The sequence below is a fragment of the Micromonospora sp. SL1-18 genome (assembly GCF_047921505.1).
In the GTDB taxonomy this organism is placed as follows: Bacteria; Actinomycetota; Actinomycetes; order Mycobacteriales; family Micromonosporaceae; genus Micromonospora.
On sequence record NZ_JBLROA010000006.1, the window covers coordinates 57,672 to 156,394 of the forward strand.

The 98,723-nt window shown below is 69.0% G+C and carries 70 protein-coding genes and 2 pseudogenes (1 of these 72 only partly in view); 47 read left to right on the top strand and 25 right to left on the bottom strand.

Annotated features, from left to right (window positions below):
- From ACNAW0_RS04270 to ACNAW0_RS04280, 3 genes are all read left to right on the top strand, one after another.
- On the top strand, positions 1–1,177 hold the 3' portion of the coding sequence (locus ACNAW0_RS04270) for a VWA domain-containing protein (RefSeq protein ID WP_416286383.1). Its footprint begins 107 nt before the window's first position; 1,177 of the gene's 1,284 nt are visible here — the last part of the coding sequence; its start codon lies beyond the left edge, outside the window; its stop codon occupies positions 1,175–1,177.
- A 248-nt stretch (positions 1,178–1,425) separates the two neighbouring features.
- Positions 1,426–1,944 carry an FHA domain-containing protein gene (locus ACNAW0_RS04275; RefSeq protein WP_416286384.1) on the top strand — a complete coding sequence of 173 codons (519 nt, stop codon included), beginning with the start codon at positions 1,426–1,428 and terminating at the stop codon, positions 1,942–1,944.
- A gap of 8 nt (positions 1,945–1,952) precedes the next feature.
- The gene (locus ACNAW0_RS04280) at positions 1,953–2,483 is read left to right on the top strand and encodes an adenylate kinase (RefSeq protein WP_416286449.1); all 531 of its coding nucleotides are present in this window, start codon (positions 1,953–1,955) and stop codon (positions 2,481–2,483) included.
- 63 nt (positions 2,484–2,546) lie between these two features.
- Here the strand turns inward: ACNAW0_RS04280 and ACNAW0_RS04285 are convergent, their stop codons facing one another.
- Entirely contained in the window at positions 2,547–3,419 is an 873-nt protein-coding gene (locus ACNAW0_RS04285; protein ID WP_416286385.1) for an LLM class F420-dependent oxidoreductase, read from the bottom strand.
- Positions 3,420–3,944: 525 nt separating this feature from the next.
- On the opposite strand from ACNAW0_RS04285, the gene ACNAW0_RS04290 reads away from it, so the two are divergent.
- The 11 genes from ACNAW0_RS04290 to ACNAW0_RS04340 all read left to right on the top strand — a co-directional run bounded on the left by ACNAW0_RS04290 (position 3,945) and on the right by ACNAW0_RS04340 (position 24,850).
- Complete coding sequence (locus ACNAW0_RS04290) at positions 3,945–5,585, top strand: amidase (protein WP_416286386.1); 1,641 nt, start codon at positions 3,945–3,947, stop codon at positions 5,583–5,585.
- Between the two features lie 310 nt (positions 5,586–5,895).
- Entirely contained in the window at positions 5,896–6,936 is a 1,041-nt protein-coding gene (locus ACNAW0_RS04295; protein ID WP_416286387.1) for a LacI family DNA-binding transcriptional regulator, read from the top strand.
- A gap of 142 nt (positions 6,937–7,078) precedes the next feature.
- Complete coding sequence (gene araB / locus ACNAW0_RS04300; RefSeq protein ID WP_416286388.1) at positions 7,079–8,761, top strand: ribulokinase; 1,683 nt, start codon at positions 7,079–7,081, stop codon at positions 8,759–8,761.
- A complete protein-coding gene (locus ACNAW0_RS04305) occupies positions 8,758–9,459 on the top strand; it encodes an L-ribulose-5-phosphate 4-epimerase (protein ID WP_416286389.1) in 702 nt (233 codons plus the stop codon). The genes araB (ACNAW0_RS04300) and ACNAW0_RS04305 overlap by 4 nt, the downstream gene beginning before the upstream one ends.
- Before the next feature lie 5 nt (positions 9,460–9,464).
- Positions 9,465–10,973: an L-arabinose isomerase gene (gene araA, locus ACNAW0_RS04310; protein WP_416286390.1), complete on the top strand. Its 1,509-nt coding sequence runs from the start codon at positions 9,465–9,467 to the stop codon at positions 10,971–10,973.
- 72 nt (positions 10,974–11,045) lie between these two features.
- Positions 11,046–12,344 carry an ABC transporter substrate-binding protein gene (locus tag ACNAW0_RS04315; RefSeq protein WP_416286391.1) on the top strand — a complete coding sequence of 433 codons (1,299 nt, stop codon included), beginning with the start codon at positions 11,046–11,048 and terminating at the stop codon, positions 12,342–12,344.
- Between the two features lie 109 nt (positions 12,345–12,453).
- Positions 12,454–13,368, top strand: coding sequence for a carbohydrate ABC transporter permease (locus tag ACNAW0_RS04320; protein ID WP_416286392.1), 915 nt, complete (start codon positions 12,454–12,456; stop codon positions 13,366–13,368).
- A gap of 4 nt (positions 13,369–13,372) precedes the next feature.
- The gene (locus ACNAW0_RS04325; protein ID WP_416286393.1) at positions 13,373–14,290 is read left to right on the top strand and encodes a carbohydrate ABC transporter permease; all 918 of its coding nucleotides are present in this window, start codon (positions 13,373–13,375) and stop codon (positions 14,288–14,290) included.
- On the top strand, positions 14,287–16,215 hold the full coding sequence (locus ACNAW0_RS04330) for a glycoside hydrolase family 127 protein (RefSeq protein WP_416286394.1): 1,929 nt from the start codon (positions 14,287–14,289) through the stop codon (positions 16,213–16,215). Before ACNAW0_RS04325 ends, ACNAW0_RS04330 begins: the two co-directional genes overlap by 4 nt.
- Positions 16,216–16,348: 133 nt before the next feature.
- Entirely contained in the window at positions 16,349–21,613 is a 5,265-nt protein-coding gene (locus tag ACNAW0_RS04335; protein ID WP_416286395.1) for a PxKF domain-containing protein, read from the top strand.
- Positions 21,614–21,931: 318 nt separating this feature from the next.
- Positions 21,932–24,850 (top strand): beta-L-arabinofuranosidase domain-containing protein, encoded by a 2,919-nt coding sequence (locus tag ACNAW0_RS04340; protein ID WP_416286396.1) that lies wholly within the window; start codon positions 21,932–21,934, stop codon positions 24,848–24,850.
- A 98-nt stretch (positions 24,851–24,948) separates the two neighbouring features.
- Here ACNAW0_RS04340 and ACNAW0_RS04345 read toward each other — a convergent pair whose 3' ends face one another.
- From ACNAW0_RS04345 to ACNAW0_RS04385, 9 genes are all read right to left on the bottom strand, one after another.
- Positions 24,949–25,968 carry a LacI family DNA-binding transcriptional regulator gene (locus ACNAW0_RS04345; RefSeq protein ID WP_416286397.1) on the bottom strand — a complete coding sequence of 340 codons (1,020 nt, stop codon included), beginning with the start codon at positions 25,966–25,968 and terminating at the stop codon, positions 24,949–24,951.
- A gap of 183 nt (positions 25,969–26,151) precedes the next feature.
- Entirely contained in the window at positions 26,152–27,657 is a 1,506-nt protein-coding gene (araA, locus tag ACNAW0_RS04350) for an L-arabinose isomerase (RefSeq protein ID WP_416286398.1), read from the bottom strand.
- Between the two features lie 30 nt (positions 27,658–27,687).
- A complete protein-coding gene (yjfF, locus tag ACNAW0_RS04355) occupies positions 27,688–28,683 on the bottom strand; it encodes a galactofuranose ABC transporter, permease protein YjfF (RefSeq protein ID WP_416286399.1) in 996 nt (331 codons plus the stop codon).
- The gene (locus ACNAW0_RS04360) at positions 28,683–29,753 is read right to left on the bottom strand and encodes an ABC transporter permease (protein ID WP_416286400.1); all 1,071 of its coding nucleotides are present in this window, start codon (positions 29,751–29,753) and stop codon (positions 28,683–28,685) included. Before ACNAW0_RS04360 ends, yjfF begins: the two co-directional genes overlap by 1 nt.
- A complete protein-coding gene (locus ACNAW0_RS04365) occupies positions 29,750–31,294 on the bottom strand; it encodes a sugar ABC transporter ATP-binding protein (protein ID WP_416286401.1) in 1,545 nt (514 codons plus the stop codon). The genes ACNAW0_RS04360 and ACNAW0_RS04365 overlap by 4 nt, the downstream gene beginning before the upstream one ends.
- A 152-nt stretch (positions 31,295–31,446) precedes the next feature.
- On the bottom strand, positions 31,447–32,454 hold the full coding sequence (locus tag ACNAW0_RS04370) for an ABC transporter substrate-binding protein (protein WP_416286402.1): 1,008 nt from the start codon (positions 32,452–32,454) through the stop codon (positions 31,447–31,449).
- 201 nt (positions 32,455–32,655) lie between these two features.
- On the bottom strand, positions 32,656–34,353 hold the full coding sequence (gene araB, locus ACNAW0_RS04375; protein WP_416286403.1) for a ribulokinase: 1,698 nt from the start codon (positions 34,351–34,353) through the stop codon (positions 32,656–32,658).
- Entirely contained in the window at positions 34,350–35,756 is a 1,407-nt protein-coding gene (gene iscB, locus ACNAW0_RS04380) for an RNA-guided endonuclease IscB (protein WP_416286404.1), read from the bottom strand. The genes araB (ACNAW0_RS04375) and iscB overlap by 4 nt, the downstream gene beginning before the upstream one ends.
- Positions 35,757–36,307: 551 nt before the next feature.
- On the bottom strand, positions 36,308–39,406 hold the full coding sequence (locus ACNAW0_RS04385; RefSeq protein ID WP_416286406.1) for a beta-L-arabinofuranosidase domain-containing protein: 3,099 nt from the start codon (positions 39,404–39,406) through the stop codon (positions 36,308–36,310).
- 473 nt (positions 39,407–39,879) lie between these two features.
- Between ACNAW0_RS04385 and ACNAW0_RS04390 the strand changes: the two genes are divergently transcribed.
- The 6 genes from ACNAW0_RS04390 (at position 39,880) to ACNAW0_RS04415 (ending at position 51,734) form a co-directional block, all read left to right on the top strand.
- The gene (locus tag ACNAW0_RS04390; RefSeq protein WP_416286407.1) at positions 39,880–41,070 is read left to right on the top strand and encodes a cytochrome P450; all 1,191 of its coding nucleotides are present in this window, start codon (positions 39,880–39,882) and stop codon (positions 41,068–41,070) included.
- Positions 41,071–41,443: 373 nt separating this feature from the next.
- Positions 41,444–43,567: a Xaa-Pro dipeptidyl-peptidase gene (locus ACNAW0_RS04395; protein WP_416286450.1), complete on the top strand. Its 2,124-nt coding sequence runs from the start codon at positions 41,444–41,446 to the stop codon at positions 43,565–43,567.
- 161 nt (positions 43,568–43,728) lie between these two features.
- Positions 43,729–46,326, top strand: a complete 2,598-nt coding sequence (locus tag ACNAW0_RS04400; protein WP_416286408.1) for a M64 family metallopeptidase — start codon at positions 43,729–43,731, stop codon at positions 46,324–46,326.
- A 280-nt stretch (positions 46,327–46,606) separates the two neighbouring features.
- On the top strand, positions 46,607–48,697 hold the full coding sequence (locus ACNAW0_RS04405) for an OmpL47-type beta-barrel domain-containing protein (RefSeq protein ID WP_416286409.1): 2,091 nt from the start codon (positions 46,607–46,609) through the stop codon (positions 48,695–48,697).
- 215 nt (positions 48,698–48,912) lie between these two features.
- Positions 48,913–51,030 (top strand): peptidase M6, encoded by a 2,118-nt coding sequence (locus ACNAW0_RS04410; RefSeq protein ID WP_416286410.1) that lies wholly within the window; start codon positions 48,913–48,915, stop codon positions 51,028–51,030.
- A gap of 95 nt (positions 51,031–51,125) precedes the next feature.
- Entirely contained in the window at positions 51,126–51,734 is a 609-nt protein-coding gene (locus ACNAW0_RS04415; protein WP_416286411.1) for an RNA-guided endonuclease InsQ/TnpB family protein, read from the top strand.
- Between the two features lie 41 nt (positions 51,735–51,775).
- Here ACNAW0_RS04415 and ACNAW0_RS04420 read toward each other — a convergent pair whose 3' ends face one another.
- The 3 genes from ACNAW0_RS04420 to ACNAW0_RS04430 form a co-directional block, all read right to left on the bottom strand.
- Positions 51,776–52,336 carry a TlpA family protein disulfide reductase gene (locus tag ACNAW0_RS04420; RefSeq protein WP_416286412.1) on the bottom strand — a complete coding sequence of 187 codons (561 nt, stop codon included), beginning with the start codon at positions 52,334–52,336 and terminating at the stop codon, positions 51,776–51,778.
- Positions 52,333–52,743, bottom strand: coding sequence for a hypothetical protein (locus tag ACNAW0_RS04425; protein WP_416286413.1), 411 nt, complete (start codon positions 52,741–52,743; stop codon positions 52,333–52,335). The genes ACNAW0_RS04420 and ACNAW0_RS04425 overlap by 4 nt, the downstream gene beginning before the upstream one ends.
- Positions 52,744–52,827: 84 nt before the next feature.
- Positions 52,828–53,271 carry a hypothetical protein gene (locus ACNAW0_RS04430; RefSeq protein WP_416286454.1) on the bottom strand — a complete coding sequence of 148 codons (444 nt, stop codon included), beginning with the start codon at positions 53,269–53,271 and terminating at the stop codon, positions 52,828–52,830.
- Between ACNAW0_RS04430 and ACNAW0_RS04435 the strand changes: the two genes are divergently transcribed.
- The 12 genes from ACNAW0_RS04435 to ACNAW0_RS04490 all read left to right on the top strand — a co-directional run bounded on the left by ACNAW0_RS04435 (position 53,179) and on the right by ACNAW0_RS04490 (position 66,568).
- Positions 53,179–54,141 (top strand): proline racemase family protein, encoded by a 963-nt coding sequence (locus ACNAW0_RS04435; RefSeq protein ID WP_416286451.1) that lies wholly within the window; start codon positions 53,179–53,181, stop codon positions 54,139–54,141. The genes ACNAW0_RS04430 and ACNAW0_RS04435 overlap by 93 nt on opposite strands.
- 140 nt (positions 54,142–54,281) lie before the next feature.
- A complete protein-coding gene (gene tnpA, locus ACNAW0_RS04440) occupies positions 54,282–54,701 on the top strand; it encodes an IS200/IS605 family transposase (protein WP_416286414.1) in 420 nt (139 codons plus the stop codon).
- Positions 54,698–55,939, top strand: a complete 1,242-nt coding sequence (locus tag ACNAW0_RS04445; protein WP_416286415.1) for an RNA-guided endonuclease InsQ/TnpB family protein — start codon at positions 54,698–54,700, stop codon at positions 55,937–55,939. Before tnpA ends, ACNAW0_RS04445 begins: the two co-directional genes overlap by 4 nt.
- 206 nt (positions 55,940–56,145) lie before the next feature.
- Positions 56,146–56,823: a GntR family transcriptional regulator gene (locus ACNAW0_RS04450; RefSeq protein ID WP_416286416.1), complete on the top strand. Its 678-nt coding sequence runs from the start codon at positions 56,146–56,148 to the stop codon at positions 56,821–56,823.
- A gap of 161 nt (positions 56,824–56,984) precedes the next feature.
- Entirely contained in the window at positions 56,985–58,178 is a 1,194-nt protein-coding gene (locus tag ACNAW0_RS04455; protein ID WP_416286417.1) for an amidohydrolase family protein, read from the top strand.
- Between the two features lie 519 nt (positions 58,179–58,697).
- Positions 58,698–60,068, top strand: a complete 1,371-nt coding sequence (locus ACNAW0_RS04460) for a cytochrome P450 (protein ID WP_416286418.1) — start codon at positions 58,698–58,700, stop codon at positions 60,066–60,068.
- Entirely contained in the window at positions 60,065–60,985 is a 921-nt protein-coding gene (locus tag ACNAW0_RS04465) for a terpene synthase family protein (protein WP_416286419.1), read from the top strand. The genes ACNAW0_RS04460 and ACNAW0_RS04465 overlap by 4 nt, the downstream gene beginning before the upstream one ends.
- A 14-nt stretch (positions 60,986–60,999) precedes the next feature.
- Positions 61,000–62,619: a prenyltransferase/squalene oxidase repeat-containing protein gene (locus tag ACNAW0_RS04470; protein ID WP_416286420.1), complete on the top strand. Its 1,620-nt coding sequence runs from the start codon at positions 61,000–61,002 to the stop codon at positions 62,617–62,619.
- 138 nt (positions 62,620–62,757) lie between these two features.
- Positions 62,758–65,130, top strand: coding sequence for a nitrate- and nitrite sensing domain-containing protein (locus tag ACNAW0_RS04475; protein WP_416286421.1), 2,373 nt, complete (start codon positions 62,758–62,760; stop codon positions 65,128–65,130).
- 39 nt (positions 65,131–65,169) lie between these two features.
- A complete protein-coding gene (locus ACNAW0_RS04480; protein WP_416286422.1) occupies positions 65,170–65,589 on the top strand; it encodes a roadblock/LC7 domain-containing protein in 420 nt (139 codons plus the stop codon).
- A gap of 9 nt (positions 65,590–65,598) precedes the next feature.
- Positions 65,599–65,976, top strand: a complete 378-nt coding sequence (locus ACNAW0_RS04485) for a DUF742 domain-containing protein (protein WP_416286423.1) — start codon at positions 65,599–65,601, stop codon at positions 65,974–65,976.
- Positions 65,957–66,568, top strand: a complete 612-nt coding sequence (locus ACNAW0_RS04490; protein WP_416286425.1) for a GTP-binding protein — start codon at positions 65,957–65,959, stop codon at positions 66,566–66,568. The genes ACNAW0_RS04485 and ACNAW0_RS04490 overlap by 20 nt, the downstream gene beginning before the upstream one ends.
- Positions 66,569–66,589: 21 nt before the next feature.
- Here the strand turns inward: ACNAW0_RS04490 and ACNAW0_RS04495 are convergent, their stop codons facing one another.
- Entirely contained in the window at positions 66,590–67,885 is a 1,296-nt protein-coding gene (locus tag ACNAW0_RS04495) for an MGDG synthase family glycosyltransferase (protein ID WP_416286426.1), read from the bottom strand.
- 15 nt (positions 67,886–67,900) lie between these two features.
- Between ACNAW0_RS04495 and ACNAW0_RS04500 the strand changes: the two genes are divergently transcribed.
- The 3 genes from ACNAW0_RS04500 (at position 67,901) to ACNAW0_RS04510 (ending at position 71,403) form a co-directional block, all read left to right on the top strand.
- Positions 67,901–68,209 (top strand): hypothetical protein, encoded by a 309-nt coding sequence (locus ACNAW0_RS04500; protein ID WP_416286427.1) that lies wholly within the window; start codon positions 67,901–67,903, stop codon positions 68,207–68,209.
- 87 nt (positions 68,210–68,296) lie between these two features.
- Positions 68,297–69,934, top strand: a complete 1,638-nt coding sequence (locus tag ACNAW0_RS04505; protein WP_416286428.1) for a hypothetical protein — start codon at positions 68,297–68,299, stop codon at positions 69,932–69,934.
- A 281-nt stretch (positions 69,935–70,215) separates the two neighbouring features.
- A complete protein-coding gene (locus ACNAW0_RS04510; protein ID WP_416286429.1) occupies positions 70,216–71,403 on the top strand; it encodes a hypothetical protein in 1,188 nt (395 codons plus the stop codon).
- A gap of 40 nt (positions 71,404–71,443) precedes the next feature.
- On the opposite strand, the gene ACNAW0_RS04515 is transcribed toward ACNAW0_RS04510, so the two are convergent.
- On the bottom strand, positions 71,444–72,736 hold the full coding sequence (locus ACNAW0_RS04515) for a D-alanyl-D-alanine carboxypeptidase family protein (RefSeq protein ID WP_416286430.1): 1,293 nt from the start codon (positions 72,734–72,736) through the stop codon (positions 71,444–71,446).
- Positions 72,737–72,975: 239 nt separating this feature from the next.
- Between ACNAW0_RS04515 and ACNAW0_RS04520 the strand changes: the two genes are divergently transcribed.
- The 6 genes and pseudogenes from ACNAW0_RS04520 (at position 72,976) to katG (ending at position 80,427) form a co-directional block, all read left to right on the top strand.
- A complete protein-coding gene (locus ACNAW0_RS04520) occupies positions 72,976–75,192 on the top strand; it encodes a BTAD domain-containing putative transcriptional regulator (RefSeq protein ID WP_416286431.1) in 2,217 nt (738 codons plus the stop codon).
- A 381-nt stretch (positions 75,193–75,573) separates the two neighbouring features.
- Complete coding sequence (locus ACNAW0_RS04525; protein ID WP_416286432.1) at positions 75,574–75,885, top strand: hypothetical protein; 312 nt, start codon at positions 75,574–75,576, stop codon at positions 75,883–75,885.
- A gap of 44 nt (positions 75,886–75,929) precedes the next feature.
- On the top strand, positions 75,930–76,436 hold the full coding sequence (locus tag ACNAW0_RS04530) for a DUF3558 family protein (protein ID WP_416286452.1): 507 nt from the start codon (positions 75,930–75,932) through the stop codon (positions 76,434–76,436).
- 17 nt (positions 76,437–76,453) lie between these two features.
- Entirely contained in the window at positions 76,454–77,917 is a 1,464-nt protein-coding gene (locus tag ACNAW0_RS04535; RefSeq protein WP_416286433.1) for a hypothetical protein, read from the top strand.
- Between the two features lie 159 nt (positions 77,918–78,076).
- Positions 78,077–78,157, top strand: a pseudogene (locus ACNAW0_RS04540) (transcriptional repressor); the annotation flags it as partial.
- Between the two features lie 38 nt (positions 78,158–78,195).
- Positions 78,196–80,427: a catalase/peroxidase HPI gene (gene katG / locus ACNAW0_RS04545; RefSeq protein ID WP_416286434.1), complete on the top strand. Its 2,232-nt coding sequence runs from the start codon at positions 78,196–78,198 to the stop codon at positions 80,425–80,427.
- Positions 80,428–80,481: 54 nt separating this feature from the next.
- Here the strand turns inward: katG and corA are convergent, their stop codons facing one another.
- On the bottom strand, positions 80,482–81,606 hold the full coding sequence (corA, locus tag ACNAW0_RS04550; protein WP_416286435.1) for a magnesium/cobalt transporter CorA: 1,125 nt from the start codon (positions 81,604–81,606) through the stop codon (positions 80,482–80,484).
- Between the two features lie 301 nt (positions 81,607–81,907).
- Here corA and ACNAW0_RS04555 point away from each other — a divergent pair, with 301 nt between their 5' ends.
- On the top strand, positions 81,908–83,953 hold the full coding sequence (locus ACNAW0_RS04555) for a S8 family serine peptidase (RefSeq protein WP_416286436.1): 2,046 nt from the start codon (positions 81,908–81,910) through the stop codon (positions 83,951–83,953).
- 398 nt (positions 83,954–84,351) lie between these two features.
- Here the strand turns inward: ACNAW0_RS04555 and ACNAW0_RS04560 are convergent, their stop codons facing one another.
- Entirely contained in the window at positions 84,352–84,711 is a 360-nt protein-coding gene (locus tag ACNAW0_RS04560) for a hypothetical protein (RefSeq protein ID WP_416286437.1), read from the bottom strand.
- Between the two features lie 132 nt (positions 84,712–84,843).
- On the opposite strand from ACNAW0_RS04560, the gene ACNAW0_RS04565 reads away from it, so the two are divergent.
- Both ACNAW0_RS04565 and ACNAW0_RS04570 read left to right on the top strand, forming a co-directional pair.
- Entirely contained in the window at positions 84,844–85,809 is a 966-nt protein-coding gene (locus ACNAW0_RS04565; RefSeq protein ID WP_416286438.1) for a DUF4034 domain-containing protein, read from the top strand.
- Between the two features lie 271 nt (positions 85,810–86,080).
- Entirely contained in the window at positions 86,081–86,911 is an 831-nt protein-coding gene (locus tag ACNAW0_RS04570; RefSeq protein WP_416286439.1) for an ion transporter, read from the top strand.
- 52 nt (positions 86,912–86,963) lie between these two features.
- Here the strand turns inward: ACNAW0_RS04570 and ACNAW0_RS04575 are convergent, their stop codons facing one another.
- From ACNAW0_RS04575 to ACNAW0_RS04595, 5 genes are all read right to left on the bottom strand, one after another.
- The gene (locus tag ACNAW0_RS04575; protein ID WP_416286440.1) at positions 86,964–87,590 is read right to left on the bottom strand and encodes a response regulator transcription factor; all 627 of its coding nucleotides are present in this window, start codon (positions 87,588–87,590) and stop codon (positions 86,964–86,966) included.
- The gene (locus tag ACNAW0_RS04580) at positions 87,587–88,849 is read right to left on the bottom strand and encodes a sensor histidine kinase (protein WP_416286441.1); all 1,263 of its coding nucleotides are present in this window, start codon (positions 88,847–88,849) and stop codon (positions 87,587–87,589) included. The genes ACNAW0_RS04575 and ACNAW0_RS04580 overlap by 4 nt, the downstream gene beginning before the upstream one ends.
- A 4-nt stretch (positions 88,850–88,853) precedes the next feature.
- Positions 88,854–89,309 (bottom strand): ABA4-like family protein, encoded by a 456-nt coding sequence (locus ACNAW0_RS04585; RefSeq protein ID WP_416286442.1) that lies wholly within the window; start codon positions 89,307–89,309, stop codon positions 88,854–88,856.
- On the bottom strand, positions 89,306–90,235 hold the full coding sequence (locus ACNAW0_RS04590; RefSeq protein ID WP_416286443.1) for a hypothetical protein: 930 nt from the start codon (positions 90,233–90,235) through the stop codon (positions 89,306–89,308). The genes ACNAW0_RS04585 and ACNAW0_RS04590 overlap by 4 nt, the downstream gene beginning before the upstream one ends.
- Before the next feature lie 117 nt (positions 90,236–90,352).
- Complete coding sequence (locus ACNAW0_RS04595) at positions 90,353–90,835, bottom strand: MarR family transcriptional regulator (protein ID WP_416286444.1); 483 nt, start codon at positions 90,833–90,835, stop codon at positions 90,353–90,355.
- Positions 90,836–90,927: 92 nt separating this feature from the next.
- On the opposite strand from ACNAW0_RS04595, the gene icmF reads away from it, so the two are divergent.
- From icmF to ACNAW0_RS04610, 3 genes are all read left to right on the top strand, one after another.
- Positions 90,928–94,176 carry a fused isobutyryl-CoA mutase/GTPase IcmF gene (gene icmF / locus ACNAW0_RS04600; protein WP_416286445.1) on the top strand — a complete coding sequence of 1,083 codons (3,249 nt, stop codon included), beginning with the start codon at positions 90,928–90,930 and terminating at the stop codon, positions 94,174–94,176.
- Between the two features lie 130 nt (positions 94,177–94,306).
- Positions 94,307–95,065: an SDR family NAD(P)-dependent oxidoreductase gene (locus ACNAW0_RS04605; protein ID WP_416286446.1), complete on the top strand. Its 759-nt coding sequence runs from the start codon at positions 94,307–94,309 to the stop codon at positions 95,063–95,065.
- A 400-nt stretch (positions 95,066–95,465) separates the two neighbouring features.
- Entirely contained in the window at positions 95,466–96,251 is a 786-nt protein-coding gene (locus tag ACNAW0_RS04610) for an SGNH/GDSL hydrolase family protein (RefSeq protein ID WP_416286447.1), read from the top strand.
- Between the two features lie 82 nt (positions 96,252–96,333).
- On the opposite strand, the gene ACNAW0_RS04615 is transcribed toward ACNAW0_RS04610, so the two are convergent.
- The 3 genes and pseudogenes from ACNAW0_RS04615 to ACNAW0_RS04625 form a co-directional block, all read right to left on the bottom strand.
- Complete coding sequence (locus tag ACNAW0_RS04615; protein WP_416286453.1) at positions 96,334–97,749, bottom strand: endo-1,4-beta-xylanase; 1,416 nt, start codon at positions 97,747–97,749, stop codon at positions 96,334–96,336.
- Between the two features lie 324 nt (positions 97,750–98,073).
- Positions 98,074–98,301, bottom strand: a pseudogene (locus tag ACNAW0_RS04620) (endo-1,4-beta-xylanase); the annotation flags it as partial.
- Between the two features lie 43 nt (positions 98,302–98,344).
- The gene (locus tag ACNAW0_RS04625) at positions 98,345–98,602 is read right to left on the bottom strand and encodes an endo-1,4-beta-xylanase (RefSeq protein WP_416286448.1); all 258 of its coding nucleotides are present in this window, start codon (positions 98,600–98,602) and stop codon (positions 98,345–98,347) included.
- Between the last annotated feature and the right edge of the window lie 121 nt (positions 98,603–98,723).

Consider the following 98,723-nt stretch of genomic DNA (forward strand, 5'->3'; position numbering starts at 1 on the left):
CGCGGCGGCCGCACCCAGCGCGGCGGAGGTCATCATGGTCGACGTCTCCGGATCGATGGGGATGCCGGCCAAGAAGATCGCCGAGGCGAAGAAGGCCACCAGCATCGCCATCGACACCCTCCGGGACGGGGTCGCGTTCGCCGTCGTCGCCGGCACCACGGCAGCGCACATGGTCTATCCGCCCGACGCCCGGATGTTCCCGGCGTCCGCGCAGACCAAGGCCGAGGCGAAGGCCGCCGTCGCACGACTGCGAGCCGACGGCGGTACGGCCATGGGCCGCTGGCTGGACCTCGCGAACTACCTGTTCGCCGGGGTGCAGGCCGAGGTGAAGCACGCGATCCTGCTCACCGACGGGCAGAACCAGCACGAAAGCCCGCAGGACTTCCAGCGTGTGTTGAACGCCTGCGAGGGCAGGTTCGTCTGCGACAGCCGCGGCGTCGGCGACGACTGGGTGGCGCGCGAGCTGCGCCTGATCGCCTCCACCCTGCTGGGCACCGCCGACGGCCTGGAGGACCCGGCCGAACTCCCGGCCGCCTTCCAGACCATGACGGAAGGCGCGATGGGCAAGTCGGTCGCCGACGTGTCGCTGCGGGTGTGGACCCCGGCCGGCGCCACCATCCGGTTCGTCAAACAGGTGTATCCGCAGGTGGAGGACCTTACCGGCCGGCGAGCAGAGGTGAGCGGCCGGATCGGCGACTACCCGACCGGGGCGTGGGGCGCGGAGAGCCGCGACTACCACGTCTCCGTCGAGGTCGAGCCGGACGTGGTTGGCGAGGAAATGCTGGCGGCGCGGGTCAGCCTGGTCAGCGGGGGCCAGTTGCTCACCGAGAAGCTGGTCCTGGCCCGGTGGACCGACGACACCGCGCTCTCCACGAAGATCAACCCGCAGGTGGCGCACTACACCGGCCAGGCGGAACTGGCCGCGGTCATCCAGGAAGGCCTCAAGGCGCGCGACACGGGCGATGTGGAAACCGCCACCGCGAAGCTCGGTCGGGCCGTTCAACTGGCCGCGGCGTCCGGTCACGAAGGCACCGCCAAGCTGCTCGCCCGCGTCGTGGACGTGGTCGACGCACCCACCGGCACCATACGACTCAAGAAGCAGGTCGCCGGCGTCGACGCGGAGATAACCAACGTGCGGTCCGTCAAGACCGTGCGGGTGAAGAAGCAGGAGGGCTGATGGCGGCCTGCCCCAAGGGACACGAGTCCGACACCCTGGACTACTGCGATGTCTGCGGAACCCGGATGGGTGAGGGCACCGCACCATCGGTAGCGGCGCCCGCCGCGCCCCCGCCGACTCCGGCGCCCCCGGCCGCAGCGCCGCCCCCGGCCGTCCCGCCCGCCGCCAGGCCATGCCCCGTGTGCGGTGCGCCCCAGACCGGGCGCTTCTGTGAGGAAGACGGGTACGACTTCCTCCTCTCTCCCCCCGTGAACACCCCGGCCGCGGTGTCCCCCGCCGCCCCGGCACCACCCGCCGCCGCCCCGGCACCACCCGCCGCCGGGCCGGCGCCATCCGAGCTGGTGCCCTCCGAGCCGGCGTCTCGACGGTGGACGGTCGCCGTGCACCCGGACTCGGCATACTTCGAGGTCGTCAGGGCGATGGGCGGCGAAGACGCCGGTGCGATGGCGTTCCCGCAGTTCGCGCCCGAGCGGCAGTTCGTGTTGACCGGCCAGCAGATGGTGATCGGGCGGCGCAGCCGGTCGCGCGGCATCAATCCGGACATCGACCTGGCCGGCCCGCCCGAAGATCCTGGCGTGTCCCATCTGCACGCGCTCCTGGTCGCCCAACAGGACGGCTGGGCGGTGGTCGACCTGGAGTCGGCCAACGGCACCTACCTCAACGACCCGTCATCGAACCCGATCGACCCCAACGTCCCGGTACCCCTCAAGGACGGCGACACGATCTACCTGGGTGCCTGGACCGCCCTGACCATCCACGTCCCGTGAGACAACCGGTGACCACGCCGTCTCGCATCCTCGTCTACGGCGTGTACGGCGCCGGCAAGTCCACCCTCGCCGCGCACCTGGCCGAGCGCCTCAAGCTGCCCTGGTATCCGGTCGACGACCTGCTCTGGCAGCCCGGCTGGGTCGAGGTGCCGGTCGCGCTGCAGCGGCGCCGGATCGAGGAGATCTGCCGGCGGGACCGGTGGATCCTCGACGGGGCGTACCACGGGTGGCGGGACGTGCCGCTGGCTCGCGCCGACCTGGTGGTCGGCCTGGACTACCCGCGCTGGTGCTCGTTCGGGCGGCTGCTGCGTCGCACCGCACAGCGGCTGGTGACGGGGGAGGAGATCTGCAACGGCAACCGCGAATCGCTGGGCAGCGTGCTGTCGCGCGACTCGATTCTGGTGTGGCACGTCACCGCGTTCGGCCGGGCCCGACGGCGGATGCGGGTCTGGCAGGCGGATCCGTCCGCTCCGCCGGTGCTGTTGTTCCGCTCCCCGGCGGCCCTGGACCGGTGGCTGGCCCGCCTGTCAGGCGGGTGAGTAGGTCGGGATGTCGGCGGGCCGATCAGATCGGGCAGCCCCGCCGGCGTGCTCCGCCGGTTGTCAGGCGATCTCGGCAAGCCGCGTTGGGACCTGTTGCTCGGCCAGTTGCTGCGCGAATTCCACCGGATGGCGGTCGGGCATCGTCTGCACCTCGGTCACGCCGAGCGCCGCGTACTCGGCCACCTCGGCGACGAACGCGTCGACGTCGGCCAGGGGCGGCCGCATGACCAGCACGGTCTTCTCGATGTCGTCGTAGTCCCGTCCTTCGGCGGCACAGTGCTCCCGCAGTACGTCGAGCTTGTGCGCGACCTCGGCGGGGCTACTGCCGAACAGGTTGCAAGCTTCGGCGTAGCGGGCCACCAGCCGCAAAGTCTTCTTCTCGCCGCCGCCGCCGATCATGACCGGCGGATGCGGCCGGCTGATCGGCGCCGGCACGCTCAGCGTCTCGGCCAGTTGGTAGTGCTTGCCATCGAACCGGCCATTGTCGTCGCTCCACATCTGCAGGCAGATCCGCAACGTCTCCTCAAGTCGTTCGAAGCGCTCGCCGACCGGTACGACCGGTACGCCGAGGCCCCGCTGCTCGCGCTCGTACCAGGATGCGCCGATGCCAAGCCGGGCCCGCCCACGGGAGAGCACGTCGAGAGTGGTGACGATCTTGGCGAGCAACCCGGGGTAGCGGTACATGACCCCGGTGACGAGGACACCGAGCGTCATCCGTTCGGTCTTCGCGGCCACGTACCCGAGCGTCGTGTAGGCCTCGAGCATCGGCTCCTCCGCCGACGTCCGGAACTCCATCTGGAAGTAGTGGTCCATGACCGTGAACGCGGACACGCCGGCCTGCTCCGCGATCCGGGCGGTCTCCGCCAGGGTCGGGGCCATCTTCGACGGGTCGGTGGGCGTAGTGAAGTTCCAGTAGTGCAGGCCAAGCTTCATGGCCCAGTCCCTCCAGCTCCGTGGGCGGTTTTCATCCATCATGCCGGTTGGGCGGCTTTTGCTCTGCTCATCCCGCGATGGGAAGCGGTGGGACGCCACTCGGCTCCGCAGGGCAGGCTCAAATATCTCTCAATTCCCATACGTAAGGTTCTATGCGGCACTGCCATCGCCCTACGTTCAGCTCACTTGACGGAACACGGCGACATGCCTCCGCGAGAGGAGCCTCATGGCACCCACTCCGCCTACCGACGCTGACCTGAATGTCTTGATCCGGGCTCGGCTGGCCGCTCTCGGTATCGACCTCGACCAACTTCCACCGGGCAACACCCCCGACCCGGAGACCGGATCGCCCGGGCGGGATTCCGTTCTCGCCTCGCTGCGCTCATTCCTCCGGGGCACCGTGGCGACACTGGCCGCATACGAGTTGCCCGCCACCGGCGCCACGGATCCCGATGAGAGGAAGGCGTTGTCGCAGCAACGGGTTCCGGTCCTGTATCCCTCGAACAGCACGGAATGGCGGAAGGCATGAGCGTCGAACCACTCGACCGTTCGGTCGACCGCCGGGCATTCCTGGCCCGCGCCGCCGCGCTGGCCGTCGCCTCCGGCGCGGGCGCAGCCGTCGCCGCACCGCCCATGGCGGTGGCGAGTAGTTCACTGTTCGTGAGCCCGGGAGCGGGGAACAAGAACCGGGCGCTGGACCGGCCCAACGCCTACACCAGGCCCCGGCCGGAGGCGGTCGCTGATCCGACCGAGTTGACCATCGCCGAGGCGGCCTGGCTCATCCGGGCCGACAAACTCACTCCGGAGCAGTTGGTCGAGGCGTACCTGGCGCGGATCTCCGCGTACGACGGCATCTATCAGGCCTTCAATCTGGTGCTCGCCGATGCGGCAGTCGCGGCGGCACGCGAGGCCGCCCGCGGGCCCCGGCACGGCGCGCTGTACGGCATTCCGGTGGTGGTGAAGGACAACTACTACACTGAAGGCATCCTCACCACCGCGAACTCGTTCCTGTTCGAGGACTTCGTGCCGCCGTATGACGCGACCGCGGTGGCCCGGCTCAAGGCAGGCGGCGCGATCGTCCTCGGCAAGACGCAGATGGGTCCGCTGGCAACCACCCGTGCCACCACCCCGGCCGGTGTGATCACCACGGTGAACGCGTGGACGCCGACCAACCGCAACACCGACCCCGGCGGATCGTCCACCGGCACCGCCACCGCGGTGGCCGGCCGCATGGCAACCTCCGGCATCGGCACCCAGACCGGTGGCTCGATCACCGCCCCGTCGAACGCCCAGAACCTGACCGGGCTCAAGCCGACCATGGGCCGCGTCTCGGCGGCCGGCATCATCCCGCTCACCTACACCCGCGACCACCCGGGCCCACTGGCTCGCGATGCCAAGGATGCCGCCATCATGTTGACGGCGATGGCCGGCGAGGACCCGGCGGACCCGCGCAGTCAGGGGCTGCCCGACGTACCCGAGCTCATCGACGCGGCCACCCCGGTGTACCGGAAGAGCCGGGTCGAGCTGCGCTGGAACACCAGGATCGGCGTGTTGCCGGGCTTCGCCAGCGGCACCTCGGCCACTGCAGTGGCCCGCCAGGCGTACCTGGCCCAGCTTGCCGCGATTCCCGGCGTCACGCTGGTGGACGTGTCCCTGCCAGACGAGTGGAGCCTGCTGACCGGCGGCACGTTCAACAATGTTCGCCTGCCCGAGCGTAGCGAGCCGTTCATGCCGTACCTGCGCACAGATCTGCGTGGCTTCGGAGTGTCGGTGACCAGTTGGCTGCAGGGAGCACTGCTGGGCGGCAACGAGTTCCTCACCGGCCAGCGGGCCAAGCTGCTGCTGATGGAACGGGTGCTGAACGAACTGTTCGACGCGTGCGACGTCGTGGTGCAGACCGATCCGGTGCCGTTCGACATCCTGGGCCTGCCGGAGATCGCCTTCCCGATCGGGTCTACCGCCGCCGGCGTGCCGATCGGCACCATCCTCGGTGGCCTGCCGTACGCCGAGGACCGGCTGTTGTCGGTGGTGGCCGCGTACCAGGCGATGACGGACTGGCATCTGCGGCGGCCCGCCGATCCGCCCGCCGCGGCCAGGGCGCGCTCGGAGTCTCCTGCCGAGGTGCCCAGGTTGACGGCCGAGCAGGTGGCCGAGCTGACGCAGTGACGGGCGCGGGGGGTGGGAGGATTCCCGCCCTCCGCGCTCTCCTGGTGAGCCACCTGTTGCGCTTGGTCGCGACTGCCCGGCCCGCGGCGACATCTCGGTCCGCCATCGTAATGTTATCGTTAACGTCGCGGGTAGCGACCGGGCGACCACTGTCTCCCCCGGCGCCGCTCGTGTTGTCGACGTTTCCGCTGGCCAGCTGGCTGAGGCGAGGGTGCCGGCAGCAGTGCGGGGTCGGGCTCAAAGGTCGTTGTTCGCGCCGATTGAGGGGCGTATGACGACCTTGCGGAGAAACGAGGATGATGAGCCTCAAATGGTGAAGGAGCCGTCGGAAGTGAGCGTGGCAAGGGGCCGGCGACTGCCGGTCATGGGGGACGTCGCGCGCTTGGCGGGCGTGTCGCACATGACCGTGTCTCGCGTCCTGAACGAGCCCGAGTCGGTGCGCCCGAAGACCCGCGAGCGGGTCCTGCTGGCCATCGAGCAGCTCGGCTACCGGCGTAACAGCGCCGCGCGGAGCCTGGTCACTCGGCGTTCCCAGACGCTGGGCGTCGTGTGCTTCGACACCACGCTCTATGGTCCGGCTTCCATGCTCAACGGCATCGAGCACGCCACCGAGGCCGCGGGATACGCGGTGAGCGTGGCGAGCCTGCGTCGGCCCACCGCTGAGGCGGCGACCCAGGCCGTCCAGCGCCTGGTCGACCAGTCGGTGGACGGGCTCGTCCTGATCGCACCGCAGGCCGCCGAGGCGATGGCGTTCGTCCGCGCGTTGCCGACCGACGTTCCGGTCGTCGCCGTGGAGAACGCGTTGCCGAAAGTGACCAGCGTGTCGGTAGACCAGGTCCTGGGCGCCCGCATGCTTACGGAGCACCTGCTCTCCCTGGGCCATGAAACCGTTCACCACGTGCGGGGGCCTTCGGACTGGAGCGAGGCGAACGGGCGCGTCGACGGCTGGTTGGCCGCACTCGAGGAGCACGGGCGGACGGTGCCTCGGGAGCTCGTCGGTGACTGGAGCGCCAAGTCCGGGTACGTCGCCGGCCAGAAGCTGGCCGGGGATCGGCGGGTCACCGCGGTGTTCGCGGCCAACGACTCGATGGCCTTGGGCGTGCTGCGGGCGCTGCACGAAGCGGGGGTGCGGGTGCCGGAGGACGTCAGTGTGGTGGGCTTTGACGACATCCCCGAAGCGGCGTTCATGACGCCGCCGCTGACCACCGCGAGCCAGCCGTTCCGGGATGTCGGGCGCCGCAGCATCGAGATCCTGTTGAGCGAGATCGAGGGGGGCGAGGAGCGCGGCGGCTCGTCGGTCATTCCCCCGGAGCTGGTCATTCGCAACAGCACGTCCAACCCTCGCGGGTAGGGCCCCCGGTCCACCGCCGGCAACCTGATCGAAACATTCTCTTCTTCGAGTCTTGACGTCTTTGAAGTTAACGCTAACATCTGGGTGACTCCGCTAACCCCCACACGTCGCGATCCCGCACGTACCAAGTTGGAGGCACCCGATGTTGCCGCGTTCCGTTATCGCTCACTCCTCCGGCTACGTGGTGGGTGTCGACTTCGGCACGTTGTCCGGCAGGGCTGTCGTGGTCCGCGTCCGCGACGGTGCGGTGGTCGGCTCCGCGGTCCACGAGTACGCGCACGGCGTCATGGACGAGACCCTGGCCGCCACCGGTGAGCGGCTGCCACCCGACTGGGCACTCCAGGTTCCGGCGGATTACCTCGACGTGCTGCGCCACGCGGTGCCCGAGGCGGTCGAAGCGGCCGGCATCGCCCCCGACGAGGTCATCGGCATCGGCACGGACTTCACGTCCTGCACCGTGCTGCCCACATTGGCGGACGGCACGCCGCTGTGCGAGTTGCCCGAGCTGACGGGCCGGCCGCACGCGTACGTCAAGCTCTGGAAGCACCACGCCGCGCAGCGCCACGCCGACCGGATCAACCAGCTGGCCCACGAGCGCGGTGAGCCCTGGATCAGCCGTTACGGCGGCCGGATCTCCTCCGAGTGGGAGTTCGCCAAGGGCCTCCAGCTGCTGGAGGAGGACCCCGAGGTCTACGCACGCACCGACCGTTGGGTCGAGGCCGCCGACTGGATCGTCTGGCAGTTGACCGGCACGTACGTCCGCAACGCCTGCGCGACCGGCTACAAGGCGATCTACCAGGACGGCCGCTACCCCTCCGAAGACTTCCTCGCGGCGCTGCACCCGGGCTTCACCGACTTCGTGCCCCGCAAGCTCGCCGGCCCGATCGCGGCGCTCGGCACCCGCGCCGGCGCCCTGACGCCCGCGGCCGCGGCGCTGACCGGTCTCCCGGCGGGCATCGCGGTCTGCGCCGGAAACGTCGACGCCCACGTCACCGCTCCCGCGACCGGCGCCGTCGAGCCCGGCCAGCTCGTCGCCATCATGGGCACCTCCACCTGTCATGTGGTCAGCTCCGAGGTGCTCACCGAGGTGCCCGGCATCTGCGGGGTGGTCGACGGCGGAATCGTCGACGGGCTCTGGGGTTACGAGGCCGGCCAGAGCGGCGTCGGTGACATCTTCGCCTGGTTCGCCGAGCGGAACACTCCGCCGGCCTACGTCGACGAGGCAGGAGCCCGAGGCATCTCGGTCCACGACCTTCTGACCGAGAAGGCGGCCCTGCAACCGGTCGGCGCGCACGGCCTGGTCGCGCTCGACTGGCACAGCGGGAACCGGTCCGTCCTGGTCGACCACGAGCTCTCCGGTCTCGTCGTCGGGCTGACTCTGGCGACCCGCCCCGAGGACATCTACCGGGCGCTGCTGGAGGCGACCGCATTCGGCACCCGCGCCATCGTCGACGCCCTGCGCGCGGGACGCGTGCCGGTGACCGAGCTCGTCGTCGCGGGGGGCCTGGTCAAGAACCGGTTCCTGATGCAGCTCTACAGCGACGTGACCAGGCTGCCGCTCAGCATCGTGGGCTCCGCGCACGCGCCCGCGGTCGGCTCGGCGATCCACGCCGCGGTCGCCGCCGGCGCGTACCCGAACGTGCGCGCTGCCGCAGCGGCGATGGGCCGGCGCGACGTCGCGGTCTATGAACCTGACGAGAAGCGTGCCGCGGCCTACGACGCGTTGTACGCGCAGTACCTGAGGCTGCACGACTACTTCGGCCGCGGCGGCAACGACGTGATGCACGAGCTGCGCCGAATCCGACGGGAGGCGGAGACACGATGACGACGTACGAGACGACGCTCACCGAAACGGTGCGAGCGATCCGGGAAACGGTTGCCGCGCTTCACGCGCAGCTGACCGCCTACCGCCTCGTGGCATGGACAGCCGGCAACGTGTCCGGCCGGGTGCCGGGCTACGACCTGATGGTCATCAAGCCGAGCGGCGTGGACTACGCCGACCTGACGGCGGATTCGATGGTGGTCTGCGATCTGGACGGCAACCTCGTCGAGGGCGACTTCAATCCGTCGAGCGACACCGCGGCCCACGCGTACGTCTACCGGCACCGGCCGGACGTCGGCGGCGTCGTCCACACGCACTCGACGTACGCCTCGGCGTGGGCAGCTCGCGCAGAACCCATCCCGTGTGTGCTCACCGCCATGGCCGACGAGTTCGGCGGCGACATCCCGGTCGGACCGTTCGCCATGATCGGTGACGACTCCATCGGCCGGGGCATCGTGGAGACGCTCTCCGGGCACCGCTCGCCCGCCGTGCTCATGCGCAACCACGGCGTGTTCACGATCGGAGCGACGCCCCGCGACGCGGTGAAGGCAGCGGTCATGTGCGAGGACGTCGCGCGGACCGTCCATATCGCTCGGCAGCTCGGTACGCCACGGGCGATCGACCCCGTCGACGTGGACCGGCTCTACGCGCGCTACCAGAAGGTGTACGGCCAGCCTGGCCGGTCCGATGGAACGGAGTGACATTCGTGCCGACAGTAGATGATCCAGGGGAGATCTGGTTCCTGACGGGGAGCCAGGCGCTGTACGGCGAGAGCGTGCTCGAACAGGTCGCGGCGCAGTCCCGCGAGGTGTGCCAGACGCTTGCCGGCGGCCTGCGGGCCGCCCCTCGACTGGTGTGGAAGCCGGTGCTGACCACCGCCGACGCGATCCGTCGAACCTGCCTGGACGCCACCGCGGACGACGCCGTGGTCGGCGTCATCGCCTGGATGCACACGTTCTCACCGGCCAAGGCATGGATCGCCGGCCTGTCCGCTCTCGGCAAGCCGCTGCTGCACCTGCACACCCAGGCCAACCGGTCGCTGCCCTGGGCCGAGCTGGACATGGACTTCATGAACCTCAACCAGGCCGCGCACGGCGACCGCGAGTTCGGGTACGTGCAGTCGCGACTCGGGGTGGCCCGCAAGACCATCGCGGGTTTCGCCGGCGATCCGGCGGTGGCGGACCGGGTCAGCGCCTGGGCTCGCGCGGCGACCGGTTGGCGGGCGGCCCGGTCACTCCGGATGGCCCGTTTCGGCGACAACATGCGTGACGTCGCGGTCACCGAGGGTGACAAGGTTGGCGCCCAGGCGACCCTGGGCATCTCGGTCAACGCCTACGGGGTGAACGCGCTGGTCGCGGCCGTCGACGAGGCGGGCGACGGTGACGTGGACAAGCTCGTCGCCGAGTACGAGGAGCGCTACGACGTGGCGTCCGAGCTGCGCCGCGGTGGCGAGCGGCACGAGTCCCTGCGCTACGGCGCCCGGATCGAACTCGGCCTCCGCCAGTTCCTCGAGACCGGCGGCTTTGACGCCTTCACGACGAACTTCGAGGACCTGGGCGGCCTGCGGCAGCTCCCCGGCCTCGCCGTGCAGCGTCTGATGGCCGACGGCTACGGGTTCGGCGGCGAGGGTGACTGGAAGACAGCAGCGCTGCTGCGAATCCTGAAGGTGGTGGCCGGAGACGAGCCCGGCGGCACCTCGTTCATGGAGGACTACACCTACCACTGGGGGCCCGGCGAGCCGAAGATCCTTGGCGCGCACATGCTCGAGGTGTGCCCAAGCATCGCCGGCGGCCGGCCGAGCCTGCAGATCCACCCGTTGTCGATCGGAGACCGTGAGGACCCCGTTCGCCTGGTCTTCACCGCCGCGCCCGGCCCTGGTCTCGTGGTCGGCCTCGCCGATCTGGGCGGCCGGCTCCGGCTCACCGCCAATGAGATCGACCTCGTGGAGCCGGATGAACCGCTGCCGCGGCTGCCCGTCGCCCGCGCGGTATGGAAGCCCCGTCCCAGCCTCGCCACGTCGGCCGAGTGCTGGCTGCTCGCTGGCGGGCCGCACCACACCGTGCTCAGCACCGCGGTCGGCCGGGAGGCACTCGCCGACTTCGCCGACATGGCCGGTGTCGAACTGCTCATGATCGACTCCGCGACCGACCCACGGTCGTTCGCCGATCGTATCCGCTGGAACAGCACCTACTACCGCATCACACAGCGACCGTAAGCCACGCCTCGTGGAGAACGCGAACAACCACCGGCGCGGACCTCACCGAACGATGAGCCTAAGGAGAAGGATATGAGACGAACCTCGCGCAGTCGCGTTGGCCTGCGCTCGCTGGCCGGAGTCCTCGTGGCGGCGCTGGCCCTCGGCGCGGCAGCGTGCGGCAAGGACGACTCGAAGGGACCGGCAGCGGTGCAAGCCGGCCCCGACGGCACCGATGACGGCAGTGAGCTGACGCTCTGGACCCGCGCACCGCTCGAGAAGCAGGCGAAGCTCCTCGTCGAGGCCTACAACTCCAGCCACAAGAACCAGGTCAAGCTGACCGTTGTGCCCAACGACGACTACGTGGCGAAGGTCGGCGCGGCAGCGGGCTCGGGCGGGCTTCCCGACCTCTTCGCCGCGGACATCGTCTACGTGCCGAACTGGGTGCAGCAGGGACTGTTCCAGGACCTCAGCTCGAACATCAACGGCCTCGGCTTCAAGGACTCCATCAACAAGGGGCACCTCGCGGCCGGCACGCGCGACGGCAAGGAGTACGTACTGCCGTTCGTGCTGGACCTGTCGATGCTGTTCTGGAACAAGCAGCTGTTCAAGGACGCCGGCCTGGACCCGGAGAAGGCGCCGGCGTCGCTGGAGGAGTACGCCGACGCGGCCAAGAAGATCCAGGCGTTGAAGAAGGACGGCGTCTACGGCACGGCGACCGGTCTGAACTGCGGCGGGTGCCTGGTCTTCACCTGGTTCCCCACCATCTGGGCCAGCGACGGTGAGGTGCTGAGCGAGGACGGCGCCAAGTCCAAGCTCGGCGACGACACCGCCCAGAAGGTCTACAGCACCTGGCGCGACCTGTGGAAGTCCGGTGCCGTGCTGCCGTCCTCGAAGGACGAGGCGGGCCCCACCTGGACGGCCGGGTTCACCCAGGGCAAGGTCGGCCTGATGTTCTACCCGGCGACGCTGCTCTCCTCGACGCCGTTCGATGTCGGGGTTTCCGGCATCCCCGGCCCGAACGGGGGCGCTTCCACCTTCGTCGGCGGGGACGGCATCGGTGTCTCGAAGGACTCGAAGAAGGCCGCGCAGGCCTGGAACTTCCTGAACTGGATGATGTCCGAGGACGCCCAGGTGGAGGTGCTCGCGAAGGACAAGGACGTGGTTTCGCGCTCCGACCTCGCGAACAACAAGTACGCCGCCCAGGACCCGCGGCTGGTCACCATCAACGAGGTGGCCGGCAAGGGAGACACCCCGGTCGCGTTGAACTTCCAGCAGGCGTTCAACGCGCCGAACAGCCCGTGGCTGACCCTCGTGCGCAACCAGGTGCTGGGTGACGGCGGCAATCTCCAGAAGGACAACGACGAGATCTCTGCCGTGCTCGGGCAGTAGCCGTCCGCCGGAGGGTGTGCCGTGCGACGGCCCGGCACACCCTCGCGGCACGACACCGACCCGGGACGCGGCAACGATCCGCCCGCCGGCCAACGAACGAGAGGTTCCCATGAGAGTCAACGCACCCCCATCCGGTGCGGCGATTCGACGCGTCGCCCGCGGCCGCAGCAGCCGTCGAGCCTTGCTCGGCTGGTTCTACGCAACTCCGACCGCGGTCTTCGTGGCGGCGCTGTTCGCTGTTCCGCTGCTGCTCGTGATCCGGATGTCGGCGTCGAGATGGCCGCTGCTGTCTGGCGACCAGGGAATCAACTTTCCCGACAACTTCGTGAAGGCGGTGAATCACCGGTTCTTCACCTCGTCGGTGGTGTTCACCGTCAAGTACACGGTGCTCGCGACCGTGTTGTTGCTGCTGCTCGGGTTGGGTCTGGCCCTGCTCGTGCAGGAGTCGAGCCGATGGAACAACCTGGTTCGCGCGTCGTTCCTGGTGCCCAGCGCGCTCGGGTTGGCCTCCGCGTCGCTGCTGTTCTACGTGCTCTACTCGCCGTACGCCAGCCCGGTGGCACCCGTGATGGAGCGCTGGGATTTCACCTTCCTCGGTTCACCGAACGCGGCGCTCTTCTCGACGCTCTTCCTCATCGTCTGGCGCTACGCCGGCTTCTACATGGTGCTCATGCTGGTCGGCCTGCAGGGAATCTCGGCGGACGTGTACGAGGCCGCCCGGATGGACGGCGCCAGTCGTTGGCAGACTTTCTGGAAGGTCACCCTGCCGCTCCTGCGCCCGACGCTGGCGCTGACCACCGTGCTCTGCGTGACCGGCTCCCTGCTCGCCTTCGAGCAGTTCTACATCCTCACCAAGGGTGGCCCGGACAACAGCACGATCTCCGTGGTTCAGCTCATCTACTCGGTGGCGTTCCAGGGCCAGAACGACCTCGGTGTGGCAGCGGCCATCTCCATCATCGTGCTGGTGGCCCTGGTCATCATCAACGCGCTGCAGATGCGCGCCTTCCGGTCCGAGGAGAGTTGACGCGATGCCCACCGGTTCCCCGTCCACCTCCACCACAGTCAGCGAACGGCCGCTGACGCCCCCCGCGGCCCCTGCCGCACCTGTCAGTTCGGGTGGTGCCACCATCGCCGGCATCGCTCTGCGGACCCCCTACTGGGTACTGACCGGCGCGTTGGCCTTGATCTTCCTGTTCCCGCTCGTCTGGACTGCCGTCGCCTCGGTCGCGCCGCAGGCCGGTACGAACCAGACGCACGGGTGGGGGTTCGGCAACTACGAGACGTTGACCCACTACCAGGCCGGCGTCTGGCGCTACCTCGCCAACTCGGCGCTCGTGTCGGGGCTCACGGTCGCCCTGACGCTGCTGATCTCCCTGCTCGGGGGCTACGCGTTCGCGCGGTTCCGCTTCCCTGGCAAGAACGTGCTGTTCCTGGTCACGCTGGCCATCCTGATGGTCCCGTACGCGACGTTGCTGATCCCGCTGTACGTGCTGCTCAACGAGGTAGGCCTGCAGAACTCCCTCGTCGGCGTGGCCCTCGTGCTGACGGTGTTCCAGCTGCCGTTCTCCACCTTCCTGATGCGTATCTCCTTCGAGGCGGTGCCGCGGGAACTCGACGAGGCCGCGCTGGTCGACGGATGCTCGTCCTTCGGCGCGCTCTGGCGGGTACTCGTGCCGGCGGTGAAGCCGGGCATGATCACCGTCGGGCTCTTCGCGTTCCTTGCCGCGTGGAACGACTTCATGGCGCCGCTGATCCTCATCAACGACTCCGAGCGGATGACCCTGCCCCTCGCCGTGTCCAACCTCCGCGGCCAGGTCCAGGGAGTCGTCGACTACGGCGCGACCGAGGCGGGCGTCGTCGTCCTCGCGCTTCCGTGCATGGTCCTGTTCCTGCTGCTTCAACGACACTACGTGCGCGGCTTCATGTCCGGCGCCCTGAAAGGATGACCATGATCGGCACCGTACCCCCGGCTGCACCCGTCATGGCGAGCCGCGGCCGGCTTCGGCCGCTGGGATTGGGTGAAGTCCGGATCACGGGCGGATTCTGGGCCGAGCGCCAGTCGGTCAACGCCGCGGCGACCCTCGAGCACATCCAGCACTGGCTCGAGCGAGAAGGCTGGATTCGCAACTTCGACCTTGCTGCCGAGAAGGGCGACCTGCCCCGCGAGCGCCGCGGACGCGAGTTCTCCGACTCGGAGGTCTACAAGTTCCTCGAGGCGATGGCGTGGGAGATCGGCCGGACGGGCGACGCGGGCCTGGAGTCGCGGTTCCGAGCCGTCGTCCGACGGGTGGCCGACGCGCAGGAGCCCGACGGTTACCTCAACACCAAGTTCGGCCGCTCGGGCCAGGCATCCCGCTGGTCCGACCTCGAATGGGGCCATGAGCTCTACTGCCTCGGTCACCTCCTGCAAGCGGCGGTCGCCCGCGCCCGGACCCGTCCGGACGCCGCTGACGGGCTGCTCGCCGTCGCCCGCCGCGCCGCCGACAACGCCTGCGAAACGTTCGGACCGGACGGCATCGACAGCGTCTGCGGGCACCCGGAGATCGAGACCGCGCTCGTGGAGTTCGCCCGGGTCACCGGTGATGACCGTTACCTCACCCAGGCCGCTCTCTTCGTCGAGCGGCGGGGTCATGGCCGGCTCAGCGACGTGGAATGGGGCCGGGAGTACTTCCAGGACGAGATCCCCGTGCGCGAGGCGACGGTGCTGCGCGGGCACGCGGTCAGGGCGAACTACCTCTCGGCCGGCGCCGTCGACGTCGCCGTCGAGACGGACGACGCCGGCCTGCTGGCGGCCGTGCGCCGACAGTGGAAGAACACCGTGGCGCGGCGCACGTACATCACCGGCGGGCAGGGCTCGCGCCACCAGGACGAGGCGTTCGGCGACGACTGGGTGTTGCCCCCCGACCGCGCGTACTCCGAGACCTGCGCCGGCGTCGGCTCGGTGATGCTCGCGTGGCGGCTACTGCTCGCCTCCGGCGACCCCGGGTATGCCGACCTCATCGAGCGGACGCTCTTCAACGTGGTGTCGACCTCGCCCTCGGCCGACGGCCGAAGCTTCTTCTACACCAACACCCTGCACCGCCGTGAGCTCGGCACCATCCCCGACGCCGACCAGCCCAGCATTCGCGCCGCGGCCTCGCTGCGGGCGCCGTGGTTCGAGGTGTCCTGCTGCCCGACCAACGTGGCACGGACGATGGCCAGCCTGGCGGCGTACGTCGCCACGGCGGACGACGAGGGCCTCCAGCTCCACCAGTACCTGCCCGGCACCGTCGCGCACCGCCTCGCCGACGGACGTGACCTGCTCGTCACCGTCGCGACGGACTACCCCCACGACGGCCAGGTCCGGGTGCGGGTCGACAGCGACGACGACCGCCCCTGGTCGCTGTCGTTGCGGGTGCCCGGCTGGGCGGTCGAGGGTGCGACGCTGGCCGTCGACGGAAGCACCCGACCGGTCGGCCCGGGCGTCGTCACCGAGCGACGGACGTGGCGACGCGGCGACGAGGTCGTCCTGCACCTGCCGATGGCGCCCCGGTTCACCTACCCAGATGCTCGCATCGACGCGGTCCGTGGCTGCGTCGCGGTGGAGCGCGGCCCGCTCGTGCTGGCCCTGGAGTCTGTGGACGTCGCCGGCGTCGAGACCGTCGACGGGCTCCGCGTCGACACCAGCGCGCCGCCTCGCCTGGTCGACGGCAGGGCCGTCGTGCGCTGCCGTCGGGTGCGGGTTCAGGACCACGACTGGCCCTACCGGGCCGGCGGGGCCGAGTCGGCGCCCGGGACGGGGGAGGAGTTCGACGAGGTGGCGCTGGTGGAGTACCACGCGTGGGCCAACCGCGGACCCTCGACGATGCGTGTCTGGCTGCCCACGGTCTGACCGGCAGAAGTGAGCGCTAACGGCCCTGGCGTCGTTGGCGCGACCGGGCGGAGAAGAAAGGGCCAGGCCGAGGATTGACGGCACATATGTTAGCGCTCACACTCACCGAAACCAGCCAAGGAGGTAATTCGTCATGAGTAGACGCGTGAGGAGGACGCCCGTCTGGGCGGCCTTGGCCGCGCTGGTCGCGGGAGGGGTCGTCGGCCTGCCGTCCCCGGCCCACGCCGCCGGCCCGATCCTGCCCGGCAACGAGGGCGACGTGGGGGTCTACACCAACGGGCAGAGCCACGTCATGGAGATCGGCGACCCGGCCTACACCAACGTCAGCGAGGTCGCCGCGCAGCTCAAGCCCGGGGTGCCGTTCACCGCGGCGAACATGCACCAGTCGATCTTCGAGAAGGACCTCGCCGCCGGCGGCACGGACTACTACCTCGACCGGATTCTGGGCGTCCGTGGCACGCTCGGGTCGGCGGTGCTGATGACCCGGGGCCGCTCCCTCTACATGCGTGGCGCGAGCACCAACAACTTCACCACCATGGGCTTTGCCGGCAGCACGTACGTCGGCGGCCCCAACAACCTCGGCAACCTGTACACGGTCACCGTGCCGAATCAGACCGTCACCGAGGTCAGCGCGAACCGGTTCAACGCGCCGAGCCACGCCAAGGGCCGCTACACGATCGGCACCACCGGGGTCATCGCCGACCTGACCAAGTTCATCACCTACGACAACGTCGCCGTCACCGCCATCGACTTCAGCAACCCCGGCGACTCGCCGACGACGTTCACCGTCCGCGCCGCCTCGCCGCTGGCCACCCAGGCCGGCAAGGGCGCGGGCGAGCTCACCGGCACCCGCACCATCACCAGCGGTGCCAACAACGGCCTCATCGACACCCCGTGGAACAGCGTCACCACCGACCTCACCGGTGCCGGCTTCACCCGCAACGGCACCAACCTCGACCGTGAGATCACCGTGCCGGCCGGCGGCTCGGTGTCGCTGTCGGTCGTCGGCGCCGTCTCCTCGGCCACGCTGCCCAAGACGGTCGAGAGCTACCAGGAGTACGCCGCGATGCCGGCGGCCCAGGCCGTGCGCACCGGTATCACCGAGTTCAACCGCCGCTGGGCTCAGGACGTCCCCTACATCAACGTCCCCGACCCGGCGCTCGAGAAGGCCATCGTCTACCGCTGGTGGGGCGAGCGCTACAACAACCTCGACGCCAACGCGTCCGGCTACGTCTACCAGTACCCCACCACAGTCGAGGGGTCGAACCTCTACCAGAACGCCATCGCGCTGACCCAGCCGATGCACCTGCAGGACACCAAGTGGCTGCGTACGCCCTACCTGCCGTACGGCCAGATCCTCAACATCGGTGAGCTCTCCGGCTCCTCCGCCTTCCTGGACAGCCCCGGGCACACCAGCTGGAACAACCACTACTCGCAGTACATCGGCACCGCCGGCCTCGAGGCCTACAACGTGCACGGCGGCGGCAAGGAGATCGCGCGCAAGTTCGGCCAGTACTTCGAGGGCGACGGCGTCGGCCAGCTCGAACACTACGACGGCAACAAGAACAAGCTCATCGCCTACGACACCAACTACATGCCGGGCAACGACGCCGACGCCATCTCCTTCGGCTTCCCGAAGTCGAACGCCAGTGCGCCCGGCGCGCGCACGATCGAACGCCCCGAGTCGGCGTACGTGTGGGGCGCGCTCGACGCCGCCCGGCAGCTCTACCAGATCTCCGGCGCCGACCAGGCCAAGGTCGACGAGATGGCGACCGCCGCCGACGGCACCCGCGACGCGATCCTCAGCCAGCTGTGGAGCCCCGACATGCGGATGTTCCTGGCCGGAACGTCGTACGGAGCCACCAGCGCGGCCAGCTCCAACGGCCGGGCCAACCCGCTGCCCGCGTCGGCCCGCAACCTGATCCCGGCCAAGGAGTCAAACCTCTACGACGTCTACGCCGAGAACCTCATCCCGTTCGACCAGTGGCAGAAGTACGTCGACGGGTACCGCTTCCTGACCTACGGCGACAACTTCCCGATCTTCCCGTTCTACACCGCCAACCAGTACGACCGGGCGGCCTACGGGATCGGCGGCTCCAACAACTTCTCCAACATCAACTTCACGGTGCAGTACCGCGGCGTGCGCTCGGCACTGCGCCACTACGACCCGCAGCAGAAGTACATCACCCCGGCGTACGCCAAGCGGCTGCTGGACTGGATGGCCTGGAGCATCTACCCGAATGGCGACGCGCGCGTCGCGAACCAGGCGGAGTACTACTCCAACTGGAACCCGACCACGAAGACCTACAACCGCAACAACCCGAACCACGTGATGCTCGGGAACATGAACTACATCTTCGTCGAGGACATGGCCGGCCTCCAGGCGCGCTCCGACGACAAGATCGAGCTGTCGCCGATCAAGTTCGGCTACGACCACTTCATGGCCAACAACCTGCGCTACCACGGGCACGACGTCACGGTCGTCTGGGACCCCAACGGCAGCGAGTACGGCCTGGGCGCCGGCTACAGCCTGTTCCTGGACGGCGAGAAGAAGGTCAGCACCGACAAGCTCGGCAAGCTCACCTACGACCCGAACACCAACCAGATCAACGCCGAGGACGGGCTGACCGTCACCTTCAAGGCGGGCAGCGGGACCAACTTCCCGAGCGCGGTGAACACCACCATCAAGGACGACCGCGTCGTCGCGTACCTCAAGACGGCGGGCATCGACCTCACCCAGAACGCGCCGAACCTGGCGGCGGGCGCCACGCTCAGCTCGTCGTACACCCAGCAGGGCACCCGGCCGACCCCGTGGCGGCAGTTCCACACGCCCGGCTGGAGCACCACCTCGATGAACTACACCCCCGGCGCGATCAAGGAGACCGAGCGGCCGGTGTCGCTGGCCGCCGTGACCGACGGCAGCACCGCCAACGAACCGTACTGGGGCAACTACGGCACCACCGAGAAGAACGGTTACGTCGAGCTCGACCTGGGGTCAGCCAAATCCTTCGACAACGTGAAGGCGTTCTTCGTCAGCGACCGTCAGGCCAGCGGCTACCGCGAACCCGCGCGCTGGTGGGTCCAGGTGCCCGACGGCAAGGGCGGCTGGAAGGAGGTGCCGGACCAGTTCAAGAACCCGACCGTCCCGTCGGCCAAGTTCAACGAGGCGCTCTTCAAGACCGTGACGTCGAACAAGCTGCGCATCGCGTTCACGAACAGCCCGAGCCTCTACACGGCCATCTCCGAGATCCAGGTGTTCAACTCGGGCCGTGAGATTCCGCCGGTGTCCAACCAGGCGCCCGTCGTCACCGCCACCCGCGACAGCTCGGCGGACGGCAACCTCTCCACCAGGCTGGTCGGTACGGCGTCCGACGACGGCATCCCCTACGACAACGAGCTCACCTTCGGCTGGGAGACGGTTTCGGCGCCGCAGGGCGCGGGTGTCATCTTCTCCGACCCCAAGGCGCTGGCGACTCGGGTGACCGGCACCGTCCCCGGTGACTACGTGTTCCGGTTCTTCGCCGACGACGGCGCGAAGCGGTCGGAGGCGACCGTGGCGGCGACGCTCACCAAGCGGGCGGTTTCCGCGGAGTTCGGCTCCTCTGCGACGATCACCACCAGCGGTACCGCGTCGTGGGAGAACCACCAGCGGGTCAACGACCCGGGCACCCCGAGCAGCTCGAACCCGGGCGCCGGCAACGGCTGGGGCAGCTGGGGCCAGCAGCAGAACGGCACCAGCGTCGCGCAGGCGGCGTGGATCCAGTACGCCTGGACCTCGCCGATGCGGTTGTCGTCGACCGACATCTACTGGTACGACGACAACGGCGGCACCCGCCGGCCCAACGCCACGACCTACGCCATCGAGACCTCCTCGGACGGCACCACCTGGACGCCGGTCACCCTCACCAAGGGGTCGACGTACGCGGGCGGTCTGGCCACCAACGCCTACAACCACTTCGATTTCGAACCGATCACGACCAGCCGACTGCGTATCCGCATCTGGGGCGTCCAGGGCACCGGCGCGGGCACGGGCGTGCTGCGCTGGCGCGCCAACGGCGAGACCGTCGACTCGGTGCGCTCGCCGGTGCTGATCCGGACCGGCGTGGGCGAGGTGCCGACCCTGCCGAGCACGCTCGACGCGGTCTACGCCAGCGGCGCCCGCGGCACGGTCGGGTTCAAGTGGCAGCAGATCACGCCGGAGATGGTCGCGGAGCCCAACGTCGACCCGTTCGTGGTCTACGGCACGAACGACGGCTACGGCCTGATCGCCGAGGCCCGCGTCTACGTACGGCCCGAGATGTCCCAGGGTGGCATCTCGATCCAGGGTGCCGAGACGTTCGAGCAGGCCGTGGAGGTGGGCGAACTGCCTTACCTGCCGAACAAGGTGGAGGTTTCCTACAACGACGGCTCCCGGGACAACCAGGCCATCGGCGTCGACTGGAAGTTCGACGAGAACATCGTCAAGACCCCCGGTCGCTACACCGTCGTCGGTGACCTGATCCTGCCCGACTACGTCAGCGAGGCTGGCACCACGCAGACCACGCTGACTCTCACCGTGGGCAAGGACACGGTGGCGCCGACGACGACCCTGACCTGGTCTCCGGCGAAGCCGAACGGCGACAACGGGTGGTACACGACGGCCCCGTCGTTCACGCTCGACGCGAAGGACGCGTTCGGCGTGGCCGGCACGCAGTACCGGCTCGACGGCGGTGACTGGACGACCTACGGGGACGCGCCGGTCGTCGTCGACCAGCAGGGCACCCACCGGGTGGAGTTCCGTTCGACCGACACGAGCGGCAACGCCGAGGAACCGAAGGCGGCCACGGTCAAGGTCGACACGGTCGCGCCGCGGGCGGAGTTCTCCGCCACGGTGGGCATCGTGTACTTCGGTTCGGTTCCGTCTGCCCCCACGTGCACCGCGACCGACGCCACCTCTGGCCCGGCGGGATGCGTTGTCAGCGGCTACCGTACCGATGTCGGCACGCACACCATCACCGCGACGGCGACCGACGCCGCGGGCAACGTGGGCACCGCCACCCAGACGTACACCGTGCTGCCGTGGACGCTGAAGGGCTTCTACAGCCCGCTCGACATGGGCGGGGTGCTCAACACCGTCAAGGGCGGCAGCACCGTGCCGATGAAGTTCCAGGTCTTCTCGGGTGACACCGAGTTGACCGACCCGGCGCTGGTCACGATGGACGTCAAGCAGGTCACGTGCGCCGCCGACGCACCGACGGCCGAAATCGAGACGCTCGCCAGCGGTGCCACCTCACTGAAGTACGTGGACGGCCAGCTCCAGTACAACTGGAAGACGCCTGCCACCCCCGGTACCTGCTACGCGGTCACCGCCACCACACGTGACGGGTCCGCCCTCACCGCGCTGTTCAAGCTCCGGTGACCGGGAACTGACGCACGCGGAGGGGCTGTTTCGGCAGCCCCTCCGCTGCCTGTTTGCCTCCTCGACCCATCAGTGCCGAAGCATTGACAATCGTGATGTGAGCGGTAACACTCAGAGGTCAGGCCTGCCTGGCTCATCAGTAGGTGTACTCAAGGCGCAACGTTGAGCGCGCTCACATTGCCGGGCGGCCCGGAGTGCTGGAAGACCAGCCACCAAGGCCGCGGCGTCCGGACACCACTGCGTCTGTCCCGCCTGGCGGTTCTCGGTGATTCCCTCGTCAGCGGGCCCGGCTACGGGCCGAATCCAGGGGAGTGAGAAGTGGGCAAGCAGTTCTCCCGACGAAATCTGCTCCGGCTGGGCGTGTTGACCTCCACCGCCCCCGCCGCGATGACCATCACCTCGACCATGGGCATGTCGGCCGCCGCCGCCGCCGACGGCGACCGCGCCGCGACCGGGCAAGGTCCCGGGCAGCCCGGCCGCCCCATCGCCAAGCCGTTCGACCTCGACCAGGTGGCCCTGCACGAGGGGATCTTCCAGCAGAAGCGCGATCGGATGCTCAACTACGCCAGGAACTACCCGGGCACCGGCAACGTCCTCGATGGACCGGACCGGATGCTGCATCTGTTCCGGGCCAATGCCGGCCTGCCTGCGCCCGGCACCTGGCCGGGTGGCTGGGACACCCCCAACCACCTGCTGCGCGGGCACTTCACCGGGCACTACATGACGCTGCTGTCCCAGTCCTACGCCGCCACCGGCGAGGAGGTCTTCCTCGACAAGCTTGACTACCTGGTCGAGGAGCTGGGCAAGTGCCAGCGGGCGCTCGACGGGCGGGAGGTCGGCCGGGTCACGGGCCGCTCCGGCAAGGCCGTACGGCTCAGCGACCCGCATCCGAACCAGTACGTGCTGCTGCCCGCAGGGCTCCTCAACGGCGTCACCGACGTGACGATCGCGGTCTGGCTCAAGCTCGCCACCACCCAGACCAACGCCAAGATCTTCAACTTCGGCACCGGTTCGAGCGCGTACCTGTCGCTGTCCCCATGGGTATCGGCCAGCATGGGCCCGCGCTTCGCGATCACCACCGGCGGCAGCGGCAACGAGCAGCGCATCGACGGCGCGAGCAACTCGGTCCCGGTCGGCGAGTGGGCACACGTGGCGGTCACGATCTCCACCGCGGACGGCACCGGCCGGCTCTACGTCAACGGGACTCAGGTCGGCGCGAACACCATCCAGTTGACCCCGGCCAACCTGGGCTCGACCACCAACAACTGGATCGGGCGGCCGCAGAGCACCAGCGACCCGTACCTCAACGCCACGGTGGACGACTTCCGGATCTACCACCGCGCCCTGACCGCGGCCGAGGTGCACGCACTCGCCACCGCGGACCCGGCACCGGAGCCGACCGACCTCGTGTCCTGGTACCGCTTCGAGGAGGAGGGCGAGAAGGCCCTCGACCACTCGGGCAACGGCCGCGACGCCACCATCATCGGCACGAGCTACCGCGGCTTCCTCGCCGCCTTCCCGGAGGGCCAGTTCAGCCGCCTCGAACCACCGACCCTGCGGGAGAACAGCGGCGCCAACGCGGTCTGGGCACCGTGGTACACCTGCCACAAGATCATGAGGGGGCTGCTCAACGCCTACCACCTGACCGGCAACGAGGAGGCGCTGGACATCGTCTTCCGGATGGGTGACTGGGTCCACCAGCGGCTCAGCCGGTACAGCCAGGCCGAGCTGGATCGGATGTGGAACATCTACAGCGCCGGCGAAGCCGGCTCGATGAACGAGGTCATGGCCGAACTCTCGGCGCTCGCCCCGGATGACGAAGGAAAGGCCCGGTACCTTCAGGCCGCGAAGGCGTTCACCTTCACCACGATGTTCAACGCCTCGCTCGCTGAACGCGACGAGTTGAACGGGCGGCACGCCAACCAGTACATGGCGCCGAACATCGGCTACCTGCGGCTCTTCGAGCAGACCGGCATCGAGGACTACCACACCGCCGCCAAGAACTTCTGGGCGATGGTCGTCCCGCACCGCACCTGCAGCAACGGCGGCGCCGGCCGCAGCGAACACTTCGGCGTACGAGGTGTGATCACCTCCGGGTTCACCTCGTCCTCGGACCCGCGGCACGCCGAAACCTGCTGCGCCTACAATATGCTCCGGCTGACCCGGAACCTGTTCTTCCACGAGCCGGATCCGGCGTACCTGGACTTCTACGAGAAGGCGCTGCACAACCAGATCCTCAGCTCGCGCCGGGACATCGACAGCGTCACCGCCACGGAGGTGACCTACCACCAGAACATGTGGCCCGGCCGATCGCGGCGGATCGGCAACACCATCGAATACAGCCGGTACGGCGGAAATGGTAGCTGCTGCAACGGCACCGGCCTGGAGAGCCACACCAAGTACCAGGAGTCGATCTACTTCCAGTCGGCGGACGAGTCCACGCTCTACGTCAACCTCTTCATCGCCTCGACGCTGACCTGGCCCGGCCGCGGCTTCGTCATCACCCAGGAGACCCAGTACCCGACCGAGGGCGCCAGCAGACTACGGTTCGACGAGGGCAGCGGCCCGCTCAAGATAATGCTCCGGGTGCCGTCGTGGGCGGTGAAGGGCTACACGGTCCGAATCAACGGCCAGCGCCAGCAACTCACCGCCGTGCCCGGCAGCTACGTCGTCCTCGACCGGCGTTGGTCCCGCGGCGACATCATCGACATCTCGATGCCGTTCAGCTTCCGAGTCGAGAAGGCGCTCGACAACAAGTCGATCCAGTCCATTCTTTATGGCCCGACCCTCATGGTCGTCCGGGACGACACGCCCAGCTACCGGGAGTTCAGCTTCTTCAAGGACCTGAAGCTGGATGGCGACCTGGCCGATGCCATCCAGCCGACGAATGTCCCGATGCACTTCACGACGCATGGCTACACCCTGGCGCCGTACTACATCTCCGACCCGGTGCCCGGCCAGTTCAACTCCTACCACCCATACGTGAAGCGGGTCGAGCCGGAGGTCGTCTTCGGGTCGGCCACCACCGGCGTACCGAACGACGGCATCCGGGACGAGAGCGGCGAGACGTTCCTCGACCGGGTCTGGGAGGCGGCACCGTTCCGCAACCACGGACAGTTCCTTGAGCGGGTGAAGGAGGTCCTGGACGAATGGCTCGCCGCCGGGCGGCACACCGAATCGCAGCGGCAGGCCATCTTCCTCGCCGCCGCCAAGTCCGAGCGGGATCTGGCGCAGTGACCGCTCGCACCCGCTGAGATCGATCGCGACCCTGCGCATTTCGCTGAGAACAGACGGCCCGGCGGAAGGCACTCCCGCCGGGCCGGCCGGGTCGTCGCTCAGGAACTTCGGCTGCCGCTGCTGGCCCGGACCACGAGCGTCGGCTCCACCGGGGGCGGGCTCGCCCGCCCGAGGGACGGGTCGGCGGCCAGCAACTCCAGCAGCGCGGCGACGCACCGACGGCCGACCTCGTCGAAGTCCTGGCGGATGGTGGTCAGCGGCGGGGAGAAGTACGCGGCCTCCGGAATGTCGTCGAACCCGACCACGCTGACGTCGTCCGGCACCCGCACGCCCCGCTGGTGGAGGGCACGGAGCAGGCCGAGCGCCTGGTGGTCGTTGGCGCAGAAGACCGCGGTGATGTCCGGGCGGTCGACGAGGGTCTGCCCGATCTCGTACCCCGCCCGCGGGCTCCAGTCTCCGGAGATGACCGGCGGGACGCGACGGCCGGCCGCCTCCAGGGCGAGCCGCCACCCGTCGGTGCGGTCGCGGGCCTCCAGCCAGTCGCGCGGCCCGGCGATGTGCCACACGGTCTCGTGCCCGAGCGCGAGGAGGTGCTCGACGGCCCGGCGGGCGCCGGCGATCTGGTCGACCGAGACATTCGGCAACTCACCGCCGCCGCCGGGCTCGACCACCACCGCGGGTACGCCGGTGGGCAGGCCGTGTACCGCGGCGCTGACCATCGGGGCGATCAGCACGACTCCGGCCACCGACTGCGCGGCCAGGGCGTTGATGGCGGAGGTCACCCCGGCCCGGTCGAGCCGCTCCAGGGTGACGATGCTGATCCCGTAGCCCGCGGCGCGGGCCGCCCGCTCGATGCCGAGCAGGGTGGCGGCCGGGCCGTAGAGAATCGTGTCGAAGCTGACCACGCCGATGACCTTGGAGCGCCGGGTGGCCAGCCCGCGCGCCAGGGCGTTGGGCCGGTAGTTCAGCTGATCCACGGCCCGCAGCACCCGTTCCCGGGTTTCCTGCCGCACGCTCGGATGATTGTTCAGCACCCGGGAGACGGTTTGATGAGAGACGCCGGCAAGCCGTGCGACATCGTTCATCACTGCGGCACGCACGGCCGGCTGCGGAATCATGGCACCCCCTCGAAGGTCATCCTAACCCCGCCGCTATCGGCCGAGAGAGCCGCTGGGCCCTCCCCGACGCCGGCGCCGAGGAGGGCCCAGCGGCTCTCGATGTCGAGCGGGATTACCTCGGTTCTTCCAGTTCAGGGATAGGGGGCAGATAAGAAATTGACCCTGAACAATTGTGATATCGGCTCAGAATCCTCTGGCCAGTCGGAAATAGGCCTGATTCGAGCGGATCTCGTGGGCGAGTCGTCGGGGAGTCGTGTCCGCGTCGATGACGACAAGCTCGGTGCCCGTCATCTCGGTGAGGTCGTGCAGTTCCTCGATCCCGACGGCCTGCGACAGGACCGTGTGGTGCGGTGCACCCGCGGTGAGCCAGGCTTCCGCGGAAGCGGTGAGGCTCGGGCGGGGCCGCCACACCGCCCGGGCGACGGGCAGCTTGGGCAGCGGCTGGGGCGGAGCAACCACGTCGATCTCGTTGGCCACGAGCCGGAATCGCTCGCCGATGTCGGCCAGCCCCAGGACCACCGCCGGGCCGGGGCGGGCGTCGAAGACCAACCGCACCGGATCCTCGCGCCCGCCGATGCTCAGCGGGTGGATCTCCACGGTCGGCGTCCCGGCGGCGATGCTGGGGCAGACCTCCAGCATGTGTGCGCCGAGGACGAGTTCCTGACCGGGCGTGAGGTCGTAGGTGTAGTCCTCCATGAACGACGTGCCGCCGGGGGTCCCGACCGACATGGCCTTGAGCGTGCGCACCAGCACGGAGGTCTTCCAGTCGCCTTCCCCGCCGAAGCCGTAGCCGTCGGCCATCAGCCGCTGCACGGCGATGCCGGGAAGCTGCCGCAGCCCGCCGAGGTCCTCGAAGTTGGTGGTGAAGGCGCCGAAACCGCCGGCCTCGAGGAAGTCCCGCAACCCGGCCTCGATGCGGGCCGCGTAGCGCAGGGCGTCGTGGCGCTCACCGTCGGGTCGCAGCGTCGGGTCGAGCCGGTAGGTGTCGTCGTACTCCTTGACCAGCTCGTCGATCCGCGCGTCGGGCACGGCGTCGACGGCGTGCACCAGGTCGTTCACCCCGTACGTGTTGACGGAGACGCCGAACCTCAGCTCTGCCTCGACCTTGTCGCCCTCGGTCACCGCCACGTCGCGCATGTTGTCGCCGAAGCGGACCAGCCGTAGCGACCGCATCTCCGCGTACCCGACAGCGGCTCGGGTCCACGCCGCGATCCGGGCGGTGACCTGCGGGTTGCTGACGTGGCCGGCGACCGTCTTGCGGGCGACCCCGAGGCGGGTCTGGGCGAACCCGAACTCCCGGTCGCCGTGGGCGGCCTGGTTGAGGTTCATGAAGTCCATGTCGATCTCGGACCACGGCAGCGCCACGTTCGCCTGCGTGTGCAGGTGCAGCAATGGGGTGCGCAACGCGTCCAAGCCGGCGATCCACATCTTCGCCGGCGAGAAGGTGTGCATCCATGCGATGATCCCCACGGCCCCCTGGACGGCGGCGTCGCGGCAGACGGCCAGGATGTCGGCGCTTGAGGTGAGTACGGGCTTCCAGACCACCCGGGCGGGGATGGCGGGATCGGCGTCGAGTCGCGCGGCGATCTGCTGGGACTGATCGGCCACCTGACGCAGGGTCTCGGGGCCGTAGAGGCCCTGGCTGCCGGTGAGGAACCAGACCTCGGCGGCCGGGGATGGGCTAGTCATGGGGTTGCCTTCCGATGGACGGTTCGTGGGCTACTTCTTGCGGATGGCGATGAGGCGTTGGAGCAGGATGAACGCGAACAGCAGGCCCCCGATCACGATCTTGGTCCACCAGGAGTTGAGGGTTCCGTCGAAGGTGATCAGCGTCTGGATGACGCCGAGCACCAGCACGCCCAGCACGGTGCCCAGCACGTAGCCGGCACCACCGGTGAGCAGGGTGCCGCCGATGACCACCGCGGCGATCGCGTCCAGCTCCATGCCCACGGCGATCAGCGGAGCCCCCGACAGGGTGTAGAAGGACAGCAGGATGCCCCCGATCGCCGAGCAGAGCCCGCTGATGGTGTACACGGCGATTCGGGTGCGGCCGACCGGTAGGCCCATCAACAGTGCCGACTGCGGGTTGCCGCCGATCGCGTACACGTTGCGGCCCAGCCGGGTGTACGCCAGCGTGACCGCGGCCACGGCGACCACCGCGACCGTGACGAGGACGCTGACGGTCACGAAGTTCTCGCCGATCCTGATCCGTTCCTGCGCGGCGCTGGTCCAGAATCCGTCGGAGATGGGCACGGAGACCGAACTGATCCAGGTGCACATGCCGCGGGCGAAGAACATGCCGGCCAGGGTGACGATGAAGGGCTGGATGTCGAAGAAATGGATGATGCAGCCCATCACGAACCCGAGCGCCGGGCCGATCAGCAGCGCGATCAGCAGCACGAGCGCGGGTGGCAGGCCTTCCCGCAGCAGTGCCGCCGACACCATCGCGGTCATCGCCACCACCGAGCCGACCGACAGGTCGATGCCGCCGGTCAGGATCACGAAGGTCATGCCGACCGCGACGACGAGCAGGAACCCGTTGTCGATGAAGACATTGAAGATGACCTGGATGTTGGAGAAGGCGCGGTACTGCGAGACGCCGATGCCGTACATGATCAGCAGCAGACCGAGGCTGACCAGCACCGGGAGCTGTCGCCGGGGCAGCCGCAACCATGTCGGTCGGCCGAGCCGCGCGGACAGTTGTGTCGTGCTCATCAGGCTGCCACCTGCTCCTTCTTCTGGTCGACCGGGACCGACGGTGGCGCCCCGGAGACTCGCCGGCGGCGGAACCTGGCGCGGAACGCGGGCGCCTGGATGAGGCAGACCGCGATCACCACCATCGCCTTGAACAGCAGGGAGGTCTGCGGGTCGATGTTCATGGCGTACACGGAGGTGGTCAGGGTTTGGATGATCAACGCGCCGACGACGGTGCCGCTGAGGTAGAAGCGACCGCCGGCCAGCGACGTGCCGCCGATGACCACGGCGAGGATCGCGTCGAGTTCGACCCACAGCCCGGCCGAGTTCCCGTCGGCGCTGGAGACGTTCGCGGTCATCATGAACCCGGCCACGGCGGCGCAGGCGGCGCTCACGACGTACACGAGGAGCTTGATGCGCCGCGCGCGGATGCCCGCCAGCCGGCTGGCCTCGGCGTTCCCGCCGACCGCCTCGATGATCATCCCGAGCGCGGTACGGCGGGTGAGCACCGCCACCAGCAACGTCACCGCCAGAGCGATGATGATCGCGAACGGCAGGGTCAGCAGGTGCCCGACTCCGATCATCCGGTAGGGACCGCTGTTGATGGTGATGATCTGCCCTGAGGTGATCAACTGGGCCAGGCCGCGTCCGGCGACCATCAGGATCAGGGTGGCGATGATCGGTTGGATGCCGATCACGGAGACCAGCACCCCGTTCCAGGTGCCGAGGAGCAGCGCCACCCCGCAGGCGATGACCAGCGCGGTCAGTACGGCGCCGAGGTTGCTCTGGTCCGGCTGGCGACTGATGTAGAGGCAGGCCACCGCACCGCTGACGGCGACCACGGAGCCCACGGACAGGTCGATCCCGCCGGTGGCGATCACGAGGGTCATGCCCAGGGCGACCAGGATCAGCGGGGCGCTGAGCCGGACGACGTCGATCAGACTGCCGTACAGGTGCCCGTTCTTGACCTCGACGGCCAGGAAGCTCGGCCGGTAGGCCGTGTTCGCCGCCAGCAACGCCACGAGCACCACGACCGGCCAGAACAGCCGGTGACCGGTGACGCCCGACAGGCGTGTCCTCCAGGTGGTCATGCCTGGTCCCGCCCTTTCTGCTCCGCTCCGCTGGCGATGACGTGCATGACGCGTTCGGCGTCGAGGCTGTCGTCGTTGGCCAGCTGGGTGACCAACTGCCGGTCGCGCATCACGGCGACCTTGTGGCTGAGCCGTAGCACCTCCTCCAGCTCGGCGGAGATGAACAGCACCGCCATCCCGCCATCGGAGAGCTGCACCACCAGGCGCTGGATCTCGGTCTTCGCGCCGATGTCGATTCCGCGGGTCGGCTCGTCGAGGATCAGCAGCCGCGGCTCAGTGATCAGCCACCGGGCGAGCAGGACTTTCTGCTGGTTGCCCCCGGAGAGGTTGCGCACCGGCATGTCCGGGTTGTTCGGGCGGATGCTCAGCGCCTCGACGTAGCGCCGGACCAACTCGTCCTGGCGGCGACGGGGCACCGGCCGCAGCCAGCCGCGGGCCGCCTGCATCGCCAGGATGATGTTTTCCCGCACCGACAGGTCGCCCACCAGGCCCTCGGTGCGCCGGTTCTCGGAGCAGAACGCGATGTTCCGGTCGATGGCGGCGACCGGCCCCCGGATGGTCACGGGCCGGCCGTCCACGGCGAGCCGACCCCGGTCGGCCCGGTCGGCGCCGAAGAGCAACCGGGCGATCTCGGTCCGTCCCGATCCCAGCAGCCCGGCCATGCCGACCACCTCACCCTCGTGGATGGTGAGGCTGAATGGCGCCACGGAGCCGGTCCGGGCCAGGCCGGTCGCCTCGACGACCGGGACACCCGTCTCGACGGCCGCCAGGTCCCGCCCGGCCTGCTCGTCCAGCCGCTCCAGGGTGTCGAGTTCCTTGCCGATCATCTTTTCCACCAGGGCGAACTGCGGCAGCTCCGCGGTCGGGTACTCGCCGACGAGGCGGCCGTTCCGCAGGACGGTGATGCGGTCGGCGATCTCGTACACCTGGTCGAGGAAGTGCGTGACGAAGAGGATCGCGATGCCCTCGTCGCGCAGCTGACGCATGATGCGCATCAGTTGCGCCACCTCGTCGGCGTCCAGGCTGGACGTGGGCTCGTCGAGGATCAGTACCCGGGCGCGTACGTCGACGGCCCGAGCGATCGCCACCATCTGCTGTACGGCCAGGGAGTGGTTGCCCAGCAGCTCGCTGACGTCGATGTCCAGGTCGAGGCGGGCCAGCAGGACCGTCGCACGGCGGCGCATCTCGCGCCAGTTCACCGCCCCGAAGCGCCGCGGCTGACGCCCGATGAAGATGTTCTCCGCCACGGACAGGTTCGGGCAGAGGTTGACCTCCTGGTAGACAGTGCTCACTCCCGCGGCGGTGGCCTGCATGGGACCGGTGAAGGAGACCGAGGCGCCGTCGAGCGTGATGGTCCCGGCGTCGCTGCCGTACACCCCGGTCAACACCTTGATCAAGGTGGACTTGCCGGCGCCGTTCTCGCCCATCAGGGCGTGCACCTCGCCAGGGAACAACCGGAAGTCGACACCGTCGAGGGCCCGAACCCCGGGGAAGAACTTGCTGATCGCGGTCATCGTCAGGACCGGATGCCTATCCGACATCCCACCAGGCCTTTCGTGATTGTCGTCAGGTGCGCGGCCGCCGCGACCGTGCGGGGCGGTCCCGGCCCGTCGGTGCACAGTGCGGGAGAGTGGTCCGGGCCGGCGGTGTGGTCGACACCGCCGGCCCGTTGGTCGTGCCGGTGGCCGGCTCGTCAGTACTTGCGGTTCGGCAGGGCCTCCTTGGCCTGCTCCTGCGTGAAGGTGGTCTCCTCGGTCTCGATGCGCGGGGCCACCTCCTCACCGGCGTGCACCTTCTTGACCAGGTCCATCAGCTGGGGCCCGAGCAGCGGGCTGCACTCGGCGATGAAGTTGAACTTTCCGTCGGCCAGGGCCTGCATGCCGTCCTTGACCGCGTCGACGGTGATGATGGTGATGTCCTTGCCCGGCACCTTGCCGGCCGCCGTGATCGCCTCCAGCGCGCCCAGGCCCATGTCGTCGTTGTGCGCGAACAGCACGTCGATCTTCGGGTTGGCCTTGAGGAACTGCTCCATGACCTGCTTGCCGCCGGCCCGGGTGAAGTCACCGCTCTGAGACGCGATGATCTTCAGGTTGGGGTTGGTGCCGATCGCCTCCGCGAAGCCCTTCTTGCGGTCGTTGGCGGGCGCCGATCCAGTGGTGCCCTGCAGCTCCACGATGTTCACCGGGCCGGTCGCGGACTTCTTCTGCTCGACCAGCCACTCACCGGCGAGCCGGCCCTCCTTCACGAAGTCGGAGCCGATGAAGGTCTTGTAGAGCGACTTGTCGGCCGAGTCGACGGACCGGTCGGTCAGGATCACCGGGATGCCGGCGTCCTTGGCCTCCTTGAGCACGGTGTCCCAGCCCGACTCCACCACGGGCGAGAACGCGATGACGTCGACCTTCTGCTGGATGTAGTTGCGGATCGCCTTGATCTGGTTTTCCTGCTTCTGCTGGGCGTCGTCGAACTTCAGCTCGAAGCCAGCTTCGGCGGCAGACTCCTTGATGGAGGTGGTGTTCGCGGTACGCCAGCCGCTCTCGGCGCCGACCTGCGAGAACCCGAGCACGATCTTGCCGTCGCCGCTCTTGCCGCCGTCGCCGCCGGTGTCGCTGTTGGAGCAGGCGGCCAGACCGGTGGCGAGCAGCCCGGCCGCCAGAATGGAGCCGAACCCGCGGCGGCTGATCGAACTACCGGTGTTCAACATGTGATGACTCCTTACGGGAGTGTGGTGGGGGACCTTGCTGCGCTACCGGCTGGCCGACGGGACGGTCCGCCCATAGACGTTCTGGTAGCGCTCGTAGAGCGAGTCGATGGACTCGCCGGCGATGGGCACCGAGTTCGGCGTGCACCCCGACCACCGTCTCGCGCAGCCGCGCGACCTCGGGGCCTGTGCGGAAAGGCTCGCTCATGCCGTCACCTCCAAGGGGAGTACGGCCTCGTCGGCCGGGGCGGGGTGGGCCGCCGACCGGGCGGCGTTACGGATGGCGCGCAGGCGCAGCAGCATGTCCTCGGCGCCGCGGCCGAAGTGATCGTGCAGCCGCCGGTACTCGGCGTAGAGCGCGTCGTAGGCAAGGGCTCGCCCGGGATCGGGCAGATAGGCGTCGCGGTCGACCCGGCCCATCGCCGCGGAGGCCGCGGAGACGTCGGGGTAGGCGCCCGCCGCGACCGCCGCGTGGATGGCGGAGCCCAGCGCCGGCCCCTGCGACGAGCCGATGATGCCCAGCGGCCGGTTGGTGACGTCGGCGTAGATCTGCATCAGCAGCCGGTTGCTGGTCAGCCCGCCCGCGACGATCAGCTCGTTCACCGGCACCCGCGCCGCGGCGAACGCCTCGATGATCATGCGGGTTCCGTACGCGGTGGACTCCAAAAGTGCGCGGTAGATGTCGGCCGGCCGGGTGGCCAGGGTCAGCCCGACGATCACCCCGCTCAAATCGTGGTTGACCAGCAGCGACCGGTTGCCGTTCCACCAGTCCAGCGCCACCAATCCGTGCGCGCCCACGGGTTGCGTGGCGGCCTGTTCGGTCAGCAGCTCGTGGGAGGCGAACCCGTCGGGCGCGGCGTGCTCGACGTACCAGCCGAAGATGTCGCCGACCCCGCTCTGGCCGGCTTCGTATCCCCATAGGCCGGCGCTGATGCCGCCGTCGACCACGCCGCACATGCCGGCCACCTCGGCCAACTCGGTGCCGTTGACGACGTGGCAGGTGGAGGTGCCCATGATGGCGACCAGCCGGCCCGGTTCGAGGGCCTGCGCGGCGGCGGCGGTGACATGGGCGTCCACGTTGCCGACCGCCACGGCGATGCCTTCGGGCAGGCCGGTCCACGCCGCGGCCGGAGCGGTCAGCCCGCCGGCACGCGCACCCAGGGCGGCCAGCGGACCGTCGATCTTCTGGATGAAGTCGGCGAAATCCGGGTTCAGCGCGGCAAGGTAGTCCCGGGACGGGTAGCGACCGTCCTGGCGGATGCCCTTGTACCCGGCGGTGCACACGTTGCGGGTCTCGGTGCCGCACAACTGCCAGACGATCCAGTCGGCGGCCTCGATCCAGCGCTCGGTCCGGGCGTAGATCTCAGGGTCTTCCTCCAGCAGTTGCAGCGCCTTGGCGTACTGCCACTCGGCGGAGATCTTGCCGCCGTAGCGGCCGATCCAGGGCTCCCCGCGCTGGTGGGCGAGGGCGTTGACGCGGTCGGCCTGGTGTTGGGCGGCGTGGTGCTTCCACAGCTTGACGTAGGCGTGCGGGCGGGTGCGCAGGTCGGGTAGCTCGCACAACGGGGTGCCGTCGGCCAGAGTGGGCAGCATCGTGCAGGCCGTGAAGTCGATCCCGATGCCGATGACCTGCTGCGGGCCGACGCCGCTCGCGGTAAGTGCCGCGGGCACGGCGTGTCGCAGTACGTCCCGGTAGTCGTCGGGGTCCTGCAGGGCCCAGTCGGCCGGCAGCGTCTGCCCGTCGGCGGCCAGTACGGAGTCCATGACACCGTGCCGGTAGGCGTGGACCGCCGTGCCCAGCTCGGCGCCGTCACGAACGCGTACGACCAGTGCCCGCCCGGACAACGTGCCGAAGTCGACGCCGACGACGACCTGATCGGCGGTTTCCCCCGGACCACTCATCGGCGTTGCGGCGTGGAAACCCGGCCGTTCAGGGTCGGGAGGAAACGCCGCTCCTCCTCTCGTGTGTAGGCCCATCCGTCGGCGCGTTGCAGCAGTCGGACGTGCCGGTGATGGATGCCCTGCATGAGGGTGTGGCTGGTGCGGATGTTGAAGCGTCCGGTGGTTCGCACAGCGACCCGGCCAGTGTGCCGGCCCTTGTTCTTGCCGGCCGGTACGACAGCGTGCACCAGGTCGCCGGTTTGGAAACCGCGTACCGTTTTGCTTTTCGGCATCCGCAGCCGTCCGTATCGGTCGCAGCGTGTGCGGGCGTACGAGCCGCGGCCGGTCGCGGTGGCGACCAGCACCTGCCTCGGGCAGGACCGCACGCCAGCGAGGAGCCCGACGTGTAGGGCGTCGAGGGTGTGGGTTTTCGGCGCGCCGGTCTGGTGCCGGTTCCATTTGGTGCGCCCGCCGGTGCCAACCTCGACCGGCAGGCCGGTGGCGGCCAGCGCCTGCCACAGCGCCCGCCGGGTTGCCGACACGGCCGCGGCGTCTCGCAGCGGCAGTTTCGCTTGGCGTTGGATGCGGGCCAACACAGCGGGCCGGTCCGCGAGGAAGACGTCGACCGGGGCGGCGTCCTTTGCCTGGTTGCACGCGACGCAGGCCAGGGTCAGGTTCGACACCCGGTCCGAGCCGCCCCGCGAACGCGGCACGATGTGGTCGATGTTCAGCGGCACCCCCGTGGCGCCGCAGTAGGCGCACTCGCGTCCCCACTTGGCCAGCAGATACTCGAAGACCTCGTACCCGTGCAGGGTGCCGTGCTGGTACTCGACCCCGGCGATGTTCGGGTTCTGCAACAGTTGCGTGTCGAACGCGACCCGCTCCACATGCAGGCCGGTCACGGGGGCCCACCGACACAGCCGCTGGACCCAGGACATGGTGTTGTCGACCCGGTGCCGCAACGACGGCGCCAACCACCCGTCCGGCTTACGGCGGTTCAGGAAGCGGGGTGCCCGGTAGCGCAGGTTCCGCGACCGGCGACCACGCCGGAATGCGGCGCGGGCGGTCAGCTTGTCGCGGATCTGCCCGCCCCTGTGGCGGACCTCGATCGCGAACAGGCCGGCCCGAACCGTGTTGTCGGTGCGGAAGACCGCGATGCCGGTGAACTTCGAACCCGGGTCAACGCCGAGCTCCACCCCGTCCACCTGCGAGTCGGCGACCTCACGGTCCTTGAGCCGGATCACGAACGGGGTGCGCCGGTGCACCACCGCACGGCCGGAGGCGAGCAGCTTCCGGGCGCGGGCCGGGGTGCACGGCTGCAACGGACGGTGGTGTCGGTCGACCACGAACACCACCGGATGGGTGTGGGCCTCACGGCCCGCTCCGGTTCCCGCCGAGGCGGGTTCCGGGTGACGCCGGCTCACGCCGGTCTCCCCTCGCCCATGTCGCACACCGGCTGCCTCGCGGCGTCCGTGTCCCGTTTCGTGGCATCTCGGGGCCGTGTCTGCTGACACGGATTCCAGAGTCCGGGGCTGAGGAAGCACCCCGGAGTGGGTCTTCACACCTGTGTACAACGTAGTCACCTCCCTTTCAGAGGTCCCTAGAGCTGGTCAACCACCCTGACGAACCGAGCAAGCCCGGTCCTTCAGGGCCGAGAAGTTGACGACATCCTCCGCTCACCGTTCGCCCTAGTGTTAGCGCTCACATGGGTTCCGTCAAGGACTGTTTGGAAACGTCCACGTAACGCTGCCTCCGCCCTCAAGGCCACCAGGCAGGCGATCGTTCTCGTTGCCGCGCCCATTGACATTGGCCTACGGCGCGGCCGCCGTGGTGGGCCAGGTCTGTGCACGCTCACATTTCGGCGGTCCGCCCCGAAGGGCTGTCGGCGCAGCCGTCGGAACAGCCGCGGCCCGGTCGATTCAACTCGGCCGGGCCGCGGCCTTCATCCGGTGTGCCGGAACGCTGCCGGCGTCAACTACGGGGCGAGTTCATTCTTCGCGCGGGCGGCGCTTGAGATGACGAGATCCTTCTCCGCCGCGGTGAAGATGCCGGCCTTGAGGAATGCGTCGGCGGTGCGGGCGACCGCCGACTGGAGGTCGCCGTGGTTGGCGAATGGCGCCTGGTCCCACACCAGGTCGAGGAAGGTCGGGCCGTCGGCGCCCGGTGAGGTTATGCCCGCCACCGGAACGTCGTAGTTCGGCAGGCCGTCGTTGCGCTTGTAGTTCGGCACTCCGGTGTCGATGGACCCGAACACGATCGTCGGCTCGACCCGGCGGAAGTACGACGAGGCGGCCTGCGAGTCGCTGATGTAATACGGCCGTAGCGTGAGGCCGTTCGCGGTGAAGAGCGGGTCACCCGCCGCGGTGGTGCTCGTGTGGGTGATGGCCGAGCGGGCGTAGTCCCCGTCCCGCTTCAGGTCGCGGTAGAGGGACAGCTCGCGATAGTTGCCACCGCCCGGGTTGCCGAGGATCTGCAGGAGGATGGGACCCCAGAAGATCGCCTGGGTGTCGGGGCGGTCGATGGCCCGCTCGATCCGGATGCTGAACGGCATGCGGATCTCGATCGTGTCGCCGGATGTCCAGGTCCGGCTCAGCGTGACGTAGGTTCCCGGCTTGGCGTCGACCTTGGCGTCGGCTCCGTTGATCGTGACGAAGAAGCCCCGCTCCACCCAGCCCGGTACCCGCAGCTTGATGTCGAGCTGGCCGCTGCCGTTGACGACCAGCTTCGTGCGATCGGCCCGGGGGTAGCTCGTCTCCTGGGTGACGGTGAAGCCCTTCTCGGCCCAGGTCAGCGTGGACGGTACGAACAGGTTGACCCACAGCGTGTTGCCGTCGGCCGACTTGAAATAGATCGTCTCCTGGTACTTCGTGTGGTTCTCCACGCCCGTTCCGCCGCAGCAGGTACCGGTGTTGCCGTAGCTGCGAGCGGTGCCCGGCGTCAACGGCTGGAAGTAGGTGACCTGCGGGTTGCTGACGCTCGTGCTGTCGGCACGCGAGCCGAGGATCATGTTGAGCAGGCCGCGCTCGTAGTAGTCCAGGTACGCCGGGTCGTGCTCGTGGAGGAACAGGTTACGGGCCAGCTTGATCATGTTGTACGTGGTGCAGGTCTCCGCACCGCCCTGGGCGATCGCGTTCGCGATGTTGTCCCGGTTCTGGAACATCTCGATGTTGTTGTTGGAACCGGGGTAGTTGCCGCCCGTCCCGCCGTGGGCGAACATGCGGTGCGGGACGACCATGCCGAAGAAGTTCTTCGCGGCCTGGAAGTACTCCGGATCACCGGTGTGCTCGTAGACCCGCAGGTAACCGACGAACTGCGGCACGTGCGAGTTGGCGTGCAGGCGGTCCGGGCGGCGACGACCGGGCCGGGTCTTCGGCGTCGTCACGAGAATGTCGCGGTTCTCGACGCAGGCACCGAACAACGACTCGCGATTGTCGAAGCGCTTTGCGGTTTCCAGGTGCTTCGCGTCGCCGGTGAGCGCGTAGATCTCGGGGAACACCTCGCCCGCCCCACCGGTCTCGCCGGCGATGTAGAGGTCCCACATGTAGTTCAGGTTGTCGCGGGTGATGGGGCCCGGGTAGGCGGGGTGGTTCTTGTCCCCGATGGTCAGCGCGAGGTGAGCCCAGTTCGCCATCTTGACGACGACATCGCGCGCCGTCTGGTTGTCCGTGTGGTAGTAGGCGTCGAGCAGGCCGCGCATGATCTTGTGTTGGGTGTACCAGGGCGCCCAGGTGTTGGTGCTCGCGTTGCCGCCGTAGACGGCCCAGCGCGGCGGCCCGAGCCGGAGCACCGCGTCCTCCGGGATCGCACCGAGGTAGCCGGGGTGGGTCGGGATCCACAGGGAGGTCCCGCTGTCCTGGGACGCCACGATGCCGGCGTCGCGGCCGTTGGGCGAGGAGTCCTTGAGGGTGGTGCCACCGTCCTCGTCGAACCGGTACCAGGCGATGGTCCCGCCGCCGGTGGTCCCGGCCGGCGAGTCCAGCAGCGACTGCACCTCCGCCTGGCTCAGGGCGCGGTCGATGACGTGGAACTCGTCGATGGTCGCGTCCAGGAACGGGTCGCCGTACTGCGATCGCCCGATCCACCGGTTCCCGGGGTTCCCCAGGTTGGACGGGTTGAGGGTCATGTTCGTGTTCTGGCCGGCCTGCTGACCGTTCACGTACAGCGTTCCGGTGTTCTGCGACAGCGTGACGGCCAGGTGCACCCACTGGTTCGTCGGCAGCGCGGCGTTACCGTTGATCTGCTGTTCCTGGCCGGAACCGCCAACTGTGATGGCGAACCTCGGCACGTTGCCGGTGACGCCGGCGCGCGGGGTCAGGAACATGTTCACCGTGGTGTTCTGACCGAAGTCGAACAGCCGGCTCCAGGTTTGGGTGGACGCGAGATTCACCCAGGTGGCGATGGTGAAGTTGGTGATCTGGCTGATCGCCTCCTGGGGAAGCGTCACGTGCTGCGCCCTGCTCGGTCCGTTCAGGCGGAGCCCGTTCCCGAAGCGACCCGCAACCCGGCCGATCGGCGGCTGCTGCGGATCCTCGCCGCCGGGGTCGCCGCCGCCCATGCGGGCGGTGATCGCGGCCTGGCACGCCGCGAGCTCGTTGACCATCCAGTCGAGCTTGCTCTTGAAGATCGGCTCGCCCTGGTCGGCGTAGCCCTGGGCGAGAGCGGTCATGAAGTGACCGGCCCAGTGGCCGCTGAGCAGCCCGCCGTCCTCCCAGCCCCCGGGGACGGAGACGCCCGGCGGGTTCGGCCGACCGGCCTGGTTGTTGAACAGAACGAGGAAGCGTCGCTCGTCGAACTGCCGGATGTAGTTCTTCGTCCGGTCGCGCTTCTCCTGCAGCAGGCCGTCGCCCAGCTTCACGTCCCGCAGTTGGAACGGCCTGACCGGCGCGGTGCCGCCGGGACCGAGATCGGGTGGGGCCGCGCCGAGGGCGGTCGGGCCGGTTGCCGGCTCGGTGGTCGTCGCTGCCGCGGCAGCGGTCGTCGGGAGCACGCTCGCGCCGGCCACCGCGGCTGCCCCGATGGCTGATGCCTGAAGGACCTGACGCCGGTTGATGGGACGCTTGTCGGATTGAGCCACTGAACCGTCCTTCCGTATGGGAATGCGCTGACCGCTCGGCCAGGCTCCTGCTCGCTGTGCCTAGGTCGAGATCCGCTGGATGGATCGGCACCGGCCCAGGTGGACGGATGCTGTCCGCACCCGATCGCCCCAGGGGGGCCGGGCACGCCGGCGCCGACTCCATCCGGCGGATGGTGATGACTAGCGGTCGCCTGTCCATGGCGGCCACGAGGGGCTGAATCGCCGGTAACGGAGCCCCCGATGACAGGCAGTGTGAGCGCTAACGCGGCGACCCGTCAATCCCTACGTACGAGTAAAGACGGCTCATTGACACGTACCGGAAACACATCTATGTTAGCGCTCAACATCATGGATCGACCTGCGTGAGGCCGCCCGCACCGCAGCCGGACTCACGACGCCGCGGACAGCTGGCGTCGGAGGGGCGGGCAAGGCGACGGCAGGCCAGCACAGTGGACTCCGCTGGAGGAGGCAGCGTGGCCGTCGAGTTCGGCATCTCAGAGTTGTGGGATCCGGCGGTCCGCCGTGACCCGCACAGGTTCTACGACCGGGTACGGGACAGTGGCGGGCCGGTACTCCAGGTCGATCCCGCGGGCAACCGCTTGTGGGTGGTCGCCGGGCATGCCGACGTGCTCGCGGGACTGCGCCACCCGGCGATCGGCCACGAGGTCCACCGGCGCAGCCCCGGCATGCGGCAGCCGGCCCCGCAGCCACTGTCGGAAGTAGCGAGAATCGAGGCTCGTCAGCTCATCAACCTCGATCCGCCCGACCATACCCGGCTACGGGGGCTGGTCAGCAGCAGCTTCACCGCGCGAGCGGTGGCCCGGCTGGAGCCCTGGATCACCGATCTTGCCGATCGGCTGGTCGCACAGGCACGCGCGCAGGGGCACCTGGACGGGGTGCGCGATCTTGCCGATCCGGTGCCGGTCAACGTCATCGCGGAGCTGGTTGGCATCCCGGAGCCGGACCGACCCCGGTTCCGGGCGTGGTCGGCCGCGATCGTGTCGGCGAGCATCGAAGGCTCGACGGCCACCGTCGAGTTCGCGGCCTACCTCGACGAGCTGGCGGCCCAGCGCCGGGCGTGCCCGGCCGATGACCTGATATCGCAGCTGGTGGCCTTGGCGGAGCGGGGTGACCCGCTCGACCGCGACGAACTGGTAGCGCTGGTGCAGCTGCTGCTCGTCGCCGGCCAGGAGACAACGGTCGACCTCATCGTCAACGGCATTCGTCTCCTGCTCACCCACCCCGAACAATGGCAGGCTCTGCGGGACGACCCGTCGCTGGCGGCGGCGGTCGTCGAGGAGACGCTCAGATATCGGGGGCCGGTGGAGATCGTCCCGCCGCGATTCGCCTTCCAGGACATCGAGATGGTCGGCGGGCGGATCCCCGCGTTCGATCGGGTCGGCTTGTCGTTGTGGGGTGCCAACCGTGACCCAGGCGTGTTCGAACGGCCGCACGAGTTCGACATCCACCGGACCGACGTCCGCAAGCACATCGCCTTCGGGCACGGCATCCACTTCTGCCTCGGCGCTCACCTGGCCCGGCTGGAGAGCCGCATCATGTTCGAACGGATCGCGCGACAGCTTCCCGGCCTGCGTCTCGCGGTCGATTCCGCCGACCTCGACGGTTTTCGGCTACATCAGCACGGGCTGCCGCTGCTGGTGTGACGCGGGGCGTCGGCTCGGCCGGGGCACTGTTGCGACGTTGGATGGCCGGAACCCCACAGAAGTTTCATCAGGTGTCTGGTGCTCCCGCTCCATGCCGGCAGCTACGGTCGGGTGTCCGGCAGAGAGGTCGATGAATGAAGGCGATCAAGGCGGCCTGCCGGCAGATGACGGCACCGCTTCAGGCGATGCCGGGGGAGCGGTGGGCGCAGCAAAGGGACGGTGGCTGGCTACCCCAGCCCCGGCGCGAACCGGATCAGACTGTGCGAGCCTCACCTGCTCAGGTCGACAGGAGCCGGGTTTCGCACTGCCGACTGTGGCGACAGCCCGCCGCCGAGCGAGGGCGTCAACTGACGACACGAAGGGACTCGCAATGATGCGACGAAAGGTGCGTCCGCGGGCTGGCAGCCTGGTGGCTGTCGCCGCTGCCGCGGCGCTGGGAATATCTATGGGATTCGCGCAACCGGCCCTCGCCAGCCCGGACGGGGTCGGGCCGGTCTTTGTGGACGGGCAGGCTCAAGTCGTCCCTGAGTTCGCGAACTCGAGCGGCTGGATTCGGCAGCAGTTGTGGGTGGAGACCGAGTTCGACTCCGACGGCGACGGCAAGCTCGATCGCATGCACGTGGATGTCACCCGGCCGGGGCAGACCGCACAGGGGTTGAAGGTGCCGGTCGTCTACGAGACGAGCCCCTACTACGCCGGTACGGCGTCCACCCAGTCCCAGTACTTCTGGAACGTGCGGCAGGAGCTCGGCGAGCAGCCGCCGGATCGGATCTCACCGCCGGCGATCGTCCACCGGCCGGACCGGACCTCGGTGTCCACGAGCGAGGTCAGCACCTGGGTGCCGCGCGGCTTCGCCGTGGTCCACTCGGATTCTCCAGGTTCCGGGCTGTCGCAGGGCTGCCCGACGGTCGGGGGTTCCAACGAGTCGCTGGCGCCGAAGGCGGTAATCGACTGGCTGAACGGCCGATCAAAGGGCTACACCAGCGTCGACGGGGATCAGGAGGTCTCGGCGACGAGCTGGGCGACCGGCAAGGTCGGCATGACCGGTACGTCGTACAACGGCACCCTGCCGCTCGCCGCCGCGACCACCGGTGTCGACGGGCTCGAGGCGATCATCCCGATCGCACCGAACACCTCGTACTACCACTACTACCGCTCCAACGGCCTGGTCCGGAATCCAGGCGGCTGGCTGGGCGAGGACATCGACTACCTGTTCGACTACATCAGCAGCGGCTATCCGGACCGCCGGGCGTACTGCATCGAGAAGGTCCGGGTCGGCGAGATGAACCGGTACCAGGACCGGGCGACCGGCGACTACAACGATTTCTGGGCCAGCCGGGACTACCTCCACGCCGTCGGGGGCGTCAAGGCCGCCACCCTGATGGCGCACGCGTTCAACGACTGGAACGTGGTGCCGGAGCACAGCGTACGGATCCTCGAGGCGCTTAAGGCGCAGGGTACGCCGGTGCAGGCGTACTACCACCAGGGCGGGCACGGGGGCGCCCCGCCGCTGGACATGCGCAACCGGTGGTTCACCCGCTACCTGTACGGCGTACAGAACGGCGTCGAGAACGACCCGCGGGCCTGGATCGTGCGTAACGAGACCGGCCCCAGCCAGCTCACCCCGTACGCGGACTACCCCAACCCGGCCGCGTCGCCGGTCACCATGATGCTGAAGCCCGGCGGCAACACCACCGGCGAACTGACCTCGTTGGCGCGACCGGGCACGGGCGTCGAGTCCCTGGTCGACGCCGGCAACACCGCCTGCAACGCCGGCACCCTGGCCACCACCGTGTCCGACCAGCGGCTGCTCTACGCGACGCCGGAACTCACCGCGCCGGTGCACATCTCCGGTACGGCCACCGTGACGCTGCGGATGAGCGCGAGCAAGCCGGCGGCGAACCTGTCGGTGGCCCTGGTGCGGCTGCCCTCGACCGGCGCGTCGGGCTGCACGTCGAGCACCCAGAGCAGCACGACGAGCATCATCACCCGTGGCTGGGCGGACCCGCAGAACCGCCACTCGCTCACCCGGAGCGAGCCGCTGGTGCCCGGGGAGTTCGTCGACGTGACCGTGCCGCTGCAGCCGGACGACCAGGTCATCCCGGCGGGTTACCGGATCGGCCTGATGGTCTTCTCCACCGACCACGAGTTCACCCTGCAGCCTGCCCCAGGCACGGTGCTCAACGTGGACCTGGCCGCGACGTCCCTGCGGCTGCCCGTGGTCGGCGGCCCGCTGGCGATGCCGGTCTGCGCGACCACCGACACCCGGGCGACGGTGGTGATCGGCGGCATCGACAGCGGTGTACCCAACCAGCCGCTGGCCGGCAACTGCACGGTCAACGACCACCTCCTCGACGGGGAGCGCTGGTCGGACCACGGCGAGTTCGTGACGCACGTCAACAAGGTGGTGGACCAGATGGTCACGGCTGGAGTGCTCACGGCGGAACAGCGTGGGCCCATTGTGTCGGCGGCTGCCAGGTCGCGCGTCGGCAAGTGACGAATTAGCACGGGAGGCTCCGTGGGCGCCGTTCGTCGCGACGGTGGACGGCCGGCACCCACAGAGTTCGGTCAGGTATCAGGTGATTCCCGCTCGGTGCCGGAACTGGCTTCCGGTGACCGGAGGGAACTGCCGACGGATGAAGGTGAGGTGGACAGCCAGTGAGACTCAAGGTCGCGATCCTCGCGACGCTTGCCTTGGCGGCCGGTTTGCTCAGCGGCACCGGCCCGGCGAGCGGCGCCCCGGCGGACGGCCCGCCGATGCCGTTGCCCAGCCCGAAGGTGCATCCGATTCAGGTCACCGGCCCGGCGGCCGAGCGGCTGAATCTGATCATTCTCGGTGACGGCTACCAGTCGGACCAGCAGGGGATCTTCCTCAAGGACGTGGACCGCAACCTGGCCGTCATGTGGGCCACGGAACCGTTCCGGACCTACCGCGACTACATCAACGTGTACGCGGTGGAGATCGCCTCGATCGACTACGGCGTCCGGTGCGACCCGGACGGCCGGGTACGCAACCCGGACGGCACGATCCGGGACACCGGTCAGCGTGAGGGCCCGATCAACACGAAGAACACCGCCCTGCGCATGATCTACCAGAACGGCTGTAGCGACCCGCTGTCGCGCGGCACCGTCTACGGCGGCGCCCCGGAGAACTGCGCGAGCTACGCCGCCTACTACCCGGCCGGGGTCAACCCCTGCGAGACCGGCAGCCAGGCGCACAACAGGATCATCGACACCTACGTGGCGCCGGTGCTGGGCATCCCCCGTACCGCACAGAACGTGCAGAGCCTCGCAATCTTCAACACGTTCACCTACGGCGGGATCGGCGGTAGCAACGCGACGACCTCGGGCGGCTCCCCACAGGGCCCGCTGATCTCGCTGCACGAGATCGGACACTCGCTCGGCACGTTGGCCGACGAATACCCCTACTCCTCCCGTGACGTGGTCCGGCCCTGCTACACCGGCGGTGAGCCCAGCAGCTTCCACCACACCACCTACACCGATCCGCAGAAGATGGTCGAGGACCAGAAGAAGTGGTGGCGCTGGGTCGGCGAGGAGAGCCGGTCCGGCGGCACGATCGGGGTGCACGAGGGCGGCGGCACGTACCCGTGCGGCCAGCGCCGGCCGAGCGAGCACTCGATGATGCGCTGGATCGGGTTCGACTTCGACCAGGTCGGCCTCGAGCACATGGTCGCCCGGGTGACCGGCATGCGTAACTCCGGGCAGATGAACGTCCGGCACACCCCGCTGGGCACGGTGCCGTCCGACAGCGTGCTGTGGGTCGAGCCCGGCCAGCCGCGCTACCACGAGCTGCAGGTCACCTGGCGCATCGGTGGCCCGAACGGCACCGTGCTCGACACGCACAACAGCCGCAACCTCGACCTCGGCGAGCTGGACCTGCCCGCCGGGACCGTGGTGCACGTCGAGGTGCGCGACCCGGTGGGGCCGGACGGCACCGACTGGGTCCGCAACCCGTCAACCGGAAACGCGGCCACCGACTCGGGCTACAACGGGCCACGGTTCGTGCAGACCCGGCAGTGGACTGTGGGTGACACGAAGGCCGCACCGTCGTCGCCGGCCGCGACCATCACCGGCTCCACGCCGAACACCCAGCCGGTCGCCGGCGACGAGGTGGTCTACGTGCGGACCAACCACCCGAACGACCGGATCCTCGACGTGGCCTGGTCGCTCGACGGCAAGACGCTGCCGAACCCGCACAACAGCCGCAACCTCGACCTCGGCGCGCTGAAACTGGCGTCGGGCACCCACAAGCTGGCGGCGGTGGTGACCGACCCGACCGATCCGGGTGGCGTCTCCGACCGGATCGAATGGACCGCCGACAACGCGATGCCGACCGCGCCGCGTACGCTGTCGAAGCCGCTGACCCGGCTCGCGGACAGCGTGGAGCATCCGGTGTACTTCGACGGCTGGGACATGTGGCTGGACCCGCAGGACGACCACACCGGATACGACGAGGACCGTTACGTCGTTGGCCAGCTCCGGTTGGACAAGGACGGCTGGTTCAACTACTTCGGATTCCCGGAGCAGCCGATGCCGGAGTCGCCGTTCCAGTTCCGCCACTCGGGTACGAACATCAAGGCCCTGACGTACGGCAACCTCGGTACCGGTGGCCTGTCGAAGGCGGCGTTCGAGCAGACCCTGCCCGACGACCACCCGGGCGGTGGGTTCGTGCCGGGCTTCGGCACGCACCTGGTCGAGCACCGGGCCATCGACGCGGCCGGCAACATCGGTGGGCCGAGCGCCTACCGGGCCACCGTGCTGCCGGGCTCGTCGCCCAACTGCACGCGGACGCTGAGCGGCCAACAGCCGCGGGTCGTGGCCAGCGAGGGTGTGACCTGCCTCAAGGGCGCCCAGGTGACCGGCGGGGTGTCGGTGCGTTCGGGCGCTTCGCTGGTGGTCAGCGACAGCACGATCGACGGCGGGTTGGCGGCGACCGGGGCCCGGGCAGTGCAGCTGTTCGGCAGCACGGTGAACGGCAGCTCCCGGATCACCGGCACCACCCGGGACGTGACGATCGCCGGCAGCACCTTCGACGGCTCGCTCACCCTGTCGGACAACGTCCAGGTGACCGCCAACGAGCGGTTCAGCCGGCTGGCCGGCGCCTACGGACCCGTCCTGGTCGGTAGCCAGATCAACGGATCGCTGAGCTGCACCGGCAACAGCGCGGCGGCCAAGGACTTCGGCGCGCCGAACAAGGTGAACGGTGCCAAGGACGGTGACTGCGCCGCTCTGTAGCACCCCGTCGCCAAAATAGGAACATGTGGTGGGCCGGCAATCGCCGGCCCACCACTCTTTTGTCATTGTCGCCCCCGGACACGAATAGCTCGCGGAGGACCGGAGCGTCGGCTCGTTGCGACAGTGGTTCGATCCGCCGACGAGAAACCACGACAATTGTAGATAGTTATCCCGGTGAATAACGAAATAGGATTCTCGACAAGATCCCTTTCGCGGAAGAGTCCACCGGTCGGCGGACCCTGCCGCGGATCTACCGCGTCCAGTAACGGAGGAAGCCGCTATGGCCAGGCGTTTCTCGGCTGCCATCGCGCTCGGTGCACTCGTCGTGCCCGGCGCCCTGGTCGTCGAGTCATCCGCGTACGCGAACGAGTCGGTGGAGAGGCGGGTCGATCTCTCGGTCGGGCTGTCCGACCATATCAATCTGGCCGGCACCGGGTTGGTGTCGGCGGTCCTGCGGAGCACCGCGGCCTTCGATGCCACCGCTGTGGACCCCGGAAGTGTCATGCTCGGTGCGCCCGGGGCTGGGGGTGCGTCACCCGCGAAAAGCGCCGACGGTGCGGTGATCGCCACGAAAAGAGATATCGACGGCGACGGCCGTGCCGACCTCGTGCTGCACTTCGACAAGGCGGATCTCACCGGTGACGGCGGACTCGGCCCGGACAGTGCTGAATTGACGTTGTCCGGTCGGTTGTCCGACGGCCACGAGATCACCGGCGTCGACCACGTCGACACCGAGATCGCATTCGAGATAAAGTTCGCCGAGTCGCTCGAGATCCGCGGGGCGAACGCCGGCCTGCGCAGCGAGCGCGGCCAGAGCCTGCGGCCGGTCGAGAGCGTCCTCGACCGGCATGGCCGGGTTCGGGACCTGGTGCCGATGGTGCAGAGTGTCTCGTCGGCCGAGCTGGCCGAGCTCGCCGATGAGGCGGCTGAGCGTACCGGCGAGGCCGCGCCCGACATGTCCTCCTGGTACCGCCTGACCATGCCCTCCGGGGTGGACGCCGAGGCCGTTCTGGCCGAGCTCGCGGCGCTGCCGGAGATCGCGCACGTCTATCCGGTGCCGGAGCCGGTGCCGCCGCCGTCGACCACGCCGGACTTCACCGGTCGGCAGGGATACCTCCGCCCGGCGCCGACCGGGATCGACGCCGACTTCAGCCGGCGCGACTCCCGACTGCGCGGCACCGGGATCAAGGTCGCGGACCTCGAGTACGACTGGAATCCGTTCCACGAGGATCTGCAGTTGGACTGGTCGAGCGATCTGGGCAGCGACGCCTTCCCGCGCTACACCGGCTTCGCCGACGAGCACGGCACGGCGGTGTTCGGCATCATGGCTGGCGGTGACAACGAGTACGGCGTCACCGGCGGCGTCCCCGACGCCGAGTTCTACGGCATCTCGCCGAACGAGCGGCTGGCCAACGGTCGCACCTCGTGGAACCCGGGGCCGGCACTGGTCTACCTGGCGGCCAACGGCGGCCTGCGACCGGGGGATGTCGTGCTGTTGGAGCAGCAGACCTCGAGCCCGCTCGGCGGCAGCCGGTACGCGCCGCTGGAGTGGATCCCGGCGGTGTTCGACGCGATCAAGCTGCTAACCGGGCTGGGCGTAACCGTGGTGTCGACCGGAGGTAACGGCAACACCAACTCCGACGACCCGATGTACACCCGCAACGGCATCCGCTGGTTCGACCCGACCGTGCAGCACTCCGGCTCGATCATGGTCGGGGCCGGGAGCAGCACCGGTCACGATCGGCTTAGCTTCTCCAACTACGGCACCCGGTTCGACCTGCAGGGCTGGGGGCAGAACATCACCACCACGGGGAGCAACGGAAACCTGCAGGGTGGAACGAACCCCGCGAACCTCAACATCCGTTACACGCAGTCGTTCGGTGGCACGTCGGGCGCCGGGCCGATCGTGACGAACGCCGTCGTGGCCATCCAGTCGTATCTCAAGGCCACCGGCCAGGAACCCTGGAGCAGCCAGAAGATCGTCGAGGTGCTTCAGGCCACCGGTACGCCGCAGGGCGCGGCGACGGCGGGCGAGCACATCGGACCGCTGCCGAACCTCGAGGCCGCCTTCAAGGCGATCGAGGTCGACGCGCCGGTGACGACCATCGCCCTGAGCCACCATGACGACCCCAACGTGCAGTGGGTGGCCAACCCGCTGGTCACGCTGAGCGCCGACGACGGTTGGGGCGCCGGTGTTTCCGGTATCGAGTATCGCCTCGATGGTGGACCGTGGCAGGACTACCAGGCGCCGTTCCGGGTGAAGGGACCGGGCCAGCGCACGATCGAGTACCGGGCAACCGACCACAACGGCAACGTCGAGATCGCCAAGACGTTGACCTTCGACAACCCATCGGTGCCGGTGCGCCGCTAGACGGCTCCCGCCGGGCCCACCTCGGTCAGGTCGCCGAGGTGGGCCCGGTTGCCTGCCCTCGGCCGCCACTGTGGACGCTGGCCGTCCGCTGGCACCCAGGCAGGCGCAGCCAAGTTCTTGACCGCCCCGGCCCCCTCCGGTGTGATAGTGCAATAGCACACCTGGGTCCTCCGTCACGCACAAGCGTTACACGGAAAGGGGACATTGTGACAGACATGCTCATCCCACGACGAACGCCCTGGCGACGGAAGTGGCGGCACCTTGTTGCCGCGGCGGGTGCCGTCGTCCTGCTCGCCACCACGCCGATCCAACCAGGCTACGCCGCACCCCCGGTCGACGGCTCGGGCAAGCTCCAGCCGGTCGATCCGCAGAACTGGAAGAACCAGTACGACATGACCTGGGCGGACTGGAAGGACATTCCACACACCCAGTGGAACGACCCGAACGTCAAGCCGTCCGTGCGGGGTCTGCGTATCGCCCTGGTCGCGGTCGACTTCGCCGACCAGCCGTTCGTGATCACTCAGCCCAAGAAGAGCGACCAGTTCGGTAACCCGCAGATCGACCCGATCAGTCGCGATGCCGTCCCGGAGTTCTATCGGAACTACTACATGACTCCCAACGAGCTCAACCATGGGCGCACCATCCACGAGTACTGGATGGAACAGAGCCGTGGCCAGTTCGGGGTCGCCACGCTCGACGCGTTCGGGCCGTACCGGATGCCGCGGCACCTGTTCGAGTACGGCCTGAACGAGTGGAACCAGCAGTCGGCCTGCCCCAAGGGGTTCACCTGTAACGGAAACCTCGACAACGACGCGGCCAACGCCTGGCGCGCCGATCAGCACTGCACCGGCAACTGCGGGTACGACGTGATCCTGCGGGTCTATGCCGGATACGACGAGACGAGCATCTGGCAGGAATTCGGCGAGATGATGTTCCTCAACAAGGAGGACATCCCCGACGAGTGGGGCCCGCCGGCCGAGTTCAACAAGGACGGCAGCCTGCTGAACTGGGCGCCGACCCGCTACGTCGAATGGACGTCGTGGAAGGCGGCCGCCCAGCACTGGGGCCTGTCCTCGATTCGGCAGGGGGAGAGCTCCGGCACGATCACCCATGAGATGGGCCATTTCTTCTTCCGGATCGGCGACAACAACAACAATCCGTTCGCCCACCGGCAGAATCCGCCGCAGCCGCTCCACCGGGTCGGCTCAGCACCGTGGGACATGATGGACCGGGGATCGTTCAACGGGCCCGGCGGCCACCACATGCGCTGGGTGGTGCCGCCGAACCAGGGTGGCTGGAGCCCGGCCGGCCTGATGCTTCGCAACAAGATCAACATGGGCATCGTTCCGGACAGCAACGTCCTCCAGATCAGCCGTGAGGCCCTGGCCAACTCGGGTGTCGTCGTTGCCGAGGTCACCGCGCGGGCCGTCGATCCCGGATCGAAGGGCGTCTCCGGCGTCAAAGTCGCCCTGGACGGCGCGGGTCGCCCCGACCGCACGCCCGACTGCAACATCAACACGGATCCGTTCTGCCACGGCAACACCGGCTGGGACGACTACACCGTCGAGGTCGTGGACCGGATGGGCTTCGACTCGTTCACCCCGGACAACGGCGTCCTGATCGCGAAGAACAAGAGCCGGGAGAGCAACACCTGCGGCTACAACTGCTTCGACTGGGTGATCGACGCCAACCCGCAGGACATCGAGATGGTGGACTACTACGCGCCGGACGGCACCCCGGTGATGGCCACCATTGCCGACCACCGCCAGCTCAACGACGCCCTCTTCCACGCCGGGACCGACTCCGGTTCGAAGTACGAGTACGTCGACGAGGCAAACCGACTGCACGTCTACGTGTTGGACCTCCGCCGGGACGCCGACGGCATCCTCACGTACACGGTGGCTATCCGGTCACTGGACGGATCCGGGCCGAACGCGCGCGGCGTGGCGCTGGGGCAGCCGGTGAAGCAGGGCATCCAGCCGTCGCGGACCGCGCAGTGCACGTTCCCGCTGAGCAACACCGGAGCGGCGGGCGTCACCGCCGGACATCCACGCGACCTGTCGGCGTACGTCGACTCCGACGTCTACCGTCTCTCGGCGAACTCCGCGGGCAACGGCTGGACGACGTGGATGCCGTACGAGGTCGTGGCGGCGAAGGCCGGCGGCACGGTCGAGGTGCCGGTCTACGCCACCCGGACCCCCGGTTCGGCCGACCGGGCCACGGTCACCCTGACCGCGACCTCGGAGAGCGACCCGAGCAAGTCGACGAGCGTGACCTGCCAGGTGCACGTCAAGGACACCACTCCCGGCGCCGGTGAGGGCCAGGGGCAGTGACCCGGAGGTAACTCGCCAGACGCGTCCGGCGGCAGCCCGATCGGGCTGCCGCCGGTTGTGTTACCGCGCCCGCGGATGGACGACTACGATCTGAGGTGAGAGGGCTGGAAGCCGAACGGCTACTGCGGCTGGAACGCAAGGCGGCCCGCCAGAAGCGGGCCCGTGAACCGTTCGAGCGCACCTCGAACCGCCTGCACCGCACATACGACCAGATCGCCGGGTTGCGCGCGAGAGCCAAGCGCCGCCGCCACGACTGGCAGCACAAAACCACCACGGCCATCGCGCAGCAGTACGGCATCGTGGTGGTGGAACGCCTACGGATCAAGAATATGACCCGATCGGCGAAGGGCACCGTTGAGCGGCCGGGAAATAGGGTGCGGCAGAAAGCCGGACTGAACCGGGTGATGCGCAACGAGGCGCACGCCCGCACAGTCGCCCTGCTGGAGTACAAGCTGGCTGAGCGCGGCGGACAACTGCTGCCAGTCCCGGCCGAGTACACGTCGCAAACGTGCTCAACCTGCGGGCACCGAGACCCGACGTCTCGTGCCGGCATCCGCTTCGCGTGTACCTCATGCGGTTGGGTCGGCCACGCCGACACGAACGCGGCAGTGAACATTCTCAACGCGGCCGGGCTTGGCCGTGTACGGACGTGGAGCCCCGCACCTGAGGGCTGTGAAGCGTCAACCACCCGGCGGGCCGCATGAGCGCCGCCATGAATTTGCCCTCCTTCAGGGGGCAGAGGAAGTCAATTGGCGACGAGGTCGTCGAGCTGCGTGCGCAGCGTGTCGGTGCCGCCGGGCCAGCCACGGAGCAGTTTGCCCCCCTTGCTCACCAGCGCGACCAGCGGCGGCTCCTCCACCCGATACTTCCGCCAGATCTGTCCGGTCGGATCGATCCCCACCGGGTGTTCGACCCGGTTGTCGCGGACGTACTGGCTCATGCGCTCGACGGTCGAGTCGGTGCCCACGCCCACGAAGAGGACCACGTCCCGGTAGTCCTTGGCGAGCTGGTTGATCTCCCGCTGCTGGTCGGCGCAGAGCGTGCACCAGGCTTCGAGGAAGACCAGGACGACCGGGCGACGGTCCCACTGCTCGGCCATGTTCAGGGCCGTCCCGTCGAGCAGTTCCAGGGTGAATCCGGGCGCCCGCGGAGCGTTCGCTGGCGGGGCGACGAAGGTGACGCCCTTGGGTACCGGACCCGGGAGGGCCGCCGGCGGGGGCTGGTCGACCTTGCCCGTCGAGCCGGTGCAGCCGGCGAGCGCCAGGGCGACGACGAGCAATGCCGGAAGACTGCTGCGGAATCTCATGAAACCACCACCTCGCCCGCGATGTCCGCGGCGTCGCTCTTCTTGATCGGCACGGCCGGGCGATCTTCCAGGACCAGCACGTGTCCCTCGACCTGCTCCGTCGCCTCGACCTTGAGCAGCATCACGCACAGCGTCGGCTCGCGCTTGACCTTGCTGAAGTCGACGTCCATCGCCTTCTCCGAGGTTCCGGTGGGGAGGGTGCCCCGCGCGATCTCGCGGCCGTCGCCGTCCTTGATGACGAACGGCGCCTCGGCGTGGGCGAAGCGGTAAGGCCCGGCTCCGGAGCAACTGGTGCCGGGCGGGCGCAGGTTCCAGTCGGGCACGGTCAGTCGGATGACCTGGGTCTTCACTGGGGCGGAGGGTGGGTCGGAGCAGCCGCTCGCGAGTGTTGCGCCGAGCATGGCCATGCCGAGCAGAAGCCCTCGTCTTTGGTTCATCGAGTTCCTCTCGACTCGAGGGCCCGTCCGCGCGAGCGTTGGCGGCCGGGTCGCTCATGGACGCTGGCGGTCGTGCTTGCGTTGGCTTGCCGTTTGTGGCGAGTCGACGCGGTGCGCGTGACCTCGGACTCCCGGGATCACGATCGAGAAGGGAGGCTGCAATTGTACATTGCACCAGCCGGTTTCGCGCCTTCCATTCGGCAGGCGATCAAGCTGTCGATGGACATCGTCGGCCGGTACGGTGGGCCCTGCCGCCCGCCCTGGGTGCCGCTCATCGCCGAGCAGCAGCGCGTCGTCCGGGAGGCTACCGAAAAGGCGATCGCGGCCGGATGCCGATAGCGAGAGGGCGGTAGACATTTGCGCACCAACCGGGTGTTCCATGCGGTCGACTCGCACACCGAGGGCATGCCGACCCGGGTGATCACCGGTGGCGTCGGTGTCATCCCCGGCAGTTCGATGGCCGAACGCCGCCAGCACTTCCTCGACCATCTCGACCACATCCGCACGCTGCTGATGTTTGAGCCTCGTGGACACTCGGCAATGAGTGGGGCCATTCTGCAACCGCCTACTCGACCGGACGCCGACTGGGGTGTGCTGTATATCGAGGTGAGCGGGTGCCTGCCGATGTGCGGGCACGGCACCATCGGGGTGGCCACGGTGCTGGTGGAGACCGGCATGGTGCCGGTCACCGAGCCGGTGACCGAGATCCGCCTCGACACGCCCGCCGGCCTGGTGGTCGCCGAGGTGGCGGTACGCGACGGGCGTGCCGAGTCGGTCACCTTGCGGAACGTCCCGGCGTACGCGCACGAGTTGGACGCGACAGTCGAGGTGCCCGGGCTCGGTACGCTCACCCTCGATGTCGCGTTCGGCGGCAACTTCTACGCCATCCTCGGGCTCGGCCAGCTCGGCATCGCGTTCGCCCCGGCGGACGGCCGGCTCCGGCAGCGGATGCTGGACGCCGGGCTGGCCATCATGGATGCGGTTACCGAGCAGCTCAAGCCGGTGCATCTGGAGAATCCCGACATCGCCGGCTGCCATCACGTCTATCTCGCGGCGCCCGGTTCGGACGCCCGGCACTCCCGGCACGCGATGGCCATCCACCCGGGCTGGTTCGACCGGTCACCGTGCGGTACCGGCACCTCAGCCCGGATGGCCCAACTGCACGCTCGAGGCGAGCTGCCGTTGAACACCGACTTCGTCAACGAGTCGATCATCGGAAGCCGGTTCGTCGGGCGGCTGCTCGAAGCCACCACCGTCGCCGGCCGGCCGGCGGTGGTGCCGATGTTCACCGGTCGCGCCTGGATCACCGGCACCGCGCAGTACTTCCTCGACCCTACTGACCCGTTTTCCGCCGGATTCCTGCTCTGACCAACTCGGTAGCGGGAGCAGGGCAAGGCGGCGCAGGAGTTCTACCGATCTGAGGCGAGAGGGCTGTCGTCTTCAGGCGGCAGATGAATCGCTGCCCTGGCGCCGCGCTGTTAGTTGTACGTCGTCTGTATACTAGGGACGTGGCTGGGTATCAGACGAATCGCGGGGCGACGTACAGCCTCGGATACCACGTCGTGTGGTGCCCGAAGTACCGTCGGCCTGTGCTCGTCGGCCCGGTCGCCGAACGTCTGCGGGACCTGATCGGACGCAAGTGCGCCGAGCATGGTTGGTCGATCGTGGCGCTGGAAGTCATGCCTGATCACGTTCACCTGTTCGTTCGAGCGGACCCGGCGGCGTCGCCGTCGTATGTCGCGAATCAGCTCAAGGGCTTCACCTCGCGGGTGTTGCGCGACGAATTCCCGCAGCTGCGCAGCCGGCTACCCACCCTGTGGTCCCGGTCGTTCTTCGTGTCGTCGGTCGGCAACGTGTCCGTGGCGACCATCGAGAAGTACGTCGAGACCCAGTGGGAGCGACCGTGGAGGAAGGGAGGGACGTCGTGAAGATCAATCGCGGATATGTGCGTCGTCTCATCCTCACCCCGGGGCAGGTCGCCGCCCTCGATGTGCAGGGGCATGCCGCCCGCGCCTTGTGGAATTTGCTGCACGAGTGGTGGATGTGGGGTGGCACGGGCCGACGGCCGAGCCTTAAGGATGCTGACGAGGCGATCCGCCAGGCCCGCCGGGATATTCCTTGGCTTGCTGACCTTCCAGCCCAGGCCGCCCAGCAGGTGTTGAAGACGTACGTGCGGGCATGGAAGAACTTCTTCGAGGGCCGCGCACGGCCGCCGGAATTCAAGAGCCGGGTACGGTCGCGCATGGGCGTGGATGTGCCGCAGGCCCGCGATCTCGCGGTCACCCGTCTGTCCCGCCGCGTCGGGCAGGTACGCGTTGCGAAGGTCGGCGTGATCCGGTTCCGCTGGTCCGGGCCGATCCCCGGCATCGGCCGGGAACCCGGACGCACGACCGGCGCCCGCCTCGTCAAGGATGTGCTGGGCTGGCACATCGTGTTCCGCACCGAAGTGCAGACCGCAACACCGGCACAGCACAACGGACCCGCTGTCGGGATCGACCGGGGCGTCAACGTCGCCCTGGCCCTGTCTGACGGCAACGACCAGACGCACGGAGCCTGGCTGCGGCCCAAGGAAGCCGAACGGATGCTGCGGCTGGAACGCAAGGCGGCCCGCCAGAAGCGGGCCCGTGAACCGTTCGAGCGCACCTCGAACCGCCTGCACCGCACATACCACCAGATCGCCGGGTTGCGCGCGAGAGCCAAGCGCCGCCGCCACGACTGGCAGCACAAAACCACCACGGCCATCGCGCAGCAGTACGGCATCGTGGTGGTGGAACGCCTACGGATCAAGAACATGACCCGCTCGGCGAAAGGCACCACCGAACAGCCGGGCCGTAACGTGCGGCAGAAAGCCGGCCTGAACCGGGTCATGCGCAACGAGGCGCACGCCCGCACGGTTGAACTGCTGGAGTACAAGCTGACCGAGCGCGGCGGGCAACTGTTGCCGGTGCCGGCCGCGTACACGTCGCAGACGTGCTCGACCTGCGGGCACCGCGACCCAGCGTCCCGCGCCGGTATCCGCTTCGTGTGCACGTCATGCGGTTGGACCGGCCACGCCGACACGAACGCGGCAGTGAACATTCTCCACGCGGCCGGGCTTGGCCGTGTACGGACGTGGAGCCCCGCACCTGAGGGCTGCGAAACGTCAACCACCCGGCGGGCCGCATGAGCGCCGCCAAGAATCTGCCCTCCTTCAGGGGGCAGAGGAAGTCAAACTTCGCTGCACACGGTCACGGTGGCGGCCGCATAGACATGAGCATGAGACGATCCGGGTGTCGCGGGATGGTTGGATCCGGTCCAACTATCCTACGAGCGAAGGGGGTGCGGTAATTGGCGCAGTCGTTGCATCTGCCGATGCTCGAGGTGCGGCGTAGCGTGCGTAGCCAGGTCGCTCACGCCCTGCGCGCGGCGCTCGTCGCCGGTGAGATGCGGCCCGGGGAGATCTACTCCGCGCCCACCCTTGCCGCGCAGTTCGGCGTATCGCCCACGCCGGTGCGGGAGGCGATGCTGGACCTGGTCAAGGAGGGCCTGGTCGAGACGGTGCCCAACAAGGGTTTCCGGGCCACCGAGCTCACCGACGAGGAACTGGACAACATCACCGAGATCCGGCAGCTTCTCGAGGTTCCGATGACCGTCCGGGCGGCGGGCGTGGCAGGCGCCGACGACCTGGCCCGCCTGCGGCCGATGGCGCAGCGGATCGTCGAGGCGGCGCAGGAGAAGGATCTGATCGCGTACATCGAGCATGACCGCGTATTCCATCTGGAACTGCTCGCACTGGCGGGCAACGCGAACCTGGTCTCGCTCGTCGGCGAGTTGCGGTCCCGGACGAGGTTGTACGGCCTCACGCGGCTCGCCGCCGACGGCGAGTTGGCCTCCTCGGCAGCGGAGCACCTCCAGATGCTCGACCTCATCGCCGCCAACGACGGGCGTGGCCTCGAACGGCTGATCAAGGCGCACATCGGACATGTGCGCGGTAGCTGGGCCGGCCGAGAGGAACGCCCGAGCAAGCAGCGGTCGCGAGTCGTGGCAGCGACCCAGGAGCACGTCCGCTGATTCCGGCGGTCGACCGGTGCCGGCGTACGGCCCCGGTCGGCCGAACCGCGGCCACCGGCACGTCACGGGACGGTGCCGTGTCGCCGTACCTGTGACAGGTCCACACGAAAGGAGGGAGCGACGGGCTCCCGGGCCACCCGGACTGCCCAGTCGCGAACCCGATGAGCGCGGTTCACACGCTGAGCGTCGTCAACGCTGCCATCTTCGACGGCGTCTCGGCCGAGCTGGCCGACGGCGTGGTCCACATCCACGACGGGGCCATCGTGTCGCTCGACGGCCCCGCCCACGGCGAGGTGATCGACGCGCGTGGTGGCACGGTCATACCCGGCCTCATCGACGCCCACTTCCACGCCTACGGCACCGGGCTGGATCTGCTCGCGGTCGAGTCCAGCCCCCTGAGCTACCTCTCGCTGGCCGGGGCCCGTCGACTCGCATCCGCCCTCAGCCGAGGGTTCACCACCGTGCGTGATGTGGCGGGCGGCGACCCCGGCCTGGCGAGGGCCGTCACCGAGAAGCTCATCACCGCGCCGCGGTACCTGTACACCGGGCCGGCGCTGTCGCAAACCGGCGGGCACGGCGATCCGCGCCCGGGGGACCTCGACGTGTGTGCCGGCGGAGCACATCTGGCCGAGATTGTGGACGGGGTCGACGCGCTGCGTCGTGCCGTCCGGGACCGCTTCCGCAAAGGCGCGCACGCAATCAAGATCATGGCGTCTGGTGGGGTGGTCTCGCTGACCGACCCGATCCGCATCCCGCAGTACTCGTCGGCAGAGATCCAGGCGGTGACCGATGAGGCCACCAGGCGTGGCAGCTACGTCGCTGCCCACGCGTACTCGCCGGAGGCGATAGCCCACGCCGTGACCAACGGGGTGCGCACCATCGAACACGGCAATCTCCTGGACGCGCCGACCGCCGACCTCATGGCTGAGCGTGGCGCGTTCCTCGTGCCCACACTGGCCGCCTACGACGCCATGGACCGGCGCGGCGAACAGGTCGGGCTCGCGCCGATCGGGCGGTCGAAGAACCGCGAGGTGTTGACGGCCGGCCGGCGGGCGATCGAGCTGGCCCGGGCGGCAGGCGTTCCGATCGGATTCGGCACCGACCTGATGGGCGTGCTGGAAGACGAGCAACTCACCGGGCTGCGGCTGCAGGTCGAGGTCGAGGGGGCGCTCGAGACGTTGCGCTCCGCGACCTCCGTCAACGCCGAGATCATCGGCCGGCCTGATCTGGGACGTATCGCCGTTGGTGCCCGGGCCGACCTCGTGATCCTGCCCGGTAACCCGCTTGAGGACCCAGCGGTCCTGTGGGCGCACCCAGGACGCTGGAGGGTCGTCAAGGACGGCCGGCTGGTCTAGCCATCCTTCCAGTCCGGCGGGAGCGCCGCCGCGTACTACCGGGCGGCGATCGGGCAGGTTCGGCACGCCTTCGACCGGATGCTGGCCGCGCGCTGCCGATCGGTCGTTCGCTCCGGTGCCGCCGGCGGGCGCACGCGCTCAGGTCGAGTTGGCGCTCGCCGCCGCCATCGAAAGTGACGCCGATCACACATTGCATTCCCCTGGTTGCAGAGGGGGCACTGCCGACGCTTAACCCTGAGCTGGGAGTCAACAAAGGACCCGGGTGCCGAATGGGAGAGGTGTCGTGGCGGCTGCGGATGTCTAGCGCGGGGTCAGGAGTCCGCGCCAGAAACGTGCCATCTGGCGGGTGTGCCCGTCGGTGGTCCGCGACGCCCACCGAGCCCTCGTCGATGTCGGCAACTGGTCCAACGGCAACGTCGTGCGGGCATCTCTCGACGTCTCACGCCCTTGCTTCAGGGCACCAGCTGGCCGTGCGGCTGCCCTAAGCTCGGCGTGAACAACAGATCGTGAAGGAGCTCGATGTCTGAGGCGAAGGTCATCCCCGGCCGGGCTAGGTCGGTTTCCCTACGCAACGCACTACCGCGTCTGGTCCGGGACCCGTTGGGGGCTCTCGTTCATTTCGGGGACGAGTCCGGTGGCGAGATCGTGCGGCTGAACCTCGGCACCTTCCGTCCGTACCTGGTTACCCACCCCGAGCACCTGCAGCAGATCCTGCGTGACAGGACCAACTACATCCGCGACGGCGAGAGCATGCTGTGGCGTCCCGTTCGCCGAGCGGTCGGTGACGCGATCCTCGTCACCGAGGGAGAGTTGTGGGAGTCCAGTCGGGACACCCTCCAGCCGCTGTTCACCGCCAAGCGTGCCGAGATGCTGATCGACCGGATGGCGGTAGCAATCGCAGAGGCGGTCGAAGCTCTGGATGAGCCGGCACGAACGGGCCAGGCCGTCGACGCGGTTACCCTGATGTCGCGAATAGTGTGCCGGGCCACCACCCGGGTGCTCTTCGGCAAGAAGATCCCTTTGCCCGATGCGCTCCAGATCTTCATGCATCTGGGCACGATCACGCGGACGATGGTGCCTCGAATGCTCGCCCCGGGCGTGCCCTACTGGATTCCCATGCCCGGTGACCGTGCGTTCCGCAAGGCCGTGGAGGGCATTGACGCACTGGTCCTGCCGATCATTCGGAAGGAGCGCGCGAACCCGGGCGACGGCGACGACATCATCGCGACGCTGTGCCGCCCGCGGGCTGACGGATCGCAGGCCAGCGAGGAGCAGATCCGCAGCGACGTCGTCGCCATGTTTTCGACCGCCAACGAGACCACGATCGCCGTCTTGTCCTGGCTGTGGCCGGTCCTTGAGGCGCACCCCGAGGTGGCCGACCGGCTGTATGCCGAGATCGACGAGGTCGTCGGGCGTGGGCCGGTGCAGCGAGCGCACATTCCGGAGTTGCGCTACAGCCGGATGGTCCTGGACGAGATGCTGCGCCTTTGGCCTGCGGGCTGGACCATCCCGCGTACAGCGGTCGGGGAGCAGGTCCTGGGCGGCGTTCGGATCGAGGCCGGAGCGACCATCCTGATCAGCCCGTACGCGACGCAGCGGATGGCGACGTTCTGGGATCGCCCGGACGTCTTCGATCCGGAGCGGTTCTCCCCTGACCGCCCGAAGCGGCAGTATCGCTACAGCTATTTCCCCTTCGGGGGCGGCCCACACCAGTGCATCGGCCAACACCTCTTCCTTCTCGAGGCTCCCATCATCATGGCCACGCTACTGAGCCGGTTCCGTTTCCGGCTCGGGCAGCCAGCCGACCTTACGCCGCGGCTCGGCGCATCGCTGCGGCCCCGACCAAACACGCTCACTCTGCTACTGCGCGAAGGCTCCGCGGTCTCGTGACTCCAATCCCGCATGCACTGCTCGCCGCAGACGACCTGCTCACCGTGGCGGAGCAGGGACGGATCTGCGCGTTGGCCGCCCGCCTCGAACGTGACTTACACGAGGTCGTGTCCCACCACCAGGACCTGTTTACCGGCCGGCCTTTCGACTCGGCACTGATCAGCAGCATTGCGATGTCGATCGCCGCCACTGCGCCCGAATACACAGCTGAGCAGCTGCGCGTGACAACGCGGATTCTGCTATGGGTGTTCGCGGCGGACTGGCAGATCGACTACCTGGCCCGTACTGCAGACGACGTGCGGGCAGTGATCGCTGGCTGCCTCGCGGTTGCCGACGGCAGCGCGCCCCCCGACATGCACCCCCTGGCCCGGCTATTGGCCGAGATCCGCGACGAGTTGGCGCCGACGCCAGCGTTTGCCGCCATGCAGCCGATGTGGCGAGAAGAACTCGGGCGAATGTTCGCGGCCGTCGAGCAGGAATGGAACTGGAAAACCACGCACGAGGCCACATCAGGCCTACGACGTTGCGCCCCGACGCTCGATGAGTACCTCGGCAACGCCGACAACCTCGCCTGCGTGCTGGTCAACGTGACGCACTGGATCGTCATCGGGGATCAGGACTGCCTCGACCACTGCGCAGACCTGAGAGTCGCCAGCCGCGAGGTGCAGCGCGCGTTGCGGCTCGTCAACGACCTAGCCACGTATCGGCGCGACCTCCAATGGGGGGACCTGAATGCGCTCATGCTCGTCGACGACTCCGCCGAGGTGACCGCCAGGCTCACAACACTTATCGAGGGCTGCCACGAGCTGATTCGGCCGTTGGAAACAACCTGCCCGGGGCAGGCTGCCTACATGAGACGCCAGATCGCGTTTACGAGCGGCTTCTACGAGGTGTCGGACTTCTGGGGCAGCCTGTGAGCAGCGAGAGCACCATGATCACCGACACGGTGAACGGCGCCATCGACGTCGCCGTACGTGATCTGATCGCCAGCCTGGTGGCGGAGCCGTGGGGTCATGTTGCCCCGTCGGTGTACGAGACCGCGCGGCTCGTGACGCTGTCTCCGTGGCTCGGCGGGCATGGCGAGCGCATCACATACCTGCTGCAGAGCCAGCGGGCGGACGGGGGGTGGGGCCCGCCGCAGGGGTATGCGCTGGTTCCCACCCTGAGCGCCACCGAGGCGCTGCTCGGGACCCTCCGGCGGATGGGATCAGGGGCGCAGCGGGATCACGGGGAGGCACAACTGGCCACTGCGGCCGCCCGAGGCCTGCAGGCGCTCACCAACTGGCTACGCGCAGATCTCCTGGTGCCGGACACGCCGGGAGCGGACCTTATCGTGCCGTCCCTGGTGGCAGAGATCAATCAGCATCTCGACCATGTGGCAGCGCCCTGCCTCGAACCCTGGCAGGGCGGGCGGTTAGGCCTGCCAGCGGGCATGGACGAGATCCGCCTCGTCAAGGTCCGACACGCGATGGCGGCTGGAGCTGAGCTGCCAGGCAAGTTGCTGCATTTCCTGGAGGTCCTGGGCCCTGCTGCCCGCCGCGCCGCGGGTATCCACCCGGTGGGGCCCGGCACGGTCGGCGCCTCGCCGGCGGCAACCGCTGCCTGGATCGGCACCCCCGATTCACTTACCCCCACCGACCCGGCCCTGGCTTACTTGGCAAAGGTTGCTGGCGGTGGACCGGTGTCGTGTCCGCTTCCCATCACCGTTTTCGAACAGGCGTGGGTGGTGAGCGGACTGGCACGCGCCGGCATGCGGTTCGCGGTTCCCCCAAGCACTGTGGCAAGCCTGGGCGCGGCGATGGACCCGATGGGCACACCCACCGGGCCAGGGCTTCCCGCCGACGCGGACACCACGTCGGTGGCGCTGTTTGCGCTCGGGCAGATCGGCCAGCCTGTAGACCCCAGAGGCCTGTGGACGTACGAAACCGCGGACGGGTTCTGCACATGGCCGGGTGAGGATGGGTTCTCAGTCACCACCAACGCGCACGTCCTGGACGCCATCGGTCAGTATGTGCACAGCGCCAATCCCGCGCCACGCTACGTGGCCGCCATCGAACGGCTGACGACGACTCTGCGAGAGCACCAACGGCCCGACGGACAGTGGCACGACCGGTGGCACGCCTCGCCGTACTACGCCACCATGTGTTGCACCCTGGCGCTCAACGACTTCGGTCGCGGGCACATGGCAGTAGAGGCGGTGGCGAGGGCCGTCGACTGGGTCCTGTCCACCCAGCGGTCCGACGGGTCGTGGGGACGTTGGGGCGGCACCGCCGAGGAGACCGCGTACGCGCTGCAGGTGCTCCTGATTGCGCGCCCGGGTGCCGCTGGTGTTGGCGCGGCCGCGAGGCGCGGCTACGCATACCTGTGCGGCGCGGCGGGCCAGAGACCTGATCCCCCCCTGTGGTACGGCAAGGAGCTTTACCACCCGGCGGCGATCGTCGGCGCCGGGGTGCTCGCCGCCTTGCACCTCGCGCGACAGCGACCGGACGTGACCGCAGCGGCGGCCACCACAACTGCGCCCAACCCCCGACAGGCTGCTGCAAGCCGGTGATCAGGGACGCTTGAGGGACTTCTTAGACACTGCTAGCGTGCCACGTTGTCGCGCACCTAAGATCTCGGGCGCGTCCAGGTAGCACAATTCACCAGGGCTTTGTATCAGATGCTTCAAACGGCCGACTGGGACGGTGTAATGCGTTCTCGCAGTACCAATCTACGCACCAAAGTGGTCGCGATGTTGGCGTCGCTCACCGCCCTGTGGGCGTTCGCGGCGTGGGTGACCCTTCGGGACGGCCTGAATCTGCTCTGGGTCAATACGCTGAACAGCACGGTGTACGAGCCGAGCGCACCCCTGCTGACGGCACTGCAGAACGAGCGCCGACTCACGCTGGCCTACCTGGGTGGTTCAAGCGACAGCCAGGCGCGGACGGCTCTGGACACGCAACGGCACGAGACCGAGCAGCTCGCCGCAAGCTTCAAGGAGTCCGCACAGAGCTGGCAAGCGGATCTCGCTGGCAGCGCGACGCTGGCCAAGCGACTCGACGCCACCTACGCCAGCTTGGATGCCCTTGTCGTCACGAGGAAGTCCATCGATGAGCGCAATATCGACCGGATGAGCGCGGCGGCCGCATTCGCTGACTCGATTGACTCCATCTTCGGTATCTACCACGCCACCGCGAGCCTTGATGACAAAGAGATCGCGGGATACGCCGCCGCGCTCATCCAGCTGAACCGTATGGGGGAGCTGATTTCGCAGGAGGACGCGCTCATGAGCGGTGTCCTCGCCAGCGGTCGGCTTACCGCCGTTGAGCAAGGGCATTTCGCGCAGCTTGTCGGTGCCCAACGATTCGCGGGTGCCGAGACCTCGGCCGAGCTGTCACCCGACGACCGCACCCGATACGAGCAGCTGCTCGCCGGCGACGCCTTCGGCCGTCTCCGGTCGATCGAAGACAAAGTTGTTCGGACCGGCCCCACCCGGTCGAGTCTTCCGGTCGAGGCGGCCCAATGGCGCACCGCAGTGGACGACGCCCAGGCCGAGCTGCAAGATGTCGTAGCGGCTGGCGGCAACGGGATCGTGTCCGATGCCGTAGGCGTGGCCGTCTGGGTCTTCGTCCGGCTGCTCCTCGCGGCAGGTCTTGGAACGATCGCCGTGGCCGCCTCGATCGTTCTCTCGATCACCACTGCCCGTGCGTTGGTAGCCCAGCTGCAGCGGCTTCGCGATGCCGCCCACCAACTCGCCGACGAGCGGCTGCCCGGCGTGGTCGAGCGCCTTGGCCACGGCGAGAACGTCGACGTCGCCGTCGAAGCACCACCGCTGGACTTCGGCTCCGACGAAATCGGGCAGGTCGGTCAAGCCCTCAACCGCGTCCAGGAGACGGCCATCCGCACGGCCGTGGAGCAGGCGGAGCTGCGGCGAAACGTGCGTGACGTCTTCCTCAGCCTCGCCCGGCGTACGCAAGGCCTCGTCCACCGCCAGGTGACCCTTCTCGACGCGATGGAACGCCGGGAGCATGACGCCGACGAGCTGGAGGATCTGTTCCGCGTCGACCACCTCGCCACCCGCATGAGGCGCAACGCCGAGAACCTCATCGTCCTGTCCGGCGCGGCGCCCGGGCGCGCCTGGCGCCGCGACGTACCCATGATCGACGTTGCGCGCGCGGCGATCCAGGAGGTGGAGGACTATACGCGAGTGACGGTGCTGCCGTTCGCCTCAGTAGGCATGACCGGCCGCCCCGCCGGTGACGTCATTCACCTGCTCGCCGAACTCGTCGAGAACGCCCTGTCCTTCTCGCCCCCGAACACGGAGGTCGAGGTGCGGGGGCAGGAAGTGGCGCGCGGCTTCGTCATCGAAGTCGAGGACCGTGGTCTCGGCATGAGCGAGGAAGAACTCGCCGACGCCAACGAACGCATCGCCAGCCCCACAGAGTTCAACCTGGCCAACGCCGACCGGCTGGGCCTGTTCGTCGTCAGTCACCTGGCCAGGCGGCACGACATCGGCGTGAAGCTGAAGGCCTCGCCATACGGCGGGACCACCGCCGTGGTGCTCATTCCGTCGGAGTTGGTGACCAAGAACGAAGGCCCTGCCGCGGGGTCGCCCAAGGCCGGCGGCCTGTCAGCCGACCAGCCCAGCGCGTCCGGCGGGGGCCTGCCCGCATCGGAAGAACGACGGGGGGCGGTGGTGCTGGCGGAGCCGCCGGTCCACCAGCCCACGCTCGAACTACCGGCAATCAGGTCGCGGGAGCCGCTGCGCAAGGCCGCTGATGACGCCGCAACGCCGATGCCGGAGCCACCCGACGCGGGCACCCCGGTGAGGCAGCGTCCACAGCCGATTGCGGATCGCACCCCACAAGGGTTGCCCGTGCGGGTGCGGCAGGCGAGCCTGGCTCCGCAACTGCGGGCAGAGGCCGATTCGACGCCAGAAGCGTCCGAGGAGGCCGACGCGGGTAGGTCGCCGGAACAGATTCGCAAGCTGATGAGCCGCTACCAGACCGGCACGCGTCGTGGGCGGGACGACGCGCGGCTGCTCAGCGACGAAGACGCAGAGCCCTCTGCCGCCGATGACTGACCGGCGATGGGGACCGACCGGTAGAAAGAGGAAGAGCTAGTGCAGCAGCAGAACTCTTCGCGGTCCGATCTGGCCTGGCTGCTCGATGACCTGGTCGGACGTGTCAAGCAGACCCAGCATGCCGTCGTGCTCTCGGTGGACGGCCTGCTGATGGCGTCCTCCGCCGGACTTGGCCGTGAGGACGCCGAGCAACTGGCCGCGATCTCATCGGGAATCCAGAGCCTCGCCAAGGGCGCCGGACGCCACTTTGGCGGCGGCCCCGTACGACAGACCGTCATCGAGATGCAGTCGTCGTTCCTGTTCGTTACGGCGGCTGGCCACGGCGCCTGCCTGGCCGTCCTCGCGGCCGAGGACGCCGACGTCGGGCTGGTCGCGTACGAGATGGCCATGGTCGTCACGAGAGCGGGCAAATATCTCGCTTCCCCAGCTCGCGGCGACGTCCAGCTCACGGGGAGGTAGAGGCCGTCCATGACGAGGCCTGACACAGAACCGCTGTGGGTCGATGACGAGGCCGGACCGGTGGTGCGGCCTTACGCCATGACCCGCGGGCGGGCCAGACCGAGGAACGGCTTCAACGTGATCTCCCTCGTAACCGCGACCCGGGCGGTGCCGTACATCGACATCGGCCTGGTGCCGGAGCACGCTCAGATCATCGAGTTGTGCCAGCAGCCGCTCGCGCTGGCAGAGGTTGCCGCGTATCTCCGACTGCCACTCAACACGGTCCGCGTCCTGCTTGACGATCTGGTCGCGCGCCAGCTTGTGCAGGTCTCCGAACCCCGTCCGCCCGCCACTCTTCCCGACGACAGCGTATTCGAGGCGCTCATCCATGGACTACGAGAACTCTGACAGGGACGATCGGACGATCCTGCCCACCGCCCTCAAGATCCTTATTGCGGGTGGCTTCGGCGTAGGCAAGACCACCCTCGTCGGATCGGTCAGCGAAACCCAGCCGCTGCGCACCGAGGAGGTCCTCTCCGAGCGAGGCATCGGCGTGGACGACGTCACCGGGGTCGAGGCGAAGTCCACCACCACGGTGGCGATGGACTTCGGCCGGATCAGCTTCGGCGACGACCTCGTGCTCTACCTGTTCGGCACCCCGGGACAGGACCGCTTCTGGTTCCTCTGGGATGAGCTGGCCCTCGGCGCTCTCGGCGCCGTGGTGCTCGCCGACACCCGCCGCCTGGCCGACTGCTTCCCGTCCATCGACTACTTCGAGAACCAAGGCCTACCGTTCATCGTCGCCGTGAACTGCTTCGACGGCTCTCGACAGTACAACCTCGACGAGGTGCAGATGGCGTTGAACCTCGACCCGGACGTCCCCGTAATGCTGTGCGACGCCAGGAAGCGTGAGTCCAGCAAGGAGGTCCTCATCGCCCTGCTTCAGCACGTCATGAAAGGGCGCGGCGTGACGCGCGAGCCCGAAACCGTGAAGTCCTGACGCCGGCTGCGCGGCTCCCAACTACGGCGCACTGCTGCTCGGCCTGGTCGTGGGCTCTGCCATCAGCACCAGGTCGCTGAGTGCGCGCGCCAGACGCAGCGGCCAGCCGGCGACGAACCGGGCGGGCTCATCGACCGCGAAGTCGGTGCGCAACAGGTTCGGCGCGCTCGCGTATCTGCGTACCCATGAGACGATCTCGGACGGCCGCACGCACCGGGCCACCCCCATCGCTTCGGCGGCGTGGGCGTTGAACTCCTCCTGGCCGGGAACCACGTCGACGATGAGGGTCGGCCGGCCGCTGAAGGCTGCCTCGTTGAGGGTGAACCAGCCGGCCTTGCCGATGACCAGGTCGCAGGCCGCTAGAAGCACCTCGAAGTCGTCGGACGGCCCCCGGACCAGCCATGGCCGATGGGCGGCGATGTCGTGGAAGCGGGCCAGCAGTTCCTTGTTGTCTCCCGCGTTGAGGATCAACTGCACGTCCAGATCGCTGCCGGCCAGGTGCCTGGCGGCCGCGAGCACCCCATGTCCCAGCCCCGCACCACCCGCGGTGAGCAGCACTGTGAACCGCTGGCAGAGGCCGAGCCTGTCCCGGGATTCGGCCTGCTGCCGGCGTGTATACAGGGCAGGCAGGACGGGAGCGCCAATGACCGTGACGTTGGACGTGGGCCCCAGCACGCGAACGGCGTGCTCTCGGGTCCCCGGATCGGTCAGCAGCAGCCGGTCGTACCGGCCGTGAAACCAGATCCTGTTGACCGGCCCGCTGTCGGTGACGAGCGGGATGACGGGTGTGTCCCTGGCTGCCTGTCTCTGCGCGCACAGGTAAGCGGCCACCGGATGGGTGGCGATCACAAGATCCGGTGCTATCCGTCGTAGCCACCGTGCCGCCGATCTGCCGAGCGCGAGGTCCGACAACCGGCAGACGATGCCGGGCCATCCGCTCGCAACCTGGTAGAGCCTGCGATGCGGATGACCGTGGAAGCGGCTCGTGGACCACCGGTAGGCGCTGCGGAAGGCGCGATTGAGGTGTAGCGGCCGGAAGAGGTGGGCGAACATGTCCTCGACCGCTACCTCGAGATCGGGATTGCGCTGGCGAAGCAGACAGCCGACGGCGTCGGCCGCCCGCATGTGGCCGTCGCCGAACGGTGCACCAACGACGAGCACCCTTTGTATCTTCCTGCCCGCCACCCTTCGACTTCCCCCACCGTCGCATGTCACCGACCGGATCCCCTTCGGCCTGATCAGCATCGATGACCGCATTCGAACACCAGCCAGCCTGTCCAGGATCCCGCGTGTTCCCCGAATCGGTTCGGCGTACACCTGACCGCTGGTGCGGTGGTCGCCGTCGACGGACTGCCGGTGCTCGACCCGGCCTGGGCCGTCGCTCCCGCCGCGCTGGTCGCGTTGCCAGCCGACATCTCGGCGCTGCGCCGGGATGACTCGGCCGCGGCCAGCGCCTGGCAGCACGCCGTCGGTGGGGTGCTGCAGGAGGCGCTCGCGTCCGGCTGGCGGGCCGACTGGGATCCCAGTGGCGCCTACCGGCTCACCGCGAACAGCCCACGCGCCATGGGCAGTGGTAGTACATCCGTTGGGGTTGGCACGGGCAGCGCCGAGTCGGACGACGTGACGGTTCCGCATCGGTGAATCCGGTCGACATGGTAGATGTGGTGCAGGGGCACCTGGGCGGTGGTGTCCGTATGGCGGCAGCCTGGCCGGCGGCAGGAGGTCGGCGTGATGATCCCGCTGCGATCGGCGTCCAGGAGCCTGGCGCTCCTGCTTCTCACCGCGTTCCCGCCGGTGCTGGAGGCGGTGCTGGCAGCCCGTTCCGGCCTGGGGTCCGCGATGGGAATGGCTCCCCAGGCGAGCGCCCTGCCACCCTTCGCGACCTTTCACGACCTGCGCTGGATCTCCGTCTACCACCACTCATGGCCGCAGTTCGCGGGGGAACTTGCCGTGACAGTCGTGGTACGTGGTCTGTGGGTCACCGCCATCGTGCTGGTCGCCTGGCCGTCGCACGTGCGACCCCGACCGGCGTTGGGCCGGGCGCTGCTCACCGGCATCACGGGCACCGCTGCCCTGATCGTCGTCATGCTGCCCTGGGCCGCGCTCTCGGTGGCACTCAACGCGACATCACTGTCCTGGTTCTTCGTCGGCGACGTGGGTCCGGTGTTCGTGCTGGGACTCGTCATGCAGCGGGCCGGCCTGGTGCCCACCTGGTGGCAGGGGGCACCGCCACCGGCCGCTGTGCTCTGGTCCGTGGTGGCGTTCCTGATCCTGACCGTTGCCTCCGTACTCGTATCCGCCGCCCCGGACCCGTTGTCGATCGCGCTGGCTGCCATCGCGGGTGTGGCGAACGGCTGGCTCTGGCTGCTTCTGCTCGCCGCGGTGCTCGCGGCGCCCGTCCGGTTTGTCCGGGTCCCGGTCGCTCCGCTCGTCGCGGTCGGGCTGGTGGTGGGCATCGCTCCGGCCGGGTTCCTGGGCCGGGCCGCTGCCCAGACGGCCCAGCAACCGCCAGCCCCCCTGCCTGCTGGCCCCGACGGGGATCCGCCGCAGGCCCTCATCTTCGTGAGTGGCTACGACTCCGTCGGCGACGGCGGGTCAGCCGCCGGCGGCCAGCACGTTGCCGACAGCATTCCGTTAGAACTGTTCTCCTACGCCGGTCTTGACGACCAAGGCCGACCGCTGCCGTACCGGGCCGAGCAGACTCAGCAGTCGCTGGAGAGGAGCGCTGAACTGCTCGACGCCCAGGTCACCGAGGTGCACAACCGTACGCGTAAACCGGTGGCGTTGCTCGCGGAGAGCGAGGGCACCCTCGTCGCCCGGACCTACCTGCAGACTCGTCCGCACCCGGCCGTGGTTGCGGTCGTCCTGCTCAGCCCGCTGCCCAACCCGGCCGTTGCGAGCTACCCGCCGTCTGGTGCCGGACGCGGCTGGGGGGTGGGTGCCGGCGTGCAGTTGCGGGCGATCCTGACGGTCGTCAGGTGGTCCAGCCGCCTGCAGGTCGACGCGGACCTGCCGTTCCTCCGCTCGCTCCTGAACAACCCGCAGCGCTACCGCGATCAGATGTTCTGCCCGGTGCCGGGAATACGCATGGTGGCGTTCGTACCGCTCAGCGATGCCCTCGCCGGCCGGCCCGGCAGCCCGCTGGACGTGCCTTTCGTCCTGGTGTACACCCTGCATGGGGGCACGTCCGGCAGCAGCGCGGTGCAGCGACAGATCGTCGAGTTCCTCCACGGCGAGACGCTACCCACCACCGGCGAAGAGCTTTATCGGGTGCTGCGGGCCGCGGCGGCCGCCTGGCAGGCGCCGCCGCTACGGCTCTCCCTCACCCATCCGGCCGGATATAGGACAACCGGCTGTCACGCTTGAACCGCTGCGACGGCAGCCCCGGGTAGCCGGCTCCGGCGCTGCGAGCGCCCTCGCCGTCACCGGCCGGGGCCGGCGACAGCGTGCCGATTTTACGCAACATGAATCGCCGCTTGGAACGCCGCCGGTGTGAAATTGCGCGCTCGCAGTTCTGGGCTAACGCGCACTACCCTTCACCAGATACCTGGAAGGCCGGAGGCCGGCGCGAAACGACGGCTGGAAACGTTGGCCTGGACAGGCCGTCCGAAAATGCCCCCCATGCGTCCGACACGGCGTGGAGAGACATGATTAAGAAGATGCGAGGTCCGGCCGCTTTCCTGCTCGTTGCCCTTTTCGCGGCGATGATCATCGGCCGAATCACGGGTTTGCGCCCGTTCGGAACCAATTTCGCGGCAGCAGGGCCCAAAGTTGAAGCTGTGTCCGACCCGGATGTGGCGAAGAACGACGGGCCTCCAGCCTCGCCGGCTGATCTGTTCAACGGGACGGCGACCTTGGCCCAGCCGAGCGGGTCACCGTTTCCCGGCGCCATCGGCAGCCACGCCGAAAGCACTTCGGTCATCTGGAACGGGCAGTACCTCATGTACTACCGGACCTTCATCAGCCCGGCGGGGGACACCTGCTCCATTCCGCAGGGCGTGGCGATGGCGACCTCGAACGACAGCGGAGCCACCTGGACGCCGGTGGACGGAGGACGTCCGCTGCCGGGCCTGCAGACGGTCCAGCAGGGCCAGAGTTGCAGCTTTGACGACAGCGTCGAAAGCACCTGGGTGTACTCACCGGACGTCATCGCCGATGGATCCCGCCTCGTAATGGTGTTCGAGCAGCGTGACCACGACCCGAACTACGCCGGGCCAGGGCAGGGACGCAGCCTGCACTCCGTTCGATATGTCACCAGCACAGACGGGCGTAACTGGTCGGACAGCCAGCTCCTGCTCTCACCCGGAGCGGTTGGTGCGTGGGACGACGAGATCGGCACGCCCGACATCGAAAAGGACGGGACCGGCTACCTCCTGACGTTCCACGGCCACGACGCGACGGGGCGCACGAAGCAGACGCGCGGGGTGGTGCGGCTCGACACGCTGGACCACGAATACACCGGCGCTCGTCAGAAGATCAACCTGTCGCCGACCCCGGACTGGGCCAACTTCGGAGTCGGCAAGGCGGACATGACTCGCGAGCCCGACGGCTACTGGTACATCGTCTTCGAGGCCTTCTCCGGTGCCAGCGGAGCGTGCGGCCGAACGGACACGCAGACGGTGGTCGGCATCGCGCGTAGCACCGACGCCGTGACCTGGTCGGTGGCACCGACGCCGTTGATCTACGGTCGCGACGGGCTCAGCTGCGGTTACGACATGCCCTCCTGGCAGATCCTCGGGAATGTTCGGGGCATCGTCACGCCCAACGACCCGCCGGAGAGCGGCAGCCTGGTGCGCTGGAACATCGTCGGCAAGGAGGCCCGGAGCGAGCCGTGAGTTCCGTTCGTGCCGCGTGGGCAGGCCGTGTTCCCCCGGCTCACCGGTGCTGTCGGATGCGGTCCCAGGTGCTGGGCGGCTCCAGCCCCACGTCGGTTCGTAGCGGAGTGGCGACCTTGGTGCCGCCGCCGGCGACCGCGGTGACCCGCCCATGCTCGGCCTCGGCCGGCAGCCGCGCCGGTACGGCTGGGATGTCGATGCCCAGCCGTACCGGCATGCCGGGCCAGCCCACCACGGTCAGGTCCTGGGCGGCGTTGAGCGTCGTGCCCGCGCCGAGCGGCCCCCGCACGGTGGCGACCTGATCGCCGGCCCGGACGACGGCGTGCACCCCGATCGCGGCGGCGGCGGTACGGACCAGCGGCCGGGTCACCCGGAACACCCGGTTCAGCTGTACAGGAGTGTTTGCGCCGGGCTGCCCCAGGACGGCGCCCACGATGGTGAATTTCCCGCCGGCCACCTCGACGACGGCGGCGAAGACGAGACAGCCGCCGGCCTCGTCGGTGGACCCGGTCTTGATCCCCACGATGCCGTCCCGGCCGACCAGCGAGTTGTAGTTTTTCACGGTGCCGGCGACCGGCAGGGTGGCCTTCTTCTGCGCCACGATCTCCGCGAACGCCGGCAGCTCCATCGCCTTGCGGGCCAGGACCACCTGGTCGACAGCGGTACTCACGGTGCCCGGGTCGTACCCGGACGGATCGGTGTAGTGAGTGCCGGTCATGCCGAGCGCGGCGGCGGCGTCGTTCATCTTTGCGACGAATGCCTCGATGCTGCCGGCGTCCCAGGCGGCGAGGATCCGCGCCATGTTGTTCGCCGAAGGCAGCAGCAGCGCCTGCAGCGCCTGGCGTTCGGTGAAAACCGCGCCCGCGACGACCGGCACGAGGGACTCGCCGCGGGCCTGCTCCTTCGGGTACGCGGCGGCCTGCTGCACGCTGACAGTGAGCTTCGGGCCCTGCTCGCCACGGTCGAGGGGATGCCCGGTCAGGATGACGTACGCGGTCATCACCTTGGTCACGCTCGCGATCGGCACCGGCTTGCTTCCGCCCGACCTGCCGAGCGAGCCGAGCCCCTCGACCGAGAGGGCGGCCTGCCCGGTTTTCGGCCACGGTAGCGCCGGGGCCGGGCCGGGGATGACCATCGACGCCGGCAGGGCCCGCGTGACCGTCGGCGCGGGCAGTGGGCGGCGCAGTGGCGCGATCGCCACCAGCGCGGTGGCCGCCAGGAGCACGGCCAGCAGGCCACTGATCAGCACCCAGGGGGCGCGGGCGCGACGCCGACTCGGGGGTGGTGGCGGGATCGCTCCGATCGCCTGAGTCGTCGCAGAGTCGAGCATCATGTTTTCCTCCCCATCGGTCGTTACACGCGCAATCTGTGTCGGCGGTTGCACTCAGATTCGAGGTAGCACTGATCCGCGAATGGGGCGGAGCGGCCTAGGTTCTTCGTCGGGACTGGTCCTGGCCGGACGGTACGGGGAGCAGCTTGACGACAAAGAGTACGTTCGACAGTTGACAGCGGCGCGGTCGGCGGCGCGGAGTCACCCTCACCCCGGGATCGGATGACGAGGACCAGTGACAGGTGAGCGGCGTTGGCGCCAAGACCACCGACAAGGGTGGTCCTGACATGCTTGGCGTTCTCGGTCCGGTAGAGGCGGCCGTACGGGACGGGCGTTACGACGAGGCCCTGCGCCATCTCGCGGCCGTGCCGGCGGACGCGCCGCTGCCGGCGGCGCTGGCCTGGCGCCTCGGCGTGTTGCTGCATCAACGCGGGCGGTTCGACGCGGCCGAAGCCTGTTACCAACGCGCGGCCCTCGACGTTGCGGACCAGCATCAGGCGTCCGCGCTGGCGGACCAGGCCCAGGTGCTCGCCGGGTGGGCCGCGACCCGCTGGGCCAGAGGCGACCAGGCGCGGGCCCGGCAACTCGCCGAAGAGGCCGTCCGCGTCGCGGAGCAGAGCGGGGACGACTCGGCGGTGGCGGCGGCGTACGTCGCCCAGGCGCTGGCCGCGTTCAGCGACGGCGACCGGGCCGGCAACGAGTACGCGTACGCCCGGGCGCTCGCGGCGGCCGAACGAGCCGGTGACTTCGGCCAGCAACTCCGGATCCGGTGCAACATCGGCTCACGGCTGGTGGAGGAGGGACGCTATCGGCCGGCCGTCGACGAACTCCGGGAGGCGGTCCGGCTCGGCGAGCTGCTCGGGCACCAGACGCTGCTCGCGTTGGCGCTGCACAACCGGGCGGAGGCCTGGTTGGGGCTGGGCGAGTTGCGCCGCGCGCGTAGCGACGCGGACGAGGCCCTGGCCCGGTGGCAGCGGGCCGGGTCGCCGCTGGCGGCCTTCGGGTTGACGCTGACCGCCCGGGTGCACCGGGTCCGCGGCGCGGTCCGCCAGGCGATGGCCGCCTACCAGGCGGCGTTGGCGATGGGAGAGCCGGACGGCAACGCCCAGGTGTTGGTGGAGGCGTGCGCGGGGCTCGCACGGATCAGCTACGCCGACGATCCGGTGGCGGCCGGGCAGTACGCCGAGCGCGCCCTGTGCATGCCCAGTGCCGCCGGGCCCACCGTCGCCGAACTGGCCGCGGGCTGGGTCGCCCTCTGTTCCGGTGATCCACAGGCCGCTCTCCGGCACGCCGAACAGGCCCGATCAGAGGCGGGCCGGCGTCGTGACGCCGCAGGCCTGGCCGAGGCCATGGAGCTCGCCGCGCTCGCCTCCTACGGGGCCAACCCCGAGGCGGCATCCACCCGGGCGGTCCGCCGTCTCCTCGCCGGCCTGGTCGAAGCAGCGGCCATCTGGGTCGAGCTCGGCAACGAGTTCGCCCTCGCCACCAACGCGCTACTGCAGGCGCGCCTCTGCGGCGACCAGGTGGCGGAGGAGATGGCCTACGAACGGCTGACGCAGATCGGTGTGCAGGAAGGCGCCTGGCAGGTCGCCGGTCCGTTGGCGGCAATCGGGCCGGCGCCTGTCCCCGAGGTCGAGGTGCAGACCCTGGGCCAATTCACCGTGCGGCTGGCCGGGGTGCCCGTACCGACCGGTAGCTGGCAGTCCCGCAAGGCGCGGGACCTGCTCAAGATGTTGGTCGGGCAGCTCGGGAAGCCGGTCGCTCGTGAGGCCCTGGCCACCGCGCTGTGGCCGGAGGCCCGCCCAGAGGTGGCGCTGCGCCGCCTGTCGGTACTGATCTCGACCGTCCGGGGCGTACTCGATCCGGACCGGCGGCATCCGGCGGACCGCTACCTCGCCACCGACCCGGCCACCGTACGGATCGACCCGGCGCATGTCGCGGTGGACGCGCTGCGTTTCTACGAAGCGGCCCGGGCGGCAATCGCGGCGGACGGCGCGAGCACGACGAAGGCCCGGCCGAGCGGCAGCCCGCACCCGGAGAGGGCCGCGGTCGTCGAGGGTGCCGCTGTCGCCGACCGCGAGGTACGGCTCGTGAGCCGCCTCGAGGCGGTGGTGGCCAGGTACACGGGCGATTTCTGCGACGACGGCGAGATCGTTGGAGGCTGGGTGGAGCGACCCCGTGCCGTGCTGGCCGACCTGCACCGCGAAGTGATCCACAGGCTGGCGAGGCGGTGCCTGCAACTGGGTCGCACCGAGGTGGCGATCGGCTGGTACCTGCGGCTCACCGTCGAGGACGGCTACGACGAGCCGGCCCACCTGGGGCTGATCGGCGGGTTGTCGGCCGCTGGGCGCCACGGCGAGGCCGGTCGCCGCTACCAGGAGTACGTGACGCGGATGCGTGAGATGGACATCGAGCCTGCGCCGTTTCCCGTCGCTGAGCGGGGTCATCCGTCCACCTGAACAATCCCTGAACGACTCCCGAAACCGGCCGATCAGACTGATCAAGCGGACGGACGCGGGCCGCTGCCGGCAGTTGCCGGCAGGGGCTGCGGATCGTCATGGAGGTCGGACGTATGCGCGGGTCGGCTCGCGCTCGTCAGAGGGGGATCGATGACACGAATTCGGGGGAGTGTTGCCGCACTGGCGGTCGGGCTCCTGTTGGCAGGCTGCGGGCCCGACGACTCGGCACCGGCGGCGGGTGGCGCTGGCTCGGCCGGCGCCGCGGGTGCGACCACCCCGGCCGACGGCGCGAAGGCGACAGCCAAGGCCGACGGCGGGGACGGGACAAGCCAGGGCACGTCGGGTGGCGGCGGCCGCTGGTGTGAGGCGGCGGAAGCGTTCATGGAGGCAGTGGATCCGCTGTTCGACAAGGACGCGGTCGACAAGAAGATCGATGTGAAACGGGCACACGCCCGGGTGAAGGATCTGAAGGCAGCAGCGCCGGCCGAGATCAAGACCCAGGCGGCGGCGATGGGCGAATTTTACGACGCGGTCATCGACACCACGGGCAAGAGCATGGCCGAAGATCCCGCGGCCTACGCACGCCTCGGGCCGATGATGGCGAAGGTCAAGACGGCGGCCCCGGCGGTGGGGGACTACACCAAGAAGCACTGCCCGGGCCTCATCAAGCCGCTGCCGGAGGGGATGTCGTGACTGGGCGGGGTACTGGCCGGTGGCTGCTCGTGGCGCCGGCCACCGTGCTGCTGCTCGCGGCGTCCGGGTGCGGGCGCTCGGAGGAGCCATCCAAACCGGCGAGCGCCGCCGGCGAACCTTCGGCGACCACTTCCACGGCTCCTGTGGAGGATGATGCGTCGGCTGCCCCGGCCGACAAGCCGGCGCCGAAGGCGTGTGACCTGGTGACCGATCAGGAGGCGGCCGCGCTGGCCCGGCTCAAACTCGACCCGCACCGGGCCGGCCAGGAGAGCTGCACCTGGACGGCGCCGGCCACCGGCCCGACCGGCCAGGTGGAGGTCTACGTCGGTGACGGTGCGAAGAAGATGCTCGACATCGAGCGCCAACTGGGACACGAACTGGAGACGCTGTCCAGTGTCGGCGACGAGGCGTACCTCGACACCCAGGCAGGCGAGGTGTTCGTCCAGAAGACGGACACGTGGGTCGCGATCCGCCTGGTGCTGCTCAACGACCCGAAGGAGAACCACAAGCCCCTGAAGGACCTGGTCCGGGTGGTGGCTGGCCGGCTGTGAACGGGGCGGGGGCGAACATGCGTAGGCGCGGGCGGATGGCGGCCGGGTTGGTCGTAATCCTGCTGGCCGCCAGCTGCGGAAAAGTCGATCTCGGCAGCGATGCCGCGACCGACGATCGGTACGGGTACGGCCCGAAGCCGGACAAGTCCGTGGTCTACCAGCCGGATGTCGTGCTCGTGCAGGGTGGCAGCAGGGCCGTCCGGTCGGTGAGCAAGGACGGATTCACCTACGTGATCGACGGCAACGCCCGGGGGGTCAAGGACCTGGCGCCCGGTAAGATCATGTTCGCCACGAGCGAGGCGGTCGGCCGGGTGGTGAAGGTCGAGTGGTCCGGCGGCGACAAGGCCGTCACCCTGGCTCCGGTGCGGCTGACCGATGTGGTGCGGGACGGCCACTTCACGTTCGATCAACCGCTCGACGCTGAGGCGCAGACCTTCGGTTCGCTGCCTGACCTGCTCGGCGAGGTCGTCGACGGGGGTCCGGCCGGGGCGGCGCCGGTCGTTCCGGGCGCCGCGCAGGCAACCGGGCTGGGGGTGAACGCGATCGGCGCGGGCGATGTGCGGCTCGCCGTGCCGCCGATCGTCTTCGCCCCGGCGCGCGAGCCGGATGCGCGCGGGGCCAAGAGCATCAAGCAGCAGGTCGGCGACTGGGACGTCGAGGCGTACAAGGACAAGTCGAAGATGGGGCTGACCGCCTCGCACTCGACAGCCGTGAAGCGGCTCAAGGTCGACTTCGACATCCAACTGCTGCTGCGGAACCTGCGGGCGTGGGGGGACATCCGGGTGACCAACGGTGTGATCCCCCACCCGCAGTTCCGGATCGACGGAGTCGAGGGGCTCGCCATCACCATCGCCGCCGGCGCTGAGGGCGGATTGGAGGACAACAAGAAGGTCAAGATCGAGCTGCCCATCGAGGTGAAGCAGCCCATCATCATCGGCGGATTCCCGGCGACCCTCAAGCAGACGTTCAAGTTCCTCGTCACCACGGGGTTCTCGGCGAAGAACGGCAACATCAGGGCCACCGGCAAGTGGGGCCTCGACGGACCTATCGGATACGTCCAATCGAATGTCCTGACGCCCGCCTTCTCCGTGCAGGAGAGCATCGTGAAATCCATCCGCGGCGTCTCAATCGGCGTCGAGGGACTTGTCGTGGCCGTGGAGTTCCGCTTCGGGTTCATGCTCGGCCTGCCGGTCGCGGGTGCCGGGCCGTTCGTCGGCATCGTGGCGTCGGTCGGGGTGACCAACGGATCGGCGGCCGGCCGGATCGGCATGCCGCTGCCCGTGGGGCCGGGGGTGAAGTGCCTGGGAGCCACGCTCGTGCTGACCGTACGGGCCGGTGAGGGCATCAGCGTGTCGGAGCCGCTGACCAAGGCGATCGAGCATGTGCTGGGCGTCAGCATCCCCAAGGAGGCGGACTTCATCAAGAAGGACATCGTCAACCGGACCGTGGTGGAGCCCGACGTGCCCCTGTGCCGGGACTGATCGGCCCGGAGGCGGCCGGTGACGCGCGAGGCGCGATCACCGATATTCTTGACTCATTCCAGAAGACTGGCCAGACTGTGCGACGTGGCCACGACCCTGGACCTCCAGCAGATGCTGCGCGGGCCCGCGTTGCGCGTCACCCGTCCGCGGGTGGCGACGGTGATCGAGCCGGCCGGCTCGGTGGCGCGCTACGAGACCCGGGTCGGGGACAACCACCACCACGTCCACCGCCGGCAATGCCTGATCCTCCTGATCCGCCGCGCCACGGAAGGAATCCGATGTCCGAGAACCACGACGCCGTCGTCCATGACGCGAACGCGGGCAGCGAGTCCCGCTGCCCGGTCGCACACGGACGCGCCCCCCACCCGACACAGGGTGGCGGCAACCGCGGCTGGTGGCCGAACCAGCTCAACCTGAAGATCCTCGCCAAGAACCCCGCCGTGGCCAACCCCCTCGGTGAGGAGTTCAACTACGCCGAGGCGTTCAAGTCCCTCGATCTCGCCGGGGTGAAGCGGGACATCTCGGAGGTCCTGACGACCTCGCAGGACTGGTGGCCGGCCGACCACGGCCACTACGGCCCGTTCATGATCCGGATGGCGTGGCACAGCGCGGGCACCTACCGCATCAGCGACGGCCGCGGCGGCGCCGGTGCCGGGCAGCAGCGTTTCGCGCCGCTCAACAGCTGGCCCGACAACGGGAACCTCGACAAGGCTCGCCGCCTGCTCTGGCCGGTCAAGAAGAAGTACGGCCATAAGCTCTCGTGGGCCGACCTCATGATCCTCGCCGGCAACGTCGCCCTGGAGTCGATGGGCTTCAAGACCTTCGGCTTCGCCGGCGGCCGGGCGGACGTCTGGGAGCCCGACGAGGACGTCTACTGGGGTCCCGAGACCACCTGGCTCGGCGACCAGCGCTACACCGGCGACCGGGAGCTCGAGAACCCCCTCGCCGCAGTCCAGATGGGCCTCATCTACGTCAACCCGGAGGGCCCGAACGGCAACCCGGACCCGGTCGCCGCGGCCAGGGACATCCGCGAGACGTTCCGCCGCATGGCGATGAACGACGAGGAGACGGTGGCGCTGATCGCCGGCGGTCACACCTTCGGCAAGAGCCATGGCGCGGGCCCCGCCGACCACGTCGGCCCGGAGCCCGAGAGCGCCCCGCTCGAGGAGCAGGGCCTGGGCTGGAAGAACAGCTTCGGCACCGGCAAGGGCGGGGACACGATCACCAGCGGTCTCGAGGTCACCTGGACCTACCACCCGACCCGGTGGGACAACGAGTTCTTCCACATCCTCTTCGCCTACGACTGGGAACTGATGCAGTCGCCGGCCGGCGCGCACCAGTGGCGGCCCAAGAACGGGGCGGGCGCCGACATGGTGCCCGAGGCGCACGATCCGGCGAAACGCCGCGAACCGCGGATGCTGACGACCGACCTCGCACTCCGGTTCGACCCGGTCTACGAGCAGATCTCGCGGCGCTTCCTGGCGAACCCGGACGATTTCGCGGACGCCTTCGCCCGTGCATGGTTCAAGCTGACCCACCGCGACATGGGCCCGGTCGCCCGCTACCTCGGCCCGGAGGTCCCGGCCGAGACGCTGCTCTGGCAGGACCCGGTGCCGCCGGTGACCCACCAGCTCATCGACGCCGAGGACGTCGCCGCCCTCAAGGCCCAGATCCTCGCCTCGGGCCTGACCGTCTCCCAGCTGGTCACCACCGCCTGGGCGTCGGCATCCACGTTCCGCAGCAGTGACAAGCGCGGCGGCGCCAACGGGGCACGCATCCGCCTCGAGCCGCAGAACGGCTGGGAGGTCAACAACCCCGACGAGCTGGCGACGGTGCTGCACACCCTGGAGAAGATTCAGGAGGGCTTCAACGCCGCCCAGACCGGTGGCAAGAGGATCTCGCTCGCCGACCTGATCGTGCTCGCCGGCGGCGTGGGCGTCGAGCAGGCCGCCCGGAACGCCGGCTACGCCGTCGAGGTCCCCTTCACGCCGGGACGTACGGACGCGTCGCAGGAGCAGACCGACGTGGAGTCGTTCGCCGTGCTCGAGCCGACCGCGGACGGCTTCCGCAACCACCTCGGCAAGGGCCACCGCCTGCCGGCCGAGTTCCTCCTGGTCGACAAGGCGAACCTGCTGACCCTGAGCGCGCCCGAGATGACGGTCCTCGTCGGCGGTCTCCGCGTCCTGGGTGCCAACTACCAGCAGTCGCCCCTTGGCGTTCTCACCACGACCCCCGGGTCGCTGACCAACGACTTCTTCGTCAACCTGCTCGACCTGGGCACGACGTGGCAGGCGACGTCCGAGGACGCGAACACCTTCGAGGGCTGCGACCTCGCCACGGGCGAGGTCAAGTGGACCGGCAGCCGCGTCGACCTCGTCTTCGGTTCGAACTCGGAGCTGCGCGCGCTCGCCGAGGTCTACGCCGGCGACGACGCGAAGGAGAAGTTCGTGTACGACTTCGTCGCGGCGTGGGTGAAGGTCATGAACCTCGACCGGTTCGATCTCGCATGATCCTGGCGTCCGGGCCGGCCCTCGTGGGCCGGCCCGGACGGCGATGTCCATGGCTCAGAGCCAGTTGCGGCGCTTGAAGATGAGATACAGGCCAAGGCACACGAGGCCCATGAGGGTGATCGCGAACGGATACCCGAGGTGCCACTTGAGCTCCGGCATGGTGTCGAAGTTCATCCCGTACACGGTGCCGATGAGGGTGGGGGCGAACAGGATCGCAGCCCACGACGAGATCTTCTTGATCTCCTCGTTCTGCTCGTAACTGGCGGCGGTCATGCTGCGCATCTCCTCGTTCTGCTGCTGGGAGACGAGGGTGGCGTTGACGGTGAGAATGTTCTGCAGCAGGTGCCGGAACCCGTCGACGCGTTCCACGACCTGGGTGAGGTGATCGGCGACATCGCGCAGGTATCGCTGTAGTTCCTCCTCGGTGCCGTACTTGGTGGAGCCCGCGCTGAGCGCGTTCAGCACGCCCAGCAGTGGGCGCGCGGCACGTTGGAACTCGATGACCTCCCGGATGAGCTCGTAGCTTCGGCGGCTGACCTTCGGGTCGCCGCCGAAGACCTCGGTCTCGATCTCGTCGATGTCGTTCTCCAAGCCTGCGACGACGGGCGCGTAACCGTCGACGACCTGATCGAGGATCGCGTAGAGCACGGCTTCGGGGCCGCGGGCGAGCATCACCGGCGTGGCTTCCAAACGCCGTCGAACGGCGGCAAGGTTGGGCGCCTCACCGTGACGGACAGTGATGACGAAGCCGGGCCCGATGAACAGGTGTAGTTCGCTGAACTCGACCGCTTCGCGTTCGTCGTCGTAGCGTGCGGCGCGCAGCACCACGAAGAGGGTGTCGCCATAGCGTTCAAGCTTGGGCCGCTGGTGGGCGGTGATGGCGTCCTCGACGGCCAGGCTGTGCAGCCTGAACTCCCCGGCCAGGGACGCGATCTGGTCGGCGTTGGGTCGGTAGAGCCCGATCCAGGCCATCGCGTCGTCCAGCTCGTGCAAGCACTGATAGGTCTCCGCGAGGCTGTTCGGGGAGGCACACCGGTGGCCGCGCGTGTAGACGGCGCTGTCGATGAGCCGGCTGTCCGGGGGAGCGGGAACAGGAACGGACGGGCCCGTGGCCGTCGCGGTGGTGGTGGGGCCGGTGTTGCTCGCGATGCCGGTGGTACCGGGCGGTTCACTGCCCATCGCGTACCACCTCCCTCCGCCCGATTCCGCGCGTCGCCCGCTCACGATTTACCCGCAAGCCGGCCCGGTAGGCCCAACGAGTGCTCCGGTGGCGAAGGCGCGACCACCGGCGGCCGTGGCGCCCTACCCGGGCATGAGCAGCTAAAACGCACGAACCTGGCAGGCCACATGGGCGTTACCTGGGCACGGCCATCAGCCGTCCAGCCGAGTGCGCACTGAGAAAAATTCGCCCTATCATCGCTCAACTCAAGATCGGGTGACCCCCGTACCCTCTTCCGAAAGGCCCAGGATGCATTCCAGGTTGGGCAGACGTTCCCTCATCGTCACAACTGCGACCAGCCTCGTCGCGGCGTTCAGCGCGGCCCTCGCGCCGAGCGCGGCGGCGGCCGAAGGTCCCAACCTCAGCTACGTCGTCAATGCCGCCGGCCAGGCGCAGACGGCGGATGCCGCCGCCGCGGTCACCGAAGCCGGCGGCCAGGTGATGATCTCGTACGCGCAGATCGGCGTGGTCATCGCTCGCTCCACCGACCCCGCGTTCGCCCAGAAGGTGAAGACGGTCGCGCACGGCGGCGCCGTCCACTCAGCGGGTGCCACCCGGACCGCCGCTCTGCCCGCCATGGCGGAGGACACCGAGGCAGTCGACGCCTACGAGCCGGACGCCCTGGAGAACGCGACCCGGCAGAGCGACATGATCCTCATCGGCGCGCGCGCCGCCCACGAGGTCAACCTGGGCAGCTCGACGGTCACCGTCGGTGTTCTGGACGACGGCATCGACGCCAACCACCAGGACCTCGCCCCGGTGGTGGACCAGTCGAAGTCGGTGAACTGTGTCGGCACCGGCGCCCCGGACACCACGCCGGGCGCGTGGCGGCCCACCAGCCTCACCGCCGACTACCACGGTACGCACGTGGCCGGGACCATCGCCTCGGCGAAGAACGGCGTCGGCATCGTCGGCGTCGCACCCGGCGTGAAGCTCGCCTCCATCAAGGTCGTCAACTCTGACGGCTTCATCTACCCGGAATACGCGATCTGCGGCTTCATCTGGGCGGCCGAGCACGGCGTCCAGGTCACGAACAACAGCTACTACATCGACCCCTGGCTGTACTGGTGTGAGAGCCAGGCCGACCAGGCGCCGGTTGTCGAGGCGGTCCGGCGCGCGGTGGACTACACCACCGAGCACGGCATCCTCAACGTCGCCGCAGCGGGCAACGAGAACCAGGACCTCGCCAACAAGACGGTCGACACCACCAGCCCGGACGACACCAAGCCGGTCCGGCGCACCCTCGACCCGAGCTGCCTCGACCTGCCGGCGGAGCTGCCCAACGTGGTGTCGGTGTCGTCGACCACCCAGCCCACCGCCCCCGCGAACGCCGTCGGGCCGTGGTACCCGGGCCTGACCACGCAGCCGGCGCGCTCGTCGTTCTCCAGCTTCGGGCTCGGGGTCGTGGACGTGGCCGCCCCCGGATCGAGCATCTACTCCACCTCGCCGTCAACCGGGGTGGCCAGCTACCGGACGCTGTCCGGCACCTCCATGGCCTCGCCGCACGTTGCCGGCGTCGCCGCGCTGCTGGCGTCGAAGCACCCCGGCGCCACTCCGGACTACATCGCGGAGCTGCTGCGCAAGCAAGCCGTCCCGCTCGCCTGCCCCACCTCCGGCACCGACTACACCCAGGGCCGATGCAAGATCGACCCGAACAACCCGAACGTCAACGGCTTCTTCGGATACGGCCTGGTCAACGCCTACAAGGCGGTCACCGAGAACGAGGACGTGACGGCGCCGACCGTCAAGATCACCGGGGTCAGCCAGGGCGAGCAGATCACCCTTGGCGAGACGGTGACTCCGGGCTGCTCGACCACCGACGACGAAAGCGGCGTCGCCGCGTCCGCCACGCTGTCCGTCACCGGCGGGCCGAACGTCGGCTACTTCACCGCCACCTGCTCCGGCGCTCGGGACCGGGCCGGTAACAAGGCCACCCCGGCCAGCGTCACCTACCAGGTGGTCTACGACTGGCACACCTTCGGGGCGCCGGTCAGCGCCGACAAGATCAACGCCGTGAAGGCCGGCGGCGCCGTCCCGATCAAGTTCGGCCTTGCTGGCGACCAGGGTCTCGGGATTCTCGCGGCGGGCTTCCCCAAGCTGCGCGCGACGACGTGCGACACCTCGGCCGCGCAGGAGGTGACCGTGCCGACGGTCACCGCGGGGGCCAGCACGCTGACCTACGACCCGGCCAGCAACCAGTACCAGTACGTCTGGAAGACGGACAAATCCCTGGCGAACACCTGTGGGCGCCTGGAACTGACGTTGATCGACGGCACCACCCACTCGACCAACTTCCTGTTCCGCTAAACCTGGCCCGAGCGGCGGCGGTCCGGGGCTTCCTGCCCCGGGCCGCCACTGCCTTGCACCGGATGGTGCTCACGCGTTGGTTGTAGGCACTCGTGGCTGGCGCTGCTGCTTGATCTCGAGCTCCCACTGTCGGGCCAGCGCATCAGCGGCCTGGCGGCCCTGCACGTGGGCCCGGTAGCTCTTGTCGTCTGATCTCCGTGGACCTGCACAAACGCCGTGAAGTCCTGTTCTTCGGAGGGGTCACATCTACTAGAACGAGATTCATTTCAAAGGCGTTGCACGTCGTGGCTCGGGATCCTGCGGCGCATGCGCAGGACAGCGGCTCCACGCCGTCGATATGCGTTGTTCTCATCGTGGTGGGTCGACCAGCGGCTGTACCCACCTGACCTGTGGTCCGCCTACTGGCCGAAGGTGTAGCGCAGGTTAGCGTTGATCAGTTCGTTGAGCCGCTTACGCAGGTGCCCGAGCAGCGACAGGTCGGGCAAGGGCTCAGCGACCAGCAGCGTCCAGCGCAGCTGCGTGCCCTGTCGGCCGTCGGACACCAGATCGAAACGTATCTGAGCATCCGACCGCTTGGGCCACAGCGACGACCAGACCACCAGGTGCGGGTGCTCGGCGCGCAGGATCTGCGGCGACTGTTCGTCGTCGAGTAGCCGTAGCCAGGGACGCATCGGGTCGCGGTCGGGCTCGGTGAGCGCCTCGAAGACGATGGCCGGTGGCGGTGGTTGGCTGCGCGCGCGGCTGCCGGCTTCGAGCATGCCTCAGCATAGAAGGACCGCAGACGCCGTTAGCCCTCTTCGATGGGCGCCATAGGCGTAGGCGAACCGGCCGGCCTCCGAAGCCAGGCCAGGAACGGCCCCCTAGAATCTCCGGCCAGTACAGGTAGGGAGATGTCCATGTGGCCGTTCAAGAAGCGTCGGCAGCCGGCCGGCCTCGTCATCGATCCAGCTCAGGGTGACCCGCAGGCGCGGGCGCTCATCGAGGCGCTGGGTGCGCAGGACTGGCGTACGGCCCGGGACATTCTTCTCGTCACGACCGATCCGGATGCGCGTGCCTACCTGATGGAGGTCGCGGCGAACGTCGACGGCGTCCAGGACTGGATCGGTGAATGGGTTGACGCCGAACCGGATTCGACGCTTCCGGTACTGGTCCGGGGCTGCCACGGGGTGTCCTGGGCCTGGCAGGCCCGCGGCGCGAAGCGTGCCGAATACACCAGCGAGGAGCAGTTCCGCGAGTTCTTCCGCCGACTCCGGACCGCCGAGAACCTGCTCGACGAGGTCGTGGCCCGGGACCCGGACGACGTGACCGCCCGGACCTGGCTGGTCACCACCGCCCGGGGCCGACAGGTCGACGGTGACGAGGCCCGCGCCCGCTTCGAGGAGGTGGTGAAGCGGCACCCCACTCACGTCGTCGCCCACGAGCAGCAGCTGCAGTACCTGTGCGCCAAGTGGTCCGGCAGCGACGAGCAGATGTTCGCGTTCGCCCGGGAGGCCACCGCGGGCGCGCCGGGCGGCAGCCTGTTGCCGGAGCTGCTTGCCGTCGCGCACATCGAGAAGTGGCTGTCACTACCGCGCGGGGAGGACGACGAATACCTCGGTTCCCCGCAGGTGCGCGCGGACCTGCTGGGCGCCGTGGAGAAGTCGCTGTTCCACCCGACCTTCACGCCCGGCTTCGGCTGGGTCCCTAGGGCGAACACGTTTGCGATGGGCCTGGAGAAGGCCGGCGAGTTCGAGGCCGCCGCTCGGGTCTTCGACCTGATCGGCGACCAGGTCAGCGAGTGGCCGTGGCTCTACTGCGGCGATCCTGTCACGGCATTCACGGCAGGCCGGGAGTGGGTGTACACCAACCGCGGCTGAGGTAGCCGAGTTCGAGCGGGCCCCTGCACGCCCGATCCACCACGGCGCCGGGATCTATCGGGCGTTCCGCGTAGCGCTATCCGTGCGCGCCGTCCTCGAATCGACCACGGTCGCCGGCCTGATCGAGCCTCAGGGTCGAGCCGTCCGGGCCGCGCACCCGTAGGCTGGCTCGGTGATCAATCTGCCCCCGCAGCCGGTACCGCCCCAGCGAACTGTCCCGGCCGCACCCGCGTCACGGTCGTCGCGGGTGGCCCGACGGTGTGCCGGCATCGTGGAGTCACGATGGTTCGACCTGGCGATCGTCGTCGTCATCGGCGTAAACGCGCTGTTGCTCGGCGTCGAGACCTACCCGCACGCCGGGTCGCTCGGGGTCCTGCTGCGGGCGCTGGAGTGGTTCTTCCGTGCGGTGTTCGTCATCGAGATCGGCATCCGGGTGCTGGCGTACGGCCGTCGGCCTCAGGACTTCTTCAAGCGTGGGTGGAACGTCTTCGACTTCGTCGTGATCGCCGCGGCGTTCGTCCCCGGCCTGCACGGCGAGTCGGCTGCCCTGCGGGTGATCCGTATCGCCCGGGTGCTACGGCTGGTGCGTTTCTCACCCGGGCTGCGCACCATCGTGGTGGCCCTGCTGCGCAGCCTTCCCGGCGTCGGCGGGTTCCTCGGCCTGGCCCTGGTGACCCTGTACGTGTACGGCATGGCCGGGTGGCTCATCTTCAAGGACACGTATCCGGAGGATTACGGCACCATCGGCCAGGCTGTGCTGACCCTGTTCGTGCTGTTGTCCCTGGAGACGCTGCCCGATCTGATCGAGCAGGGCATGGCGCTGTCGCCGTGGACCCTCGTCTACTACATCAGCTATGTGATCCTTACGGTCAATCTGTTGCTGAACATCCTGATCGCGGTGATCGTCAACTCGATGGAGGAGGCCCGCCGGCTGGAGATGACCGAACGAATGGCAGTCGATGAGGACCGCGACGGCGTGCCGGACCACATCAACCGGATCATGATCAGTCAGCGGCTGGACGACCTGCGTACGCTGGTGGCCGACCTGGAGCGGGAGCTACGGATCGACCGCAAGGACGGACAGTCGACGTCGAGTCCCTGAGATCCGTCCATCGGTCGAGGCGGTCTCACCAGCCGTCGAGCGCGGGCGTTGCTCAGACGCCGTGGGCGAACAGGGCGAGGCGTACCCGGTTGGGGCTGTCGGTCTTGGTCATCAGGCTGGTGATGTGGGTCTTGACCGTGGTGACGCCGATATGGAGCCGGTCGGCGATCTCGGTGTTGGACAGGCCCTCCGCGACCAGGTTCAGCACGTCCTGCTCGCGTGCGGTCAGTCCCTCCGTGGGTCGGGGCGCCCCGGCTGGGGCGTGGACGGCGCGTTGGACCAGGCGCTGCAGCACCTCCTGACTGAACGGGCTGTCGCCTCCGGCGGCCCGGCGCACACCGTCCAGCAGGTCGCCGGGTGGTGCGTCCTTGAGCAGGAAACCGCACGCCCCCGCGGTCAGCGCCGGATAGAGATGGTCGTCGTCGCCGAACGTGGTCAACACCAGGACGCGCGTGGCGGGGCGCCCAGCGAGGATGCGGCTGGTCGCGGTGATCCCGTCGACGCCGGGCATACGCAGGTCCATCACGACGACGTCGGGGATGAGTCGCGCGGCGAGAGCGACCGCGTCACGGCCGTTGTCGGCCTCGCCGACGACTTCGATGTCGGGCTGGGCGTCGCAGAGCATGCGTAGCCCCGCGCGGATGAGGTGCTGGTCGTCCACCAGCAGCACGCGGATCATGCCGGCTCCGCCGTGCGTGGCCCCACCGGAGCCTCGGGCTCCCGCGCCGCCGTCGAGGCCGGCATGTTGACGGGGGATGGGGGCGTAGGCACCGGCGCGGTGGCCGCAGCCGGGAGGACGGTACGCACCCGCCAACCCCCACCCGTCGGGCCGGCCTCCAGCTGACCTCCGAGGACCTCGACGCGCTCGTGCATTCCGGTGATGCCGTGGCCGCCACCGGGCGGTACCGCCGGCACCCATCCGCCCCCGTCGTCCGACACCTCCCAGTGGACGGCCCCGTCGACCATTGTGACCGACAGGCGGGCCAGCGCGGACGTGCCGGCGTGCCGGGCCACGTTGGTCAGCGCTTCCTGGGTGAGCCGCAACACCGCCATGCCCCGAACCGCATCGAGCGAACCGATCGCCGGGTCGATGTCGGCCTCCACGGTGACACCGGCTTGGCGGGCCCGGTCGACTGCCGCGCCGAGGGCCGCCGGAAGCGCCGACGGCTCGATCGCGGTCAGCGCCGCGTCACCGCGTACCCCGTCGGGGTCACGCAGGACCGCGACCAGCCGGCGCAGCTCGGCCAGTGCCGCGCTCCCCGTGCCGTGCACGTCGTCGAACACCTCACCCACCTGCGGGTCCAGATCCGCCAACACGTGTCGGGCCACGCCGACCCGCAGCACCATCGACGCCACGTGGTGCGCGACCACGTCGTGCAACTCCCGCGCGATGGCGCTGCGTTCGTCGGCGCGCGCGGCGCGGCCCTCCGAGTCGCGCCGGCGCTGCTCCTCCTCCGCCCGTCTCTCCGCCTCCCGGGCCAGTTCCCGTTGGGCCCGGATGACCAGGCCGAGCAGCAGCGGCACGCCGACCTCCACCAGCAGCCCGAACACGCCGGAGAGGAACTGTCGGAACGGGTCGCCGATCGAACCGGTCAGCTCGACCACGGCCAGCAGCCCGGCGGCCAGCCAGATCGCCCGTGGTCGGCGCGCCCGCATGGTCAGCTCGAGCAACGCCCAGCTGGCGCCCACCTGATTGATCGTGGCGTCGTCGAGCACGGGGATCGCGACCGCCAGCAGCGCGGCCTGCGCCACCAGGTTGACCAGTGGCCGGCGGTGCAACACCAGCGCGACGGCAAACGCGACCACTGCGAGGATCCACTGGGTGGCCGTCGGCGTGCCCTGGATGCCGAAGATCAGATATCCGATACCGCTGAGTTCGAGCAGCACCATCCGCACGAGGGTGTCCCGCACGTCGAACAGTCGTCCCACCCATCCCACGGCCTCAGCCTAGGCGCTGCGGCTCGGCGGTACGAGCCGCAGCCGGCCGCACCCACCTGGTCCGGACGGTGAGGTAGGCGGCCAGGCCGAGCGGCCCGAGCAGGATCATCAGCACCAGCACCGGCGCCATGACCAGCGCCGGCACCCCCCGTTCCCGGCTGTCGAGCCACGCCCACCTGCCGACGAACAGATCGAACGCGATCATGTGCGCCCAGGCCGCCGCCGCGCCGTCCACGGTGGCGAGCAGATCGCGCACGCCGTCCAGGGTCGGCGACAGCACGGCTGGTAGTACTTCGCCGTACGCCGGGATCACCAGCATCGCGTAGATCACCAGGACCAGTAGCACGATCAGCGGGGACCTGATGACGCGGACGGTGCCGGACCATCTCGGCAGCAGGATCATCAGCGCCCAGAACGGCGCGGCCACCGCGAACGTCAAGCTGAACAGCGTCCCGGTCATGCGACCAGGGCCATTTCCGGTCGCTGCGGTCGGGTCAGGACCACGCCGGCGGCGGTCGCGGTCGCGACCGCGAGGGTGCCCACCGCGCCCAGCGTGAGCGCGTCCGGGCGCAGCAGCGGCTGCCCGCGCAGTGCCTGCCAGGTCAACAGCATCGTGAGTACGCCGTAGGCGCCGCCCGCGACGACCACCAACCGTACCCGGGTCCGTTCGTCCAGCCGTGTCCCGAGGTACCGGTTCAGCAGGATCGCCAGGAGGGGCAGCGCTTGCAGCGCGTGCAGGCCCACGAAGTGCCCGATTCGCAGGTCTCCGCCGGTGGTGCTCCAACCGACCAGTGGCAGCCCGGGTCCGCCGTCGGGGACGCCTACACTGTGCGCCCCGACGATCCCCTCGACGGCCGACTCCTGACTGGGCAGCACCATCGGTACCGCCGCCACCATGCCGAGCAGTGTCAGGCCGAGTCCCAGCCCGACGGCGTGTTTGCCGACCCGGTCCGCGATCGGGTGGCGCAGCACCACGATCCCGATGACGAGGTGCGCGGCGGACAGCACCGTGATTGCCGTACCCATCAGTCCGTACAGGGCGGTGTTCAGCGGGGTGGTCGCATTGAAGTGGCTGGTGGTGCCGCGCAGCACCTGCCCGACGATGATCGTCATTTCCACCGCCCCCACCGCGACGATGAGGGTGCCGGCCCACTCGGCGAGCCGGCTGCGTCGCGGTAGCAGCGAGAGCATCCAGGCCAGGGTGGTGCCGTACAGCGCGAGGGAGAGGGAGAACTTGAGCGGCTTGAGCCAGATCGGCGCGCCGGTGAGGACGCGTGGATCGGCGAAGATGCCGACCGCGCAGACGATCGCGAGCACTGCGATCGCGGAGACGAAGAGCATCATGGGGCGGTGCCAGTGTGCCGCCCGGCGCAGTGTGGTTGTCATGCCTGTAGATGCTGCTGAGCCCGGTCCGGGAGCGCGCCCGACCTGGAGCCCCGGTTGCGGCCAGCGGTCGGAGCGCTCCCTCCTCCCGAGGTAGGAGGCGCGACGCGGTTGGGTGGGTCAGAAGTCGCCGGCCTCGTGGCGCATCTCGGCGAGGATCTCGACCAGGGCGGTGACCCGGCCCGACGACAGGTCGGGTTTGGTGAAGACCTGGGTGTTCAGCTCCTTGGTCGCCCCGGCCGCCAGTTCTCGTCCCTTCGGGAGGAGTTGGACGAGCGTGGTGCGCCGGTCGGTCGGGTGGGGCGTACGCCTGACCAGGCCGGCTGATTCGAGGCGGTCGACGGCGTTGGTGACGCTGGTGGGGTGCACCTGTAGCCGGTTTCCGATCTTCGTCATGGGCAGCGAGCCGGCGCGGCTGAAGTAGAGGAGCATGAGCACCTCGTAGCGGGCGAAGGTCACGCCGTACGGCCGGAGGACGGCCTCCACCCGCGCGAGGACGATCTGCTGCGCGCGCATGAGCGAGGTCAACGCTGCCATTCCGTCCGCGGCGTCCTCCCAGCCGTGGGCGGCCCACTGGCGTCGCGCTTCGGCAATGGGGTCCATGGGGAGGTGGTCGGGAGTCGGCACATGAAGATCTTAGAGGGTGGCGCAGGATACATGGACGTTGGATAGTTGGATGTCCTACTGTTTGTGACATGAGCCAGCCGAATTCCTCCTCTCGGCCACCGCTGCACGTCCCCGTGCAGCCAGTGCGTTTCGTGACCGCGGCCAGCCTCTTCGACGGGCACGACGCCGCCATCACGATCATGCGACGGTTGTTGCAGAGCCAGGGCGCCGAGGTCGTACACCTCGGCCACGACCGCAGCGTCGAGGAGGTGGTGACCGCGGCCGTCCATGAGGACGTGCAGGGCGTGGCGGTCTCCTCCTACCAGGGCGGGCACGTCGAATACTTCAGCTACCTGGCCGAGCGCCTCGCCGAGCGCGGCGCGGGACACGTGCGGGTGTTCGGCGGAGGCGGCGGGACGATCGTGCCGGAGGAGATCACGGGCCTGGCCGAGCGGGGGGTGCGCATCTTCAGCCCCCAGGACGGACAGCGCCTGGGGTTGCCCGGCATGATCAACGAGCTGATCCGAGACTGTGACGTCGACCTGTCGGCGCAGGGGCCCGACCTTCAGGCGCTGCTGGCGGGGGACGAGTCAGCGCTGGCACGGGCGATCACCGTGTTGGAAGCGGGCGCCGACACCGTACTGGCCGACGCGGTCCGGGCGGCCGCGGCGTCGCGTAGCGTGCCGGTGCTCGGCATCACCGGTACGGGCGGTTCGGGGAAGTCGTCGCTGACCGACGAACTGGTGCGCCGGGTGCGCCGGGACAGCGAGGACAAGGTCCGGGTCGCGGTGCTGGCCGTGGACCCGACCCGCCGGCGCGGTGGTGCGCTGCTGGGCGACCGGATCCGGATGAACAGCATCGCCCCCGGCGTGGTGTTCTTCCGGTCCCTGGCGACCCGTACCCCCGGGGCGCAGGTGCCCGACCACCTCGACGACATGGTGGCAGCGTGCAAGGCCGCCGGCTACGACCTGGTCGTCATCGAGACGCCGGGCATCGGCCAGGGGGACGCGGCGATCGTGCCGTACGTGGATGTGTCGCTGTACGTGATGACGCCGGAGTACGGCGCGCCCAGCCAGCTCGAGAAGATCGACATGCTGGACCTGGCCGACGTGGTGGCCATCAACAAGTTCGAGCGCCGCGGCGCGGAAGACGCGTTGCGTGACGTGGCGCGGCAGATGGTGCGCAACCGCGAGCAGTTCGGCACCCCGTGGCAGGACATGCCGGTCTTCGGCACCAGCGCGGCCCGCTTCGACGACGATGGCGTGACCGCCCTGTACCACCACCTCAAGCAGCTGCTTCGCGAGCACGGCCTGTCGACCTTCCCCGGCGTGCTGCCGGGTGTGCCGGGCCGTACCTCCACCAGCTTGCGCTCCGTGTTGCCCAAGGGGCGGGAGCGCTACCTGGCCGACATCACGCAGACCGTACGCGGCTACCACGGCACCACCGCGGAGCAGGTGGAACTCGTACGCCGCCGTCAGCATCTGCGGACCACCCGGGACCTGCTCGCGGCCGCCGGCGACCCGGCTGAGGCCTCGGTCGCGGCACTGCTGGAGCGGACCGAGCAGGGCCTGCGCGGTGATGTGCGCGAGCTACTGGCGCAGTGGAAGGACGTCCGCGCCCGCTACAGCGGTGACGAATACGTCTACACCATTCGCGGCAAGGAGATCCGCACCCCGCTGACCCGCACCACCCTTTCCGGTACGAAGCTCCCGCGGGTGGCCCTGCCCCCCGAGGGTGACGACGGGCAGCTGCTGCGGTTCCTGCGTAACGAGAATCTCCCCGGATACTTCCCGTTCACGGCCGGGGTGTTCCCGTTCAAGCGGACCGAGGAGGCGCCGGCCCGGATGTTCGCCGGCGAGGGCGATGCCTTCCGCACCAACCGGCGCTTCCACCTGCTCAGCGCCGGCCAGCCGGCGACCCGCCTGTCCACGGCGTTCGACTCGGTCACCCTGTACGGCCGCAACCCCGACCGGCGTCCCGACGTCTACGGCAAGATCGGCACCTCCGGCGTGTCCATCGCCACCACCGATGACATGCGCGAGCTGTACGCCGGGTTCGACCTGTGCGCGCCGAACACGTCGGTGTCGATGACCATCAACGGCCCGGCACCGGCGATCCTGGCGATGTTCTTCAACGCGGTGATCGAGCAGCAGACGGACCGGTTCCGTGCGGCCGAGGGCCGCGAGCCGAGCCCCGCCGAGGCCGCCGAGATCCGGGCCCGGGCGCTGTCCACGGTACGCGGCACGGTGCAGGCCGACATCCTGAAGGAGGACCAGGGGCAGAACACCTGCATCTTCTCCACCGAGTTCGCGCTGCGCTGCATGGCGGACATCCAGGAATGGTTCATCACCAACCAGGTGCGGAACTTCTACTCGGTCAGCATCAGCGGCTACCACATCGCCGAGGCCGGCGCGAACCCGATCAGCCAGTTGGCGTTCACCCTCGCGAACGGGTTCACCTACGTCGAGGCGTACCTGGCTCGGGGGATGGCGATCGACGACTTCGCCCCCAACCTGTCGTTCTTCTTCTCCAACGGCATGGACGCCGAGTACACGGTCATCGGCCGGGTGGCCCGGCGGATCTGGGCCGTCGCCATGCGCGAGCGGTACGGCGCCGGGGAACGGGCCCAGAAGCTCAAGTACCACGTGCAGACCTCGGGCCGGTCGCTGCACGCACAGGAGATGGACTTCAACGACATCCGTACGACGCTGCAGGCGCTGTGTGCCATCTACGACAACGCCAACAGCCTGCACACCAACGCCTACGACGAGGCGGTGACCACGCCCACCGCGCAGTCGGTGCGTCGGGCCCTGGCCATCCAGATGATCATCGACGCCGAGTGGGGGCTGGCGGACAACGAGAACGCGCTGCAGGGCTCGTACATCGTCGAGCAGCTCACCGACCTGGTCGAGGAGGCGGTACTCGCCGAGTTCGACCGGCTCGCCGACCGCGGCGGAGTGCTCGGTGCCATGGAGACCGGCTACCAGCGCGGCCGGATCCAGGACGAGTCGATGCTCTACGAGCACAAGAAGCATGACGGCTCGCTGCCCATCATCGGCGTCAACACCTTCCTCGCCGAGGACTCCGCCGCACCCGTTCAGGCGATCGAACTCGCGCGCGGCACGGACGAGGAGAAGCGGTCGCAACTCGAGCGGCTCGCGGACTTCCACGCCCGGCACACGGCGGAGGCCCCCGCCGCCCTGGAGCGGCTCAAGAGCGCCGCAACCAGCGGCGGCAACATCTTCGAGGCACTGATGGACGCGGTCCGTTTCTGCTCACTCGGACAGATCAGCGAGGCGTTCTTCGAGGTCGGCGGCCAGTACCGGCGCAACATGTGACCCGGCTCCAGCAGCCGCACCCGCCCGGCGACAGGGACGGCCGGGCGGGTGCGACGATCGGACGACCGACGCGGGCGGGCGAGGCGACGGGCTGGACCAGGAACACCGACAGCAAGTAGGGAGCAGAAGCATGCGCATCGAGAACACCGCGGCCATCGTGACCGGAGGTGCCTCCGGGCTGGGCGCGGCCACCACCCAGGCGCTCGCCAAGCGCGGCGCGAAGGTCTTCGCCTTCGACCTGCCCGCGAGCATCGAGGGGGCCCAGGGCGGCGACGGCATCGAGTACGTCGCCGTCGACGTCACCGACCCGGCACAGGTCAGGTCCGCCGTGAGCCAGGCGGCCGGCTCGGGCCTGCCGCTGCGTACCGTCGTCAACTGCGCCGGCATCGGCCCGTCGATGCGGATCCTCGGCAAGAAGGGCGTCCACGACCTGGCCGTGTACGCCAAGGTCGTCCAGGTCAACCTCGTCGGGTCCTTCAACGTCCTCGCCCTGGCCAGCGAGCACATCGCCGAGACCGAAGCCGACGAACACGGACAGCGCGGCGTCATCATCAACACCGCCTCCGTGGCCGGCTACGAAGGCCAGGTCGGACAGGCCGCCTACTCCTCGTCCAAGGGCGGGATCATCGGCCTGACTCTGCCCGCGGCCCGGGACCTGGCGCAGTACGGCATCCGGGTGTGCGCCATCGCCCCCGGCATCGTCGACACCCCGATGCTCGCCACCGTCTCCGAGGAGTTCCGCGCGGGCCTCGCCGCCGGCGTGCCGTTCCCCAAGCGACTGGCCCGCCCCGACGAATACGCCCAACTCGCCCTGACGATCATCGAGCACGACTACCTCAACGGCGAGACGATCCGGATGGACGGCGCCCTGCGGATGGCCCCGCGCTAGCGCCGCCAACAGGCGGGCACCCTTCCCTGAAAGTGCTTCCCTCACCGAGGGCGCACTTCCAGGGAAGTTCCTCGCCGATGGCCCGACGATTCCGCCCACCACGCCCCCGAACACCCCGCCGACCGGTGGCGGCTGCTCGGCATCGGTCTCGATCAACCAATGGATAGGTGGCTTCCAGGCCACCGGCACCGGCACGGGAATGGCCCCGACCTGCGCTGCCGGGTAGTCCCGGGCCTCGGCGCGTTCTCCAGGGTCCGGTGTGGAGGCGACGGCCTCCGCACCGAGCTCCTCCTCTCCGGACGCGGTCGCGTTGCGCGGAGTGCGACCGGCAGACCTTTATGTTCTTCGATGTTTCTGCCACGATGGGCACACCATTCACCCCCCACGGGATGGAGCCCACATGCGTCTCTCGCTCCGTGTCGCCGTACCCCTGCTGGCGGTGCTCTCGTTCGTGCTGGTCGCGCCGCCCGCGCACGCCGCAGCACCCGCCTACACCGCACTCGGCGACTCGTACTCCTCCGGCACCGGCACCCGCGAGTACTACGACACCAGCGGTTGCCAGCGTTCGCCACACGCCTACCCCGTACTCGACGCGGCCCGGCTCGCCGCCACGCTCACCTTCGCAGCCTGCTCCGGGGCGAAGGTGCCAGACGTCCTCAACGGACAGCTGGGCAGTCTCAACGCCAGCACCCGCTACGTCACGGTCAGCGTGGGCGGCAACGACATCGGCTTTTCGTCGGTGATCGTGCAGTGCGCCAAGCCCTGGCCGTACACCTGCTGGGGTGACATCGACAAGGCCAAGGCGTACACCCGCAACACCCTGCCCGGCCAGCTCGACCAGCTCTACACCAAGATCCGAACGCTCGCCCCGAACGCACGGGTGGTCGTGGTCGGCTACCCGCGGCTGTTCAACGGCCAGGAATGCAACGCCATCGCCCGCATCTCGCCGGGCGAGCAGGCCGAGCTGAACGCGACCGCCGACCTCCTGGCCACCACCATCAAGGCCAGGGCCGACGCGCGCGGATTCGGTTTCGTAGATGCCCGCGGCCCGTTCACCGGGCACGCCGTCTGCGACGCCGTCGAGTGGATCAACGGTGCGTCCAACCCGCTCAGTGAGTCGTACCACCCGAACCGGAGCGGACACGCCGGGTACGCGAACGTCGTCGAGACCGCCCTGCGCGCCTGACGCGCCGCGGCCTGCGTCCGGTCACCCGGGCACAGGCCGCGGGTGGCCCGGCGCGGGAGGTCCCGCGCCGGGCCACGGTCGATCAGCGCACGCTGCAGGTGGCAGTGCCGGACGGGCCGACGCCGGTGCCCTGGAAGCCGAACTCGGTCGACTGGCCAGGCGCGATGGAGCCGTTGTAGTCGAGGTTCCGGAAGTTGACCGTGCCGGTGGTGCCGCTGGGCTGGGCGCTCCAGGTGTTGGTGATGGTCGCCCCGCCCGGCAGGGTGAGCACAACGTTCCACCCGTTGATCGGGTTCGCGCCGGCGGTGACGCGGACGTAGGTGACGAAGCCGCCCTGCCACTGGTTGAGGGTCAGCGACCCGGTGCAGCCATTGCCGGACGGCGGCGGGGTGGTCGGCGGCGCGGTCGTGGCCGGTGTGGTGGTCGGGGGAGCGGTGGTCGGCGGCGGGGTGCCGCCGCCGTTCAAGGCGTTGAGGACCGAGGTGTACGCCGGCTTCTTGTTGCCGCTGCCGTCGAAGAGCAGCGGGGTGCCGCTGGCCCGCCACGAGTCGGAGTCGCGGATACCCCAGACGGTGATGCCGGTGCAGCGGGACACGGCCAGGCAGGCCCGGACGACCCGGCCGTAGTTGTCGGCCTGGGTGGTGCCGGAGCCCTCGATGTCCAGCTCGGTGATCTGCACGTCGACGCCGAGGTTGGCGAAGCGCTGCAGGTTGGCCTGGTAATCGCTGGGCACGGGCGAGGCGCTGTTGAAGTGGGACTGGAAGCCGACGCAGTCGATCGGCACGCCTCGGGCCTTGAAGTCCTGCACCATCGCGTACACGGCGTTGGACTTCGCGTTCTGCCCGTCCGTGTTGTAGTCGTTGTAGCAGAGCTTCGCGCCGGGGTCGGCCGTACGGGCGGCGCGGAAGGCAACCTCGATCCAGTCGTCGCCGGTCCGCTGCAGGTTCGAGTCCCGGCGCGCCCCGGTGCCGCCGTCGGCGAACGCCTCGTTCACCACGTCCCAGGCGTAGATTTTCCCCTTGTAGTGGGTGGCGACCTGGGTGACGTGGTTGGTCATCGCCGAGCGCAGCGCGGCGCCGCTGAGGCTCTGCGCCCAGCCGGGCTGCTGCGAGTGCCACGCCAGGGCGTGCCCGCGCACCCGCATCCCGTTGGCCTGCGCGTGGCTGACGATCCGGTCCGCGTTCGTGTAGTTGAACTGGTTCTGCGACGGCTCGGTCGCGTCCCACTTCATCTCGTTCTCGGGGGTGACCATGTTGAACTCGCGGTTCAGGATGCCGACGTACGTGCTGTCCGACAGCTTGTACGCTGCCACTGCCGTGCCGAAGTAGCGGCCCGATTCCGCCGCCGCGGATCCCAGGGTCGTGCCGGCGCTGGCGCTGGAGGCCACCGTCACCGTCGCGGCGACCACGGCGACACCGGCCACCGCCAACGTCAGGGCGGTACGCGCGCGTGGCCGGGCGGCCGGGTTCCCGCTGCCGCGGGCAAGCACCTTGTCCATCAGGAAGCCTTTCATACTCGGGGGAGTGAGCAAGGAGCTTCGACCGCTGCCCGCCACGGTGGTCGGCTCGCTGCGCGGCTGCCCGGAGGCCGCGCGGGTCGGGATCGTGTCCCATCCACCGTGAGCTGATCGAAGGCTGTCTCTCGAAAAAGTACCGGGAGTCTTCCGAATTCTCAACGGCGGGATCGGTCCGTGGTCCGACCCCGCCTTCGTCGGGTGGGCCTCTGCACCACCGGGGGCAGCACATAGGGCGGCCCGGTCGGCGTTGATCTCCTGGTATGCCCGCTTGGGCTGGTAGTTCTCGTCGTACACGGTGGCCATCCCGTCTGGTGGATTCTTGAACCATCCGGGGACCCAGGAGTGCTTGTCGGTGAAGCCCCGGAGCGTGAACGACAGGCAGTGCGGCTCGGCCAGGCAGGCCCGCAGCAGCACGCTGAAGGTCGCCGCGGACGCCTGCAGGCGTGGGTTGATCTCGGCGGGGTCGCCCGCCCGGACGCCCTCGGTGAGCTGGCTGCGCACGTCGACCTCGGTGAACGCGGTCGCCAGACCCACCCCCGCGAACCTCTTCAGTGTCTCGGCGACCTGGAAGGTGTCGTTAGTTGCCGTACTGGGTGCCCGGGTGGCTTTGGCTGCCGACGCCGTCGATCGGCACGCGCTTGGCCAGCAGGTCGCGGGCTATCTCGTACACGAACTGGGTCTTGTCGTTGGCCGGGTTGCCGGAGCCGAAGGCCTCGATGTTGTAGTCGTTGTAGAACAGCAGGGCTTTCGAGTCGGCGGCGCGGGCCCAGCGGAAGGCGTCGGCGATGTAGTCCGCCCCGAGGTCGTTAGAAAACCGTCCTTCCCGTTGATACACGTGGAGGGCGGTTTTCTAAGGATTAGTTGCGTTGGGGGAGAAGGGGCTGGGACACGTCTCGTACACCAACCAGGCCGAGAATGGTCATGTATGACCGCTGGGGCCCCAGATAGGCGTCGGT

Bases quoted from the DNA above. Each gene is read 5' to 3' on its own strand.
- ACNAW0_RS04285 (WP_416286385.1), bottom strand. From the start codon at position 3,419: ATGAAGCTTGGCCTGCACTACTGGAACTTCACTACGCCCACCGACCCG.
- ACNAW0_RS04290 (WP_416286386.1), top strand. From the start codon at position 3,945: ATGAGCGTCGAACCACTCGACCGTTCGGTCGACCGCCGGGCATTCCTG.
- ACNAW0_RS04295 (WP_416286387.1), top strand. From the start codon at position 5,896: ATGGTGAAGGAGCCGTCGGAAGTGAGCGTGGCAAGGGGCCGGCGACTG.
- araB (WP_416286388.1), top strand. From the start codon at position 7,079: ATGTTGCCGCGTTCCGTTATCGCTCACTCCTCCGGCTACGTGGTGGGT.
- ACNAW0_RS04305 (WP_416286389.1), top strand. From the start codon at position 8,758: ATGACGACGTACGAGACGACGCTCACCGAAACGGTGCGAGCGATCCGG.
- ACNAW0_RS04315 (WP_416286391.1), top strand. From the start codon at position 11,046: ATGAGACGAACCTCGCGCAGTCGCGTTGGCCTGCGCTCGCTGGCCGGA.
- ACNAW0_RS04320 (WP_416286392.1), top strand. From the start codon at position 12,454: ATGAGAGTCAACGCACCCCCATCCGGTGCGGCGATTCGACGCGTCGCC.
- ACNAW0_RS04325 (WP_416286393.1), top strand. From the start codon at position 13,373: ATGCCCACCGGTTCCCCGTCCACCTCCACCACAGTCAGCGAACGGCCG.
- ACNAW0_RS04330 (WP_416286394.1), top strand. From the start codon at position 14,287: ATGACCATGATCGGCACCGTACCCCCGGCTGCACCCGTCATGGCGAGC.
- ACNAW0_RS04335 (WP_416286395.1), top strand. From the start codon at position 16,349: ATGAGTAGACGCGTGAGGAGGACGCCCGTCTGGGCGGCCTTGGCCGCG.
- ACNAW0_RS04345 (WP_416286397.1), bottom strand. From the start codon at position 25,968: ATGATTCCGCAGCCGGCCGTGCGTGCCGCAGTGATGAACGATGTCGCA.
- araA (WP_416286398.1), bottom strand. From the start codon at position 27,657: ATGACTAGCCCATCCCCGGCCGCCGAGGTCTGGTTCCTCACCGGCAGC.
- yjfF (WP_416286399.1), bottom strand. From the start codon at position 28,683: ATGAGCACGACACAACTGTCCGCGCGGCTCGGCCGACCGACATGGTTG.
- ACNAW0_RS04360 (WP_416286400.1), bottom strand. From the start codon at position 29,753: ATGACCACCTGGAGGACACGCCTGTCGGGCGTCACCGGTCACCGGCTG.
- ACNAW0_RS04365 (WP_416286401.1), bottom strand. From the start codon at position 31,294: ATGTCGGATAGGCATCCGGTCCTGACGATGACCGCGATCAGCAAGTTC.
- ACNAW0_RS04370 (WP_416286402.1), bottom strand. From the start codon at position 32,454: ATGTTGAACACCGGTAGTTCGATCAGCCGCCGCGGGTTCGGCTCCATT.
- araB (WP_416286403.1), bottom strand. From the start codon at position 34,353: ATGAGTGGTCCGGGGGAAACCGCCGATCAGGTCGTCGTCGGCGTCGAC.
- ACNAW0_RS04395 (WP_416286450.1), top strand. From the start codon at position 41,444: ATGCGACGAAAGGTGCGTCCGCGGGCTGGCAGCCTGGTGGCTGTCGCC.
- ACNAW0_RS04405 (WP_416286409.1), top strand. From the start codon at position 46,607: ATGGCCAGGCGTTTCTCGGCTGCCATCGCGCTCGGTGCACTCGTCGTG.
- ACNAW0_RS04410 (WP_416286410.1), top strand. From the start codon at position 48,913: ATGCTCATCCCACGACGAACGCCCTGGCGACGGAAGTGGCGGCACCTT.
- ACNAW0_RS04420 (WP_416286412.1), bottom strand. From the start codon at position 52,336: ATGAGATTCCGCAGCAGTCTTCCGGCATTGCTCGTCGTCGCCCTGGCG.
- ACNAW0_RS04425 (WP_416286413.1), bottom strand. From the start codon at position 52,743: ATGGCCATGCTCGGCGCAACACTCGCGAGCGGCTGCTCCGACCCACCC.
- ACNAW0_RS04435 (WP_416286451.1), top strand. From the start codon at position 53,179: ATGCCGACCCGGGTGATCACCGGTGGCGTCGGTGTCATCCCCGGCAGT.
- ACNAW0_RS04455 (WP_416286417.1), top strand. From the start codon at position 56,985: ATGAGCGCGGTTCACACGCTGAGCGTCGTCAACGCTGCCATCTTCGAC.
- ACNAW0_RS04460 (WP_416286418.1), top strand. From the start codon at position 58,698: ATGTCTGAGGCGAAGGTCATCCCCGGCCGGGCTAGGTCGGTTTCCCTA.
- ACNAW0_RS04470 (WP_416286420.1), top strand. From the start codon at position 61,000: ATGATCACCGACACGGTGAACGGCGCCATCGACGTCGCCGTACGTGAT.
- ACNAW0_RS04475 (WP_416286421.1), top strand. From the start codon at position 62,758: ATGCGTTCTCGCAGTACCAATCTACGCACCAAAGTGGTCGCGATGTTG.
- ACNAW0_RS04485 (WP_416286423.1), top strand. From the start codon at position 65,599: ATGACGAGGCCTGACACAGAACCGCTGTGGGTCGATGACGAGGCCGGA.
- ACNAW0_RS04490 (WP_416286425.1), top strand. From the start codon at position 65,957: ATGGACTACGAGAACTCTGACAGGGACGATCGGACGATCCTGCCCACC.
- ACNAW0_RS04510 (WP_416286429.1), top strand. From the start codon at position 70,216: ATGATTAAGAAGATGCGAGGTCCGGCCGCTTTCCTGCTCGTTGCCCTT.
- ACNAW0_RS04515 (WP_416286430.1), bottom strand. From the start codon at position 72,736: ATGATGCTCGACTCTGCGACGACTCAGGCGATCGGAGCGATCCCGCCA.
- ACNAW0_RS04525 (WP_416286432.1), top strand. From the start codon at position 75,574: ATGGAGGCAGTGGATCCGCTGTTCGACAAGGACGCGGTCGACAAGAAG.
- ACNAW0_RS04535 (WP_416286433.1), top strand. From the start codon at position 76,454: ATGCGTAGGCGCGGGCGGATGGCGGCCGGGTTGGTCGTAATCCTGCTG.
- katG (WP_416286434.1), top strand. From the start codon at position 78,196: ATGTCCGAGAACCACGACGCCGTCGTCCATGACGCGAACGCGGGCAGC.
- corA (WP_416286435.1), bottom strand. From the start codon at position 81,606: ATGGGCAGTGAACCGCCCGGTACCACCGGCATCGCGAGCAACACCGGC.
- ACNAW0_RS04560 (WP_416286437.1), bottom strand. From the start codon at position 84,711: ATGCTCGAAGCCGGCAGCCGCGCGCGCAGCCAACCACCGCCACCGGCC.
- ACNAW0_RS04565 (WP_416286438.1), top strand. From the start codon at position 84,844: ATGTCCATGTGGCCGTTCAAGAAGCGTCGGCAGCCGGCCGGCCTCGTC.
- ACNAW0_RS04575 (WP_416286440.1), bottom strand. From the start codon at position 87,590: ATGATCCGCGTGCTGCTGGTGGACGACCAGCACCTCATCCGCGCGGGG.
- ACNAW0_RS04585 (WP_416286442.1), bottom strand. From the start codon at position 89,309: ATGACCGGGACGCTGTTCAGCTTGACGTTCGCGGTGGCCGCGCCGTTC.
- ACNAW0_RS04590 (WP_416286443.1), bottom strand. From the start codon at position 90,235: ATGACAACCACACTGCGCCGGGCGGCACACTGGCACCGCCCCATGATG.
- ACNAW0_RS04595 (WP_416286444.1), bottom strand. From the start codon at position 90,835: ATGGACCCCATTGCCGAAGCGCGACGCCAGTGGGCCGCCCACGGCTGG.
- icmF (WP_416286445.1), top strand. From the start codon at position 90,928: ATGAGCCAGCCGAATTCCTCCTCTCGGCCACCGCTGCACGTCCCCGTG.
- ACNAW0_RS04605 (WP_416286446.1), top strand. From the start codon at position 94,307: ATGCGCATCGAGAACACCGCGGCCATCGTGACCGGAGGTGCCTCCGGG.
- ACNAW0_RS04610 (WP_416286447.1), top strand. From the start codon at position 95,466: ATGCGTCTCTCGCTCCGTGTCGCCGTACCCCTGCTGGCGGTGCTCTCG.
- ACNAW0_RS04615 (WP_416286453.1), bottom strand. From the start codon at position 97,749: ATGGACAAGGTGCTTGCCCGCGGCAGCGGGAACCCGGCCGCCCGGCCA.